Here is an 83,029-nt window from a genome sequence, read left to right as displayed (position 1 = left end):
TATTCTGTTCATTGACGAAGTGCATCGGTTGAACCGGTTGATTGAAGAAGTGCTGTATCCTGCGATGGAAATGCGGAAACTGCACATGGTCATCGGCAAGGGGCCGGCGGCGCGGACGCTTTCCATTGATTTGCCGCCGTTTACATTGCTCGCGGCAACAACCAAACCGCATCTTATCTCTGGGCCATTACGCTCGCGGTTCGGGGCGACATTTAAACTAGATTACTATGAGCCGCAAGACATCGAAGCAATTATTAAGCGTTCTGCGTTGGTGTTGAAGCTTGACATAAAAAACGATGCCGTTGCGGCGCTTGCCGCTGCCTCGCGATTTACTCCGCGCGTCGCGAACCGTTTGTTGAAGCGCGTGCGCGATTACGCGTCGGTGAACGACATTGCTGTTATTACCGGAGAAGTTGCACAAAAAACGTTGGAGATGCTTGAAGTTGATCATTTGGGACTTGAACTTTTCGACCGGCACCTGCTTGAGGTCATTATCAAAAAGTTTGATGGTGGGCCGGTGGGCGTGAATACGCTTGCCGCCGCGCTCTCCGACGATCCCGCGATTATTGAAGACGTGTATGAGCCGTATCTTATGCGACTGAGTTTTTTGGCGCGAACACCATCCGGCCGCATGGCAACGCCGTTGGCGTATAAGCATTTGGGGCTTAAAATGCCGGAATTGAATGGAGGACTTTTATAGGTTGTCATTCTGAGCGAAGCGAAGAATCTCTCAGAGATCCTTCAAGACTCGCCTTCAGGATGACGTCGGCTTAGTTCTTGCGATCATCTCATTCTTGAGTTTCGCTTTAACGCCGCCATTGCGAGCGAAGCGAAGCAATCTTACATTATGATAAATGCTGGATATATTATACTCGCTTCTGCGCCGAAAAAGACGGCGAAAAAGACGACCGCAACCGTCGCGCAAAACGATTTGTTTGAAAAAAATTTTCCGCTGTTTCAGGCATCAGTCGCGCAAACATTTTCCGGCGATTTTTTTATGACGATGATCGGCGTTGCGGTGATACTTGCTGCCGCGGCGGTGTATGTTGTGCGCAGATCGGGCATAACCATTTAGCCGATCATGCCTTGCTGTTTGTGGGCAGAGTTGATACATTGTAACCAGCATTAGCCTAACAATCTTCCGGTGTGTTGCCGGCGGATTGGCGGATGAAGGATTGTTAGATAGAGGAGGATATCATGGCACAGCAGCGGTTTGTCGTCACTGGCGCGCAGCGGCGTTCGATCAACTCATGGCTGAAGACGATTGAGCGGCGGGTTGGCGGAAAGAAGAGCACGCTTGACCCCGAGGCAGTTCTCCGCGGTCTTTCGGGCTGCGTGCGGAATGCGACGCACTACACCGACGATGACCAGCTTCCCGACATGAATCCGTAATGAGGACAACTCATTGCGACATCATCGAACCAGCGGCGGGCCATGTGCCTTCCGCTGGTTTCCATTTTCAACATTCAATACTTTACATTATTGATACTCAACCAGAAGGAGGTATTATGTGTCAGCGAGAATTTTCATTGAGGCATTCTGATCGCAGTGTTATGATAAGGCATATGCAACAATCCCTCGGACCCAAAAAGCTTTTACTTATTGACGCGAACTCGCTCATTCATCGGTTTTTTCACGCGTTGCCGCCGCTTACGACACCGAAGGGCGATCCCATCGGCGCGATTTATGGATTGGCGCAGGTGTGTTTGAAGATTTTGCGGGACCTGCGGCCCACGCATATCGCCGCGGCGTTTGATAGGCCGGAGCCCACGTTTCGTGACGAGATGTTTAAGGCGTACAAAGCCCAGCGGCCGCCGACGGATAGCACGCTTATCCCACAACTCCAGCGCGCGCATGACTTGTTTGATAAGTTCAACATCAAAACATTTGAGCTACCGGGTTTTGAGGCGGATGACATTATCGCGACGCTCGCGGAAAAGTTTCGTGGCGAGCCGGATGTTACGGTTTCTATTTTTTCCGGCGATCGCGATTCGTTGCAATTAGTTGAAGGCGACAAAGTGATTGTGGAGTTTTTGATTAAAGGCATCACCGAAACCGTCCGGTTTAATGAAGCGGCGGTGAAAGAAAAGTTCGGGCTTGCGCCGAGCCAACTCAACGATTACAAGGCGTTTATCGGCGATGCCTCGGATAACATTCCCGGCGTGAAGGGTGTCGGCCCGAAAACCGCCCTGCCGCTTATTCTTGAATTCAAGACCGCCGAGGAGGTGTTTGAGAATCTCGCCATTATCCCCGAGAAGACTTCCAAAAAACTTGAGGGGCAGAAGGACATCGCGCTCTTGTCCAAAAAACTTTCCATTTTGGACCGGCACGCGCCGATTTACTTTGACTCGGTGGATGATCTTGTGTGGGCGCCGATTGATTTTGCGGAACTTGCGAAGTATTTCGCGGAACTTGGGTTCAGAAGTTTAGTGGATCGGATCGCGACGTTGTGAGTATGCTGTATTGAGTATAGAGAAGACAGTATGCAGCGGGTCGCGAGCCCATACTCACTTCTCAATACTAAATACTCAATACTTTTTTATGACTGAAGCAAAAAAAACTGAGATAGCAAAGTGGCTTTTGGATCCCGACGGGACGCAGTCTTTACCCCACGACCTTACAGTGCTGGAAGAAAAACTGCGGCATTATGGTTTATGGAAAATCTATGAGGAGCTTGAGCTGCCGCTTGCGCCAATTTTGGACGAGATGCGGAAGGTCGGCATCGCGGTTGATGTTGCGCTGCTCCAAACGCTTTCCAAAAAATTAGAAAAAGAACTGACCGCGCTTACTAAATCCATTTACGCGGATGCCGGAGGGCCGTTCAATATCAACTCGCCTAAGCAACTCTCTGCGGTGCTGTTTGAAAAATTGAGCATCAGCCCCCGCGGCATTCCGCGGCGGAGTACGGGCGCCTATTCTACCGATGCCGGAGCGCTCGAAACCATTCGTGAGCGGCACGCAATTGTTCCGGCGATCCTGAAGTATCGTGAACTGTTTAAGGTGCAATCAACTTACGTTGCTCCGCTGCTGGAGCTTGGGGCGACGTCAAAGGACCACCGGATTCACGCGACACTGCTCCAGACCTCAACCGCAACCGGGCGGCTTTCTTCGGAAAATCCGAATTTGCAGAACATTCCCACGGGCACGGACATCGCGAAGGAACTTCGCGTCGCCTTTGTTGCTTCACCCGGCACCACATTACTCTCCTTGGATTACTCGCAGATTGAGCTACGGGTTATGGCATCGGTCTCCGGCGATTCGAAGATGATAGAGGCATTCAAAAACAACGAAGACATCCATAAAATTACCGCGGCGAGCGTGCTGGGCATCGCGCCTGATAAGGTTTCAAAGGAGGAGCGGCAAATGGCGAAGACGCTGAACTTCGGCATCATCTACGGCATGGGGCCGCAGGCGTTCGCGCGGCAAAGCGGGTTGAGCTATATCGAGGCCGAAGAATTCATCACCCAATACTTTCGGAATTTCTCCGGAATTCAACAGTGGCAGGAGCGCACGATTATGAAGGCCCGCGAAACCGGTTATGTGGAAAATTTGAATGGCCGCAAACGCTGGGTGCCGAACATTATTTCACCGAATCAGCGATCCGCTTCCGAAGCGCGGCGCGCGGCGATCAATATGCCTATCCAGAGTTTGGCGGCGGATATGCTCAAAATGGCGATGATCGCGGTGCGACGCGTATTTCCGGACATTCCGCTTATTCTTTCCATTCACGACGAATTGGTGTTTGAAGTCCCCGATGGTATGCTGAAAAAAGCGGCAACCGAGCTGCGTCGGATTATGGAGTCGGTGTATCAGCTGTCGGTGCCGGTGAAGGTTGACGCGGCAAGCGGAAAGAACTGGGCAGCAATTAGTTAGCGCGTTGTCATTCTGAGTCCCGCAACGCGGGGCGAAGAATCTCCGAGAGATCCTTCGGGCTTCACCCTCAGGATGACGTGTCAAATAAATGTCTTTCTTCGATTTCTTAAAACCAAAATCCTCCTCCGGTGTTTCCGAGGGCGCGGAAATTACTTCTATGTCTGACGCGTGGCTCCGGAGCGTCATTTCGGAGCTTTCCGATGCCGTCATCGCATATGACGAGAATTTTAATGTGCTCATTTTTAATAAAGCCGCCGAGCGCGTGTTCGGCGTTTCAGCGGAAGCCGTAGCCGGTATCAAGCTTGGGTTGGAGCTTGCGAGCGATGCCAAGCTCAAACGCCTGGTTCAGGTAGTGTTTCCGTCGCTTGCCCCGACGGTCATCGCGCGTTCCGAGACTGGTGCCTATCCACAAGTTGCCGATATCCAATTTGATGACGCGTTGCTTCGCGTGACGACGAACCGCATCACCGACGCCTCGGGCAAGACGCAAGGGTTTACGAAAGTCATCCGCGATCGTACGCGCGAGGCGGAAATTTTAAAATCAAAAAGTGAATTCATCACTGTTGCGGCGCATCAGCTCCGGACGCCTTTGACCGCCGTCGGCTGGGTGTTTCAAGGGCTCAAAAAAGACGTCGCGCTCAATGCTGATTCAAAAATGCTCGTTGATACGGGCGATCTCGCGTCGCAAAAACTGCTCCAGATTGTGAATGACCTCTTGGACGTCGCGAAGATGGAAGGCGGGAAGTTCGGGTATGAGTTTCAGAGCAGTGATCTTGTCGCGTTTCTTGACGGGGTGCTGCAAGGGGCGAAACCGCTGGCAAAGACCTACGGCGTTGAATTGTTTTTTGACGCGCCGAAAGACCCGATCCCGTTGGACTTTGATGCGCAGAAGCTTAGCGTCGCCGTGTCCAACCTGATTGATAACGCCATTAAATATAACGTGCCGAATGGCACGGTGACGTTGGGTGTTCAGCAGTTGCCTGATAAGCCGTACGCGCTCGTGACCATCAAAGACACCGGCGTCGGTGTTCCGCCCGAGGCATTGCAAAAACTGTTTACGAAATTTTTCCGCGCCGAGAATGTACAGAAGTTTTCCACCGAAGGGTCGGGACTGGGCTTGTATCTTACTAAAAACATCATCAACCGGCATGGTGGGCAGATTTGGGTGGAGTCGGAGCTAAGTCGCGGCACGACGTTTTCGTTCACGCTTCCGACAGATCCGTCGCTGATTCCGAAGAAGGAAGTGATTGAAGAAGAATAAGTGAGTATCGTGTATTAAGTATTCAGAAGACAGTATGGGGGGCACTTTCCGGGAGCCCATACTTACTTCTCAATACTAGATACTCAATACATATCCATGATTATTTTATTGTACGGCTCTGACACCTATCGGCAGGGAATATACGAAAAAAGTATGCGTGATGCGTACGCCGCGAAGCATTCTGCGTTCGCGGTGTATGAGTTTGATGGCGCGAGCGAGGAGGGACTCCAAGGGCTCCGCGATATCTGTGCCGCGCAGTCGTTGTTCGCTCCGTTGAAACTTGTCGCCCTGCACAATCTTTTTCCGATTCCCGAAGGACAAGAAAAACAGTACAAAAAGTTTTTTGAAGGGTTAGTGGAGCGCGCCGACATTGTCGTGATGATTGTCGCGAACGACGCGCCGCCGAAGGCATTCGCGTTTCTTCTTCAACAAGCAAAACCCGCGAAAGAATTTCCGGCGCCGATTGGGCCGGCGTTTGAACGGTTTATTCGCGAGGAGGCGGGACGGTGCGGCGCGCGCTTAACGCCGACATTACTCCGAGACCTCGGTCGGGCATTTGCGGGGGACACGTGGGGAGTGGTTGCCGAATTGCAAAAAATCGCCTCCGGCGGCACCTACGCGGCTGAGGCGTATCAACAAACGCAGAATTTTTTTGGCGCGCTGATGGAGCTCCAGCACAGCGCCCCATCTCGCGCCTTGCCGCTTCTGGAGCGGCTGCTTACAAATGACGACGAAGCAAAGCTTTTTAATGTGTTAGCATCGCGTGTCTCGCCGAGCGCAAAAATGCGTTTTGCCGACTATGACATCGCGATAAAGTCCGGAAAAATGGATTACGCGCTGGCACTGACGGACTATGTGCTGGGGCAATAAAACATATAAGCAATGAAGCATAGAAACAAAGAAGCAAGAGAACAATAAAGCAAACGAAGCATCAAAGCAAGAAAGCAAAGAAGAAAAACAAAATCCGCGGTAAACGCGGATTTTGTTTGCTTACATGTTCCATTGTTTCTATGCTTTATTTCCTGTTGCGAGGAGTCGTGCGGTATGGGATTTCAACCGCCCCGCTGTATTCTTGTGAATAACCCCTGTTTTCGCCGCTTTATCAATCTTCTGGTACGCCTCGTGGAGCGCCGCGGCTGCCGCATCCATTTGCTTAGCGGCAACGAGTTTTTGCACTTTTTTAATCGCGTCTTTAAACGCCTCTTTTTTGGCGACGTTTTGTTCGTGGCGTTTTTTGCTCTGGCGCAGTGCCTTTTTCGCGGATGATGTGATTGGCATAATTCTTATTCGCTGAGCTTGTCGAAGCGATACCTTTACTAATAGCTTATAGCGTATAGGACGGCGGGACGAAAGTCAACAACTTATGTGCGTATTTCGTTTGTGCGCGGTAAGGGAGTCGAACCCCCGGGCCGCAAGCGGCACCTTTTCGGATTTACTATTTTAGAATTCACCGGCCTTTGCTGCCTGCCCCGTTAGAAATCTTGGTGCGCGGTAAGGGAATCGAACTGCTCGCTGCGACCTTCGGTCGGCTGCGCTCACGAACCCAGCGGTTCGTGTACTCCGCCACAGGGAAACTCCCGTTTCCCCGACCCCCTTCCCGTCCGACTCCCTCACAAACGAAAAATCCCTATGTCGGGATATTTCGTTTGTGCGCGCTGAGGGAGTCGGACCCCCGACCTTTGCTGTGTAAAAGCACTGCTCTACCGCTGAGCTAAGCGCGCGTATTTTCTAACGGGGTGAATGCCAGCACTGCTCTACCGCTGCCTGCCCGCCATAGGTTGCCTGAGGTGACCGAAGGAGGGAGCTAAGCGCGTATGATGTAATCGTATCACAGCGTACCACGGCAGCGGGGAACTTGCAAATTCTATTTTGGTATGGTATAATTGCGGAAGTACTGGTTAGGATCTCGATTTACGAAAGAGGTTATCGTGGCAGGGAATACAACCGTTGTACTTCGGAGGGATGCAAACGTTTCATCCTCACAAGCGGCGGAACATGAGCGGGTGCTTCGGCATTTGCTTCTCTGTGGCACCATCCGTGAAGCGAGGAGTTACGCGGAGGATTGCGGTGTTCTCGCAATGCTCGGGATGCTTATTCGGCGCGAAAGGACGGCAATTGCCGTGCTTGCGCGGGAGGCGCTGCGGTACCCCGGCGTGCTCACGGAACTGCGCGAGAGTATCACAACGGCGTATTCGGATGAGTGCGCGGCGTCCCGGATTGTGGCGCTGTTCGCTCAGCTTGCGAGCGCGGAGCGTGAGTTTGGCTTACAGCGCGTGATCCATGAGATGATGCGCGATGCCGCGACGCGTGAGCCGGAAGGCAGCCGGATGCGGTTCGTCGCTGCGGAGTTCTACAAGTGGCTTCGCGCCGTGAAGGACCGGGCCCGTATCGCGAATACGTAGAGTGGTTACTTGTGCCCCCGGGCCCGCATAGCGGAACCCGGGGCACATCTTTTTATATGAAATAAGTGATTTTGGAGCTATTGACAAAGTGATATATTTAGTGCTATAATGTTGCCAGAACGTGTTGACCTCTGTGTGGAGGTTGGCGCATCTAAAATCGGTAGGTTTTGATTCGGTTTCCATTCGGAGGAATGACCATGGGGAAGACCAATCGGCACGGTGAGCAGAGCAAGGATGGCAAGCGCAAGAAGGGCGAGAATGCCCCTGCGCACGTTCCCCACCCGGAGCTCGGGAGTTCGCAGCGGCTCTCTCCGGAGGAGAAGACGCTGCGGAGTCTGCTCGTGACGAACGTCGTCGAGGCTATCACGCTCTGTGCCGCGGACCCGAGCTACAACGAGGTGATCGGGAGGTTGGCGACGGAGCAGTCGCGGATCGGGGAGCGGGCCCGCGTGGCACAGCTCTTCCCCGCGATGGAGGCTGAGCTCCTCGAGTACCTGAAGTGCGGCAGCGTGGACAACGAGCAGTCGTTGGATGCGCTCGTTACGCGGTTCGTGGCGGACACCATGGAGAGCGTTGCGCTCCATCAGGCGCTCGACCGGTGCGCGCGTTCCACGTTGCCTGTGGTGCGTGAGCGGGCCAATCAGCTCCGCGCCGTACTCTCTATCCCCGGTAGGATGGAGGAGGCGAAGGGGTTGCTCGGTGGCGAGGATGGCTTCGCAGCCATCGTTGCCGTGGCCAGGTTCGCCGGACGCGATCCGATGAACAGCGTGGCGATTGAGAAGATCGCTACGTTGGAGATCGGGGAGCTTCAGCGCCGCGCTTGCGTGGCGCTGATCTACCCGAGCGCGATGAGCCACCTCCGTGGGCGGATGGAGGAGGCGAGGCGTGGCCTCGGGGATGCCCTGGACCTCGTGGGCAACATCAAGAACGCCGGCGAGTCTCCGGAAGGGCTCGCGTTGCGGGTTGCCTTTAAGGCCGCCTGCAACAACCCCGACAACAAGTACGCACGTTACCTCTGCGGCATCATGAACGATCCGCTGAGGCACGAGTTCTTCTCCAAGTTCCACAACAGTGGCGCGGAGAGCGTCGCCGAGTGGATGAAGAACCTTGGCGCCGAGGAGCGTAAGGGGATGGAGTTCGCCATGACGGTGTACATGAGGGATGGCGCGGAGAATGCGATCTCCGCCACCGCCTTCAAGGTGTACGCCGCCATCCATCCTCCGGCGAAGGAGCGTGCGACGGCAAGCGCCGTTGTCGCGACTGTGCCGGTGGTGAAGAAGGAGCAGGTTGCTCCGGCGCCCGCTGCCGCGCAGCAGGCGAACCCTCGGGAGGTCATGGATCGGATGATCTGCTCCATGGTCTAGTCTCACGTTCGACGCATATACACCCCACAAACGGCGGAGCCGCTTGTGGGGTGTTTCAATTTATATGCGTGTATTCGTATCAGGTATATACTAAAAAGTAATGATCCAAACACTTTCCGGCGTACTTGCCTCAAAACGCGACCAATCGATCGTGGTTGAAGTCGGCGGCGTTGGGTTTAAAGTGATGGTCGCGAAAAATGTCATGTCAAAACTTCCCGCCATCGGCGAGGCGGTGAAACTTTTTACTTATCTGCACGTACGCGAGGACATCCTGGCGCTCTTCGGATTTTTAAATGAAAACGAACTTGCATTGTTTGAACAGCTGAACACCATTTCCGGCATTGGCCCCAAGTCGGCGTTGGGCATCATGGGCATTGCTTCCGTTGACCAGATTGCCGCGGCAATCAACGAGGGGAAAACAGAATTGCTGACACGCGTTTCCGGCGTCGGAAAGAAAACCGCCGAGCGCGTGGTGCTGGAGCTTAAAGGCAAGGTTGTGATGCTTGGGTCCGGCGCCTACGTGGAGCAGATGGAATCCGATGCGGACTTGGAAGAAGCGTTAGTGAGTTTGGGGTACAGCAAACAGCAGGCGCGCGCGGCGATTGCGAAGATTGATCCGACGACCGTTGGGCTTTCCGCGCGGCTTAAAGAAACATTGCGTCGGATAAAGGCGTAAATATATGGTTACGCCACTCAAGCGCGCATTTCATTTCGCTATCGCTTGGTTTTCGGCGATCTTTTATCGTTTCCCATCGCGGAAACTTTACGTGTTGGGCGTGACGGGCACAAAGGGCAAGTCAACGGTGTTGGAGCTTATCAACGCTATACTGGTCGCCGCCGGAAAGAAAACGGCGCTGATGAGTTCGGTGCGGATTAAGGTTGGCGATGAGAGTGAAAAAAACACAACTTCCATGACCATGCCGGGGTTGGGATTTGCGCAGCGATTTTTGCGCCGCGCGGCGAACGCGGGCTGCGACTATGCGCTTATTGAGGTGACCTCGCAGGGCATCCTTCAATATCGCCACCGGTTTGTGGATTTTGACGCGGCGTTGGTTACTAACTTGCACCCTGAGCACATTGAGGCGCATGGCAGCTTTGAGCGTTACCGCGCCGCTAAAGTACAGTTTTTTTATGATGTCGCGCACCGGTCAGTGAAACCGAACAAAAGTTTTTTCATCAACGAGCGGCTGGATGGCAAAGAGTATTTTGAAAAAGCCGCGAACGGTTCCGGCAAGGTATTGTTTTTCCACCGCGAGGATTTTATTTACAATGAACTTTCCGCTCGTTATCGTCTTGACTCGCGCGACGCGAAAAAAATGATTTCCAGTTGGTTGCAGAATGATTTCAACTTGGAAAACGTCGCCGCCGCGGTGGCGTTTGCGCGCGCCTTGGATATTCCGACCGAGGTGATTTTTAAAACATTAGAAACGTTTCAGGGCGTGCAGGGGCGCATGGAGTACGTTGCGCGCCAGCCGTTCGTGGTGGTCGTTGATTATGCGCATACACCGGATTCATTGGAGGCCGTGTACCGCGCGCTCTCAGGTGACGGCGCGCAAAAACTCATTTGCGTGCTAGGTGCCGCCGGGGGAGGGCGGGACGCGTGGAAGCGGAGCGCCATGGGTGCCATTGCCGCGCGGTATTGCAAAATGATTTATCTTACGAACGAAGATCCGTACGATGAGCCGCCACTCGCGATCGTTGAACAAATTGAGCGCGGCATTTGGGAGGAGCGTGGGAGAACGCCTGCCGCGGAAACGGATTATGAATTAGTGCTTGACCGGCGCGAAGCTATCCGACGCGCGCTCCATATTGCAAAGAAGGGCGACGTTGTGATTATGACAGGGAAAGGCAGCGAGCCGTGGATGCACCTCGCGCGCGGGAAAAAGATTCCGTGGAGCGAGCGGGGAGTGGTGGAGGAGATTCTGCGCGCTGATTGTTGACGCGTGATTATAACTGGGAGTAGCATGAAAGTAGTTTGAATTTCTTTGTCGGAGACACGACGATGCCGGTACTTCTGAAGATGGCGTTCGGGTGCGGGGTAGGGGTTCTCGTGCTGACGCTCATCGGTTTCTGGTGTGCCCACCGCGGGTGGGAGTACGCAACGCGCCTCATCGCGGTCGTCGTCATTGTGGCGCTCGGCGTATTCATGCGAGTGACCTACTCGGCGGCTTCGGCGGATACCCTCGGGCATCCGCTGACGAAGTCCAACGTCAAGCTTGGCGTGGTCTACGACATCGTCGGCGGCATGGACCTCGACTACCCCGCGTCCGGTCTCCGGACGTATGTCGTCATCCGCGAGCGTTACGGAGACCCGAAGGACGTGCGACTCTTTGAATATCCGGGGCGTCCTGTCGGCCACGCATTCACGGTGGAGAAGGACAGCCACGGCATTCCCGAAGTGCGCTACGCGCCGGATGGGCACTAGCGGCGCTACTCTACGATGTTCACCTCCCCATGCCTTATGGCACGGGGAGGTGGATTGTTTTATACTCAATATATGAAAATCACTTTTTACGGCGGCGTTGGCGCGGTGACCGGCGCGAATTACCTTGTGGAGTCCGGCGGCACGAAAATTTTGGTTGACTGCGGCATGCACCAAGGCAGCAACTTCTGCGAGAAACACAATTTTGAGCCGTTTAAGTATGATCCGAAAAGCATCAGCGCGGTCTTTGTGACACACGCGCACATTGACCACATCGGACGTCTGCCGAAACTGTATCGCGATGGTTTCCGCGGAACGGTCTATTCCACGCCTCCGACAAAAGATTTTTCTGAGCTTATGTTGATTGATTCCGAGCATATCATTACTGAGGAAGCGAAGAAGCTTAAAAAAGAGCCGATTTACGATATTGCGGCAGTGAATGATGTGGTTGGGGCGTGGAAAGGCGTTGAATACCACGCGCCGGTTCGCGTCGGACCTTTTACGGTGACGCTGTATAACGCGGGTCATATTTTGGGCTCCAGCATTATTTCGGTTTCGGCCGAAGGGAAGACCGTGCTTTTCTCGGGAGACTTGGGCAATTCACCTGCCCCGATTATCGGTGAGAAAGAATATTTTACCGAGGCGGACGCGGTGGTGATTGAGTCCACTTATGGCGACCGTTTGCATGAACCCTCCGCGACGCGTAAGGAGGCGTTGGAGGATGCAATTGAAGATGTGGTGCGGTCTAAAGGCGTGTTGATGATCCCGTCGTTTGCTATGGAGCGCACACAGGAACTGCTTTTTGAAATGAACAGCTTGGTTGAACAGGGGCGAATTCCGCGCGTGCCGATCTTCGTTGATAGCCCGTTGGCCATCAAGCTCACCACGATTTATAAAAAATATGAAATGTACTTTGACGCGGCGACGCGCGCGATGATCGGAAGAGGCGACGCTATCTTTAATTTTCCCGGCCTGCAGACTACACTGACTACCGAAGAATCAAAAGCGATTAACGAGGTACTGCCACCGAAGGTGATTATCGCCGGGTCGGGTATGTCCAACGGCGGACGTATTTTGCATCACGAGTCCCGGTATCTGCAGGATCCGCAAAGTACGATTCTTTTTGTCGGTTATCAGTCCGTGGGTACGCTTGGACGCATGATTTTGGATGGCGCGAAGGAAGTGAAGATTTTTAAGGAAAATGTTCAGGTGCGCTGCAAGGTGCGTTCTATTCCGGCGTATTCCGCGCACGCGGACCAAACACAGCTCCTTGCGTGGATTTCGCCGATGCGCGAGAGTGTAAAGAAAGTGTTCATCGTGCAGGGCGAAGGCGAGGCCTCTAGCGTGCTGGCGCAAAAGATGAGAGACGAACTCGCGGTTGGCGCCGTCGTGCCCACTCAGGATGAAACGTGTGATATAATTTAAAAATAGCGAATAACTAATAGTGAAGAGTGAAAAGTTAATGTAATCCTTCGACAAGCTCAGGATATAAAATTATTCGCTGAGTGAAATCGAAGCGGTACAATACTCATTCGTGTATTCGTATCATATTCGTACATTTGTAAAATTTTATGAAGAATAATAAATTTACCAACAAGCCGAGGTATAAGATTTGCATCTCCGGAGCCGCGGAAACGGGGCATTGCGCTGTTGACGCGTTGGAAAAAGCCGAAGAGATCGGGCGTGAAGTCGCTAGGCGGGGCATGGTGCTTGTGACGGGCGCCACCATCGGTATTCCTTATTGGGCGGCCAAAGGTGCGAAGAGCGAAGGCGGGACCGTCATCGGTCTTTCGCCGGCGGTGTCTGAAGCCGCGCATTTAAAAACGTACCGGTTGCCGATTGATTATCACGACCTCATCATCTATACCGGATTTGACTATTCCGGACGTAACCTCCTGCTTACGCGTTCGGCAGATGCCATTATCACGGTGTGCGGCCGCATGGGAACGCTGAACGAGTTTACGATTGGTTTTGAAGATAATAAGCCCATGGGTGTGTTAGAGGGAAGCGGCGGTACGGCGGATTATTTGAGAGATATTTTGGAGAAGTCGCATCGCGGCATGGGCAAGGTGGTGTTTTCCAAAGATCCAAAGGAGCTGCTGGGCCTCGTGGTGAAAGCGATTGATGAAGGGAAGGGGAATCACTATGGCGAGAGTCATGTGCGGGGGTAGGCAGCGCGCGGGCATTTAAATATTTAAAGGTTTAAAGTGACACGAAAAACATGAAAATAAAAAAGAAAAAAATTAAAAAGCCGGCGAAGAAGGCCGTGAAGAAATCAGTAAAGAAAACAGTGAAGAAGGCCGTTAAAAAAGCGGCTCCGAAAAAGCAGAAGCCTATCGGTGTTGTGACGCATTATTACGGCGGCATTGAAGTCGGCATCATCAAGTGCGCTGGGGTGATCAACGCCGGCGCCAATGTGCAGTTTAAGGGTGCGACGACGGATTTCACGCAAACGCTTGATTCCATGGAGTATGACCGGAAGCCGATTGCCGCGACGAAAAAAGGTCAGGAGGTCGGCGTGAAAGTAAAGGATCGCGTGCGTGAAGGCGATATGGTTTACGCGGCGGAGTAATTTATTACGGGCGCGCTATGCAATTTTTTGTTGACTTTTTGGGGAGTGAAGACGCGGTGCTTATATTCCGGCTTACGCTTGCTGTGTTTTTGGGAACGCTCATCGGCTTGGAACGCGAGATGGCGCATAAGCACGCCGGCGTGCGTACGCACGCGCTTGTGGCGCTGGGGTCCGCGCTTTTTACTGTGATTTCAAGCGAGGCGGCTCCCGGAGTTTTTGGAGTTGATCCGACGCGCATCGCTGCGCAAGTTGTTACCGGAATCGGTTTCATGGGAGCCGGGCTTATTGTGTTCAACGATTCGCGTGTCCGAGGACTCACCACTGCCGCCGGACTTTGGGCTGCTGCCGCTATCGGTATGGCGGTCGGATTCGGCCTTTATGTGGTTGCCATATTCGCGACATTCCTTGCGCTTTTTGTGCTTGTCGGTTTTTGGTTCACCAGCAAGAAGCTTTTCGGGCGTTCAATACATCAGTCCTCATACGGTTCTCATGATTGACGCGATGCGTCGCGCGTATCGCCGCTTTCTCCTTCCGGTCGGCATCCTCTCCGGCGCCATCATCGGTGCGGGAGTTTTTTCGTTGCCGTATGTCTTGCATCCATTCGGTACGGTTGTCGCCGGCCTCTACCTTGGTCTGCTTGGGTTAGTGTTTGCAACGGTGCATTTGTTGTATGCGGATCTTCTGCTGCGCACACCGGGTAGCCCTAACTTTGTCGGCGTGGCGCGGTATTATCTTGGGACGCCGGGGCTGTGGCTCACGTTTGTTACCGGCGTGCTCCAGACATTTCTCGTGCTTCTCGTGTATCTGGTGCTCGCGCAGAGCTTTGTTTCGTTGGTAGTGCCTTCGGCCGCGCCGGCATCCGGGGTGTTTGCGTTCTGGTTTTTCGGATCGCTCGCGATATTTTTGAGCGTGCGGCGTTTCGCGGCGGTTGAATTTTTTATTACCGGCGGCATTGTGGCGATTTTCGGATTCGTATTTTGGCTTGGACTTTCTTCGGCCGCGCCGCTCATTACCTACGGCGGCGCGCCGTTGCCGCTTGGCGTAGCGCTTCTTGCCATCGGCCCCGTACTTTTTTCGCTTTCCGGCCGCGTCGCAGTCGCGGAAATTATTACGTATTTCCGGCGCGATGTCGCGGCGACTTCGGACATCCGCCGCTCGGTGGTCGCCGGTACCCTCTTACCTGCCTTCTGTTATTTTCTTTTTGTCGTCGCGGTGTGGGCGCTTTCACCTGTTGTTTCCGCGGATGCGGTTTCGGGGTTGCGTGGTGTTGTTTCAAGCGGAACGCTTGTTGTTATCGGAATTTTAGGACTGCTTTCGCTTTGGAGCTCATACATTATTGTTGGGTTGAATGTGAAAAATATTTTGCGCGACGACCTGCGTTTTCCTGCCTGGGTTGCCGGCGCGTTTGTTGTTGTCCTGCCGCCGGCATTATACGCGTTTGGTTTTACGAATTTTCTCGCGCTCATCGGATTTATCGGCAGCACTTTTTTAGCGGTGGAGGGCGCGCTTATTATTTATTTGTGGCAGCGCGCCAACCGCGAAAATGCGCCGGTGCTTCTGCTACGACTTTCATGGTGCGCGCTTCTGCCGCTGTACATTATCTTTGCGCTCGCGCTAGTTAGCGTTTTTATGTAATAATTAAAGCAATATGGCTTACAACTCAAATCAACCGAAAAAATCTTATCAGCAAGTTCCGAAGCTTTCTCGGGCAGCGCAGGCGGAGTTCGGGGCGGGAAAAAAGGGGCTGATTATTTGCAAAAATTGCGGCGCGGTATATTTCAAAAAGCATTGGCATCACAGTTTGGATCGGCTGAATAACCCCGAAGCCGCGGGTTTGGCGAAAAACAATGCGGCAGTCGCGTTCGCAAAATGCCCCGCGTGCACGATGATTGCGAACAAACGGTATGAAGGACGCATTGTTATCAAGGGTGTTCCGGAAAAATCCAGAACAGCGCTTGAGGAATTAATCCGCGGGTATGGTGACCGCGCGTATGACCGCGACCCGATGGATCGGCTGATTGCCGTCGTAACGGAGGGTAGTAAGTGGACGGTCACTGCTACCGAAAATCAGCTCGTGAATAAATTGGCACGTAAGATTAAAGACGAATTTCATAAAGTGAAACTGACGCATAGGTTCGCGGGCGAGCCGAGCGTGGTGGAAGAGGTGACGGTGGAGTTTCCGCATGACTAGCGCTTTTTTGTACATTTTACTTTTTGCGCTGCCATTTGGCACGCGCAAACTTTTGTTTCAGTTTACGCCGGGGTTTCATGAGTACGAGGCGGCGTTTTTGTATGCGAGTGACATTTTACTTGTGGCTTTTTTGGTTGTGGCGGCGCATGCGTATATCCAAGAAAACAAGAAAGCAAGAAAACAAGAAAGCAAGGCAGATTTATTCCCTGAGCGAAGTCGAAGGGTTACATTATCACTTTTCGTTCTGCTCGCGGGCGTTTCCGTGTTTTTTGCGCCGGACAAGTTGCTTGCATCGTATGCTTTTGCGCGGCTCACGTTAGCAGTGGCATTTGCGGTTGCGGTTGCGTATGTGTTTCGTCGGGGAATTGTCTGTTTCGATACTATCTGTACGGTTATTGCTGCGTCCGCGGTGTTTCAGTCGCTCATCGCTTTCGCGCAATTTGCTCGGCAGGGAAGCTCGGACTTGTGGTTGTTGGGTGAGCCCGCGCTTTCGGCGCACGCGCCCGGTATCGCGAAGTTCGCTGTCGCGGGCGGAAAAATTCTTCGCGCGTATGGCACGTTTCCGCATCCGAATGTGCTCGGGGCGTTTTTGGTGCTGGGACTGATAAGCTTGTGTTATCTTTGGCTACGAAAACAGGAACCGAACGTCATCGCGAAGAGTGAAGCGACGAAGCAACCTTACGATAATGTGAGATTGCTTCGCCTTGCTCGCAATGACGACTTTTTTGTTGCCGGAATATTCATCGTTCTCCTCGGGCTTGTTCTGACTTTTTCCCGCACCGCGTGGCTTGTGGCGATCATCGCTTCAATTGCTTTATTGCTGTATTGCTTCGCGCGCAGCGAGCTCCGTCGCCGCGCATTATTGCTTCTCGTCGTTCTAGTGGCTAGTGGCTATACCCTAGTGGCTATCTTACGCCCCTTCGTTTTTCCTCGCGCGCGCATTAGCACGACCGAGCCCTCGGTGGTAGCGCGGTTGGAGTACAATACACTCGGCCTTTCCCTCGTCCGCGAACATCCTCTTGGCGTCGGTGTCGGGAATCAGGTGCTTTATTCCGTGCGCAACGGATTGTATCAAAAAGTGGGAATGACCAAGGCGTGGCAGTGGGAGCCGGTACATAATATTTACTTACTCATGGCGTCGGAGATAGGTATAGTTGGAGCTGTAGCGCTCGTAGCCTTTCTTGTTTCGCTATTTTTAAATTCTAAATCCCAAGCACGAAATCCTAAACAATATCAAAATCCAAATGACCAAAATCGGAAACCGTTTTATATTTTGAGTTTTAGAAATTTGAATTTGTTTAGGATTTGGGATTTAGAACTTAGTATTTCAGCAATAATGCTCGTCGCATTATTACTGCTTGGCCTCACTGACCACTTTTTGTGGACACTTCAGCCGGGTCGGTTGATGCTGTGGTTTGTTATCGGCATTGCGTGGGGAGTTGCAAAATCTTCTAAAAAGGACTAGATTTCAGATAGTTGCTCTGCTTGGCAAAACTCCATTTACGGAGGTGTAGCTCAATGACTCCGCAAGCCGTTGTCACCGCATCGCTGCACCGCATGGAATGTGTGGGTTGCAAGCGGACATTCTTGACGCAGCTGCGCAATGTGACGTTTCATCGCAGCGCGGACAAGCTGAAGGTATGGTTTGAGGCGGCGTGCCTCCATTGCGGCGCCGCAAATCCGTTGAACCGTGAAGAGGCGAAGCAGTCGGTGGACGCCGAAGTGCTGAAGCGCGCATTCGAGAAGTACCACTGGGAGAGTCCGACCGTGTAGGAGATCCGCCCGCAGAACATGTCTGTTCTGCGGGCGCGCCTTTTTAAGTGGATATTTTTGCTTTTTGATGATATGGTGTTGGTGCAAAGCGCCCATAGTTCAACGGATAGAATGCATCCCTCCGAAGGATGAGATTGAGGTTCGATTCCTCATGGGCGCACACATGCAGAAACCCGCCATATGGCGGGTTTCTGCATGTGTGCGAGGAATCGAACCGCGGGTCGCAAGCTCCGACGAGGAGCTGAAGATTTCAAACTTCAGCTGAAGTTTGAGGCGATTCCTCATGGGCGCACAAAAATCTTAGTATTTATTGACTTGGCGGTGGCGTGTTGGTAGTGTGTGTGCAGCTCTTCTGATTCTCTGTTAAGGAGTGCCGGTGATGGAAAGGGCGGATTATGCCAATCTCAAGGTGACCGAGGCAGATCACGCGGAGATTGACGAGGCGATTCGGGCGGTCTTGTGGGGCGCGAAAACCGGGCCTCAGAAGCCGGGGTGTCTCGAAGACCGCAATCCTGCGAATCCGAACGCGGTCATCGCGCGGTGGCCGCAGTCGGTTTCCGGCTGGCGATACGTTTCCGAATTGTTCGTGAGCGCCGCGGTTGCGCAACAGACGTGGCGGGGAGTGCCGTTCCGTGAACGCATCGCCGTCATGCGGCAGTGGGCGGCGAACATTGAGGCGCAGCTCGCTAAGTTCATCGCGTTGATGATGGTGGAGGCGGGGAAGACCCGTGGTGAGGCAAAGGCTGAGGCATGCGAAGCTGTTGACCTCATCCGTTACTACTGCAATCTCTACGAAGAGGCGGGCGGCTACACGGTGACGCTCAAAACGAGCGTGGGAGCGAAGGCAAATACGATGGTGATGCGCCCGATGGGTGTGTTTGCCGTCATCGCGCCGTTCAACTTCCCGATGGCACTCTCGGTTGGCATGTGCACCGGAGCGCTTCTCACGGGCAATGCGGTGGTGTTCAAGCCTTCGCTGGATGCGCCGCTCACGGGAACGCGCTTGCATCAGGCGTTTATTGACGCGTGTGAGCATATGAACAACGTATCTCTCGGCCGGGACGTGTTTGCCTGCGTGATTGCGTCCGATCGTGACTTTGAATGCGGCATGCGTGAGAGTCGGGGATACATTTCCGGGCTTGCGTTTACCGGATCAAAAAAGGTCGGTTCCCATCTGAAGTGGGCACTTGATCATTCTGAGCCTGCGCCGAAGATTGTCGCAGAGCTTGGCGGGAAAAACAGCTGTATCGTGACACCGAGCGCCTCATCTCTCGAGGCGATGGGGCGCGGCGTCGCGCGTTCGGCGTTCAGCTACTCCGGGCAGAAATGCAGCGCATGCTCGGTACTCATCGTCCACGAGTCGCTGAAGGAAAAAACAATTGCCTCGGTGGTCAAAGCGGCCGAGGAGGAGTTCGTGATGGGTGATCCGCGCGAACATGACGTGACACTTGGGCCGCTCATCAATGAGAGGGCGTACGGGCGTTACCTCGGTGTTCGTGATGAGCTCATGAAGAGCGGCGCGGACGTGATTGTCCCGGTAATCCGGAAAAAGTCACATGCGCCGGGCGGTTACTTTGCCGAGCCGGTCATCGTTTCCGGTTTGCCTGCAAATCATCGGCTCCACTACGAGGAACTGTTCATGCCGGTGCTGTGTGTTCGGACGTATGCGAGAGGCATTCGCGAAGCGGTGGAAATCGCAAACTCCACCGAGTACGGACTTACCGCAGGGCTTTTCAGTTTCGATAGTGGGGAAGTGGCGCACTTCCTGGAAAACATAGATGCGGGCGTGCTCTATGTGAACCGCGAGGCGGGTGCTACGACCGGCGCCTGGCCCGGCGAACAGCCTTTTGCCGGATGGAAAAATTCCGGCATCGTGTCTCAGTTCGGCGTGTGCGGCCCGAACTACCTCCTGAATTTTGTGCGGGGACAGAGCCGCACAATCTACGCGTAAGTTCCGATACCCCCGAACGCTTGAAGCGATCGGGGGTATTCTCTTGTGTTTTTTCTCCTAATTTTGCATACTTCTGGTAGAAACTCCCTCTACGATTTCTTCCTTTCGGAGGGTCTGTAGTGAAAAAGAGAAAGAAGGGCTTGTCGCGTCCGAGGCGGCGAGCGAAGAAAGGCATCGGCATCGGCACGCACGATGAGGTGCGCTGTGTGCGAGAGCATCCCGATGGGCAGTCGCAGTACCGTTGTCGTGCATGCCCCGCGGTCGGGACAAAAGGCGAACTTCGCAAGATTCCATGCCCGCATCCTAGGAAGGTCCGTCCGTGTGATATCGGCGACGTCGCCGAGCGGAACTAGGGAGGCGAGTTATGAGCGAGCCGAAGGATGTTGTGTGCCCCTCGTGCCATAAGCGCGCCGATGAAGCGACGAGAATCGACAAGCCCGTACGGCGTCTCGCGGCGCGCTGTCAGCACTTCCTACAGATCCACTACCCGAACTTCTCGGTTTCGTGGTGCCCGGACTGTGCCGCGCAGCATAACGAATGCTGTTTGTGCGGCGAGCCGTTGCCGCGGCAGTGATAAAGAGGCGGTCGCCAATAGCGACCGCCTCTTCCCATTTTAGAGATAGGTTGTAGCATAAACACATGCGCATCGTTGCCGATTTACACATTCACTCCAAGTATTCCCGCGCGGTGTCGTCGATGATGCTTCCTGAAACGCTTGACGCATGGGCGGACGACAAGGGCATCACGGTCATGGGGACGGGGGATTTTACGCATCCGTTGTGGCTTAAAGAGTTGAAGCAGAAACTTGAGCCAGCGGAGCCGGGACTTTTTGCGTTAAAAAAACAATTCAAACAAAAGACGCTGAAGGGGACGCTGGCGACCGCGACGCGATTCCTGTTCACCGCTGAAATTTCGTGTATTTACTCGCGCGCCGGCAGGACGCGGCGGGTGCACCACCTCATTTTCGCTCCGGACTTTGCCACGGTTGAAAAAATAAATACCGTGCTGGGGCGCATCGGTAATCTGAAATCCGACGGACGTCCGATAATCGGCATTGATTCCGAGGACTTATTAAAAATTGTGCTTGAATGTAGCCCTTCGACGGGCTCAGGGCATAACGGCGCAGTACTTGTGCCCGCGCATATCTGGACCCCGTGGTTTTCCGTGTTCGGCTCCATGTCGGGGTTTGATTCATTGGACGAATGTTTTGGCGACTACGCAAAGCATATTTTTGCCGTTGAAACAGGGTTGTCGTCCGACCCGCCGATGAACTGGAGATTGTCTTCTTTGGATAACGTTGCCTTGATCTCCAACTCCGATTCGCACAGCTTACAGCGCATCGGGCGCGAGGCGAATGTGTTTGATTGTGCGTTGTCATACGGCGGTATTATAGGAGCAATTAAAAACGGAATCCCGTCAGCGCCCCGTCATCCTGATCCGCCAGCGGGCGGAGAAGGATCTCGCGCGCGTCGGGAGATTCTTCGCTCCGCTCAGAATGACATAGGGGGTAAGTTTCTCGGCACCATTGAATTTTTTCCGGAAGAGGGACGTTACCACTACGATGGGCATCGGTTATGCGGCATTGCTTGGACTCCAGAGCAAACAAAAAAACATAAGGGAATCTGTACGAAATGCGGGCAGAAAGTAACGGTCGGGGTTTTGCATCGCGTTGCGGGGCTTGCCGACCGAAAGGATGGGTATCGCGACGCACGCCGTCCGCCATATTGGAGCGCGGTGCCGCTGGATGAAGTCATCGGCGAAGCGCTGAATGTTGGTCCAAAGAGTAAAGCCGTACAGAAGGAATATCAAAAACTTATCATTGCGCTTGGGTCAGAATTGGTTGTGAGTTTAGATGCGTCGCCCACGCAGATCGCCGCCGCGACGCGGCCGGAAATTGCCGAAGGCATTGAACGTATGCGCGCCGGCAAAGTTTCCATCACTCCGGGTTATGACGGTGAATACGGTGTCGTCAAGATGTTCAACGTTAAGGATCGCAAACGGCACGGGTGACAACCCCAAGCACTTTTTCGTCTATGTCCAAATGTTGACGTTTTTATAGCTTATGCACCAGAAACGTCAACATTTTGTATGGGAAAAAGGGCGGGGGTAGGCATTATTTTAAAAATGAGAGCGCCCGTCACTCGCGTGAGTGCCGGGCGCTTCGTGCTTGCTAGTCGGTGCCGTCGCCGTATGCTATCAGCTTCAAACAGCGAATCCACTCACGGAGCGTCGCGTTCGACGGCCGATGATGGATGTTGTGCTCCCCCCCACCGTAGCAGTAGATTAGCATCTCGGTGTCCCCGGCGGTGAACTCCTTGAGCGACACCCCCTTGCACATCTTCGTGAGTTTCCGGAGCTGATCCGTGAGCGTGTCGTACTCGAGTTCTTCGCTAGTTTGCGTCCCATCGTGGCAGCCCATGTTCATCTCCTTTTGTTGGGCGACCGAAAACTATCCATAGCATAATCAATATTGTCCAATCACGCAAGTTGCGCGTGCCAGTGGCTCACCGTTCATGCCTCGTCTATACTGAAAGTATGGTTCAGGCGGTTATCTATCTTGTGCGACGGTTTTTTTATCGTATCTGGCGGTTTCTCGTCAACTGGTATGTCGGGGGTTATTTTGCCATCGGCGGAAAATTTTTGAATATCTTGGAATATCTTGATCAAACGCTTGCGTTGCGTATTACGCTGCGCTACTTTTTCCAGCCGTTGTACCGCGACTACTCGTTTATCGGCTACATGATCGGCATTCCCGTGCGCGCGGTGCGGACCGGCGTCGGATTTATTGCGTATGGCGCGGTGATTGCGGTAGGGGCCGCGGCATATCTCGCGTGGGCGGCAATTCCGCTTTATTTTTTGCGTCTTATGATATATGGATAACACGACACAGCGGTTTTATTTTTCCGATCCGCGACTTGCGATGGGCGAAGCCGGCAGGTTTTTGGTCCGGTTTATTTCCTTCTCCGCGTATGGCATCGGCGTTGCCGGAACGATTGCGTTGTTGCTCTCGGATGTGCCGCGCTTGAATGGTCTCGGTTACCTTGCGGCGCTTTTCTTCGCCGACCGACTGCTCCATTACGGACAGGCTGAGCGGCAATTTATCCGCATCCCTAAAGGACGCGTAAATATTGCGGACTATATCGCCCCGGCGTCGTTCGGTGTTTTGGAATCCGCCCTGCGACGAGTCAGCGTTTTTTCCGGGCATTTTTATTTGCTCATGTTTCAGCAATTGCTGTTGCGGAAGGATATCCGCGCGGCAGTTTCGCGTATGGATATTTCCGCGGACGAGCTTGCCGCAAAAGTTGACGAGTGGATAAAGAAAAAATCTCTGGCGGTTCGTGAGGAGACGGCAGCGCTTCAATTGGAGGCGCTCGCGCGAGAGGCGTTTATTGTGGCGCTCCGGAACGAAAGCTTTGACGTTACTCCGAGAGATCTTTTCGCGGCATTAGGCGCCATTCCCGACACCGAGCTTAAAAATCTGCTTGACCTTTTCAATGTCGCGCCAGCTGACTTTGAACACGCGGCGATTTTCAGCCGGTTCCACCGCGCGTTTGCCCGTTTGCGTCGCATGCCAGCGACCTTAACCGGCCTCGCGCACGGGCCATACAATGTGCGGCATCGCGTGATGAATCGCGCCTGGACTGCCAGGCCAACGCCGATGCTTGATAGCTACAGCGAAGATTTAACCGACCTCGCGCGTTTGGAGCAGGTAGGGTTTCTCGTTGGCCACAAGAATGAATATGAGCAAATGGTGGACGTGCTCTCGCGCCCGACGCATTCGAACGTGCTCTTAATTGGCGAGCCGGGCGTTGGGAAGTCCACTATGATTGCGCATCTGGCGTTTGAAATGGCAAAAGACCGCGTGCCGGCACCGCTTTTTGACAAGCGGCTGGTGTCGCTGGACATCGGGCGGCTCACTGCGGGCGCCGATCCCGCAACGCTCCGCGCGCGGGTGCAGAGGATTATTGATGAGGTCATACGGGCGGGAAACGTGGTGTTGCTCATTGAAGACATTCACAACCTCGTGAAAACGTCCGGCGCCGAAGGCATGAATATCGCCGACATTCTTATTCCCGCAATTCAAGGCGACGCATTTTCGGCAATCGGAGTGACATATCCCAAAGAGTTTAAGCAATACATTGAACCGCAAAGCGGATTTTCATCATCATTTGAACATGTCCGCGTCGCGGAAATCAGCGAAGACGACGCGACAAAAATTTTGGCGTACCAATCCATTCTTTTTGAGCGGCAGTATCGCGCGGTCATCAGCTTTGGCGCGATCAAAAAAGCGGTCAGCGTCGCGCACCGCTATCTGCGCCAGCGACCGCTGCCATCAAGCGCCGAAGGGCTGCTCAAAGAGGCGATTGCGGATGCATCACAACGCGGGGACAAACTTGTGAACGCCGAGGATGTCGTTGCGGTTGCCGAGCGGAAGATTAACGTGCCGCTTCATGCCGCGGGTGAAAAAGAGTCGGAGCAGTTGTTGAATCTTGAGGAGCTCATTCATAAAAAACTTGTGGATCAGGAGGAGGCCGTGACGGCGGTGTCGCGCGCGCTTCGCGAATACCGCAGCGGCTTGTCGCGTAAAGGCGGTCCCATCGCCACATTCCTTTTTGTGGGACCGACCGGTGTCGGTAAAACCGAGTTGTCAAAGATCCTCACAAAAATCCAATTCGGCTCATCTGAGGCAATGGTGCGCTTTGATATGACGGAGTATCAGGACAAACAGAGTTTCTTTCGGTTTATCGGATCTCCTGACGGCGCGGTTTCAGGGGCATTAACCGACGCGATTTTGCAAAAGCCGTTCAGCTTGGTGCTGCTCGATGAGTTTGAGAAGGCGCATCCGGACATTTTGAATTTGTTTTTGCAGGTGTTTGACGATGGCCGCTTGACCGACAATTTGAGCCGCACCGTGGATTTCCAGAATACCATCATCATCGCAACCTCTAATGCGCATTCGGAGTTTATTAAAACATCGCTGGAGGCGGGACAACATATTAACGATATCACCGTGGAGCTCAAGAAAAAACTCACCGACTACTTCCGTCCGGAGCTTTTAAACAGATTTTCTGGTATTATTGTGTTTAAGACGCTGTCGCCGGATGATATTAAGAAAATTGCAGCTTTTAATCTTGCGGATCTCGTCGCAACCATCAAAGAAGCGCAAGCGATTGATGTGCGGTTTACTGATGCGGCGGTTTCGGAAATCGCGCGGCAGGGCTATGATCCGGTGTTCGGCGCGCGTCCATTGCGTGGCGTCATCTCCAACAAATTGCGCAGTGTGTTTGCCGAAAAAATTCTTCGGAAAGAAATCGTGAGAGGGCAAACGGTCACGGTTGACGCGAAGGACGGGGAGTTTACATTTCACGCGCCAGTGTAGGCCTTATGCGGTTTGGTCTTTCCTTTAATTTCAACATCAGCAGGTTCATCAAGCGCTTTATTCTTGCCGATGTATTTTTGTGGGCGGGTTGGGGTTTTTTGGACCCGATATTTTCGGTGTTCATTGTGCGAAATATCGCGGGAGCGACGCTGGTCACCGTGGGTATCGCGGTGGCGATTTATTGGATATTTAAATCGGTACTGCAAATACCTATTGCGTTGTTTCTTGATAAGACGGATGGGGAACGGGATGATTTTTACGCGTTGATTCTTTCTCTTATTGTTATTGGCGTTTCAGCATTCGGATTTTCCTTGGCGACGAGTGTATGGCACGTTTATGCCGTGCAACTGCTGAAGGCAGTCGGGTTCGCGCTCTATGTGCCGTCATTCTCGTCACTCTTCGCCGGACATTTGGACAAAAAACATCGCTCATTGGATTACGCGCTGGATAGTACCGCCGTCGGTTTTGCCGTGGGTACCACGGGATTGATTGGGGGCATCATGGCAACGTGGATCGGCTATAGCTCGGTGTTTATTTTCGCGGGTATTTTCGCGTTACTTTCCGCGGCGTTGTTATTGAGCGTCCCGAATCTTGTATTGCCACCTTCACGCCGAGGAGCTGTCGCACCGATTTTGAAGGATCGCGAGTAAACGACGGTGGAGTAGACGAGCTTCTTTAGTCTGCGAGCTTTTTAGCTTCATTAGCGGGGAAGTACTTGTGGATGTAACTACGCCAGCGTCCTAATAAAGCTGTCCAAGCCAACGTGACCAATCAGGAGATTGCAAAAGTGTTGCGGGAGATCGGTGAATACCTCGATATGCAGGGCGTGCCTTTCAAGCCGCGCGCGTACGAAAAAGTCGCGGAGGTTGTTGAAGCATTGGACGGCGAAATTTCCGACGTGTATCGCGAAGGGGGTTTAAAAGCCGTTGAAGATATTCCGGGCGTGGGGTTATCCATTGCCGAAAAAATCGAGGAGTTATTAAAAACCGGAAAATCGAAGTATTACGAAGAGCTGAAAAAGAAAACACCCGTGAATCTCGCGGAGCTTTCCGGGATTCAGGGTTTAGGGCCGCGGAAGATCGGGGCATTGTACAAGGAACTCGGCGTTACGAATCTCGCGGAGCTTGAAGCTGTTGCCTTGGCCGGAAAAATTAAGCAGTTGAAGGGATTTGGTGAAAAAAGCGAGCAAAACATTTTACAAGGTATCGCATTTCTGAAAAGCTTCGGCGGGCGGAAACCGCTCGGTGTTGTACTCCCTATCGCGCGTGATATTCTGCGGCGCTTAGAAGGCTTGAAGGGTGTGGAACGGCTGGAGGTTGCGGGGTCGTTTCGTCGCCGCAAAGAAACCATTGGCGACGTTGATATTCTCGCGATTTCCGACAACCCGAAACCGGTGATGGATTTTTTCGTTTCAATGCCGGATGTCGTGAAAGTGTTCGCGCACGGGGAAACGAAATCCGCGATTAAATTGCAGAATGGGCTGGATGTGGATTTGCGCGTGGTGCCGAAGAAATCCTATGGCGCGGCGCTGAATTACTTTACCGGTTCTAAAGATCACAATGTCGCGTTGCGCCAGCTCGCTATCAAAAAAGGATACAAGTTGAATGAATATGGGCTGTTTCAAGAAAGCAAAAAAGCAAGAAAACAAAGAAGCAAAGGAGACGGAGAATGGATTCGGGTCGCGGGGAAAACAGAAGAGGAGATTTACGAGAAATTGGGCTTGGGCTACATTGAGCCCGAGATGCGGGAGATGACGGGGGAGATAGCGGCTGCGGAAAAGCATGGACTGCCCAAGCTTATCAACTACGGTGACCTTCAGGGCGATCTCCAGACGCAGACGAGCTGGACCGATGGCGCGGATTCCATTGAGCAAATGGCGGAAGCGGCCATAGAGGTAGGTTTGCATTATATTGTTGTTACAGACCACACCAAACGGCTTGCGATGACTAATGGTTTAAACGAAAAACGTCTTTTGGAACAAGGAAAGGAAATTGACGAGCTGAATAAAAAGTTCAACAAAAGAGGATTCCGGATTTTGAAGGGTACAGAGTGCGATATTTTAGCGGACGGTACTATGGATCTTTCCGATGAGGCATTACAAACGCTCGATGTCGTGGGCGCCTCGGTACATTCGCTGTTTAATTTGCCGAAATCAAAACAAACCGAGCGTATCATCCGCGCGATGCAAAACCCGAACGTGGACATTTTGTTCCATCCCACTGGGCGGCTCATCGGCAAGCGGCCTCCGTATGAGGTTGATATGGACGCGATTATTACGGTGGCGAAAGAAACGGGAACCGTCCTGGAAATTGACGCGTTTCCGGATAGGTTGGACTTGAAGGATGAACATATCCGGAAGTGCGTTGAAGCTGGCGTAAAAATGTCTATTGATTCCGATGCCCACTCAGCCACGCATTTTTATGTGCTGGAGTATGGCATCGCGCAGGCGCGGCGCGGCTGGGCGACTCGTGAAGACATCATCAATGCTTGGCCGGTTGAGAAAATGCTTGGTATGCTGAAAGGACGCGCAAAAAGCAATGAAGCAAAGAAGCAATAAAACAAACTCAACATCTCAGTCATTTGTACATTGGTAACACCATGAAGAAAACAGTATCGGCGGGTATTATTATTTTCCGGAGGACCGAAGATGGGTTGAAATACCTCCTGCTTTACGCGGGGCGGGGATATTGGAATTTTCCGAAAGGGAAAATTGAGAAAGCGGAGCGGAGCTGGGAAACGGCGTTGCGCGAAATCAAGGAGGAAACCGGTTTGCGGCCGAGCGAGCTGAAATTTCGCCAGAACTTTAAAGCGTTTGAGAAGTTTATTTTTCAACACGAAAAAGAGAAGATTTTTCGCGTGGTGATTTTGTATCTTGCCGAAACAACGCAAGCGCGCATTACTATCAGCGCGGAAGAGCACGAGGGGTTCGGTTGGTTCACGTTCGGCGAGGCGCAGAAGGTGCTTACGAAGCATAAGGATACAATGGAGATTTTGCGGCGGGCGCACCGGTTCATTGCCGGGGAAAATAAGGAGCGGCGACACGCGCCGCAGGCACCTATGCCGGCGATTATTATGGGAGGGGAGGAGAAGCAATAACTAAAAATCCCTCCGATGGCTATCGGAGGGATTTTTAGTTATTTGACTTTTGCCATTACTGCTTTCCAGGCCGCCGGTTCGTGTTCGGCGAGGTGCGCGAGCATTTTGCGATTCAGCGCAATCTTTGCTTTTTTAAGCGCTCCGATGAGCTTGCTGTAGCTTATGCCGTCTGCAGTGGAGGCAATGGACATCTTCACCTGCCAGAGCGCGCGGAAATTGCGTTTGCGTTCTTTGCGTCCATGGAAGGCATGGTCCCACGCGTGCACAAGCGCTTCTTGCGCCGCTTTTTTCTTTGACTTTCTGCCCCACCGGAAACCCTTGGTGTAGTGGAGCACTTTTTCGCGCTGTTTGTGGGCGCGGACGCCACCTTTGACTCTTGCCATATATTAGAGTGTAGACGCTTTTGTTTTTAAATATCGCATGAAAATCTTTGCGAATTTCCCCGTGAGGAAAGATGTCTGCCGCTTTTTGCGCGTGCGCGAACCCGGATGCTTGGACTTAAAATGATCCTGCGCCATCACGCGGCGGACCAATTTTCCGGATTTCGTGACTTTTATTCTTTTTGAAACACTCTTTTTCATTGGAGTAATCGCGAATGATGCGAATTGGGCTCGGTAATAATGCGAATGGGAAGCGGATTTAGTGTTTAGGTGACCTTCATGATATGCACCACGATGCCGCGCATGATGAACTTCGGCGGGGCGACAACTTTATGCTTCGGATCAATGAGGGTTAAGAAGTGTTTGAGTTTGGCGAGCGCGAAGTCCTTATGCGATTTTTCTCTGCCGCGGACGACAAGCATAATTTCCACTTTGCCGTTTTCCGTCAGGAATTCATTCACCTTTTTCGCTTTAATATTCAGGTCGTTCGTCGCGGTTTTCACGCCAACCTGCACTCTACGCATCCCATCGGTTTTCTGCATCGCGCGCTGTTTCTTGATGCGCTTGGACTCCTCGTAGCGGAACTTGTCAAAGCTCATGATGCGCGCGACCGGCGGCTTTGCAAGCGGTGCGACTTCAATAAGGTCCAGCCCTTGATCTGTCGCGAGTTTCAAAGCGTCCTCCTTTTTCATGACGCCGAGATTTTCGCCTTCAGCGCCGACTACGCGTAGTTCCGGAGCGGTTATTTGATTGTTGGTGCGTGTATATTGAATACTCATCAGGTTAGCAGAGGCTTTTAAAATAGTCAAATGTTTGTTCGGGCCGCCCTTATTGCGCGACAAACACGCTATCAATTTCCCCGGCGAGGAAATTGCGCTCGCGCTCGGCCTCGCTCTCCCGCCCATAATTTTTATTCAAAGGTTGGCGGGAACCATGCCCGCTTGGCCTGCGCGACGGTTTGCTGCGCAACAATGGCGACCCTTACGTTTTCGGTTTTCAGCGCCTTGCCAGCCTTCTTTCGTCGGGTGATGAAAATGTGTGCGGCCGTCCTCGATGATGAACATCGGGACGGCCGCGGTGCGAACTTCTACTTCGGCGGGTGCGGACCATCGGGGAAGATGCGCGCGGGCTCCAGCTTGGGGTGCGCGCGATCCCATGCCTCCTGGCACGCCTTTGGGTACCAGTCCGTCCACGCCCTCAAACACTCCTCGTCCGGGCAGACGATGACTGCCGATGCGAATGCGTTATTGCACAACTTGTGGGGATTTCCGAAGAACTCCGCCCATGTCGCCCCCTTTTCCGCAAACGGCTCCTTGTCGGTGCGCAGCCGGAAGCTCACCGTCTGCTTCCACTCCCCGAAAACGATCATCATCTGCGTCGCTCCGCCGTTGATCACGTCAATCGTGACGCATGGGTCGTCATCGACGGTGGAGTACGTGACGGAGACGGGGTAGTTGTCCTTCGGGCTGAGCGGCGCCTCAGCCACAGGCTTCTTCTCGTCCTCCGCGGCGACGGTCGTCGGATATGCACCGACGAGTGCCATGGTTGCGATTATCGCAAGCGCGACGAGCAGTGCGTTGAACCTCTTCCTGGTCATGTTGCTACCTCCTTAGTAGTAGCGCCTTCTTCCGACAGCGCGTACATCAATGTGATGGCCGCGAGCCGTCAGTGCTGCTACAAAGCATAGCAGAAATCTTTATTTATGCAAATGGTATAGAGAAATGAGTCGCGGCTGCTGTCTTGTGAACAGCAGCCGCGGCGCGACTGCGTGAGACTACTTGCGTACGAGATTCTCGTCGCTTGTGAGGGGGTACGCCTTCGGAAGCTTCCCGAGCTTGCGCGCCTCATCCCGAACTTCGACATCCAGATTCCAGTACGGATCCAGGATGCGCTTCACCCTCTTCCCGAGTTCGCGCTGACGCCCCCGTTCTTCCGCCTGACGCGCCCACTTCTTCGTGCGCGCCTCCTGCTGTTCCTTGCGCCGCGCGACGAACTTGGGGAGGTGGACGTTCTGACGGAGCCAAGCCGTTGTGGTTCGGATCCGCGCCAGCTTCTCCGCGCGCATCTTCGCGACCTTCGCGAGGTGCTTGTGGTACAGACAGCCAGTGATGAGTGCGACGAAGGCGGCAGCGAGGAGAATCATGATCATCTCGTACATGGTCGGACCTCCGAACAGAGAAACTCCGGTGACTTCTGAACTCCGCCGAACATTAGCGGAAACTAAGCACAATATAGCATACTATGCGATGCTTGTCAATAGTTAGTCATTGTGCTATATTCTCCGTATGGCGACATTGGCCGAACATCGCAAAGCGCGGTTTAACTACACGATTCTTGGAGCATACGAGGCGGGGATTGAGCTCAAGGGATATGAGGTTAAAGCGGTGAAGGCCGGCAGGATGAATCTTGGCGGGGCTTTTGGCATTGTGCGTGGAAATGAGATTTGGCTCTTAAACGCGGATGTTTCGCCATATCAGCCGGGCAATACACCGAAAGAGTATGAGTCATCGCGGCCGCGACGGCTGCTTCTGCGTGCATCAGAGATCCGCGAACTCATCGGAAAGATGAAAGAACGGGGGTTGACATTGCTACCTCTCCGTGCTTATACTAAAGGTAATCTCGTAAAGATTGAGCTTGGCTTGGGACGCGGCAAACGCGGGCCCGATAAGCGCGAGGCAATCAAAAAACGGGAGACGCAGAGGGAAATAGGGCGAACATTAAAAATGTAGCCCTTCGACAGGCTCAGGGCAAAATGCGCCCTGCGCATTTTGGGGATGACGGGCTTCGACGGATATCGCTCTTCAAAAATTGCAAGCCGAGGAGGCACACTCGTGAACTGTGTCAAAATCTATAACTGCCAACAGAAATGTTGCGTTAGCATACGCCTAATAGGCGAATGCCATCGGCGCGCCAATGCCCTTGCGGCGCATCACCGGTGTTATACACAGGGACCGTGTTGCTGAGACGTTCTGGTAGGCAACATTAAACACAAGAGCAAATCGTCCTAGATTTTCTAGAACTATGCTTGTAGACGTTTTCGAAGAAAATATTCGGATGTGAGTTCAACTCTCACCATCTCCACAAAAAGAAAACCGCCTGAGCAGGCGGTTTTCTTTTTGTTTGCGAGAGTTGAACGGGGAAGGGGCATGGAAAAGACGAGAAATAAAAATTATACTACATGTATGCGTATCGGAATTGATTTTGACGACGTGGTGGCGAATACGGGCATCGCTATTATAGAGATGCACAATAAGAAACACGGGACGCATTATAAAAAGGATGATTTTTATAGTTACCTTTTCGAGGAAATCTGGGGTGGCGAACGCGATGAAAACAGAAAAGAAATAGATGAGTTTTTAACAACTAACCGATCAAAAAAGGTCAGCCCGATGGTCGGATCTTTAAAAGCAATCCAAGCACTTAAGGCGGCTGGGCACGAACTTTACATTATTACAGCGCGGCGAAATAAACATATTACGCAAACGGAGTTGTGGATAGAGAAGCATTTTCCGGATGTCTTTACCGGCGTCCATTACGCAAGTCCTTCTCGGTTAAAAGAAGAGCCCCGCAAAAAGTCTGAAATATGCGAGGCGTTAGGGATAGAGGTACTGATTGATGATAGCCCAGAAAATGCGTTTGACTGCGCCGCCGTAGGCGTGAAGATATTTCTTTTTGATCAGCCCTGGAACCGACGGCATGAATTTCCCAAAAACGTGGAGCGAGTGTTTTCTTGGGACGAGGTTTTGCATAAGCTGCGGTAAAAGGCTATAGCGGCAGTTTTTGACATTTAAACTTTGCCGAGTTTCATGGATCAGCGGCTGAAGGCCGGCGAGCAGTGAAATCTTTCACCATCTCCACAATATAAAAGCACCCGCTTTCGGGTGCTTTTATATTTGTTTACTGTGCCCAGGTGACAAAGGTGAATAGTTTTTCGCCGTTGCTGAGATCGCGCGCATAGAGCGAAGCATTGCCTTTTGCATCGCGCCGCACCACTTGGCCCCATGCCGAGGGGTCGCTTTCATCAATATCCCGTCCAACACCTTCCGGTTTGCCCTGTCCGGCGGTTGCGCTTCCCGACGAAAGCACGGTGTTCACGGTATCAAGATGCGTGTAAATCGCTTCAAGTTGCTCGTAGTCGTGCAGGTTCGGGAATTGATTCGCCGAGGGGTTATTGGTGTAGTCCATGCACGTGCCGAGGTTCGCATTGTCAAAAATTTCGTCCTGATGGTCAAGACCGAGCGTGTGGCCGATTTCCTGGCAGACGACGAGATTCTTCCACGCCGGCGTGTTGTAGGTGGACGTCCGGAAGTATGAATCGTTCATTTTCACCGCCCCTTGTACGATGTGTTCGCCACTTACCCATACCTGCGCAATGCCGAGCCAGCCGTTGGCGCCATACCGCTCGTTGCACACTTCAACGCGGCCATTTGTTGGCTTACAGACGCGCGGTTTTGTTTTACCGCTGACGACAACCGTATCCAGTACGTTTGAGGCGCTCCAATTTGTTGCCGCGGTTCCGAGATACGCGTCCCACGTAGACGACATATTGTCGCCAAGCTGAAGCGTGAACGGATTTGCCGTGCGTCCCCAGTGGAAGCCGTTCCATGAATGAGTTGCGTTCGCGACAGAGGTAACGATTCCGACCGCAAGAAGTAATCCCGCTGTTATTGTTATTTTTCTTAACGACATGAGTTTTTAATATTTATTACTTATATATAGCAAATGTATCAAACGCATCAGCGGAATACAAGCGCTTTGACTTTCTCGCCGGGCAGGATTATGCTGTGAGAAGATTTTAAGAGGGAGGTGACGCATGACGAACAAGGTTGCGCTCAAGTTGGCGACTCGGATTGCCCAACTCGTCATGTTGGGCGCCGGGTTTCTGTGCAGACGGCCTACCGGGAAGCTGCCGGCGATTGGTGTGAGGCCGCTTCGTGCCGTTTCTCCCGAAATCTCCGATGAGCACTTCAATCCCGCGATCAGTGAGATCTTGCTGCTTGGCGGGGTCGCGCGAGGGAAGGACGTGAAGCGTCTCAACCTGGCGATCTTCGACTACGGCTTCTATAGCCGCGTGTTCTGGGATCGCATCAAGCGGGTGGAGGACGCCACGACGCGCACTGCGTTGCTTCACGGCAACCTGCGCGTGCTGTTTAAGTACTGGTTCGGGTTCGACGATCGGGAGTCCGAGTTCGTAGGCGCATTTGACGAGCCGGTCAACCTTCACGTCCTGCCGATTGATTTCCTGACCAACGACTCCATGCGCCGGATGGTGAAGGGAGCGGTGAGGATGGAGTTGCGGAGAGGGAGGAAGCGGGAGGTGAAGGGGAGGGGCTGGAATCCGCGACTCTTTCCTTGCGTGCTGGATTCGTTCCTGCGTTACGACGCAGAACGCTGCGAGTTCATGCCTGCTGACATCGCATGCTTGGAGGAGAAGTACAATTGCGACCTCGCTGACCTTCGGGTTCGCGAGCTGACGCCGGTACTGGTGCCGGTTCAGGTATAGACGAATGGGACTGCTCGTGCGTGCCGCGAGCAGTCCCATTACCATTTTGGACTTTGCTTTTGCGGAAAGGTTACGCTACGCTGGGAGTCAGTCTAAGTTTCCCGGTCTCTCTTATGGGAGGTTTCTATGAAGACCGGCACGAAGCAGGAAGTCCTCACGAGCGACGACGTGCGTCGCATGATTGAGAAGGCGGCGGCGCGGGGTGAGGAGAAGGTCGACTTGAGCGGGCGCACCATCCAGTCTATCGAGTTTAGTGGCTTCGACATCCCGATGAATCTCGACCTCAACGGGTCGGTGATTCGGGGAAATGTCAACATTGCGGACGGGAAGTTCACGGGCGACTACATCGATCTCGACGACGCCAGGGTGAAGGGGAAGATCTCGCTCAACACGTTGGGTGAGCATGGGTTCTCCCTCTTCTTGCGACGCGCCAGTGTCACGGGAGCGAATTGCGGCGGCTATGCGGTATTCCTCGTCCGCGTCTCGCTCAAGTGGCTGTGCATCGGCGGCTTGCGTGTCGGGAAGGGCGTGAAGCAGTTGTGGACCACGAAGGTTCTCATCGATAACTGCATCTCTTTTGAGCGGAACGCCGGAGTGCATGCTCGCTAGCGGAGATTCGGGAGCGGGCGCCCTTGGGCGACCGCTCCTTTCCTTTTTATTTGCGCAAACGCAGTTATTTGAGTATTGTATATGTATGATTAGCATCTCGATATTAAAAGAATCAAAGGATTACGTCGTGGTAAAAATGCCTAGAAAAATGGCGGACGATTTGGGATTCAAACGGCATTTGACCGAGGACGACATACTGCGTATCTCCAAAGAGGCAGTACGCCTTGCGCGGAAAGGCGTCTTGCCCACGCTTCGCTCCTTGCGTGATCTTCGATAGATGCTCCCTCGTTGCTTCCATGACACAAAAGATTGATCACGTTCTTTATCACCCGAATTTTAAGGCCGCGTTTCGAAGCTTGTCTCCTGCGATTCAGGAAAAAGCATTAGCAAAAGAGGCGTTGTTTCGAGAGGATGTTTTTCACCCCCTGCTCCGAACACATAAGTTGAAGGGTCGACTCACCGGCTTTTACGCGTTTTCTGTGGATGCCAAGTACAGAATTCTTTTTCAACTGTTTCGGAAATCGGCTATTTTGTTGGACGTAGATGATCACGATTTATACAGATAAATTTTATTTCATGCTTACCAAAATTCAACAGCATCTCAAGGAATTAACTGGGAACGACTGGCCGTTGGAGAAAACCGCGGATGCGAAGTTCGGCGATTATTCGTCAAACGTTGCGTTTCGATTGGCAAAAGAGCGAAAAATGCCGCCGATGGCGGTTGCGGAAAGTTTAGCAAAAGAAATAGCGGAGAAAGATAAAGGAAAGTTTTTCACGCAGGTGGTTGCTGCCGCGCCGGGATTTATCAATTTTACACTTGCGCCGGATGTGCTTCGCGAGGAACTTCTGGCGGTGTTAAAACAAAAAGCAAAATATGGAGCGGTAGCCCTTCGACAGGCTCCCTCCTCCGCCAAGGCTTCGGCGGGCAGGCAGGGACTAAAAATAAACGTTGAGTTTGTTTCGGCAAATCCGACGGGCCCTTTGACGATGGCGAACGGACGCGGAGGATTTTTGGGTGACGTGCTTGCTAATGTTTTAGAGTGCGCGGGACACAAGGTAACACGCGAGTATTACGTGAACGATGCCGGTAACCAAGTGCGGCTGTTGGGCGAAAGCATCCAAGCCGCCGAAGGGAAGTTGCCGGAAAAAGAGGAATATTATAAAGGAGAATACATCAAAGAATTGAAAGGCAAAACCGGCAAACAAGCGGTTGCGTTGTTGTTGAAATCTATCAAGGCGTCATTAAAAAAAGCGGGAATTATATATGACGTGTTCTTTTCGGAGGAAGAAAATTTGCGCGCCGGCGGCGAATTGGAAAAAATGCTTGCGTTCTTAGAACAGAAAGGACTCGTGGAGCGGAAAGAGGGCGCGGTCTGGTTTGGCGATAAAGTTTTGATTAAGTCAGATAATACCCCCACATATTTTCTTCCTGATCTCGCGTATCACTACGATAAGCTTTTTAAGCGTAAATTTGACGTTGCGATTGATATTTGGGGCGCGGATCACCACGGCTACGCCGAGCAAATAAAAAAAGGTGTCGCAGCGCTTGGTGTTGCGCCGGAGCGACTGAAGATTATTATCACGCAGCTGGTGCGGCTTGTTTCCGGCGGTAAAGAGGTGCGCATGTCCAAACGCAAGGGCGAGTTTGTGACGATGGATGAGCTGTTGGAGGAAGTGGGGGCAGATGCCGCGCGGTTTTTCTTTTTGATGAACTCCGCCGGCAGTCACATGGACTTTGATCTTGACCTTGCGAAAGAGCGCTCGGTGAAAAATCCGGTATATTATGTGCAGTACGCGTACGTTCGGGCGGGGAGCGTTTTGGAGAAAGCAAAGAAGCAAAGAAACAAAGAAGCAAACATAACGGGGCTCAAGGAAGAAAGCGAGCTGAAACTCCTTAAAACAATGGCGGAGTTTCCGGATGTCATTGCGCAAACCGCGGCGGATTACGAAGTACATCGACTGACACGGTACGCGACGGATCTTGCACGCGCATTCCACGACTTTTATGAGAAAGAACGCGTGATTGACTCCAGTGGCGCGGTGGTTACTGAACGATTGCAATTGGTTGAGGCGGCGCGCATGGTGTTGGAAAATGTCTTGCGCGTGCTTGGCGTGAGCGCGCCGGAGAAGATGTAGGGGAGTAATCGCGAATAACGCGAATTTGGCTCGGTAATAATGCGAATGGAAAAAGGCATATTGAAATTCTACAGTTAAAACTGAACGATATTGAGTTGCGGCTGCTTAAGCCGAGCTATTGACTTTAAGTGAAGACTTTTTTATAATTCAATTTGTAATGAAATCACCAGAACAACAACCAAACGAGGAGGTAAAGCCGATGACTGAGAATAGTCCTGAAGGGAAAGAAAATCAGGAGGCGCTGCAAGCTCGGATTGATAAGGCCTTAAAAATCGCCGTAGAGTCTGGTGGGGTCGACGGAGAGCATCACAAGGCGTGGGTGATTGATCAGATGGTTCGTGAGTTGACCGGATGCCCGACTGTTCAGCGAAAAAGTCCTTTCCCATGGGCTGACGGCAAGAAGCACGTCATTGATACCTTGGGCGAATCTAAGGAGTATCTTAAGCTTGTACGCGAGGCGCGCGAAGGAGAAGATGGTCCGAAAACCTACGATTGGGATACCGGAATCGCTCCGTAGACCCAACACTAATTATCGTTCTCTAGGAGCTTGGAGGAGGTCTCGACGAGACCTCCTATTCTTTTTCGGAGAACTTGTAGCTAAAGTCACAAAATTCTTTTGTGGTTTTTTCTTGAAAAATTGAGATTTTCCGTATACGATAGAGAGTATGCTAAGAGGTCTCAAGCAATTCAATCTGCCCGAGTTGGAAGAGAAAGTCCTTAAGTTTTGGGCGGAGAATGAGATTTTCAAAAAATCGGTAGCCCTTCGACAGGCTCCCGCCTCCGCCAAGGCTTCGGCGGGCAGGCAGGGTAAAAAACACTTCGTGTTTTTTGAAGGACCGCCGACGGCGAATGGTTTGCCGCACATCGGGCACGCGGAAACGCGGACGTTTAAGGATATTATTCTGCGCTACAAAACCATGCGCGGGTTTTATGTTCCTCGGCGCGCGGGGTGGGACACGCATGGTCTTCCCGTTGAGATTGAGGTGGAAAAAGCGCTTGGATTAAAAAACAAACAAGAGATTGAAACGTTTGGTATCGCGGCGTTTAACGCGCGGGCAAAGGAGTCAATCTGGAAATATAAAAATGAATGGGAGCGGTTCAGTGACCGTATCGGTTTTTGGATTGATTCCGAGCATCCGTATATTACCTACGCGAATGATTTTGTGGAATCGCTTTGGTGGGTGATGGCGCAGATTGCGAAAAAAGGTTTATTGAAGAAGTTGTACAAAGTTGTGCCGTGGTGCCCGCGGTGTCAAACTTCGCTTTCCAGCCACGAGCTTGCGCAAGCATATAAGCTGACGAAGGATCCGTCGGTGTATGTGAAGTTTAAAATCAGAAATAAAGGTAGCGCTTCGACAAGCTCAGCGAATAAAGAATTTCTATTAGTATGGACCACCACTCCGTGGACACTGCCGTCGAATGTCGCGGTGGCAGTCAATCCGAAACTGACCTACACCAAATATAAAGTCGGTGATGAATATCTTTGGTCGTACAACGCGCCGCCGACGGTCAATGGCATGGTACCGGAGGCCGTGGAACAGCTTTTGGGGAAAAAGTTGGTGGGACTTCGGTATGAAGGGCTCTATCCGATAAAGCAACAAAGCAACAAAGCAACAAAGCAATTTTATGCCGTTCTTTCTGCCGATTTCGTGCAAACCGGCGAGGGAACGGGATTGGTGCACATTGCCCCGGCGTTCGGCGAAGATGACTATCGGCTTATTTCCGAAACGTGGAAACTGACCACCGATGAAATCCCGCGCACCATTGACGAGCGCGGTATGGTACTGGGCAACCTTCCGGGCAGCGGGCGGTTTATTAAATCGGCCGACAAAGACATCGTCGTGGACTTAGTGTCGCGTGGTCTTATGTATTCCGAGGGGAGCGTGGAGCACGACTATCCGTTTTGCTGGCGCTGTTCAAGCCCTTTGATCTACTTCGCGCGGACCTCCTGGTTTATTGAGATGAGCAAGATGCGCGCAAAACTTCTCGCGGCGAATAAAGAAATCAATTGGGTGCCGGCGCATTTGAAGGAAGGGCGTTTTGGCGAGTGGATCCGCGAGGTGAAAGATTGGGCGATTTCGCGCGAGCGGTATTGGGGGACTCCCTTGCCGATCTGGGAGTGCGAAAAATGCGACGCAACGCGCGTGATTTCTTCGTTTGCCGACTTGGATGAATTCGCATTTAATAGAAATACATTTTTTGCCGTGCGGCATGGCGAGGCGACGCATAACGTAGAAGGGTGGATTGCTTCAGGTACTAAAATAGAAAAGAAATCAGAGCTTACGAAGCGCGGTATTGCGGACGTTGAAGGTGTCGCGAAGAAATTAAAGAAAGAAAAAATTGACCTTATTGTTGCCTCGCCCTATCACCGTACTAGGCAAACGGTGCAGGTGCTTTTAGCTACGCTCGGCAAGATTCCTGTCATCTACGATGATCGTCTCGGTGAAATAAATACCGGCGTCTATAACGGCAAAACCGTTGAGGAGTATCGGGCGATTTTTGGTGGGAGATCGGTATTGGAATTTACACAAACGCCCGAAGGAGGTGAAAATCTCCACGAGGTACAAGCGCGCATGCTCGCATTTTTGCGGGAGTTGAATGCGAAGTATGTAGGTAAGCGTATTGTGGTGGTAAGCCACGGTGATCCGTTGTGGGTACTTGAAGGAAAACTGAACGGACTCTCTGATGAGGAAGTCTTAGCGCTTGACTACATCCAACCCGGCAATTATCGGTCGCTTGTGTTGCGTAACTATCCATATGACGCGGCGGGGAATCTTGATGTGCACCGGCCGTATGTGGACGAGCTGTATTTGCGTTGTGCGAAGTGCAAATCGCGCATGACAAGAGTGAAAGAAGTGGCGGATGTGTGGTTTGACTCGGGAGCGATGCCCTATGCGCAGTGGCATTATCCGTTTGAGCATAAAAAAGAAGTGGACAACGGCACGCTGTTTCCGGCGGATTACATTACTGAAGGAATTGACCAGACGCGTGGCTGGTTTTACACGCTCCTTGCCGTGTCGGTGCTTTTGGGACGCGGCGCGCCCTATAAAAATGTGGTTTCGCTGGGACACGTGCTGGATAAAAACGGGCTCAAAATGTCCAAATCCAAAGGCAACGTCGTGGAACCGATGGCGATGATTCAGAAATACGGTGCGGATGTTGTGCGTTGGTATTTCTATACCGTGAATCCCGCGGGTGAGCCGAAGCGGTACGATGAGAATGACTTATTGAAAACCTACCGGCGATTTTTCGCGATTTTATATAACTCGTTCGTATTTTTAGACACGTATGGGGCTAAGTCAATTGTCGAAGGTCAATTGTCATCTGTTAATGTGCTAGATCGCTGGATTTTGGCGAAGCTCCAGTCGCTTATCGGTGTCGTGACCGCAAAACTTGACTCCTATGAAATGAACGAGGCGGCGCGGGCGATTGAATTGTTTGTTGACGATCTTTCGCGGTGGTACATCCGGCGTTCGCGGCGCAGATTTCAACGTCCGGAAAAAGGCGACTATGAAGCCGCCTCCGCTACGCTGCGCGAGGTGCTCGGTACCCTCTCTAAGCTTATCGCGCCATTTACGCCGTTTTTTGGGGAGGCGCTGTATGCTTCAATGAATCAAGAAAGCAATAAAGCAAAAAAACAAAGCTCGGTTCATCTCACGGATTGGCCGGAGACGGATGCAAAACTTTCGGACGACGCGCTTGTTGCCGCGATGGAGGAGGTACGTAAGCTCGCGAGTATCGGTTTGGCAAAACGGGCGGAGGCGGGGATTAAGGTGCGGCAACCGCTGGCGGCGCTCAGAATCAATAAAGCAATAAAGCAAGAAAGCAAGAAAGCAAGCGAACTTCTGGATATTCTCAAAGATGAGGTGAACGTGAAAGAAATTGTTATTGATTCAAGCATGGCGGGGGACGTGGAGCTTGATACAAAAATTACGCCGGAGTTGCGCAATGAGGGACTTTTCCGTGAGCTCGTGCGCATGGTGCAGGAGTTGCGTCAGACAGCGGACTACAAGCCGGGCGAGCGCGCCATTCTTTCGGTAATGTTTCCGCCGGCGCTTAAGGCCGTTATTGAGGCGCGCCTTAAGGATTTCAAAAACGAAACCAGCTTGTCGGAAGTTGAATTTAAGAAGAGCGAAAAGTTTGATGCCGAGATTTCAACTAAAGTCGAAGAAAATGAGGTATGGCTGGGGATACGGAAGAAGTAAAAGGTAGCGCTTCGACAAGCTCAGCGCATAATAAAATTATTTCCTGAGCCTGTCGAAGGAATACATTTATGGCAAACAACGAATGCAAATTCTGTCAGTTTTCCGCGAAAGATGAAAATCTTATTTTTGAAACGCCGTTTTGGATGGTGTGGTTGGCAACAGAGCAATCATACGTCGGGCGGAGTATTGTGGCGTTAAAGCGTCACGCGGCGAGTTTGTCGGACGTAACCGCGGAGGAGGTTGCGGATTTCGGAAGCATCGTGAAAAAGTTTGAAGCGGCGGCGAAGAAATCATTCGACGCCACTATGTTTAACTGGACGTGCATGATGAACGACTCTTTCCGCGCGGCGATTCCTAACCCGCATGTCCACTGGCACGCGCGTCCGCGCTATAACCATACCGTTGAGATTTCCCGTACGCGGTTTACCGACCCGGAATTCGGCCAGCACTATAATAGAGATCGTATGCAGGAAGTTCCCGCTAATGTCCGCAAAGAAATCGTTGCGAAACTGAGATCGAGCGTTGTGGAGGCGCAGTGAGCGCCATGCTCTCCTATGAGTTTTTATTTTGGAACTGCTTCCTAACTTCACGATCGTGAAGTTAGGAAGCAGTTGTGGTAGGATGAAAAACAATGAACGGGGATATCACGTTAAAAATTTTAGAGAGTATCACCGGATTTGTCGGAGGCATCGGTGATTTTGCCGGCGCCTTTTTGTCCGCTGGTTATGGTGCCTCATATGGCCGCATGCGGCGCGAGCTCGGGAAGCGTGTCGCGGAGCGTGAAATGCGCGCCGTGAAAGATTTCTCGCGCCGTCAGATCTATAATGCCGTCTGTAAATTGCGGCAACAGGGACTCATTGTAAGCGACGTATCACAAGCGCATACGCGGTGGCATACAACAGAAAAAGGGCTACAACGTAAGGTGGCGCTTCAATTTCGTACCGCGAAGCAACGTTTAGCTGATTCCGCGGTGGTCAAAGCAGCCCCTCGTCTGAACATTGTCGTTTTTGATATTCCGGAACGCGAACGTCGGAAACGCGATTGGCTGCGCGATGTGCTGCGTACGTTGGGATTTATCATGTTACAGAAGAGCGTTTGGGTGGGGAAGGTGCTGTTACCCGAGTCATTCATCGGCGAGCTTGAAAAACTTGGCCTTCTTCGGCTCGTTGAGATTTTCGAAATCAGCAAGAGCGGTACATTGCGGCAAGTGATTTGAGTTTGTATAGATGCTGGATTTCGTTTTGCGTGCATAAACTGCTTCCTAACTTCACGATCGTGAAGTTAGGAAGCAGTTGTGTGCGATTAGTGGAGGAGAAGCGTGGCGCAAAGTGTGGGGTGCGGGTGAAAACGTGAACAGCCCGAGGCGAAATGCCTGCGGGCTGTTTGTGCTTCGACAGCACTACTCCGTGGTGCAACCGTAATCGACTTCGCGGTGCCATCTGTAGATGTAGTGAGCGACCGTGTTGTTGTAGAGCGTTACGCTGAGCGTTGTGACCCAGCTGTAGTCGTCGTCGTGGCCTAGTCGTAGCAGATATCCTTCGTCTTGGCACCATTGCCATAATCTCGTCTCGACATCCACTCCATTCGGGAGGCCTTCCTCGGCGGGGCGATGCTCTTTTTTGACGTAGAATCTCAAGTTATCGGGGCCAAGCGTATGCTTCGCGATAACTGCGTCGAGTTCTGCGGAGGGCATGCCGCTTCGCAAGTCCGCAAAGATGTCGCCGAGGACGTTTTGTGGCGGCTTTGCCTCATCCCGCTCGTCCGTCTTGGGACTCGGCTCTTTCGGAGCGTCTGTGATCGGCAGCTTCGCCTCATCGGTCGGGGATGTCATCTGCGGTTGAGCGTTTTGCTTGCTCGTGCTTTGTTTTCTCGCGTATCGTTCTTGCGCGATGTCGGCGATGACTCCAATGGCGAACATCACCGTGCCGAAAGCCAGCGCTAAAAGGGGTCCCTGCGGCACAGCGACCTTCTGAAACTCTTTCATGGTCAGTCCTCCGTTTGGAGAGAGGTCGCAAATTGCGAACTATAACTATCGTAACAGAGCTTGTAAAAAAGTGAACAGCCCGAGAGGTTCCATACCTCTCGGGCTGTTGCGTGCATCACTTGTTCTTCGGAATCTCCGGTTGCCAATGGGTCCGCTTCCATTCCATGCTGCGCCAACTCCTGCGGGCCACGTCGTAGAGTTTGCCGTCGGCGAAGTAGAGGCCAAGCTCCATCATCCAGTCGTTCCGTCCGCTGATGATGTACATTCCATAGAGGATCTCTCTGCTGCGGATGTTCTCTCCCGTCAAGGGGTTCACCTCGTCGCGGGAGAAGTCCTGCTTCGGCTTTCCTGGGACGTTGCAGGACTTGACTGCCGCGAGCGCTTCGTCTTCGGTCATACCCTTCTGGAGCTTCGCAGGGACATCATCGAACACGCAGTGCGGCGGTTCGGGCGCGACCAGCTTTTTCAGTTCCGCGAGCTCCTGCTGAATTTTCCGTTGTGGCTCACCGAGACTCTCCACGTCCCGTTTGAACTTCGGGAAGGTCAGGATGACCATAGTGATGAGGATGACAAGTCCTGCCACCGCTATCACTCCTGTGCGCTGTTTCACGACGGACTCCTTAAAAAAGTGGACTACGAATTTGCGAACTGTAACTATAGTAACAAAAGCCGGTGAAAAAGTGAACAGCCCGGGAGGTATGGAACCCCTCGGGCTGTCGTTTGCGTCTGTTACTTGCTTTCGGAATCGGTTAGCGTCGAGTCTCCGGGGAGATTGTCCCGTTTGACTTCGTAACCGTACGAGCAGTACCCATCCTCCAGCCTTCCGTTGATGAATTCGAGGCACATGTATATGTCCCAGTGCGCTTTTTGGCTCTCGTCCGCGTCGCAGGGGAGGTACTTCTCGGTTTTGCCGCAGTTGTAATTGCACCGCCATGTGAGTTGCCAACGGAGTTGCCTGCAATCGCCCTTTTTTCTGTCATCGTTGATCCAGGTGGTGGATGCGTCTGGGTTTTTAAGGTTGCAAGCGCTTGCGATGTCGAGTACCTCATCCTGGCTCATGCCCCGACGCATCTTGCTGAGAGCATCTCCGTATCTCGTGTTGGGAAGCGCCGGCACTGGCGCGATTTGCTCCTTGAGTCGGGTGATTTCCTGGCGCAGTTGCTGAACCTCCTGACTTCCTGCGTCTTTTGTCGCTGATTTCTGGTGCGCTTCCGTTGGCAACTGAAGCGTTGATGCAGTCGTCGGCGTGACCTGCGGTGCATGAGATTGCTCGCCGTTGTGCGCCGGCATCATTGCGGCTGCGTCGGCGGCTGGGGAGTGCGGGGGTTTCAGCGTCGGTCTTTGCAGCCAGAGCATGGACGCCGCCATGCTGCCGACCACGAGGAGAACCAGTGTCCATTGGTACTTGCGCATCTCGTGCCTCCTACAAAAGACGTTCGAATTTCCTGTCACAAGCTGGCTACACTGTAGCATCCCTACGCGGCTTTAACAAGACGTCTTGCTGTTGTAAAAAAGTGAACAGCCCGGGAGGTTCATAACCTCCCGGGCTGTATGCGTTGCCGCTACTTCCAGTGCTCATCCTTCATTTCCACGCGCACCTGCATCGGCTTGTAGGTGGCGTCCACGACCTTACCATCCCAGAGGTGAACCGTGAGGTCCGCCATCCAGATTGGGGGACCGTAGGGGAACGGCCTGAGCTCGCCACATTCCTGCCAGTGTGTCTCCCAGACCTCACCGCTCTCCTTGTCGTTGCCGCACCTTCCTTTCCAGACTTTCTTCTCGGTGCTTGCCATGATCGGGTGATGGCCGCCCTCCAGAACGTACTTCTGGTAGAGCGCGTCCAGCTCGTCCGCGGTCATGCCGAGCTTGATGTCGGCGAAGGCCTGATGACACGGGTTCTCGGGTTCGTTCATCTTCGACTCACCATCCTTCGCGGGCGGGACGGGTAGCCCGTCGCTCACCGAGTGGCCCTGCTTGTTCCCTTGTGCCGTGTACATGGTGCCGCGCACCTTGTACACCTCGTCCTTGTCCTTCACGAGCGTCACGACGAGTGTGACGTGGCATTCGTCTTCCCGTCCCTTCGCGTTCCAGATGTACGTCCAGTACTCATGGGCGCCGTCGTCCATGACGCGAGATGTTTTCTCCGGCTCGCCCGCGAAGTTCTTCTCCGCGAGCGCAATGAGCTCCTCCTTCGTCATGTCGGGAGAGGTGCCGTTGGGCGTCATTGCTCCGTAGAGATTCGTCACCCCGTTCTCGGGCGGGACGTACGACGTGCTCGGCACGACCTTGGTCTTGCAGGTCGCGGTCTCCTCGTCGGCCATCACAAACTGGGCCACCACGACGAGCGCCAAGGCGCACATCGCGACGAGGTACAGGGTGCGACTCATGCGAGTCCTCCTCAACAGGGAACCAACAAAAACCTACACGAACGCTTTATATTATATACGAACGCGGTGTGTTTGTACATAGTGAGGATGCATCCCTTATGCTGGTGTTCTCAAGAACACCAGCATAAGGGATGCGCGCTGAAAATGACAAAGGAGTCCCGCAGGGCGGGGCTCCTTGTTACGATCGTGCGCGCAGGACTACTTCTGTTTCCAGAGTTGGGGCTTACTCTTTCCGTTGAGCGTGTAATTGCCAACGTAGATAACGCCCCCTGGTGTTACCAATCCGTCGGCACCGAGATCGACGTTGAGTTCTTCACAGGAATGGTTCTTCTGCGCGTGTTCCCCGTATCGGCGCCATATGAGCCGCACTTCAGCCTCTACGTTGTCGGGCGGTTTCGTGCGGCTGCTGCTCACCACCCAGCTCTTGATGCGCTTCTCTACAGCTTTCCGCACTTGGTCTTCGGTCATGCCGCGGTTCAGCTCTTCGTATGCCACGGCAAGTATCGCGTCGGGAGGAGCTCCGCTGGACGCCTGCGCCATCAGTGCGTCGTAGGCTTGCACCTTTTCCCGAGTCGCATTTGTTTGTCTGACCAGAGGCGGAATCAGTAGCGCAAGAAATGCGATTCCAGCGACGAGGAGAACCCAATCCGACTTCTTCACGGCATCCTCTTTCTGTCCCGAAGGACAAAAACACATAACTCCACTGCATTCTACGGTAGAGGATGCGAGCGGCGTTTGCAAGCCGTTTCGTTACTTATTCGCTCATTCCCTCCAGAGGCGGGCAGGCGCGCGAATGAGCGAATAAGGGGGCGGCGATCTGGTTGTTGTGCGTTGAAAATGACAAAGGAGCAGCCGAATGTCGGACTGCTCCTTGATCGCGGGAAAAAGTGGGGTTGGCTCGGCTTAGCCTTGGACGATAACTTTGCAGAAATCCCTCTCCAGTCCTGCGGGACCTTAAAGGAATGTTCTTATCGCAGAGAGATCGCCCGGATTCGGACCGTACGCTCCGTCCGTTCCCGACTTGCGCCAGAAGCTGGGTGGAGTAATTTGGTCCTACTTGGGAGCATGCAAGAGGAGGCTGTACAGATTGGGTTCGCTACCTCCCAACCATCGAGCTTTGTAACTCCTCGCAGCTTGCGCTGCATTGCGAGTCCCTCCGTCCCCCCACTACACCCGTTTCCGGATGACATGGGGTTTTAGGTTGATCCCGTTCGCTGGCTTGCACCGAAGTGCTGCTCGCTCCAGGGAGTCGCTTTTCGCTTTCCTCCTTACCAACCCCACGTAAAAAAACTTTAACAAAGCCGGCTCGCGTGTGTCAAGCGCGGCTTGGGATAAGGTAGTCCTTCGACAAGCTCAGGAACTAAACGAGGCCGATTTTCTTTTTCACTTCAGCGAGTTTCGTGGTGGCGAGTTTCGCGGCTTTCTTCTGGCCGGCGGCGAGGGCGCGTTTTATCGGCGCAGGGTTCTTGATGAGTGCTGCGTACTTTTTGCGGTACGCCACGAAGTGGTCGCTGACAAGATCGGCAAGCGCGTGTTTGAATTCACTGTAGTTTTCTCCGGCGAACGCCTTAACAAGCTCGGGAACGGATTTTCCCGAGAGCGCGTTCATGATGCGCAAGAGATTTGAAACACCCGGTTTGTTTTGCTCGTCATACTTCACCTCGCTTCCGGAGTCTGTCACTGCGCGCTTCAGTTTTACTTCAATTGTCGCAGGTTCATCGTCAATGAAAAGGCAGCCGTCCGGCTGTGACTTGGACATTTTCTTTGTCGGGTCACTCAAGCTCATCAAGCGGGGGACAGAAGTCATGAGCGGTTTTGGTTCCATAAATGTTTCGCCATAGCGGCTGTTGAATTTCCGTGCCAGGGTGCGCGTGAGTTCCAAGTGCTGGAGTTGGTCTTCGCCCACGGGGACGAATGCGGCGTTGTAGAGCAAAATATCCGCCGCCATCAGCACGGGGTAGGTGAAGAGGCCGACGTTCACGTTTTCTTCCTGTGATTCCGCCTTGTCCTTGAATTGTGTCATCCGGCGCAATTCGCCGAACGGCGTGAGTGTTCCCAAAATCCACGCAAGCTCGGTTGACTGTGGCACCTGCGATTGGACAAAGACCGTTGATTTTCTAGGGTCTATGCCCAACGCAAGATAGCTCGCCGCGAGGTCAAGAATCTGTTCGGGTTTCATCTCCGGATCGTAGGTTTCTGTGAGTGAGTGCAGGTCGGCAATAAAGAATAAGCAGTTGTATTTGCCGGAGGCTTGCAGCTCAACGAAGTTCTTGAGGGCGCCGAGGTAATTTCCGAGGTGGAGTTTTCCGCTCGGCTGAATCCCGGAGATTAAGATGGGCTTGGTCATAACGTTATTGTAAGATTGCCACGCTTCGCTCGCAATGACAACCTAGATTTCAATAATCACCGGCAGCACCATCGGGCGGCGCTTGGTTTTGGTGTAGAGGTATTGGCCGATCTGGTCGCGGATCATGCCCTTCAGGTATTCCGGGTCAATGGCGTGGTCGGAGGGGATGCGGCTCGTGATGTTGCGCAAGCGCTTCCGGATTTCTTCAAGCATTGTCTGATTTTCTTTAAGGTAGATGAAGCCGCGCGAAATGATGTCCGGATTTTTGACCATCCGGTTGCCTTCTTTCGCCATCGTCATGATGATGACGACCATGCCTTCCTGTGACAGGATTTTCCGGTCGCGGAGCACCACTTCTTCCACGTCGCCGACGCCGAGCCCGTCCACCATCACGTAGAAGGTGTCCACGCGTTCTCCTGAAACGCGCAATCCTTTTTTACCGAGCTCCAACACTTCGCCGTTATCAATGACGATGGTCTGCTCTTTTTTGAGTCCCACGCTTTGTCCCAACTCGGCCGAAACCGAGCGCATATAATAGTAGCCGTGAATCGGCATGAGATATTTCGGCTTCATCGCGCGGATGACGTCCTTCAGTTCTTCCTGCGGCGCGTGTCCGGAAGAATGGATGTCCATGATTTTTGACGTGAACACTTTCGCGCCCTGCCGTGAGAGGTTGTCCTTCAGGGTTTGGACGCTCCGTTCGTTTCCCGGAATGACGGATGAGGAGAAAATCACCATGTCGCCCGGCTTGATGCGCACGAAGCGGTTTTCGCCCGTCACAATTTTCATGAGCGAGGCGTTGGACTCGCCCTGCGCGCCGGTAGAGAGTACGAGAATTTTGTCATCTTTGTGCTTGTGTATTTCTTCAAGCGGAATGATAAGCCCTTTCTTCACTTTGATGTAGCCTAGATTTTGGGCGATTTGGATGTTGGACTTCATAGAGAAGCCGCTGATCGCCACATGGCGACCGACTTTCTCGGCGATTTTTAAGATTTCCGCGATGCGGGTAAGCATGGAGGAAAATGTCGCGAGGATGATGCGGCCTTGTGTGCTCTTAAACAACTTCTCAATATTCTTTTCCACTTCGCGTTCGGAAACGGAGCGGCCTTCTTCGTCGGCGTTGGTACTGTCCAACATGAGGACGTCCACGCCCAGTTTTCCGATGCGTTCAAACTCGCCGAGTGAAAGCGGTCCGCCCACGGCGTCGTAGTTGATGCGGAAGTCCGCGCAGTTCGCGATATTCCCCGCCGGAGTTTTCAAGAGTACGCCGGTGGTGTCCGGAATGGTGTGATCCACGCCGAAAAATTCCGCGGAGAAGTAGCGCGAGATGACGGTTTTGTCTTCACCTTTCACGATGACAAAGCGCAGCCGTGGCGCGTTCGGAAACTCCTCTTGGCGCTTCGAGATGATTTCTTTTGTGAGCGCGGTCGTGTAGATCGGCGGATTGCCGAGCTTATCCATCAGGTAGGGGATGGCGCCGATGTGGTCATAGTGACCGTGCGTGATGATGACGGCTTTGATGTTTTGTTTCTTTTTTTCCAGATACGAGACGTTCGGCAAAATGTAGTCAATGCCCGGAGTTGCTTCTTCCGGAAATTGAATACCCATGTCAATGATGACGATTTCGTTTTTGTACTCAAGGAACATGGAGTTGCGGCCGATTTCTTCAAGGCCGCCGAGTGGCGCGATGCGAAGGACGTCTTCGGCGCCCGCGACCGGCGCGATTTTTGCCGCCGCGGCGCGATGCGTGTGAAAATCGTGCGCCCGGACGACACCGGAGAATTTGGACTGCTGACGTTTAATTTGGTTTGGGTTTCTGATCATGGAGTAATCGCGAATAATGCGAATTTAATTTTAATAATGCGAATAAGTTTGTAATGTTTTTTATTGTTGTGCCGAGGGGGGGGAATCTCACTGCTCGCTTCGCTGCGCTCTAAAACCCATCGGTTTTAGTATTTCCGCCACGGGGAAACTCCCGTTTCCCCGACCCCTTTCCCGTTCGACTCCCGACCTGTTTGACGTTGGTTAATTATTTTTTCCTGCGCATTTGTTAATTTGTGAGTAACTCTGTGCCGAGGGGGGGAGTCGAACCCCCATGACCTTGCGATCGCTGGCACCTGAAGCCAGTGCGTCTGCCATTTCGCCACCTCGGCAATTCTACAAACTTAATAGAAACAACCGGGAATTTGTCCCATTTATTGGCGCAGAGAAGTCAGGAAGAAACGTGCCATTTGCAGGTCAAAGATACGAGGAGGACTTAACGTTATTTATACTGTAGCAAAGCCGTCAAAAGAATGCAAGCGCAGCTTATTGATAGACCTTATCCCTGCGTGCGACATCGATGAGCGCAATGGTAGTGTTCGACAAAAATTGAAAAATGACTCTGTGGTCGCGGCCGATGCGGAACGAGTGGAAGTCGGCAAACTTTCCATGCAGCGGTTTTGTGTGTAGCGTCGGGTGAAAAGGGTCGCTGGTGAGCTCACGCAGTTTGGCGTTGAGCCGTACTTTCGTCTTTATATCAAGCCGCTTTGCCGATGCGACAAAGCTATCTCTCAGAAGAAGTGTATACATTCGCGGAAAATCCGTGCCCTACGAAATCAATTTCAGGAAGGTTTTTGGGTCGTAGACATGGCGCGCTTTCCCTTTCGCGGCTTTCAATACCTCTTTCACGAAACTTGCGCGATACTCACCCTCGGGATCTTTTGTTTGCGCTAAAATAACGGTTTTGAGTGCCGCAACATCGCGTTTCAATATACTCATTTCTCGTAGCAATCTTTTTTCTGTGACAACGGTCATGATATTTTGTACTATAACCAAACTTTTTGATATGAGCAAGCGATTTGTTTCCTCTCAAAGCCACCAACGGAGTTAGGGACTTAATTGAGGAGGGGAGCGAGCCGACGGGTATCGGCTCGCTCCCTCTCGCGTGCGCTAGCTACGCAGATCCGAGAGATCACGCTTGTACTTCTTCTCGAGATCTGCGATGTCGATCCGGACGAAAGCGTTCGTCCGCTCGTCGTATCGCAGGACGTGCGCGAAGGCGTGCTGGAAGAACTTGGGATCCTTGTGCATCCGTCCGACCTCCCCGCGCTTCGCACGGCTCGTGAGAATGCTGATCGGCAGGACGTGGAGATCCACCGGATGCTTGAGTGCGGTCACGACATCCGGATCGTCGGCGTTGAGGTCGAACCATCCGGTCAACAGCAGTTCGAGGTTCCCGCGGAGGCAGCCGTACGCATCCTTCTTTTCGTCTTCGCCCCGTGACAGGAAGAAGTTGCTGTAGAAGCCGCCGTCGAAAACCATGAGGTCGATGTCGCCGACTTCGCCCTCGCCCCGCGCGACAGAACCGAAGAGCAGGATCTCGTTGATCCTGGGATCCAGCGTGTTGATGTCGCTCACGTTCTCCTTGAGGGTGAGCAGCGGTAGCATCGCGAACAGCGACAAATCCTTGACGGCAGTCATGCCCAGCTTGCGCTGTCCGATGGTGATGATCCTGGCAATCTCGACAGCGTTCTTCAACGAAGCGGAGTGCTTCATGACCAGTCCTCCTTCATACGTGTTGACTCTTGATTCGCAGACTGCGCTACACCAGTTCAGTCAGTGCTTATAGCAATATAGCAGATATTTTGAGTTCTGTCAATAGCAATGAAAAACTCAGCATTTACAAAGGTTTTATTAAAAGACAGACCCCATACCGAGCTTTCCTCGATATGGGGCTGGGATTCTGGCGTGAGGGCTAGGGGTCGGATATGCGCACGTAGGCGCCGCACTTCTTGCAGTAGACCTTGCCATCGCGTACGCCCAGGGTAAAGGCGGTTTCGTAGCTGCGACCGTTCGACCTACATTCTGAGCAGAGGTTCTTCTCTTCTGCTGCCGCCTTGCATTCGTCCACGAGCTTGCCGCGGACGTTCGTGAAGTAGATGACGGTGACGATGGAGTCCGGGCAGACGCCGGAATGGTACGGCTTGAGGTTCGCGATGTATTGGTCCATCGCGGTCGCGGGGTCGTCATACCCTTCATCCTTGAACTCCTGCGGAGTCACTTCGGAGAGCTTGCAGCGGCGGACGCTCACGACATCCGCCATGACCACCCATGGCTCGATGTGGCAGTAGAGCACGAGCTCATCGCCCGCCAAACACGCACGGTCGCCAACGCGAATCGTCGCGGTCTTTGTACTCGCGAGAATCATTTTTCTCACCGGGCCCGACTGGACAAGGAACGGGACTTTCGTCTTGCTCATGCGAGCGTCTCCTATAAGTTCAATGCTGACTTTATTATAAAGAGGTTGAATAAAAAGAACAATTGCTGGGGTGGTATTTTTTACCTTTGCGTTGTATGCTGGAGGCGGAGAACGGCGAATGACCACGTAAACTAAAAAAGCAAAAAAACAAAGAAGCAAGAAAGCAAGAGTGGGAGCCTTGATTCATTGTTTTATTGCTTTGTTGCTTTATTGCGTTGCTATGCAATTCATCATCCACGGCGGGAAAAAATTGAAAGGAGAAATTGCGCTTTCGGGCGCGAAAAACGGCGCGAGCAAAGTGCTCATCGCGTCGCTTCTTACCGACGAGGAATGCGTGTTTTCCAATGTGCCGGACATCGGTGAGCTTGAGATTACCGAAGAGCTTTGTCGCATGATCGGAAGCGAAATTGTGCGTGAAGGAAAAACGCTTCGCATTAAAACGCCGGAGATTAAAAACTCTCGCGTCGGCTCGCTTTCAAGAAAAAATCGCATTCCGATACTTGCGCTTGGTCCTTTGCTTGCGCGCGTTGGCGAGGCCGAGATCCCGTTTTTAGGGGGAGATAAAATCGGCGCGCGGCCGGTGGATATTCACCTTGAGGCGCTTCGCGCGATGGGTGCCTCAATTGAAATTGCGGGGGAGCGTTATGTTGCTACGGCGAAAGGCGGTTTGCATGGGACAAAAATCCGGCTGCGCTATCCATCGGTCGGCGCGACGGAGAACATCATATTAGCGGCGGTGCTGGCCGAGGGGAGAACGAGCATTTATAATGCCGCGCGTGAGCCGGAGGTGAAGGAGCTGGTGAAGATGCTCCAAAAAATGGGAGCCATCATTGAACTTGGCGCCAATCGCGCGTTTCATATTGACGGCGTCAAAAAACTCCGCGGCGTTACTCACGCCGTGATTCCGGATCGGAACGAAGCGGTGTCGTTCGCGTGCCTTGCGGTTGCGACCGATGGTGACGTGTTCGTGCGCGGAGCGGTGCAAGATCACCTGAGTACATTTTTAAGTACGTTGCGCAGGGTCGGCGGGGAATATGAAGTGAAAGATGGTGGCATCCGTTTTTGGCGCTCCAGCGAACTTAAAGCCGCCGAAATTGAAACCGATCCGCACCCGGGATTTATGACCGATTGGCAGCAGCCGTTCGCGGTGCTTTTGACGCAGGCGATGGGTGCCTCAATTATTCATGAAACCGTGTATGACGATCGTTTTGGTTACACCGCGGACTTGAATGCCATGGGCGCGTACATCACTGTTTTTTCCAAGTGTCTCGGTGAACTGACGTGCCGGTTTAATGGCAAAGGTTTTAATCACAGCGCGGTGATCAACGGGCCGACGCCGCTTCACGGGGCGAATGTTACGGTGCGTGATTTGCGGAGCGGCATCGCGCACATCATCGCGGCATTGACCGCCACGGGCGAGTCGGTTATTTCCGGCATTGAAGAAATTGACCGCGGGTATGAACGGATTGAGGAAAGGTTGCGGCTGCTTGGCGCGGACATTGTGCGGAAGGCATAAAAGCAATAAAACAACGAAGCAATAAAGCATCAGAGCATCAAAACAACGAAACAAAAATACAAAAACAATCATGCAAGACGATGAATGATTTTCAGGAAAAACTTAAAGGTAAAATGGATGACTATACTCACCTTGTTTACGCAATTACAAAAAACTTTCCTAGAGAAGAGCTTTTCGGTGTTACGTCGCAGTTTCGGCGTGCCACCCTTTCTGTTGTTTTAAATTATATTGAGGGATATGCCCGGCGGAAACCTCTCGTACGTCTGAATTTTCTTGAAATAGCATTCGGTTCTTTCAAAGAATCCCGGTACCTTCTTCATTTTGCTTTTGTTGAAAAGTACATTTCTGCTAAAGACTACGAACGCGGCGCTGTCATTGCGGATGAAATTGGCGCGATGCTTTGGGCGGAAATACGTGGACTGGACCAAAGGATAGAACGGTAACGAACGCTTTGCTTTATTGCTTTATTGCTTTATTGTTTTATTGAACTATGTTTACACGGAAAATAGGTATTGACCTCGGCACGGTGAACACCATCGTGTTTGTGCCGGGCAAAGGGTTTGTCATCAATGAGCCGACGATCGTCGCGATGAGCGTGCCGGATAATACCGTGCTTGCCGTTGGCCGCGAAGCAAAAGATATGATTGGCCGCACGCCGGATGATATTGTCGCGTACCGTCCGATGAAAGACGGCGTCATTGCCGACTACTACATTACGCGCGCGATGCTCAAGTATTTTATCGCGAAAGCAACAGGCTCATTTAATATCGTCAAACCGGAAGTCGTGCTTTCCGTTCCCGCGGGCGTGTCTTCGGTTGAGCGTCGCGCGGTGATCAACGCCGGACGTGAGGCCGGAGCGAAAGAAGTCTATATTGTGAAAGAGCCGATTTTGGCCGCCTTAGGCGCGGGTATCACCATCAATCATCACTCCGGCAATATGATTATCAACATCGGCGGTGGTACCTCCGAGGTCGCGGTGATTTCACTCGGCGGCATTGTGTCGTGGGCGAGCTTAAAAGTCGCGGGAAATAAGTTTGACCAGGCCATCATTGATTACGTGAAACGCAAGTATTCGCTTTCCATCGGTGAGCAAACCGCGGAGGCGGTGAAAATTCAAATCGGGGCGGCGCTGCCGTCAAAGGAAAAATTGGAATATCAGATTCGCGGCCGTGACTTGGTGTACGGATTGCCGCGCGACATCGTGCTGAATTCCAATGAAATCGCCGAAAGTTTGAATCCGTTGCTTATCGAAATCGCAACTACGGTGCAGAATGTGTTTAATAGCACTCCACCGGAACTTGTGGCGGATATTATGGAGCAGGGTATTCTCGTTTCGGGCGGCGGCGGACATTTGCGTGGCATCGATGACTTCTTTAAGCGTATGACCGGAGTGGAAACGTATATCGCGGAGGAGCCGTTATTCTGCGTTGCCAAAGGCGCCGGACTTATTTTGAACCACCTTGATGTCTACAAGCGCACACTCCTTAATAAGCGATTTTAAGGTCCATATTGCGGAAGGGCGGTTGGGCCACGCGTATCTTTTTTGGGGCGAATCGCCGACCGCGATTGCTAATGTCTGCCGCGCGATTATCGCGCTCCTTGAATGCGGAAAGACCTCGTGCGATGGCTTGTGTATTGATAGCCGTGAATTTGGGGCCGGTGACGGCGGAACTATCAGCATCGGAAGTGTGCGGGAGGCAATTACTTTTTTGTGGCAAAAACCGCTGCGCGCGGCGCGGAAAACGGTTTTTGTGAATGGCGCGGATGCGCTGTCTACCGAGGCGCAGCACGCGTTTTTGAAAACCGTTGAGGAGCCGCCGGAGCACGGACTAATTTTGATGAGTGCGCTTGACCCGAGGGTAATTGTGGCGCCACTTGCTTCGCGTTTCCAAAAAATATATGTGGGGAGCGAGGGAGAGGAGGAGCTTTCGGGCGCCGAAAAAACAGCGGCGCAGTTGGCAAAGAAATTTGTTGCGGGCGCTGTCGCGGAGCGGAGAGTTATTATTGCGGATGTGCTGGAAGCCGAGGAGCTTTCGCGCGTCGAACAGCTACTCGCGCATTTCGTGCGGCATGTGTTGATAGAGTGCCGCAAGGATCCGGTGAAACATGTGCGGCTCATGGGGCGGCTGACGGAGAGGTGGGCGAAGATGCAGGATTTTAATACGAACAGGAAGTTGCAGTTGGAGACGTTGTTGGATGCGTGAATCCACCTCGCGAAAGCCCTGCATAGTATTGTTCACGGGTCCGGCTCATTCCGCCGCTCCATTCTTTTTCTTACCCGCTCCGCCTCGAGAAAGCCCGTTCGCTGCGGTTGATTTTTTGAATGCACGAACGAGGCTCGCGTTCCTCCTCCCGCCCGCAGGCGGGAGGATTTTCCGTCTCATTCGTGCATGGTCAAAAAATCCGCCCTTCACTCACGGTTTTCTGACTCGGCTGCACTTAGGTTACGAAAAAGAATAGCGCGGCGGAATGTATCAGTCGTGTATAGTATCGCTCCAACATGCTCGCTCGAAAGCACGCCTACGCTTCCTGCGTCGTATTAGGGAGGTGGTGAAGTGATGATAATGTAGGCGTTTCACGCCCTTTGATTCTAAAAAGTGAAGAGCCCGGCTGCCGAGGCAGACCGGGCTCTCGCGAGTCGCTAGAACAAGTTCCATGCGTAGTCCTCTAAGACGTGTGTCACGACTACCCACGCAGCGACGGTGCGCCACGTGTAGTACGTGGTGAATTTCCACAGGAATCGTGGATCCTTTATGTCCCATCCATGCGCCGCAAGGCCGATGATTCCGTCGCCGATGCTTGCGATCGGCGACCAGCGGAAGTGCGCAAGCACGCCTCCCATAACGAAAGCCGCGAGCCGAGCGTAGATAACGACGAGGAAGAACGCGCCGATGTGAAACCCCGCCGTGTGCAAGAGTCTTCCGCAGGTATACCAAGGGAAGAGGAGTTTGGCGATGATGTGGTCAATATCCACGGCGTTTCCTGCGAGGCCGCCAAGTAGCGCCATTATCGCGACGTGTTTGACGCACTGCGCGTAGTACTCGCGCGTTCGCCCCTCCTCGGTCAGCGCGATCACCGTCTCGACCGGTGCGGCGCGCTTCCACGCCCAGCGGAGCATGACGATGGTGGCGACGGTGACGAACACCGCGATCCACGCGCCAAGGCCTGTGTGGCAGAGGCAGGCTTGGATCATTTCTGCCGGCGTGTAAGAGCCGAGCATATGCTCGAATTTCGGCCAGAGCGTCGGTGCTGCATACGGCAAATCAAACACAGCAGTACTCCTTACAAACAATCACTGTTTTTAGTATAGCGGATTTTTGAAATTGCGCCGCGGGCGATCATCCGTTACTATCCATATATATGGACATCAAAGATTTTGAGGAAAAATTAAAACGTATCGGGGAGAATTTGAAGAATGAACTTTCGGGGTTGCGCACCAATCGTCCGTCGCCGAAAATGATCGAAGATGTCGCGGTGGAGTATATGGACGCGCACATGTCGGTGAAGCAGCTCGGGTCCATCACCATCGCTCCGCCGCGCGACTTGTTGGTCAACGCGTGGGATCAGCATTCACTCGCGGCAATTGCGAAAGGCATTGAGGCGGCGAACTTGGGACTTTCAGTCGCGGTGCAGGGAACAATTGTGCGGGTCACGCTGCCTGCGATGACCGGCGAACGAAGATCTGAAATAGAAAAGCTCGCGAAAAAAGTTTGTGAAGAACATCGCATCAGCATCCGCGGAGCGCGCGACGAGGAGATGAAAAAAATAGAGCGCGCCGAAAAGGAAAAAGCGATTTCGGAAAATGAAAAGTTTGCGCTGAGAAAGAAAGCGCAGGAGGCGGTGGATAAGGCGAATAAAAGCATTGAGGAGCATTTGGCGGCGAAGGTGAAGGAGATTCAGGAATAGGCGGTCAGCTTCATTAGATGGTTAGCTTCGTTAGGCAACAGGCTTTCCTCTAATGAAGCTAAAAAGCTAACGAAGCTAATAAATCTTGAGCCATGATTATTTTCTTAACTATCCTCGGCATCGCATTGCTCATTCTCGCCCATGAGTTCGGGCATTTTATTTGCGCAAAGGCGTTCGGCGTGCGCGTAGATGAGTTCGGCATTGGGTTTCCGCCGCGGCTGTTCGGAAAAATAAAAGGAGAGACCATGTACAGCGTCAATCTCTTGCCGCTTGGCGGATTTGTGCGCTTGCACGGCGAGACGGCAGGTACGGCTGACATGAATGACGCGCGGAGTTTTATTGCCCAGCCGGCGTGGAAACGCTTGGTTGTGATTGCGGCCGGAGTTGCGATGAATGTCGTGCTCGGTTGGCTGATTGTTTCCGCAGTGCTTTTTATCGGTACGCCGCGGGGGTTGCTCGTTGACCGCGTGCTGCCTGATTCTGGCGCCGCTGAAGCAGGACTTCTTGCGGGAGATTTTATTACCGGCTTTACGGAAGGGAGCGCCTTCACGAGTTACATCCGCGCGCATGTTGAGGAAGTCATCGTGTTAAACATTGTGCGCGAGGGGCGGCGTATCGCAGTTAGCGCGGCACCAAAACCGGCGAACGGTGGCGGAGGAGTGTTGGGCGTCGTTGTTGCCGAGGCGGGAGCGGCGCCGTTGCCGCTATTTGCCGCGCTCCGCGAAGGATTTGTGCAGTCGGCAATTATGATGGCGTCGGTTGTTGTGGGGCTGTGGAGCATCCTCGTGTCGTTGTTCACGCAGGGCAAGTTGCTTGAAGGATTTGTCGGGCCCGTCGGCATTTTTTCCGTTGCCCAACAAACCGGATCGTTGGGACTCGCGTTTCTGTTTCAGCTTATCGGCGCGATTTCACTAAACCTCGCAGTGTTAAACATTATGCCGTTCCCTGCCTTGGACGGCGGGCGGTTGCTGTTTCTGGTATTTGAAAAAATCAAAGGTTCACGCCTTTCTCCGCGGTTTGAGATGATTGCGAATGCGACCGGCTTTGCAATTCTTTTGGCGCTGATTGTGATGGTGACGGCGAGGGACGTGGTGCGACTGTTCTAATGTCATTGACCGGTCGCTCGCCCTCTATGACGTGCATTTGGAAACCGCGGGCTTTTCTTCCGGCATGCAGGCGCACATTGACGGCGTTGGCGCCGAAAACGCCGCAAAGCTGCGCAGTGTGTTGATGGAGAGATCCAAGCAGGCATCAGGGCAAACGTGAGTGGGAGTTTGAGTGTCTGCGGGGCGCGCTGGTTCACCGCACTTGACATGACGTACTAGATTTGTTAAGATGTTGCGTAGTCACGGAATGGCTGACGCGCTGTCGTGGTGATGGCGCAAAGCTGCTCCGGCTTCGTGGAGGTACGAATCATGAGCGCGCTCATGACCAAGGTGGACCGTACGAAGGTGACGCCGCAGTTTATTGTGAATCGTGGCATCTCTTTCAACTCGCTCTTCGGGAAGACTGAGCCCGAGTTGGTCGCCGTGGAGATTCTCCGCAAGTGCGTGAAGGAGAGGCGCTGGGTGACCTTCCGGGTTCCCCAGCGTAAGGATTGGTGGGGCGCCCTCGCCGCCGCCGGGCTTCTGGAGCGTCGTGGGAGCATCTACCGTGTCACCGATTTGTTCATTCAGGAGCTTCTGAACCATTCCGGCAAGAGCACGAAGGAGAACTTCACGCGGAACGCCGTGCGTGGGGAGAACGCGGAGGTCCGCAGGAAGATCGGCGAGTACATGCGAGTCAACAACTTGTGGTAGGGTCTCGGGACAAGTTCAGCGTTACGGCTCGCATCGGGTTCATACCGATGCGAGCTGTTACATTTTTCAGACACTTTATCTCATTTGCTTTTCTTTTTGATATTGCTACAATCGGAGCAGGGACTAGGTAAGGCCTTCGACAGGCTCAGGCAATATTTTAATCGTTTGTGCCGCGATGTTATTCTCTCAACTTTTTTCAAAAACAACAAAGACCTTCCCGAAGGATGAGGAGGCGGTGAACGCGAAGTATCTTTTGCGCGGGGGATTTATCCGCAAAATGTCGGCGGGCGTATTTACGTTTCTGCCGTTGGGATTTCGCGTGTTGCAGAAGGTGGTCAACATCGTTCGTGAAGAAATGAACGCCATTGGCGCGGAGGAGTTGCTTATGAATGCGCTGGTTGCGAAAGAGTATTGGGAGAAATCCAAGCGCTGGGATGTTGACGTGATCTATAAATTGAAGACGCAAGCCGGCGAAGAGTTTGGTTTGGGCTGGACGCACGAGGAGGTCATCACTGCAATCGCCCAGCATTTCATCCAATCATATAAAGATTTGCCGAAGGCGGTGTACCAGATTCAGACGAAGTTCCGTTCGGAACCACGCGCGAAAAATGGTTTGCTTCGGGGCAGAGAGTTTATGATGAAAGACCTTTACAGTTTCCATGCCGACAAAGCGGGTTTGGATGCGTATTACGCGACGGTCATCAAAGCGTATGAAAAAATTATGAAGCGCATCGGTTTGAAGTATCTCATTACGGAAGCCGCGGGGGGCGCTTTCACAAAAGAGTACACGCACGAGTTTCAAGTGCTCGCGCCTTCGGGCGAGGACACGGTGTATTATTGTGAAAAATGTCACTACGCGCAGAATAAAGAGGTGGCGAGCCCCGACATGATGTCCGGTAGCGGCAAGTGTCCGAAGTGCGCAGGAAAAATTTTGAGTGGCAATGCGATTGAGGTTGCGAATGTGTTTCCGCTCGGTACGCGCTACGCGGATGCCTTCGGCGTAAAGTTTTTGGATAAGGACGGCGTGTCGCGGCCGGTGGTTATGGGTTCGTATGGCATCGGCCCTTCGCGTATTGTCGCGACGGTTGTTGAAGTGAGCCACGATGAGCGCGGTATTATTTGGCCGAAGTCCATCGCTCCATTTGACGTGCATTTGGTACTTCTTGGTGACGGCGCGAAAGAGCGTGCGGCGGCGAAAAAACTGTATGCGGATTTAACAAAGCGCGGCGTTGAGGTGCTCTTTGACGATCGCGAGGTTTCCGCCGGAGAAAAATTCGCGGATGCGGATTTGCTCGGCGTTCCGTTGCGGTGCCTCGTGAGCGCAAAAACCGTCGCGGCGAAGAAAGTTGAAGTGAAGGAACGCGCGAGCGGCAAGGTGAAACTTGTTGCATCTATGGTAGCGCTTCGACAGGCTCAGCGTATAAATATTTCCTGAGCACCGTCGAAGGATTACCGTAATATGTTATGAAGTTTTTAGACTATTTCACGAAAAATATCGGCATTGACCTTGGCACGGCGAATACTCTTGTATACGTCGCGGGGCGCGGCATTGTGGTGAATGAGCCGTCGGTGGTTGCCATAAATAATAAAACCGGCGCCGTGGTTGCCGCGGGCGATGAAGCGCGCAAGATGATTGGCCGCACGCCGGCACACGTGAATGTAGTGCGGCCGCTCACCAACGGCGTTATCTCGGATTTTGAAACAACACAAGAAATGCTCCGCCATTTTATGCGTACCGTGGACACTAGAAAGTTGTGGCATTACCGCCGCGCGGTTGTTGGCGCGCCGAGCAACTTGACTGAAGTGGAACGAAAATCCGTTGAGGACGCGGTGGTGGGTGCCGGAATACACAAGGCGTTTATTATCGAAGAATCCATTGCCGCTGCCTTGGGCGCCCGGTTGCCGGTGGATGAACCGACCGCGAACTTGATTGTGGACATTGGCGGAGGCACAACAGAGATCGCCGTTATTTCCATGGGCGGAACGGTTGTCGCGAAAAGTCTGAAAATCGCGGGTGACCGGCTGAACGAAGATCTTATCCGTTTTGTGCGTGATGAATTTCGTCTCGCGATCGGCGACCCGACGGCGGAGGAACTCAAGGTCACCATCGGCTCCGCAATTCCTTTGGAGCAGAAAATGGAGATGACGGTGCGAGGAAGAGATTTGGCAACCGGACTTCCGAATGAGGTTGTGGTGCGTGACGCGCAAGCACGCGCGGCAATCAGTAAGTCGTTGAAGATTATCACCGAGTCCATCAAAGAGGTGATTGAGGTGACCCCCCCGGAGCTTGCAGGGGATATTTTGCGGCGTGGTATTTATCTCTGCGGCGGCGGAAGTTTGCTGCGCGGCATTGACCAATACATCAGCAAGGATTTACAGGTTGCGGCAACGATTGTGGAAGACCCTCTGACGTGCGTTGCGCGCGGGACCGGCATTGCCGTGGAAAACTTTGAGAAATATATGGCGATTCTGCACAATCCGTTTACGCCACGGGAGATCACCTTGTAGAGCCCTCCGGGATACGGCCAATTCCGGCGATTTCGTTGTCGCTCCTCCTCAAGGTATCTCAGTGGATACGATTTCGTCGTCGCTCCTAGAACTCGCCGGAATTGACTCGTATCGCGTCGGGGTCTATTTTTTAGATGGGTTCTCTCGTTTTATGCGCTACCTCTTTTTTGTCATCACAACTATCTTTTTCCTTGGGTCTATTTTTTATGGCGGTGTTTTTGCTCGCGCGTCCGACTCTTTTGTTGGACAAGTAAAAAGCGTGTTCGCATTGCCGTTTCTTCTTGTGAAAGGTGCATTCTTGCGGCTTGATATCGCGCGTGAGTTTGGCGCCCTTGCGATGGAAAACCAAAGTTTGCGCGCGGAACTTCTGGCGCGGAAGGATGACTTTCCTCGCCGCGATGCGCCGCTCATCGCCGCGAAGGTCTACGCGCTCTATCCGCTGAATGATAAGTCCGTGCTGACGCTTGCCTCTGGTGCCTCCGCGGGAATCCGCGAAGGCGCGGCCGTGCTCGCCGCGAAAGGAATTCTGTTGGGGCAGGTTATTCGCGTGGAGAACGACTGGAGCGAAGCGCGGACCGTGTTTGACCTCACGCACGACATTCCCGTGCGTATCGGTTCTTCGGCGACGAACGGTCTTTTACGTGGCGGAGCAACGCCGGTGATTACGCTTATCGCGAAAGGGAAACCCGTCGCGGTCGGTGATCCGGTATACGCAACAAGCCGCGATTTGCCTTATGGCCTTGTTGTGGGAAGCGTTTCCGAGGTGCGGGAAAACCCGGGTGCCGCGTTTGTGGAGGCGCCACTGACGCTGCCGTACAGTTTGCATGATTTGACGACAGTATTTGTTGTCCGATAATCATATGCGCCCTCAATCGTCATTACGCACCATTCTTTTCTCGGCGCTGTTCCTTATATCTATCGGCGCGCAATCGTCGCATGTGTTCACGGTGTTCGGCGCTAATATAAACTTTTTTATGGCAGGACTTCCGGCGCTGCTTATGGCCGTGCCGGCGTCGGTGGTTGGTTTTTTGGTGATCGCGGCCGTGGCGATGCTCAAAACCATCCCGGTGCTTCAAGGCGCATCGCTTGCGCTGTTGCTCGTCGCGTTCCTCGTCTCTCTTGGCCGGCGATTTGTGCCGCTGCACCCGGCGTTGTTAAATCCGATGCTCTCTGCCGGTGGGGTTGCAGGATTTTACGCGCTGACGAATCGGGTTATGTTTTCCGCGCGCGCGGCGCTACTCACGGAGCTTCTTACGACAGCGTTTGTTTCGCTGTTTTTCACGATGCTTATACAAAATTTTAATGAAAAACGATGATTTGCATTTTGAAGAAGCGATGTTCGACGGGCTTGGCCGAAGTCCTGCGTCATTAGAGTTGCCGTTGCATCGCTCTGTTTTTGTCGGCGCTGTCGCAGTCGCATTTTTTGCCGTTACAGCCATGTTTATCCGTGTCGGTTATTTGAACATCACGCGCGGAGATTTTTATGTTGCGCGCGCGGCGGGGAACGCGAGCAAGGAGACCGTATTACCGGCACAACGCGGAGTGATTGTGGATCGGACCGGTCTTCCGCTTGTTAGCAACGAACCGATTTTCAGTGTTTTTTTGAATGTTCCCGAATTTTTAAAAAAGGATCCGGAGGCGAGACTTACGTTCATTGAACGTTTGCGCGGTATATTGTCCGCGGATGAGCTTCGGGGTGACATTGGCGATATTGTGCGCCTAGCGGACTTGGAGCGAAGCGCGCAACTGCTTCTGGAGCAGGGCGTTTCGGTTGAAACCGCGATCGCACTTAAAGGATTAAATGAGCCGGCAGTCGGGATCGCGAATGATTATCGCCGGAATTACCTCTACGGACCCGCCTTCGCGCACCTCCTGGGCTACACCGGCATCGGAGATATTGGCCGCACCATTCAAGGCAAAGACGGACTTGAGGCGTTTTATGACACACTCCTTCGCGGCGAAGATGGCTATGAGCGCATCATGCGCGATGTGCGAGGGAACGTGCTTGAAAAGCGCGTGAGCATGGAGCCGACGCCCGGCAATACGCTGGAAACAACGATTGACGGCGAACTGCAGCAATATTTTTACGGTCGTATGCGTGATGGCTTACGCCTGCTCGGACGCACCGCGGGCGTCGGAATCATTCTCAATCCCAAAACCGGAGAAATTTTATCGCTCGTGAATTTGCCGAGTTATGATGATAACCTCTTTACGCTTTCCGGGAAAAATGACGCGCGGGGTCGCTTACTCCGCGACGCGGCGCATCCGCTGTTTAATCGCGCCGTTTCCGGCGTGTATAGCCCGGGTTCAACCATCAAGCCGATGATGGCGCTTGCCGGACTTCACGAGGGCGTGATTGACCCCACAACATCCGTTTTTTCTTCCGGCGTTTTGGAGCTCGCGAATCCGTATGATCCCGCGCATCCGAGTAAGTTTTTGGACTGGAAGGCGCACGGCTGGGTGAATTTGTACTCGGCACTCGCGCGTTCCAGTAACATTTATTTTTATGTGCTGGGCGGTGGCTTTGGTGACAAGAAGGGATTGGGGGTAGCGCGCATTGAATCGTATTGGCGCGACTTTGGTTTTGCCGACCGCACCGGCGTTGATTTACCCGGAGAGGCATCCGGCATTTTTTACGGACCAGAAGAACACGAGCGGCGCACCGGCAGGCCGTGGAGAGTGGGCGATACGTACAACGTGAGCATCGGCCAGGGTGACATGATGGTGACGCCGCTGCGCCTGCTTTCCTTTATCGGTGCTATCGGCGCGGGCGGACACGAGAAACAGCCATACCTTATGCAGACTGTTCGTGACGCGAAGGGCGAAATTGTGGAGTCTGCGCATCCGCGCGACATTTTGGATTTTTCTGAATATGTCTCGGAAATCCACGAAGTACAGCAGGGAATGAACGCCGCCGTGCAAAAGGATTATGGCACGGCGCACAAACTCGCTGATTTACCATTGACGGTCGCGGGCAAAACCGGCAGCGCGCAGATTCAGAACAACACGAAAACCAATGCCTTCTTTGTTGGCTACGCTCCGGCAGAAAATCCCGAGCTTGCGATCCTTGTACTTATTGAAGACGCAAAAGAGGGGAGTTTGAACACGATTCCGATTGTGAAGGATGTATTGCAGTGGTACTACGAGCACAGGATGGCTCCCGGCAGTTGAAGTCGCCGCGTGTATTTTCCGCAACGATTTCTGCTCGCGGAAATTTTTCTCGTAAAAAACCGCGAAGTTGGAACCCATCTCAAAAATCCCTCCCGTCGCGATACGAGTCAATTCCAGCGAGTCCGAGGAGCGACGACCGAAGGTGTATCCTCTGGATACTCCGAGGGAGTTGCGACAAAGGAATCGCTGGAATTGGCCGTATCCCGAAGGGTTCGTGCGATTTCCTCGCCCCGCGGCGTTGCTCGTCGTCGGCGTAACCCAGAGGTTACAACCTCCTCCTCGCGCCTAGCGGATTCGAGGAAATCGCTACAAACGCGCCTGGGAGGGATTTTTGAGATGGGTTCTTGGAATAAGGCGAACTCAACCTCTGTCTCGCCCCGACCGCGGTCGGGGCGGCCTTCGGGATTCACACAGCGCCATTGTTCCGACTTCGCGATTTCTTTACTCGTGAATTTCACGCATCGCTCCAATATGTTGCGGAAAATACACGCGGCGTCTTCCGATGCGTCGCCATAAACCACCTTTTGTCATTCCGGGCTTGACCCGGAATCTATTAGGTATAGATCAGTTACTCTACTATTACGCGGCCGCGTATTAGTAGAGTAAGGATTGGTACGCGATGAGTAAAAATATAAAAATGAAGCCGCCCCTGTAGCCGTTGGCTACTCGGGGCGGGTTCGCTTGTTGTGCTGTTTATGGCAGTTCGTCGTGTGCCGGACTTTCGAGTGGCTGGGATTTGCTGCCCCAGCCCCTTGCGGCGAGGTAGTCGTCGAGCTTCATGCAGAGCAGTGCGATCGTCATCGTTGCGCCGAGCATGATGGCAACGAGGTGGACTCCTTCCGTCCACACGAGTACGGTGCTCCCGTAGAACACAAGCACCGGCCAGTACTTGGCGCGGCTCCCTTCCCAGTGCAGGTCGTGCAGAATCGTGAGAAGGATCGCGCCTACGGCCATCACACCGGCGAGACATACGACGAAGAGTTGCTGTTCATTCACCTCCGTGCGTATCCCGGGCTTGTTGGTGAAGTACCAATAAGTAAGGAGGATGGGAATGAAAAGCGCGCTACCGAGAGAGAGGTACTTGCCCAGTTGCACCGATTCCTTCGCTGTGTCCTTCAGCCAGTTACTCATTGTGTCCTCCTTTGTCCGAGAGCTGTACGCATGGTATCATGGAGAATAATTGAGGTCAACAAAGCTGCATGGATCGCGCTAACAAGCTAACGGAGCTAATAATCTAATGAAGCTAATAATTGCTAACTGGAAAATGCACCCAGCGACCGTTGAAGAAGCGGTTGCGTTGGCGCGCGCAACGGATATTGAGGGGCTTGTGATTGCGCCGCCACCCACGTTTTTGGAAGTCGTCGGGAAGGAGTTGAAAAACGCGGAGCTCGGTGCGCAGGATGTTTCGGATGACCTTGCATCGCTTGGTGCGCGGTATGTTATCGTCGGTCATTCCGATCGGCGGCGGCTCGGTGAAACCGACGAGATGATTGCGAATAAAATGAAGACGGCGGTGGATGCCGGACTTATTCCGGTACTCTGCGTCGGCGAATCGCGCGAGGAACATGATGCCGGTCAGGCGAAAGAAGTCGTCGCCCGCGAGCTTCGCATCGGTTTATCTCGAGTGGGCCAGTCAAATGTTAATAGTCAAATGTCAATTGTTATAGCATATGAGCCCATCTGGGCCATCAGCACAAACAAAAATGCCGCAGCCGATACTCCGGAAAATGCGGTAAACATGGTACTATATATAGGAGAGGAGATTCAACGGCTTGGCATCACTGTGCCGATTCCCGTACTCTACGGCGGTTCGGTCAATGCCGCGAACGCCGCAGGATTTTTAAAGGAAAAAACAATTGGCGGAGCGCTCGTTGGCGGCGCGAGTTTGAAACCGGAGGAAATTAAAGCAATCGTTGGGATTGCCGCCGATCGTTGATGTTTTACGTTGTGGTTCGACAAGCTCACCAACTATTATATTTATATCCTGAGCCTGTCGAAGGATTACATGATCAAGGAAGCAAAAAATTATTTCTGGGTGTTGATTGACGTCGCGCTTATTGTCACGATCGTGTTCGGCACATGGTGCGCGGTGTATTACGTCGGGCGTTATACCGCTTCGCTTCCCATCACGCGAACGATAACTATTTCGGCGGAAGGTAAAATTGTTGCTGAACCGGATATCGCAAAACTTTCCTTTTCTGTTGTTTCTGAAGGCAAGGATCCGGAGGTAATTCAGCGCGACAACACGGTGAAGATGAATGACGCGATAGCTTTCATTAAAGCGCAGGATGTTGACGCGAAAGATATAAAAACATCCGGGTACAACCTTTCACCGCGTTATGATTATGACGAAAAAAAGCGTACGAGTTACATTTCCGGCTACACACTGACGCAGACCGTTTCGGTACAGCTGCGCGACTTTGCGAAAATATCGCCGATACTGGGACAGCTTCCATCTCTTGGCATTAATCAAATCCAAGGCGTCAATTTTGAAGTTGAAGACCCGGAGAAATATCTGGTGATGGCGCGTGAAGAAGCGTTTGATCGCGCGTACTCCAAAGCCGCAGCTATGGCAAGACAGAACGGCGTCCGTATCGGGCGCGTGGTCACCTTTAGCGAAGGGTCCCAAGGCGGCCCGATCTATCTTCGTTCATTTGAGGCGATGGCAATGAAGTCGGATGGTGGCGCTCCCGCGCCGACGATTGAGCCGGGGAGTGAGGAGGTTAGAGTAAATGTGAGCGTGACGTACGAGCTCCGGTAGCACCCGTATGGACATTACACCCGTCGCAGTGACCATAAAGACGCTGGACGGCATTGATATCGCCGGGACATTTTACGATGTTCCTGATCCCAAAGGAGGCGTGGTTTTTTTGCATATGATGCCGGCGGTGAAAGATTCTTGGGATGAGCTGGCGCTCCGGTTTGCCGGTGAAGGATATCTCGCACTCGCCATTGATTTGCGCGGCCACGGCGAATCGGAAGGCGGTCCGAACGGCTATACAAAATATACTGATGAGGAGCATCAAAAAAGTATTTTGGATGTGGACGCGGCGGTGAAATACTTGCTGGCGAAAGGTGTGGCGGTGGATAGGGTTGTGCTCATGGGTGCTTCCATCGGCGCAAACTTGGCGTTGAAGTACATCGCGGATCATCCGGACTTCAAGACGGCAATTCTGCTTTCTGCCGGTTCAAACTATCGCGGCATTATGACGCTGCCGGCGGCGGAGGCATTGAAGCCGGCCGCGCGAATGTTTTTTGTGACGTCGCGTGATGACAACAGCAATAGCGACGAGACCCAGAAGATTTTTTCTTCAATACCTAAAGATGTAGAAAAGCGTTTGCATATCTATGAACATGCGGGTCATGGGACGAATATGTTGGGCAAAGAGCCGAAGTTGACAGGTCTTATTATGGAGTTTGTGAAAGCGACTAGCGGAGAGAAGGAGTAGATGTAACACAACGCCCGGCATAGCATTGTTCGCGGGTCCGACTCTCGCGCTCCAGCGCGCGCGAGGCCTCAATGTCTCGGCGATTCGGTCCCGCAAAAAAAGCGGGACACCATGCCGAATCGCCTCCGACAAACCCGCTCACAACACTATGCATGGCGTTGTGATGCAGAGGAGGGTGGCGATGTTGACTGTTTGGCGCTTTAGTTGATACTATAAGCACAGATTTGTCGTTCATTGGAGGTACGTCAGATGGCGATGAAGAAGCGGATGCCTCGGGGAGGCTACGTTCCGGATTCGGACCAGGTAGACGAGGAGCCGATGGCCGAGATCTACATCACAAGGAACGCATGGAAGCGTCTCAACGGCGAGGGATCGTGGTTCCAGGAGTCTCGCTACTCCACGACTCCGAGCGCGTGCTTTCCCGTGAAGACGCGAGCACCGAAGTGCGCTCTCATGAACGGATCCTTTCATCCCGACCACTGCGAGGATGTGGACGCGGTCGCCGAGTGCTGCGAGGAGGTCGTTCCTGCGGACGAGCCAGAGCCGGAAAGCGAGTAGACCAAGCGAACGACGGGGTTCACGCACGCGCGTGAACCCCGATCTCATTTTGTATTCGCTGTATTGACGGAAAAGAACCTGATATGCTACGTTGAATCTATTGAGGGTCGCGTGAGCGCCCCTTTTTACGAATTATAGCGTTCACGAATATCGCAAATGAGGATCTAAAAATAATGCGAATACCGGCAGGCGCGTTCTATTCGCGTTATTAAGCCGAACGATTCGCGATATTAGTGATTACTACACGTATGATTGATCTAAAAAATTTAGCGAGGGCGGTAGAACAGGTATCCACGGAAAAAGGCATTGATGCCACCCGTGTTATTGAGGCGATTGAATCGTCCATCGCCGCGGCATATAAAAAGGAATACGAAAAGCGCGGGGAAGTTGTCCGCGCGAAATTGGATTTCAAGAGCGGCGCCCTGAAGTTTTGGCAGGTGAAAATCGTTGCTGATGAAACAACCGTTGATACGACGAAGTACGATGAGGCGCAATTAGAGGAGTCGAGCGAAGTCAAAAAAGAAAGAGGCGCAGCGGTAAAAGCCGTCGAAGTTCCGGTAGAGATGCCCGTGGAAGGTGAAGAAGAAAAACTTCCGCGCTATAATTCCGACCGACACATTTTGATTGATGAGGCGAAGAAAATTAACAAAGACATCCAGTTAGGCGAGGAAATGTTGTTTCCATTGGAGCCGCACGAGGACTTCGGCCGCATTGCCGCGCAAACCGCGAAGCAGGTTATTTTACAGCGCTTGCGGGAAGCGGAGCGAGATTCGATTTTGAAGGAGTTTCAGAATCGCGAAGGTGAAATTGTGAGCGGTATCGTTCAGCGCATGGAGCACGGTAATGTATATGTGGATTTGGGCCGCACGACCGGCGTTATGTTTCAAGCCGAGATGATTCCGTATGAGCATTATCGCATCGGCGAGCGGCTCCGTTTCTACGTCTTGGCGGTGCAAGATGACGCGCGTCTTCCCGGCATTATTCTTTCGCGCGCGCATCCGAAATTTATCAGCAAGTTGTTCGCGATTGAAGTTCCCGAAGTTGCCGATGGTAGTGTGGAGATTAAAGGCATCGCGCGGGAACCGGGGAGCCGAACTAAAGTCGCTGTTGCGTCAAAAGCGCAAGGCGTTGATCCGGTGGGTTCGTGCGTTGGCCAACGCGGCACACGCGTGATGGCGCTTTCTAATGAACTTGGACAGGAAAAATTGGATATCATTGAGTGGTCTGAAGATGCGGCGACGTTTGTCGGTAACGCGCTCTCTCCCGCAAAAGCGCAACGCGCGGAGGTGAATGACCGGCATGAGGCGCGCGTGTATGTGTCCGATGACCAGTTGAGTTTGGCTATCGGTAAAGGCGGACAAAATGTGCGGCTCGCGGCAAAACTGACGGGCTGGAAGATCGATGTGCGTTCGGAAGCAAAACCGGACGAGGCGCTCGTCGGGGGCGTTGCGGAAGGCGTGAGCGGGGAAGCTGCTCCCACGAAGACGGAAGAGAAAAAAGAAGAATAGGTTATTATTAATTATTAAAAAATTATGATTGAGTACCTGCCAATCGGTATTTCCGTATTATCGTTAATCTTCGTCGCGTATCTTATCGTGTGGATCAAGCGTCAGCCGACCGGATCGGAGAGCATGCAGAAGATTTCGTCTGCTATTAAGGAAGGATCGAATGCTTTCGTGAAGCGGCAATATAAGACCATTTTCTGGATTTCGGTCGCGTTGGGACTCGGCCTTTTTACTATCTACGCCGTGAATGGGGATGTGACCACGGGCTGGCAGACCTTGCTGGCGTTTACGCTCGGCGCGGTTTCTTCGGGCGTCGCGGGTATCGTGGGTATGGCGATGTCTACGACTGCGAATGTGCGTTCGGCGGCTGCCTCTAAAAACGGTTTTAACGCTGCGCTTCAGGTGGCGTTCAAGGGCGGAGCAATTACCGGATTGATTGTGGTGAGTTTGTCGCTACTCGGCATTTCCGGATTGTTTCTTATTTATAAATATTTGGGATACGAATTAGTGAAGATTCCGACGATGCTTGTGGGCTATGGCTTTGGCGCGTCGCTCGTGGCGCTCTTCGCGCAACTCGGTGGAGGCATTTACACCAAAGCGGCTGATGTGGGCGCGGATTTGGTGGGTAAGGTTGAAGCGGGCATTCCGGAAGATGACCCGAGGAACCCTGCGGTCATCGCGGACCTCGTTGGTGACAATGTGGGTGACTGCGCCGGACGTGGCGCGGACCTTTTTGAATCCACCGCGGCGGAAAATATCGGCGCGATGATTCTTGGCGCGGCGCTCTTCCCATATTTTGGCGTCGGCGGTGTTATTTTCCCGCTGGTGCTTCGCGCCTTCGGTTTAATCGCGACGATTGTCGGCATATTCGCGGTGAAGGCAAAAGAAAATGAAAGTCCGATGGCGGCCTTAAATCGTGGATACTATGTAACATTGGTGCTCGCGGCAATCGCATTTTACTTTACGGCGAAAATGCTTTTGGGCGCGTCGTATTTGTGGTTCTTTGGCGCCGGCATGGTGGGAATCTTGACCAGCTTGGCATTTGTCTACATTACGCAGTACTACACCGAGTCGCGTTTTCGGCCTGTTTCTTCCATTGCTGATGCGTCAAAGACCGGTTCCGGCACGAACGTGATTATGGGCTTCTCCGTCGGTTTGGAGTCAACCGGCATGACGGTTGTGGCGATTGTTTCCGCGTTGCTTGGCGCGTATTGGTTGGGTGAACAGTCCGGTATTCCCGGCGGCGGGCTTTATGGCACGGCCGCGGCCACTATGGGAATGCTCGCGACTGCAGCGTATATTCTTGCGATGGATACCTTTGGTCCCATCACCGACAATGGCGCGGGTATTGTGGAGCTCTCCGGCGAGTCCGGTGATTTCCGCAAAGTGATGGATAAGCTGGACACGGCGGGCAACACCACAAAGGCATTAACAAAGGGCTACGCCATCGGTTCTGCCGCGCTTGCCGCGTTCCTGCTGTTCTCTGCGTATCTTACGGAGGTGCGTCTGGAAGTTGTTGATCTTGCAAAGGTAGATGTGTTCGTCGGCGCGATGCTTGGCGCAATGTTAGTATTCTTGTTCTCGGCGCTCAACATTAGAGCTGTCGGCAAAGCTGCGTACTACATCATCAACGAAGTACGCCGGCAGTTCCGCGAACACCCGGGCATTATGCAGGGCACGGAGAAGCCGGATTATTCAACCGCGATTGATATCACGACGCGCGGCGCGTTAAAGGAAATGGTACTTCCGGGTGTACTTGTTATTGTGATGCCGATTGTCGTGGGTCTGACCCTCAAAGCCGAAGCTGAAGCCGGGTTTTTGATGGTCGCGACCATTGCCGGTATCTTGCTTGCAACAACGCTGAACAACGCCGGTGGCGCGTGGGACAACGCGAAGAAGTGGATTGAGGAAGGAAATTACGGCGGCAAGGGCTCTGATGCGCACAAAGCGGCGGTCACCGGCGACACGGTTGGCGATCCGTTCAAAGACACCGCAGGTCCGTCATTGCACGTGCTGATTAAATTACTCGCGACACTGTCGCTTGTACTTGCTCCGCTGTTTGTGTAGACGAGTATGTGGAATGAATCAAAAACCAGTCGCCTTAGGCGACTGGTTTTTGATTATATCCGGAATTTACCACATCTATTGGTATACTTATCAGTAGAGTGTAAAATTTCCTTTCAGGAGGGACAGTGATGTCCAAGATGTTCCGGCGCGCCGCGTTGGTTGCGGTGCTTTTTCTGCTTGTTGCTTCGCCGTTCGGGGATACGCCGGCGGCGCAGCGCGCCACGGTTCTCGCCGACATTCCTGTCTCCGGCGGCATAAGCGGGGATCGGGAGAGTGTTCGCAACGCGCTGGCGCTGTTGGAGGAGAAGCCACAGAACGCTGTGGTTTCCGTCACCATCAACGACACCTGTGAGGCCTACGATCCGAAGGATGAGGACGGGGATTGGCAGGAGTCCGCTCATTGCCACTTGACGCGGAATGTCTGCATCCACACCGATTACGTTTACGATCGCGTCGTTTGGCATGAGGCGGGGCATGCGCTCCTCATGTCGCGGTCATGGCGCGAGAACAACAAGTGGGCGGTCGTCAGCAAAAACGCCTACGGGAACATGGAAGGCGAGTTCCCGCGCGACGGGATTTTGACCTCGTACGGCGCGACAAATGCCCACGAGGACTTCGCCGAGTGGGTGGAGTTCGTGATGTGCTACCAGCATCGCACTCCTACCGGCCGCACAAGTGTCAATCTGAAAAAAATCGACAAGTCGGATACCCGCTACATCCGGCACCTGAAGCTACTCCGCAAATTCGGAGTCATCACGCCGGAGGAATACACGAAGCTTGCACCGCTCTTCACCCTCACTGCCTCAACCGGCGGGAGGGTGATTTGCTTATTATTGACTTCAGCTTTGGCCGGCATACACTGAAGCGAGAGGCCTTTTGAGGAGTACTTGAATGAGACACATCACGCTGTGTGCAGCGATGTTTGTCGTCGGCATCTGCGTATCCTGTACCAATCATCCGCCGCGCACAGAGGCGGCGCTCGGTGATCTCATTTCCGGAGGAACTGCGGAGGAACGCGAGTTCGCGCGCGCGGCGCTCGGTGAGCTTCCGAGAGTGGTGCGGGAAGTCGCCGAGGAAATCCGCATCACAAACGATTGCAGCGGATTCACCTCACGGTTTATCGTCGGGTTTCATCATCGGGGCGGACCGATCTGTGTCCGGGAGGGGCGCGTGACGCGCGCGGTTGTCTGGCACGAACCCGCGCATACACATTTCCATACGCTCTCGCGCGCGGCGCAAGAACAATGGGAAGGGTTTGTTGATGACGACCTTTTTCATGGGGAAGGCATCAACATCGTCATTCCCGGAGCATATCCTTCACGCGGCATGATTACGTCTTATGGCGGCACGAACCCGCGCGAGAATTACGCGGAGTGGGTGACGTGGCTCACGCACTATCTTCGCGGATACGGGTCCGGGTACGGCAGAGCGGACATCGCCTCGATTGATCGGAGAGACCCGGTATATCTCGCGATTCTTACATTCTTCCGCGCTCACGACGTGCTTACAGAGGAAGAGTTCCGTCGCGTGCAACCGCTGTTCGCGGAGTAATGATAAGTTGGAGCAAGGGAGGCGTCTCACGGGATGCCTCCTTGTATTTCATGTGCATTCGCGCTATTATATTTTTTAGTTACGCAGGTATTCTTTGGGAGGTTTAGCGATGGTGAGCGATGTTCTGAGGCGTGCCGTGTTTGTTGCGGCGACTCTTACGTTGTTCGTGGCACCGTTCGGGTGCACGACGGCGCCGCCCCGTCTTGGCGCTTGGGACGATTCGTTCGTTTATGGCGGCACGCGCGACCAGCGTGAGCGCGCTCGTGAGGCGATGAATTGGCTCGAAGAGCCAGTGCAGCGGGCGGTGCGCTCCATTCAAATCACCAATGACTGCCCCGATTACAAACCCCGGGACAAGGACGGTAATTGGCGGGAAGCGGCGCACACTCATCCCGGGACGCGCGACATCTGTGTTCGTCCTTCCTATGTCTCTCATGGTAATGTCTGGCATGAGTCCGGACACGCGCTCATGATGACGCAGTCTGCCGAGGAACAGGAGAGGTTGACGAGAATCAGCATGAATGCGTACGGCGACATGGAAGGAGACTTTCCACGGAACGGCATTCTCACCTGGTACGGGGCGACAAATCCGTGGGAGGACTTTGCCGAATGGGTGCGCTGGGCGATGTGCCGCCTCCACGATGAGCCGATGGGCTCAATATTCGTGGACATGCGCGTGATTGACGTCACGGATCCCAGCTATCTCAAGCACTTGGAAGTGCTTCGCGACTGGGGTGCAATCAGTCAGGCGCAATACGATGAGCTGGAACCGCTGTTTACGCTGCGCGTAAATGGAGTTCCTGTGAAATAGAGTCTTGCCCCCGCATCTTTACCGGTGCGGGGGCAAATTGTTTTTTGCGTGTTGACTGGGATTGCCGCGGGCGTAGACTTATGTGTAGTGCTGGTGTTCTTGAGGAGATTTGTCATGAAAGCGAATGCGCTATGGTTTTTTGCTGTCTTGTTTGCCGTCGCGGGTTGCACCGCCCCGCGCGTTTCGTGGGAGCGGATTGAACGAGGCAAGTTTGTTGAGTTCGGCACACCCGCTGAACGTTCGCTGGTTGTTGCCGCTATCCATCGTATGAGTCCGCAGGCACAAGCGACCGTGACTACGATTCGGATTACTTCGGATTGTCCGAGCTACGCGAAGGACAAGTACGGTAACGTGCTGGAGGCCGGGCATTGCCGCTGGTGGACGCGTTTCATCTGCGTTTATCCGGACTATCTCGACAAGTGGACGGTCTGGCATGAGGCGGCGCACGCGTTCTTTTACGCATTGCCTGCGTGGAAGCGCGCAGATTGGGGGAGTATCAGTAAAGAGGCTTACGGTGATCGTTCCGGTTCTTTTCCGCGCGACGGCATCATCACCGACTACGGAGCGACGGACTACTACGAAAACTTCGCTGAGTGGGTTGCGTGGGCGCTGGAACGATGTTCGTTCGGCGGGCGCGCGTGGTATGTCGACACAAACCTTGTAGACAAGCACGACGCGAGATACCTCCGGAGCCTGCAATTCCTCCGCGACTGCGGCGCGCTGTCGCTTGAGGATTACGCCACGCTCGAACCGTTTTTCACCCCGCCTCGCAAGTAATGCGGCGCGGGGTTGAACTTTTCTATAAATGTTGTTAGTATATACCAATCATGATTAAATCCTCATTTAAGAAGTTGCCCGGTTCGCGGATCGCGCTTGAAGTGACGCTTGGAAGCGACGTATTTAAGCCCTATTGGGAGCGCGAGTATGGCCGCGCGGCGGCGGGTGTACAAGTGAAAGGTTTTCGTCCCGGTACGGCGCCGAAGCAAATGATTGATTCCGGAATTGATAAAGACAAGGTGTTTGAGGCGGCGTTACAGGAAACTGTCCGTCACTCAATGCATGAGGTCAGCGAGGAGCACGAGTGGACGCTTATTGATACGCCGAAGGTGGAAATTACCGCGGGCGATAAGCTGCTTGAAGACAGCGGAAAACTTTCATACAAAGCGGAGCTCACGATTTTTCCCGAAGTGACGCTTGGCGACTATCGGTCTATTGCAAAAAAAGTGATGGCGGCGAAAAAAGACGTTGCCGTCGAGGCCGACGAGATTGAAAAATCGTTTGAGTGGCTGCGGAAGTCGCGCGCGCCGCAAGTCCGGGTCACCCGCGCCGCGGCGAAAGGGGACAGCGTTGCGATTGCCTACACGGTGTCGTTTGACGGGAAGCCGATTACGGCCGATGCGGCGCCGGCACATGACCAATTCACGCTTGGCGAGGGAAAGTTTATTCCCGGGTTTGAGGACCAAATTGCCGGGCACAAAGAAGGAGAGAAGCTTAATTTTTCTCTGACCGCGCCTGATGCATATTGGAACAAAGACGTGCAAGGCAAAAAGCTGGATTTTTCTGTGACCGTGGATGGCGTGTTTGAGGTGACCATCCCTGAAGCGAACGACGAATTCGCGAAAACCATCGGCAATTTCGCGACAATCGCGGACTTGAAGAAAAGCATCGGTGACGGATTGAGTTCTGAAAAAGCAGAAAAGGAAGCCGAGGCTCGGCGGGTGGCGATGCTTCAAGGAATCGTCGCGAAAACCGTCGTGGATTTGCCAGAGGTGTTTGTGGAGCGGACGCTTGAAGGCATGCTTGAGGAGTTAAAGTCGACGCTCGAAGCAAGCGGAAAGAAACCGGAAGACGTCCGCAAAGATCTTCGCAAGGCGGCGGAATCACGCGTTGCCGGAAACCTTGTGGTGCATGCAATCGCGAAGGGCGAGCATCTGGAGCCGACAAAAGAAGAGATTGAGGAGGAGTCCAAGCTCCATCAGTACGAAAGCCGGCAGCTTGAAACGGGCAAGTTTTACGATTATGTTTATGGAGTACTCCTTAACAAAAAAGTTTTCCAATTTCTTGAGTCAGCGCAATAACACAATATGAAAAACGAATTCAACGAATATCTCATTCCGACGGTTATTGAAAAGTCACCGATGGGCGAACGCGCGTATGACATCTATTCGCGGCTTTTAAAGGAACGCATCATCTTTTTAGGTGGACCGATTAACGACGGCGTCGCGAATACCATCATTGCTCAGTTGTTGTTTTTGGAGCATGAGGACCCGAAAAAAGATATTCAGCTTTATATCAACAGCCCCGGAGGATCGGTCTCTGCCGGACTCGCGATTTATGACACCATGCAGTACGTGAAGCCGGATGTTTCCACTATTTGCGTAGGTATGGCGGCATCTATGGGCGCGGTGCTCCTTGGTGCCGGCAAGAAGGGCAAGCGCATTGCGCTCCCGAACGCGGAAATTATGCTCCATCAGGTGATGGGCGGCGCGGAAGGCCAGGCGGTAGAGATTGAAATTACCGCAAAGCATATTTTGCGCACCAGAGAGAAGCTCAACCAGATTCTTGCAAAGCACACCGGTCAGCCGTTTGCGAAGATTGAAAAAGACACGGACAGAGACTTTCATCTGACGCCAGTTGAGGCGAAGGAGTACGGATTGATTGACGAGGTGCTGAAAAGCAACGGGAAGAAATAGGACAGCCACTAGTGGCAGAAAAGAAAATAGGTGCGTCTGCGCCTATTTTCTTTTTATTGTCGTGCCGTTAGAATACAGTTATGACGAAAACGGTGACCGATAAGGCAAAAATTGAACAATTACTCTCACGCGGTGTGGAGGAGGCGATCGTGCGCGAGCATTTGGAGGCGGCGCTTATGTCCGGCAAACAGTTGCGGGTGAAGTTTGGCGCGGATCCTACGGCGCCGGATTTGCATTTGGGTCATGCGGTTGCGCTCCGAAAATTGAAACAGTTTCAGGATTTAGGCCACAAAGTTGTCTTGATTATCGGCGACTATACCGCGAAAATCGGGGATCCTTCCGGTCGGTCAAAAACGCGACCGTCGCTCAGCGATGCGGAAATTGTCGCGAATGCAAAAACTTATCTCGCGCAGGTTGGAAAAGTTTTGGATATCAATAGTGCCGAGGTTCGCCACAACAGCGAGTGGTTTGCCGATAAAAGATTGGACTTTATCCTCTCGCTTGAATCGCGATTCACCACCCAGCGCATTTTGGAGCGCGATGATTTTGCGAAGCGCATCAAAGAAGGAGTGGAGGTATACTCGCATGAAATGGTCTACCCCATGCTTCAGGCGTACGATTCGGTTGAGGTTAAAGCAGATATTGAGATTGGCGGCACCGACCAGAAATTCAACATGCTTGCCGGGCGGGATTTGCAGAGGCACATGGGGTTGCCCGAGCAGGATGTGATTACTGTTCCACTGCTTGTGGGTACGGACGGTGAGAAGAAGATGTCTAAGTCGCTTGGCAATTATATCGGCATTACCGAGGACGCAAACGCAATGTTCGGGAAAATTATGTCCGTGCCGGATGCGTTGATTGACCAGTATTATGAACTTTGCACAGACGTGAAGCGCGAGGTTGAAGATCCGCGCGAGGCGAAGCTGGCACTCGGCGCAATTATTGTTGATATGTATTGCGGCAAAGGGGAGGGCGCCAAAGCAAGAGAAGAGTTTGTGCGCGTGTTTTCCAAGAAAGAAAAACCGGCGGATATTCCGGAGGTTCATGTCGGCGCGGAAACGCTGACACTCGTTGAGCTTTTAGTCGCGGCGGGTGCCGCAAAAAGTAAGACCGCCGCGCGGCGGCTTGTTGAGCAGGGCGGTGTGCGGATTGATGATGAGCGGATGCACGATCCCGAGGCGCAAATCAGCGTTCAAAAGCCACGGCTGTTGCAAGCGGGTCCGAGGAAGTTTGTGAAGGTGCTGAAATAAGAAAAATCGCCGATGAGGCGATTAGAAGTGAGCGGGTAAGGGGAACCTCACTGCCCTGTTGGCGTCTCCAAATCCTCGTAGTCTCTTAGAGTTTGTTTTAGCGTTTGGTGAATTTGTTTTCGTCCCAAACCGCTTTTGAGAAACTTCTCTCGCGCTTCAGCGTCTTCTTTGCTAATAAAGTATTCGTAATGAATGAGCTTTAGCGGGAGTCTTGTTCTTGTTGATTTTGCTTCGCCACAGGCGTGTTGTTGCAGCCGTTCTTTAAGGTTGGTGGTAAAGCTGGTATAACAGCGCCCATCTTTGAGCGAAAAGAGCATATAAACGTAACAACGTTCCATGTATTCGCGAAGTCAAACTTCGCATTTTTAGCACTTTATATATTCAATGAAAAGCCGAGTTAGACTCGGCTCTCCTCAAGCTCGAGACCGAGTTTGACTCGGAGCGAGTTAGTGGATGACGTTAGAACCTGTTTTATATACCGAGGCTATCCAAAAGTGCAGTAAATTAGTTTACACCGCACCGCCATTCATTATTTCCTTTGAAAAGGAAAAGCTGCTATGAATCTCGAATTGGAATTTGAATCCGAAGACTAGCAGGATATTATGCTATACTTAATAGTAGTTAGTTATAAAAGTCGAGAATAAACAAAATAATTAATTTAAATTTTTAAATATGAAAAAAATAATAGCATCAACATTAATACCCTTATTTGCTTTAACCGCCGTTGCTTTTGCGGCAACAAATTCAACCACCACCACTACCACCACGACAACAACAGAATCTAGAAATACTGGAGCTAATTTTAATGCGGGTAATTCAGAAGATGGCACGAACGCTATGAGTGCCAAAGACGAATTAAAAGATGTAAATAAAGAGCAAAATGATTCTGACGATAGGGTTTCAGAAGCTATGAGAAAAGTAGAAAATCGCAATGGGTTACTTACTTTTTTGATTGGAACGGATTATAAAAATCTTGGCGCTTTGAGAAGCGAATTAAATACCACTGAAAACGGCATACGGAGACTTGAAAAAGCTCAGACAAGAACTTCTAATCCTACCCTTGAATCAGAATTGCAGTCTAAGATAGATGCATTGAAGGCTGCGAATACAAAAGTACGTGATTTCATAAGCGCTAATGAATCTAGATTCAGCTTTCTTGGCTGGTTTTTCAAGCTGTTTAATTAATAATTTATTTTATTCATTGAAGTAAAAATAACCTGAATTTAGACAGGTTATTTTTATATTGAGTGCGGCTTGGTTCGGCTCCTAATACGCACAAAATTAAAAAAATGATCTTACTAGATCATTTTTTTAATTTGAGCGGGTAACGGGAGTCGCCTCTCCCTCCGGTCGAGACCTCATTACTTCGTAATTTCGGCCTTCGGTTCGACTCCCTCTTACTTCGCATAATATAAAGACCACCTCTACATGAGGCGGTCTTTATATTGAGTGAGCGGGTAACGGGAGTCGAACCCGTATTTCGACCTTGGCAAGGTCGCATAATAGCCGCTATACGATACCCGCAGATATTGTTTCTATCTTATAGGCTTTTTTCCGGTAAATCAAGAGAATGATATACTGCCAGTTCCTTCATTGAGGAACTGGCAGTTATGCTTCGGGCGCGCTTGCAAGCCCGTCTTAGTTGGGGATCTTGTCATCCGGTGTCCACGGACGGGCGCTTGGCGTAGCGCCTTTTGCTTGCGTGCTGGGTCGTGCGGTGCCCATGCCTTCTCCTGCGGCGGCATCGACGGCGCGCTGGAGTTCGGCGTCCTGCGCCGCGGTACTTGTCTCTTGGGACGGGAATGCCCTCCCAATCTCGATGATGGCGTCAATAATTTCCTTGCGGAGGACTGGCGCCAATCGCTTGAGCGCAAGCACTACGTGTACGGCTGAGATCTTGGTCGTGTTCTGGTCTTCGTTTCCGAACACCTGCCCAATCTTCAGTTCCACGGTCTTGCATTCGTCGGCGTCGTCGAGCTTCCCCTCGCCGGTGATTTCCTTGAGCTGTTCTTCGGTGAGGCCCCAGCACACCGCAAGGACCTTCAAGAAGAGATTCATGACGCTCTCCTTTTATTGTTGCCTGACAAACTAACGTTTAGTATAGCCAACAAAAACGAATCGCGCCAGCCCCTTATGAGAGCTGGCGCGTGTACGTCGCGACTTCTTTCGCTTGCAGGGCGATGAAGTAGAGTTCCATCGTGTCGCGGATGTTCGGGCCGCGCGCGATGATGTGTTGGATGAAATGCATGCGTCCATCAAACCATTCTGCTTCTGCGGTAACCGCGCAAAGTAATGTGTTGCCGTAGGTTCGCGTTCCGTCCGCGATTGCCGGCTCGTCAACGGCATAATCGTGGAGTTCCACTTCTTCCACTGCTTCTTTCGGAAGCTGATGTATGAGTGGAGAGCAGTGCGGATGGGTAACGTGAACAACTCTTCGTCCGTGCTTGTCCTCGTTTACCTTCATCCCTTTCGCTTCCAGTAGGGCAACGTTGGCATTCCATCGCAACCAAATGCGCAGCGTAATCATTGCCACCTCCGTAAATGTGATACGCCGGCCTCGCATCGCGGAGCCGGCGTATGTTATGCGAACTTCTCCGCTCCGACGAAGCGGTTACAACCCTCCGTCTCATGCACTGCGCGGATGATCCGGCGGCTTCGTCTCGGATGGTTCCGCCTCCAGTCCCTTTGCCATTTCCTCGGACGGCGCGATGTCCTCGGTTGTTGCGACAGGGGTAGTCGCAGCTTCCTTCGGTTGCTCGTCCGCGCCCTTCTTGATTCGCACCTCACAGCCATTCTCCTCGAGCGCCTCGAGGAAGATTCTCATGAGGTCGTTGAGAGCGATGGTCGCGGTCGAGCCCAGCCGCTCTTCGCGCGAGAGCTCCCAGTTGTCATATGGCTGGTGCGCTCCGGCGCGGATGCTGGTGTAGAATGACAGCATCTCGGGGAGATTGTGGCCCGTGATTTCGATGGATTGTGATCCGTCTGGAAGCGTGTCGACGAACATCAGTACGTCTTCCTCTTCCGTTATGTACATCCCCCGAAGCAGCCCACCGTCTGCGATCTCCGCGCTCATAGAGATCTTCTCGATGTTCTCCTGGCTGACCCCGTGGACTCCGGCGGAATTCACGTTGATGTACGGCGCGCCGTTCTCCCACTGCACGTTGTATCCCTCGCCTTTTTTTTCGGCGAGTTGCGCCGCTGCCGTAGTGGTAAGCCAGAAGCGAATTTTCGTTGCCGCGAACATGCCATGCTCCTTTGTCCAATGAACGCAAAGACAATTCTTTGCGATGTCCGAATACTAGCGTTTATGATAAGCGATTTATCGATTGGCGTCAAACATTCGGCGCGTAAAGGATGTATAATAAACCTATGGAAGAAATCACCTGGCAAGCGCACGAGTTTGAGTATCACCAAAAAGAAGTCGGTTGGTATTATCTTGTTGTTATTGCCGCCATTATTTTTGTCGCAATCGCGCTCTGGCAACAAAACTATTTGTTCGCCGCGTTTTTAATCATCGCCGCCGGCATGTTTATTTATTGGGGCGTCGCAAGGCCGGGTGTTGTGACTATTACGATTGCTACAAGCGGCATCAAGCCCAATCAATTCCGTTTTGTTCCTATGGCGGAGCTGCTGGGATTTGCGATGCAGGAGAGTGGACAAGCAGGTTCCGAATGGGGTAATATGTTGTTACGTTCCAGACACCGCTTTTCGCCGTATATCAAGATTCCCATTCCGCGAGGAAAAATAGAGCAAGTCCGTGCGTTGCTGCATAACCATTTGGACGAGTTTGAGTACGACGAATCGCTGATTGACGAGCTGTTGCGGTGGCTGAAATTCTAGTGCTTGCGATACGTACAGGCGCCTGTAGTTCAACGGATAGATCGCATCCCTGCGAAGGATGAGATTGAGGTTCGATTCCTCACAGGCGCACAATTCATAACTTGGTCGGAAAATTCCCCCGCGCGCTTGCGCGCGGTGAGGAGAAGGGGGTGGGCGAAATCCGAATCTGTCTTGCAAGCAAAGGCGAATTCGGTGGGCGGGCAAAATGAGACGGAGACGGATTTGTCTCGCAATTGTAGGTTCGTTCCAACTTTTTTGAAATAGTCGCGAATTTCAAAAAAGTTGTCGCTTGAAACCAATTGCGTGGCTTTTTTCATATCCAAAATCCA

The 83,029-nt window shown here is 52.8% G+C and carries 89 protein-coding genes, 5 tRNA genes and 1 other RNA gene; 68 read left to right on the top strand and 27 right to left on the bottom strand.

Going from position 1 to position 83,029, the window contains the following annotated elements; genetic code table 11:
- The 7 genes from ruvB to Q7R85_01205 form a co-directional block, all read left to right on the top strand.
- On the top strand, positions 1-700 hold a 700-nt coding region (gene ruvB / locus Q7R85_01235), incomplete at its 5' end, for a Holliday junction branch migration DNA helicase RuvB (GenBank protein ID MDO8584727.1).
- Positions 701-847: 147 nt separating this feature from the next.
- Positions 848-1,075, top strand: a complete 228-nt coding sequence (locus Q7R85_01230; protein MDO8584726.1) for a hypothetical protein — start codon at positions 848-850, stop codon at positions 1,073-1,075.
- Between the two features lie 122 nt (positions 1,076-1,197).
- The gene (locus Q7R85_01225; protein ID MDO8584725.1) at positions 1,198-1,392 is read left to right on the top strand and encodes a hypothetical protein; all 195 of its coding nucleotides are present in this window, start codon (positions 1,198-1,200) and stop codon (positions 1,390-1,392) included.
- Positions 1,393-1,565: 173 nt separating this feature from the next.
- Positions 1,566-2,453: a 5'-3' exonuclease H3TH domain-containing protein gene (locus Q7R85_01220; GenBank protein MDO8584724.1), complete on the top strand. Its 888-nt coding sequence runs from the start codon at positions 1,566-1,568 to the stop codon at positions 2,451-2,453.
- A gap of 88 nt (positions 2,454-2,541) precedes the next feature.
- Entirely contained in the window at positions 2,542-3,873 is a 1,332-nt protein-coding gene (locus tag Q7R85_01215) for a DNA polymerase (GenBank protein ID MDO8584723.1), read from the top strand.
- A gap of 88 nt (positions 3,874-3,961) precedes the next feature.
- Positions 3,962-5,134: an ATP-binding protein gene (locus Q7R85_01210; protein ID MDO8584722.1), complete on the top strand. Its 1,173-nt coding sequence runs from the start codon at positions 3,962-3,964 to the stop codon at positions 5,132-5,134.
- Between the two features lie 96 nt (positions 5,135-5,230).
- Complete coding sequence (locus Q7R85_01205; protein MDO8584721.1) at positions 5,231-6,004, top strand: hypothetical protein; 774 nt, start codon at positions 5,231-5,233, stop codon at positions 6,002-6,004.
- 138 nt (positions 6,005-6,142) lie between these two features.
- Here Q7R85_01205 and rpsT read toward each other — a convergent pair whose 3' ends face one another.
- Positions 6,143-6,412: a 30S ribosomal protein S20 gene (gene rpsT / locus Q7R85_01200; protein ID MDO8584720.1), complete on the bottom strand. Its 270-nt coding sequence runs from the start codon at positions 6,410-6,412 to the stop codon at positions 6,143-6,145.
- Positions 6,413-6,783: 371 nt separating this feature from the next.
- Positions 6,784-6,855: transfer RNA gene (locus Q7R85_01195), tRNA-Val, on the bottom strand.
- A gap of 207 nt (positions 6,856-7,062) precedes the next feature.
- On the opposite strand from Q7R85_01195, the gene Q7R85_01190 reads away from it, so the two are divergent.
- The 17 genes from Q7R85_01190 (at position 7,063) to Q7R85_01110 (ending at position 21,819) form a co-directional block, all read left to right on the top strand.
- Positions 7,063-7,536, top strand: a complete 474-nt coding sequence (locus Q7R85_01190; protein MDO8584719.1) for a hypothetical protein — start codon at positions 7,063-7,065, stop codon at positions 7,534-7,536.
- A gap of 197 nt (positions 7,537-7,733) precedes the next feature.
- On the top strand, positions 7,734-8,900 hold the full coding sequence (locus Q7R85_01185) for a hypothetical protein (protein ID MDO8584718.1): 1,167 nt from the start codon (positions 7,734-7,736) through the stop codon (positions 8,898-8,900).
- A 100-nt stretch (positions 8,901-9,000) separates the two neighbouring features.
- Positions 9,001-9,576 carry a Holliday junction branch migration protein RuvA gene (gene ruvA / locus Q7R85_01180; GenBank protein MDO8584717.1) on the top strand — a complete coding sequence of 192 codons (576 nt, stop codon included), beginning with the start codon at positions 9,001-9,003 and terminating at the stop codon, positions 9,574-9,576.
- Between the two features lie 4 nt (positions 9,577-9,580).
- Positions 9,581-10,840 carry a UDP-N-acetylmuramyl-tripeptide synthetase gene (gene murE, locus Q7R85_01175; GenBank protein MDO8584716.1) on the top strand — a complete coding sequence of 420 codons (1,260 nt, stop codon included), beginning with the start codon at positions 9,581-9,583 and terminating at the stop codon, positions 10,838-10,840.
- A 35-nt stretch (positions 10,841-10,875) separates the two neighbouring features.
- Positions 10,876-11,325, top strand: coding sequence for a hypothetical protein (locus Q7R85_01170; protein MDO8584715.1), 450 nt, complete (start codon positions 10,876-10,878; stop codon positions 11,323-11,325).
- A gap of 72 nt (positions 11,326-11,397) precedes the next feature.
- Positions 11,398-12,747, top strand: a complete 1,350-nt coding sequence (locus Q7R85_01165) for an MBL fold metallo-hydrolase (GenBank protein MDO8584714.1) — start codon at positions 11,398-11,400, stop codon at positions 12,745-12,747.
- Between the two features lie 146 nt (positions 12,748-12,893).
- Positions 12,894-13,493 (top strand): LOG family protein, encoded by a 600-nt coding sequence (locus Q7R85_01160; protein ID MDO8584713.1) that lies wholly within the window; start codon positions 12,894-12,896, stop codon positions 13,491-13,493.
- 50 nt (positions 13,494-13,543) lie between these two features.
- On the top strand, positions 13,544-13,894 hold the full coding sequence (locus tag Q7R85_01155; protein MDO8584712.1) for a translation elongation factor-like protein: 351 nt from the start codon (positions 13,544-13,546) through the stop codon (positions 13,892-13,894).
- 17 nt (positions 13,895-13,911) lie between these two features.
- A complete protein-coding gene (locus tag Q7R85_01150; protein ID MDO8584711.1) occupies positions 13,912-14,391 on the top strand; it encodes an MgtC/SapB family protein in 480 nt (159 codons plus the stop codon).
- Entirely contained in the window at positions 14,384-15,529 is a 1,146-nt protein-coding gene (locus tag Q7R85_01145) for an aromatic amino acid transport family protein (GenBank protein MDO8584710.1), read from the top strand. Before Q7R85_01150 ends, Q7R85_01145 begins: the two co-directional genes overlap by 8 nt.
- A 13-nt stretch (positions 15,530-15,542) precedes the next feature.
- Complete coding sequence (locus Q7R85_01140; GenBank protein MDO8584709.1) at positions 15,543-16,085, top strand: hypothetical protein; 543 nt, start codon at positions 15,543-15,545, stop codon at positions 16,083-16,085.
- Positions 16,078-17,550: an O-antigen ligase family protein gene (locus Q7R85_01135; GenBank protein MDO8584708.1), complete on the top strand. Its 1,473-nt coding sequence runs from the start codon at positions 16,078-16,080 to the stop codon at positions 17,548-17,550. Before Q7R85_01140 ends, Q7R85_01135 begins: the two co-directional genes overlap by 8 nt.
- 53 nt (positions 17,551-17,603) lie before the next feature.
- A complete protein-coding gene (locus tag Q7R85_01130) occupies positions 17,604-17,858 on the top strand; it encodes a hypothetical protein (GenBank protein ID MDO8584707.1) in 255 nt (84 codons plus the stop codon).
- A gap of 88 nt (positions 17,859-17,946) precedes the next feature.
- Positions 17,947-18,018 (top strand) — tRNA-Arg (locus Q7R85_01125).
- Between the two features lie 219 nt (positions 18,019-18,237).
- The gene (locus Q7R85_01120) at positions 18,238-19,809 is read left to right on the top strand and encodes an aldehyde dehydrogenase family protein (protein ID MDO8584706.1); all 1,572 of its coding nucleotides are present in this window, start codon (positions 18,238-18,240) and stop codon (positions 19,807-19,809) included.
- Positions 19,810-19,928: 119 nt separating this feature from the next.
- The gene (locus Q7R85_01115) at positions 19,929-20,162 is read left to right on the top strand and encodes a hypothetical protein (GenBank protein MDO8584705.1); all 234 of its coding nucleotides are present in this window, start codon (positions 19,929-19,931) and stop codon (positions 20,160-20,162) included.
- A gap of 286 nt (positions 20,163-20,448) precedes the next feature.
- Positions 20,449-21,819, top strand: coding sequence for an endonuclease Q family protein (locus Q7R85_01110; GenBank protein ID MDO8584704.1), 1,371 nt, complete (start codon positions 20,449-20,451; stop codon positions 21,817-21,819).
- Between the two features lie 160 nt (positions 21,820-21,979).
- Here the strand turns inward: Q7R85_01110 and Q7R85_01105 are convergent, their stop codons facing one another.
- Positions 21,980-22,228 (bottom strand): hypothetical protein, encoded by a 249-nt coding sequence (locus Q7R85_01105; GenBank protein MDO8584703.1) that lies wholly within the window; start codon positions 22,226-22,228, stop codon positions 21,980-21,982.
- A 116-nt stretch (positions 22,229-22,344) separates the two neighbouring features.
- Here Q7R85_01105 and Q7R85_01100 point away from each other — a divergent pair, with 116 nt between their 5' ends.
- The 5 genes from Q7R85_01100 (at position 22,345) to Q7R85_01080 (ending at position 28,285) form a co-directional block, all read left to right on the top strand.
- Entirely contained in the window at positions 22,345-22,689 is a 345-nt protein-coding gene (locus Q7R85_01100) for a hypothetical protein (protein MDO8584702.1), read from the top strand.
- Complete coding sequence (locus tag Q7R85_01095) at positions 22,682-25,189, top strand: ATP-dependent Clp protease ATP-binding subunit (protein ID MDO8584701.1); 2,508 nt, start codon at positions 22,682-22,684, stop codon at positions 25,187-25,189. Before Q7R85_01100 ends, Q7R85_01095 begins: the two co-directional genes overlap by 8 nt.
- 5 nt (positions 25,190-25,194) lie before the next feature.
- On the top strand, positions 25,195-25,839 hold the full coding sequence (locus tag Q7R85_01090) for an MFS transporter (protein MDO8584700.1): 645 nt from the start codon (positions 25,195-25,197) through the stop codon (positions 25,837-25,839).
- A gap of 113 nt (positions 25,840-25,952) precedes the next feature.
- A complete protein-coding gene (polX, locus tag Q7R85_01085; protein ID MDO8584699.1) occupies positions 25,953-27,746 on the top strand; it encodes a DNA polymerase/3'-5' exonuclease PolX in 1,794 nt (597 codons plus the stop codon).
- Positions 27,747-27,787: 41 nt separating this feature from the next.
- On the top strand, positions 27,788-28,285 hold the full coding sequence (locus Q7R85_01080; protein MDO8584698.1) for an NUDIX domain-containing protein: 498 nt from the start codon (positions 27,788-27,790) through the stop codon (positions 28,283-28,285).
- Positions 28,286-28,323: 38 nt separating this feature from the next.
- Here the strand turns inward: Q7R85_01080 and rplT are convergent, their stop codons facing one another.
- The 5 genes from rplT to Q7R85_01055 form a co-directional block, all read right to left on the bottom strand.
- The gene (rplT, locus tag Q7R85_01075) at positions 28,324-28,668 is read right to left on the bottom strand and encodes a 50S ribosomal protein L20 (GenBank protein MDO8584697.1); all 345 of its coding nucleotides are present in this window, start codon (positions 28,666-28,668) and stop codon (positions 28,324-28,326) included.
- A gap of 3 nt (positions 28,669-28,671) precedes the next feature.
- Complete coding sequence (locus Q7R85_01070; GenBank protein MDO8584696.1) at positions 28,672-28,866, bottom strand: hypothetical protein; 195 nt, start codon at positions 28,864-28,866, stop codon at positions 28,672-28,674.
- Positions 28,867-28,931: 65 nt separating this feature from the next.
- A complete protein-coding gene (infC, locus tag Q7R85_01065) occupies positions 28,932-29,444 on the bottom strand; it encodes a translation initiation factor IF-3 (GenBank protein ID MDO8584695.1) in 513 nt (170 codons plus the stop codon).
- A 308-nt stretch (positions 29,445-29,752) separates the two neighbouring features.
- A complete protein-coding gene (locus Q7R85_01060) occupies positions 29,753-30,262 on the bottom strand; it encodes a hypothetical protein (protein ID MDO8584694.1) in 510 nt (169 codons plus the stop codon).
- A gap of 177 nt (positions 30,263-30,439) precedes the next feature.
- Positions 30,440-30,823, bottom strand: a complete 384-nt coding sequence (locus Q7R85_01055; GenBank protein ID MDO8584693.1) for a hypothetical protein — start codon at positions 30,821-30,823, stop codon at positions 30,440-30,442.
- 127 nt (positions 30,824-30,950) lie between these two features.
- On the opposite strand from Q7R85_01055, the gene smpB reads away from it, so the two are divergent.
- The 3 genes from smpB to Q7R85_01040 all read left to right on the top strand — a co-directional run bounded on the left by smpB (position 30,951) and on the right by Q7R85_01040 (position 32,426).
- Entirely contained in the window at positions 30,951-31,394 is a 444-nt protein-coding gene (gene smpB / locus Q7R85_01050; protein ID MDO8584692.1) for an SsrA-binding protein SmpB, read from the top strand.
- 41 nt (positions 31,395-31,435) lie between these two features.
- Positions 31,436-31,749: a transfer-messenger RNA gene (ssrA, locus tag Q7R85_01045) on the top strand.
- 98 nt (positions 31,750-31,847) lie between these two features.
- Positions 31,848-32,426: a hypothetical protein gene (locus Q7R85_01040; protein MDO8584691.1), complete on the top strand. Its 579-nt coding sequence runs from the start codon at positions 31,848-31,850 to the stop codon at positions 32,424-32,426.
- 136 nt (positions 32,427-32,562) lie between these two features.
- On the opposite strand, the gene Q7R85_01035 is transcribed toward Q7R85_01040, so the two are convergent.
- Complete coding sequence (locus Q7R85_01035; GenBank protein ID MDO8584690.1) at positions 32,563-33,354, bottom strand: hypothetical protein; 792 nt, start codon at positions 33,352-33,354, stop codon at positions 32,563-32,565.
- Positions 33,355-33,586: 232 nt separating this feature from the next.
- On the opposite strand from Q7R85_01035, the gene Q7R85_01030 reads away from it, so the two are divergent.
- The 8 genes from Q7R85_01030 (at position 33,587) to cas2 (ending at position 42,334) form a co-directional block, all read left to right on the top strand.
- Positions 33,587-34,168, top strand: coding sequence for a hypothetical protein (locus Q7R85_01030; GenBank protein ID MDO8584689.1), 582 nt, complete (start codon positions 33,587-33,589; stop codon positions 34,166-34,168).
- Positions 34,169-34,294: 126 nt separating this feature from the next.
- Positions 34,295-34,777, top strand: a complete 483-nt coding sequence (locus Q7R85_01025; protein ID MDO8584688.1) for a hypothetical protein — start codon at positions 34,295-34,297, stop codon at positions 34,775-34,777.
- Between the two features lie 85 nt (positions 34,778-34,862).
- A complete protein-coding gene (locus Q7R85_01020; protein MDO8584687.1) occupies positions 34,863-35,054 on the top strand; it encodes a hypothetical protein in 192 nt (63 codons plus the stop codon).
- A gap of 299 nt (positions 35,055-35,353) precedes the next feature.
- Entirely contained in the window at positions 35,354-36,913 is a 1,560-nt protein-coding gene (locus tag Q7R85_01015) for an arginine--tRNA ligase (protein ID MDO8584686.1), read from the top strand.
- Between the two features lie 157 nt (positions 36,914-37,070).
- Positions 37,071-37,430: a hypothetical protein gene (locus tag Q7R85_01010; protein ID MDO8584685.1), complete on the top strand. Its 360-nt coding sequence runs from the start codon at positions 37,071-37,073 to the stop codon at positions 37,428-37,430.
- A gap of 148 nt (positions 37,431-37,578) precedes the next feature.
- Positions 37,579-41,118, top strand: a complete 3,540-nt coding sequence (locus tag Q7R85_01005) for a class I tRNA ligase family protein (protein MDO8584684.1) — start codon at positions 37,579-37,581, stop codon at positions 41,116-41,118.
- Between the two features lie 68 nt (positions 41,119-41,186).
- A complete protein-coding gene (locus Q7R85_01000) occupies positions 41,187-41,657 on the top strand; it encodes an HIT family protein (GenBank protein MDO8584683.1) in 471 nt (156 codons plus the stop codon).
- A gap of 92 nt (positions 41,658-41,749) precedes the next feature.
- Positions 41,750-42,334, top strand: a complete 585-nt coding sequence (cas2, locus tag Q7R85_00995) for a CRISPR-associated endonuclease Cas2 (GenBank protein MDO8584682.1) — start codon at positions 41,750-41,752, stop codon at positions 42,332-42,334.
- 183 nt (positions 42,335-42,517) lie between these two features.
- Here cas2 and Q7R85_00990 read toward each other — a convergent pair whose 3' ends face one another.
- The 11 genes from Q7R85_00990 to Q7R85_00940 form a co-directional block, all read right to left on the bottom strand.
- Positions 42,518-43,102 carry a hypothetical protein gene (locus tag Q7R85_00990; protein MDO8584681.1) on the bottom strand — a complete coding sequence of 195 codons (585 nt, stop codon included), beginning with the start codon at positions 43,100-43,102 and terminating at the stop codon, positions 42,518-42,520.
- A 115-nt stretch (positions 43,103-43,217) separates the two neighbouring features.
- Positions 43,218-43,685 (bottom strand): hypothetical protein, encoded by a 468-nt coding sequence (locus Q7R85_00985; protein MDO8584680.1) that lies wholly within the window; start codon positions 43,683-43,685, stop codon positions 43,218-43,220.
- 146 nt (positions 43,686-43,831) lie between these two features.
- Positions 43,832-44,554 carry a hypothetical protein gene (locus Q7R85_00980; GenBank protein ID MDO8584679.1) on the bottom strand — a complete coding sequence of 241 codons (723 nt, stop codon included), beginning with the start codon at positions 44,552-44,554 and terminating at the stop codon, positions 43,832-43,834.
- A 110-nt stretch (positions 44,555-44,664) separates the two neighbouring features.
- Positions 44,665-45,489: a hypothetical protein gene (locus tag Q7R85_00975; protein MDO8584678.1), complete on the bottom strand. Its 825-nt coding sequence runs from the start codon at positions 45,487-45,489 to the stop codon at positions 44,665-44,667.
- A 198-nt stretch (positions 45,490-45,687) separates the two neighbouring features.
- The gene (locus Q7R85_00970) at positions 45,688-46,185 is read right to left on the bottom strand and encodes a hypothetical protein (GenBank protein MDO8584677.1); all 498 of its coding nucleotides are present in this window, start codon (positions 46,183-46,185) and stop codon (positions 45,688-45,690) included.
- A 664-nt stretch (positions 46,186-46,849) separates the two neighbouring features.
- Positions 46,850-47,836, bottom strand: coding sequence for a tryptophan--tRNA ligase (gene trpS / locus Q7R85_00965; protein MDO8584676.1), 987 nt, complete (start codon positions 47,834-47,836; stop codon positions 46,850-46,852).
- A 42-nt stretch (positions 47,837-47,878) separates the two neighbouring features.
- On the bottom strand, positions 47,879-49,660 hold the full coding sequence (locus tag Q7R85_00960) for a ribonuclease J (GenBank protein MDO8584675.1): 1,782 nt from the start codon (positions 49,658-49,660) through the stop codon (positions 47,879-47,881).
- A 246-nt stretch (positions 49,661-49,906) separates the two neighbouring features.
- Positions 49,907-49,989 (bottom strand) — tRNA-Leu (locus tag Q7R85_00955).
- 436 nt (positions 49,990-50,425) lie between these two features.
- Positions 50,426-50,632: a hypothetical protein gene (locus Q7R85_00950; protein ID MDO8584674.1), complete on the bottom strand. Its 207-nt coding sequence runs from the start codon at positions 50,630-50,632 to the stop codon at positions 50,426-50,428.
- A 135-nt stretch (positions 50,633-50,767) separates the two neighbouring features.
- Positions 50,768-51,373: a nucleotidyltransferase domain-containing protein gene (locus Q7R85_00945; GenBank protein ID MDO8584673.1), complete on the bottom strand. Its 606-nt coding sequence runs from the start codon at positions 51,371-51,373 to the stop codon at positions 50,768-50,770.
- Between the two features lie 199 nt (positions 51,374-51,572).
- On the bottom strand, positions 51,573-52,076 hold the full coding sequence (locus Q7R85_00940; GenBank protein ID MDO8584672.1) for an ASCH domain-containing protein: 504 nt from the start codon (positions 52,074-52,076) through the stop codon (positions 51,573-51,575).
- A 220-nt stretch (positions 52,077-52,296) separates the two neighbouring features.
- On the opposite strand from Q7R85_00940, the gene murA reads away from it, so the two are divergent.
- The 4 genes from murA to Q7R85_00920 all read left to right on the top strand — a co-directional run bounded on the left by murA (position 52,297) and on the right by Q7R85_00920 (position 55,796).
- On the top strand, positions 52,297-53,592 hold the full coding sequence (gene murA / locus Q7R85_00935) for a UDP-N-acetylglucosamine 1-carboxyvinyltransferase (protein MDO8584671.1): 1,296 nt from the start codon (positions 52,297-52,299) through the stop codon (positions 53,590-53,592).
- Positions 53,593-53,672: 80 nt separating this feature from the next.
- Positions 53,673-54,035 carry a four helix bundle protein gene (locus Q7R85_00930; protein MDO8584670.1) on the top strand — a complete coding sequence of 121 codons (363 nt, stop codon included), beginning with the start codon at positions 53,673-53,675 and terminating at the stop codon, positions 54,033-54,035.
- Positions 54,036-54,082: 47 nt separating this feature from the next.
- Positions 54,083-55,093 carry a rod shape-determining protein gene (locus tag Q7R85_00925; protein MDO8584669.1) on the top strand — a complete coding sequence of 337 codons (1,011 nt, stop codon included), beginning with the start codon at positions 54,083-54,085 and terminating at the stop codon, positions 55,091-55,093.
- Positions 55,056-55,796, top strand: a complete 741-nt coding sequence (locus tag Q7R85_00920) for a hypothetical protein (protein MDO8584668.1) — start codon at positions 55,056-55,058, stop codon at positions 55,794-55,796. The genes Q7R85_00925 and Q7R85_00920 overlap by 38 nt, the downstream gene beginning before the upstream one ends.
- 437 nt (positions 55,797-56,233) lie before the next feature.
- Here Q7R85_00920 and Q7R85_00915 read toward each other — a convergent pair whose 3' ends face one another.
- A complete protein-coding gene (locus Q7R85_00915; GenBank protein ID MDO8584667.1) occupies positions 56,234-56,812 on the bottom strand; it encodes a hypothetical protein in 579 nt (192 codons plus the stop codon).
- Between the two features lie 140 nt (positions 56,813-56,952).
- Between Q7R85_00915 and Q7R85_00910 the strand changes: the two genes are divergently transcribed.
- From Q7R85_00910 to Q7R85_00875, 8 genes are all read left to right on the top strand, one after another.
- Entirely contained in the window at positions 56,953-57,498 is a 546-nt protein-coding gene (locus Q7R85_00910; protein ID MDO8584666.1) for a ribosome-recycling factor, read from the top strand.
- A 92-nt stretch (positions 57,499-57,590) separates the two neighbouring features.
- Positions 57,591-58,604, top strand: a complete 1,014-nt coding sequence (locus Q7R85_00905) for a M50 family metallopeptidase (GenBank protein ID MDO8584665.1) — start codon at positions 57,591-57,593, stop codon at positions 58,602-58,604.
- Between the two features lie 309 nt (positions 58,605-58,913).
- Positions 58,914-59,297 carry a hypothetical protein gene (locus Q7R85_00900; GenBank protein ID MDO8584664.1) on the top strand — a complete coding sequence of 128 codons (384 nt, stop codon included), beginning with the start codon at positions 58,914-58,916 and terminating at the stop codon, positions 59,295-59,297.
- Between the two features lie 175 nt (positions 59,298-59,472).
- Positions 59,473-60,732, top strand: coding sequence for an aminoacyl--tRNA ligase-related protein (locus Q7R85_00895; GenBank protein ID MDO8584663.1), 1,260 nt, complete (start codon positions 59,473-59,475; stop codon positions 60,730-60,732).
- Positions 60,733-60,761: 29 nt separating this feature from the next.
- Positions 60,762-61,805 (top strand): rod shape-determining protein, encoded by a 1,044-nt coding sequence (locus Q7R85_00890; protein MDO8584662.1) that lies wholly within the window; start codon positions 60,762-60,764, stop codon positions 61,803-61,805.
- A gap of 151 nt (positions 61,806-61,956) precedes the next feature.
- The gene (mreC, locus tag Q7R85_00885; GenBank protein MDO8584661.1) at positions 61,957-62,661 is read left to right on the top strand and encodes a rod shape-determining protein MreC; all 705 of its coding nucleotides are present in this window, start codon (positions 61,957-61,959) and stop codon (positions 62,659-62,661) included.
- 4 nt (positions 62,662-62,665) lie between these two features.
- On the top strand, positions 62,666-63,121 hold the full coding sequence (locus Q7R85_00880) for a hypothetical protein (protein MDO8584660.1): 456 nt from the start codon (positions 62,666-62,668) through the stop codon (positions 63,119-63,121).
- On the top strand, positions 63,108-64,976 hold the full coding sequence (locus Q7R85_00875) for a penicillin-binding transpeptidase domain-containing protein (protein ID MDO8584659.1): 1,869 nt from the start codon (positions 63,108-63,110) through the stop codon (positions 64,974-64,976). Before Q7R85_00880 ends, Q7R85_00875 begins: the two co-directional genes overlap by 14 nt.
- Positions 64,977-65,669: 693 nt before the next feature.
- Here Q7R85_00875 and Q7R85_00870 read toward each other — a convergent pair.
- Entirely contained in the window at positions 65,670-66,107 is a 438-nt protein-coding gene (locus Q7R85_00870) for a hypothetical protein (protein MDO8584658.1), read from the bottom strand.
- 106 nt (positions 66,108-66,213) lie between these two features.
- Here Q7R85_00870 and Q7R85_00865 point away from each other — a divergent pair, with 106 nt between their 5' ends.
- The 13 genes from Q7R85_00865 to tyrS all read left to right on the top strand — a co-directional run bounded on the left by Q7R85_00865 (position 66,214) and on the right by tyrS (position 78,860).
- Entirely contained in the window at positions 66,214-66,912 is a 699-nt protein-coding gene (locus Q7R85_00865) for a triose-phosphate isomerase (protein ID MDO8584657.1), read from the top strand.
- Between the two features lie 69 nt (positions 66,913-66,981).
- Positions 66,982-67,737 carry an SIMPL domain-containing protein gene (locus tag Q7R85_00860; GenBank protein MDO8584656.1) on the top strand — a complete coding sequence of 252 codons (756 nt, stop codon included), beginning with the start codon at positions 66,982-66,984 and terminating at the stop codon, positions 67,735-67,737.
- A gap of 7 nt (positions 67,738-67,744) precedes the next feature.
- The gene (locus Q7R85_00855; GenBank protein ID MDO8584655.1) at positions 67,745-68,425 is read left to right on the top strand and encodes an alpha/beta fold hydrolase; all 681 of its coding nucleotides are present in this window, start codon (positions 67,745-67,747) and stop codon (positions 68,423-68,425) included.
- 255 nt (positions 68,426-68,680) lie between these two features.
- Entirely contained in the window at positions 68,681-68,983 is a 303-nt protein-coding gene (locus tag Q7R85_00850) for a hypothetical protein (protein ID MDO8584654.1), read from the top strand.
- A gap of 248 nt (positions 68,984-69,231) precedes the next feature.
- Positions 69,232-70,491 (top strand): transcription termination factor NusA, encoded by a 1,260-nt coding sequence (gene nusA / locus Q7R85_00845; protein ID MDO8584653.1) that lies wholly within the window; start codon positions 69,232-69,234, stop codon positions 70,489-70,491.
- Positions 70,492-70,515: 24 nt separating this feature from the next.
- Positions 70,516-72,555, top strand: coding sequence for a sodium-translocating pyrophosphatase (locus Q7R85_00840; GenBank protein ID MDO8584652.1), 2,040 nt, complete (start codon positions 70,516-70,518; stop codon positions 72,553-72,555).
- A 128-nt stretch (positions 72,556-72,683) separates the two neighbouring features.
- Positions 72,684-73,418 carry a hypothetical protein gene (locus Q7R85_00835; protein MDO8584651.1) on the top strand — a complete coding sequence of 245 codons (735 nt, stop codon included), beginning with the start codon at positions 72,684-72,686 and terminating at the stop codon, positions 73,416-73,418.
- Positions 73,419-73,446: 28 nt separating this feature from the next.
- On the top strand, positions 73,447-74,106 hold the full coding sequence (locus Q7R85_00830) for a hypothetical protein (GenBank protein ID MDO8584650.1): 660 nt from the start codon (positions 73,447-73,449) through the stop codon (positions 74,104-74,106).
- Between the two features lie 109 nt (positions 74,107-74,215).
- On the top strand, positions 74,216-74,917 hold the full coding sequence (locus Q7R85_00825) for a hypothetical protein (GenBank protein ID MDO8584649.1): 702 nt from the start codon (positions 74,216-74,218) through the stop codon (positions 74,915-74,917).
- A gap of 114 nt (positions 74,918-75,031) precedes the next feature.
- Positions 75,032-75,694 carry a hypothetical protein gene (locus Q7R85_00820; GenBank protein ID MDO8584648.1) on the top strand — a complete coding sequence of 221 codons (663 nt, stop codon included), beginning with the start codon at positions 75,032-75,034 and terminating at the stop codon, positions 75,692-75,694.
- Between the two features lie 50 nt (positions 75,695-75,744).
- The gene (gene tig, locus Q7R85_00815) at positions 75,745-76,995 is read left to right on the top strand and encodes a trigger factor (GenBank protein MDO8584647.1); all 1,251 of its coding nucleotides are present in this window, start codon (positions 75,745-75,747) and stop codon (positions 76,993-76,995) included.
- Positions 76,996-77,001: 6 nt separating this feature from the next.
- On the top strand, positions 77,002-77,610 hold the full coding sequence (gene clpP / locus Q7R85_00810) for an ATP-dependent Clp endopeptidase proteolytic subunit ClpP (protein MDO8584646.1): 609 nt from the start codon (positions 77,002-77,004) through the stop codon (positions 77,608-77,610).
- Positions 77,611-77,690: 80 nt separating this feature from the next.
- Positions 77,691-78,860 (top strand): tyrosine--tRNA ligase, encoded by a 1,170-nt coding sequence (gene tyrS / locus Q7R85_00805; GenBank protein ID MDO8584645.1) that lies wholly within the window; start codon positions 77,691-77,693, stop codon positions 78,858-78,860.
- A 47-nt stretch (positions 78,861-78,907) separates the two neighbouring features.
- Here tyrS and Q7R85_00800 read toward each other — a convergent pair whose 3' ends face one another.
- Positions 78,908-79,198 (bottom strand): GIY-YIG nuclease family protein, encoded by a 291-nt coding sequence (locus Q7R85_00800; GenBank protein ID MDO8584644.1) that lies wholly within the window; start codon positions 79,196-79,198, stop codon positions 78,908-78,910.
- A 334-nt stretch (positions 79,199-79,532) separates the two neighbouring features.
- Here Q7R85_00800 and Q7R85_00795 point away from each other — a divergent pair, with 334 nt between their 5' ends.
- Positions 79,533-80,045 carry a hypothetical protein gene (locus Q7R85_00795; GenBank protein ID MDO8584643.1) on the top strand — a complete coding sequence of 171 codons (513 nt, stop codon included), beginning with the start codon at positions 79,533-79,535 and terminating at the stop codon, positions 80,043-80,045.
- Between the two features lie 267 nt (positions 80,046-80,312).
- On the opposite strand, the gene Q7R85_00790 is transcribed toward Q7R85_00795, so the two are convergent.
- From Q7R85_00790 to Q7R85_00775, 4 genes are all read right to left on the bottom strand, one after another.
- Positions 80,313-80,384 (bottom strand) — tRNA-Gly (locus Q7R85_00790).
- Positions 80,385-80,498: 114 nt separating this feature from the next.
- Positions 80,499-80,918 carry a hypothetical protein gene (locus Q7R85_00785; protein ID MDO8584642.1) on the bottom strand — a complete coding sequence of 140 codons (420 nt, stop codon included), beginning with the start codon at positions 80,916-80,918 and terminating at the stop codon, positions 80,499-80,501.
- 73 nt (positions 80,919-80,991) lie between these two features.
- Positions 80,992-81,423, bottom strand: a complete 432-nt coding sequence (locus tag Q7R85_00780) for a hypothetical protein (protein MDO8584641.1) — start codon at positions 81,421-81,423, stop codon at positions 80,992-80,994.
- A 63-nt stretch (positions 81,424-81,486) separates the two neighbouring features.
- Positions 81,487-82,104, bottom strand: a complete 618-nt coding sequence (locus Q7R85_00775; protein ID MDO8584640.1) for a hypothetical protein — start codon at positions 82,102-82,104, stop codon at positions 81,487-81,489.
- A 125-nt stretch (positions 82,105-82,229) separates the two neighbouring features.
- On the opposite strand from Q7R85_00775, the gene Q7R85_00770 reads away from it, so the two are divergent.
- Both Q7R85_00770 and Q7R85_00765 read left to right on the top strand, forming a co-directional pair.
- Positions 82,230-82,700, top strand: a complete 471-nt coding sequence (locus tag Q7R85_00770) for a hypothetical protein (GenBank protein MDO8584639.1) — start codon at positions 82,230-82,232, stop codon at positions 82,698-82,700.
- 18 nt (positions 82,701-82,718) lie between these two features.
- Positions 82,719-82,790 (top strand) — tRNA-Arg (locus Q7R85_00765).
- Positions 82,791-83,029 lie beyond the last annotated feature (239 nt).

Source organism: bacterium, assembly GCA_030649055.1.
GTDB lineage: Bacteria > Patescibacteriota > Minisyncoccia > UBA6257 > JAUSGH01 > JAUSGH01.
The sequence above is the reverse complement of the archived record's forward strand: the minus strand, read 5'-3'. Positions and strand labels throughout refer to the sequence as shown.

Excerpts from the sequence above, each read along its gene's own strand:
- Q7R85_01230 (MDO8584726.1), top strand. The coding sequence starts at position 848 with ATGATAAATGCTGGATATATTATACTCGCTTCTGCGCCGAAAAAGACG.
- Q7R85_01225 (MDO8584725.1), top strand. The coding sequence starts at position 1,198 with ATGGCACAGCAGCGGTTTGTCGTCACTGGCGCGCAGCGGCGTTCGATC.
- Q7R85_01220 (MDO8584724.1), top strand. The coding sequence starts at position 1,566 with ATGCAACAATCCCTCGGACCCAAAAAGCTTTTACTTATTGACGCGAAC.
- Q7R85_01215 (MDO8584723.1), top strand. The coding sequence starts at position 2,542 with ATGACTGAAGCAAAAAAAACTGAGATAGCAAAGTGGCTTTTGGATCCC.
- Q7R85_01210 (MDO8584722.1), top strand. The coding sequence starts at position 3,962 with ATGTCTTTCTTCGATTTCTTAAAACCAAAATCCTCCTCCGGTGTTTCC.
- Q7R85_01205 (MDO8584721.1), top strand. The coding sequence starts at position 5,231 with ATGATTATTTTATTGTACGGCTCTGACACCTATCGGCAGGGAATATAC.
- rpsT (MDO8584720.1), bottom strand. The coding sequence starts at position 6,412 with ATGCCAATCACATCATCCGCGAAAAAGGCACTGCGCCAGAGCAAAAAA.
- Q7R85_01185 (MDO8584718.1), top strand. The coding sequence starts at position 7,734 with ATGGGGAAGACCAATCGGCACGGTGAGCAGAGCAAGGATGGCAAGCGC.
- ruvA (MDO8584717.1), top strand. The coding sequence starts at position 9,001 with ATGATCCAAACACTTTCCGGCGTACTTGCCTCAAAACGCGACCAATCG.
- murE (MDO8584716.1), top strand. The coding sequence starts at position 9,581 with ATGGTTACGCCACTCAAGCGCGCATTTCATTTCGCTATCGCTTGGTTT.
- Q7R85_01165 (MDO8584714.1), top strand. The coding sequence starts at position 11,398 with ATGAAAATCACTTTTTACGGCGGCGTTGGCGCGGTGACCGGCGCGAAT.
- Q7R85_01160 (MDO8584713.1), top strand. The coding sequence starts at position 12,894 with ATGAAGAATAATAAATTTACCAACAAGCCGAGGTATAAGATTTGCATC.
- Q7R85_01155 (MDO8584712.1), top strand. The coding sequence starts at position 13,544 with ATGAAAATAAAAAAGAAAAAAATTAAAAAGCCGGCGAAGAAGGCCGTG.
- Q7R85_01150 (MDO8584711.1), top strand. The coding sequence starts at position 13,912 with ATGCAATTTTTTGTTGACTTTTTGGGGAGTGAAGACGCGGTGCTTATA.
- Q7R85_01145 (MDO8584710.1), top strand. The coding sequence starts at position 14,384 with ATGATTGACGCGATGCGTCGCGCGTATCGCCGCTTTCTCCTTCCGGTC.
- Q7R85_01140 (MDO8584709.1), top strand. The coding sequence starts at position 15,543 with ATGGCTTACAACTCAAATCAACCGAAAAAATCTTATCAGCAAGTTCCG.
- Q7R85_01135 (MDO8584708.1), top strand. The coding sequence starts at position 16,078 with ATGACTAGCGCTTTTTTGTACATTTTACTTTTTGCGCTGCCATTTGGC.
- Q7R85_01130 (MDO8584707.1), top strand. The coding sequence starts at position 17,604 with ATGACTCCGCAAGCCGTTGTCACCGCATCGCTGCACCGCATGGAATGT.
- Q7R85_01120 (MDO8584706.1), top strand. The coding sequence starts at position 18,238 with ATGGAAAGGGCGGATTATGCCAATCTCAAGGTGACCGAGGCAGATCAC.
- Q7R85_01110 (MDO8584704.1), top strand. The coding sequence starts at position 20,449 with ATGCGCATCGTTGCCGATTTACACATTCACTCCAAGTATTCCCGCGCG.
- Q7R85_01105 (MDO8584703.1), bottom strand. The coding sequence starts at position 22,228 with ATGGGCTGCCACGATGGGACGCAAACTAGCGAAGAACTCGAGTACGAC.
- Q7R85_01100 (MDO8584702.1), top strand. The coding sequence starts at position 22,345 with ATGGTTCAGGCGGTTATCTATCTTGTGCGACGGTTTTTTTATCGTATC.
- Q7R85_01095 (MDO8584701.1), top strand. The coding sequence starts at position 22,682 with ATGGATAACACGACACAGCGGTTTTATTTTTCCGATCCGCGACTTGCG.
- Q7R85_01090 (MDO8584700.1), top strand. The coding sequence starts at position 25,195 with ATGCGGTTTGGTCTTTCCTTTAATTTCAACATCAGCAGGTTCATCAAG.
- Q7R85_01080 (MDO8584698.1), top strand. The coding sequence starts at position 27,788 with ATGAAGAAAACAGTATCGGCGGGTATTATTATTTTCCGGAGGACCGAA.
- rplT (MDO8584697.1), bottom strand. The coding sequence starts at position 28,668 with ATGGCAAGAGTCAAAGGTGGCGTCCGCGCCCACAAACAGCGCGAAAAA.
- Q7R85_01070 (MDO8584696.1), bottom strand. The coding sequence starts at position 28,866 with ATGAAAAAGAGTGTTTCAAAAAGAATAAAAGTCACGAAATCCGGAAAA.
- infC (MDO8584695.1), bottom strand. The coding sequence starts at position 29,444 with ATGAGTATTCAATATACACGCACCAACAATCAAATAACCGCTCCGGAA.
- Q7R85_01060 (MDO8584694.1), bottom strand. The coding sequence starts at position 30,262 with ATGACCAGGAAGAGGTTCAACGCACTGCTCGTCGCGCTTGCGATAATC.
- Q7R85_01055 (MDO8584693.1), bottom strand. The coding sequence starts at position 30,823 with ATGTACGAGATGATCATGATTCTCCTCGCTGCCGCCTTCGTCGCACTC.
- smpB (MDO8584692.1), top strand. The coding sequence starts at position 30,951 with ATGGCGACATTGGCCGAACATCGCAAAGCGCGGTTTAACTACACGATT.
- Q7R85_01040 (MDO8584691.1), top strand. The coding sequence starts at position 31,848 with ATGCGTATCGGAATTGATTTTGACGACGTGGTGGCGAATACGGGCATC.
- Q7R85_01035 (MDO8584690.1), bottom strand. The coding sequence starts at position 33,354 with ATGTCGTTAAGAAAAATAACAATAACAGCGGGATTACTTCTTGCGGTC.
- Q7R85_01025 (MDO8584688.1), top strand. The coding sequence starts at position 34,295 with ATGAAGACCGGCACGAAGCAGGAAGTCCTCACGAGCGACGACGTGCGT.
- Q7R85_01020 (MDO8584687.1), top strand. The coding sequence starts at position 34,863 with ATGATTAGCATCTCGATATTAAAAGAATCAAAGGATTACGTCGTGGTA.
- Q7R85_01015 (MDO8584686.1), top strand. The coding sequence starts at position 35,354 with ATGCTTACCAAAATTCAACAGCATCTCAAGGAATTAACTGGGAACGAC.
- Q7R85_01010 (MDO8584685.1), top strand. The coding sequence starts at position 37,071 with ATGAAATCACCAGAACAACAACCAAACGAGGAGGTAAAGCCGATGACT.
- Q7R85_01005 (MDO8584684.1), top strand. The coding sequence starts at position 37,579 with ATGCTAAGAGGTCTCAAGCAATTCAATCTGCCCGAGTTGGAAGAGAAA.
- Q7R85_01000 (MDO8584683.1), top strand. The coding sequence starts at position 41,187 with ATGGCAAACAACGAATGCAAATTCTGTCAGTTTTCCGCGAAAGATGAA.
- cas2 (MDO8584682.1), top strand. The coding sequence starts at position 41,750 with ATGAACGGGGATATCACGTTAAAAATTTTAGAGAGTATCACCGGATTT.
- Q7R85_00990 (MDO8584681.1), bottom strand. The coding sequence starts at position 43,102 with ATGAAAGAGTTTCAGAAGGTCGCTGTGCCGCAGGGACCCCTTTTAGCG.
- Q7R85_00975 (MDO8584678.1), bottom strand. The coding sequence starts at position 45,489 with ATGAGTCGCACCCTGTACCTCGTCGCGATGTGCGCCTTGGCGCTCGTC.
- Q7R85_00970 (MDO8584677.1), bottom strand. The coding sequence starts at position 46,185 with ATGTGTTTTTGTCCTTCGGGACAGAAAGAGGATGCCGTGAAGAAGTCG.
- trpS (MDO8584676.1), bottom strand. The coding sequence starts at position 47,836 with ATGACCAAGCCCATCTTAATCTCCGGGATTCAGCCGAGCGGAAAACTC.
- Q7R85_00960 (MDO8584675.1), bottom strand. The coding sequence starts at position 49,660 with ATGATCAGAAACCCAAACCAAATTAAACGTCAGCAGTCCAAATTCTCC.
- Q7R85_00950 (MDO8584674.1), bottom strand. The coding sequence starts at position 50,632 with ATGACCGTTGTCACAGAAAAAAGATTGCTACGAGAAATGAGTATATTG.
- Q7R85_00945 (MDO8584673.1), bottom strand. The coding sequence starts at position 51,373 with ATGAAGCACTCCGCTTCGTTGAAGAACGCTGTCGAGATTGCCAGGATC.
- Q7R85_00940 (MDO8584672.1), bottom strand. The coding sequence starts at position 52,076 with ATGAGCAAGACGAAAGTCCCGTTCCTTGTCCAGTCGGGCCCGGTGAGA.
- murA (MDO8584671.1), top strand. The coding sequence starts at position 52,297 with ATGCAATTCATCATCCACGGCGGGAAAAAATTGAAAGGAGAAATTGCG.
- Q7R85_00930 (MDO8584670.1), top strand. The coding sequence starts at position 53,673 with ATGAATGATTTTCAGGAAAAACTTAAAGGTAAAATGGATGACTATACT.
- Q7R85_00925 (MDO8584669.1), top strand. The coding sequence starts at position 54,083 with ATGTTTACACGGAAAATAGGTATTGACCTCGGCACGGTGAACACCATC.
- Q7R85_00920 (MDO8584668.1), top strand. The coding sequence starts at position 55,056 with ATGTCTACAAGCGCACACTCCTTAATAAGCGATTTTAAGGTCCATATT.
- Q7R85_00915 (MDO8584667.1), bottom strand. The coding sequence starts at position 56,812 with ATGCTCGGCTCTTACACGCCGGCAGAAATGATCCAAGCCTGCCTCTGC.
- Q7R85_00910 (MDO8584666.1), top strand. The coding sequence starts at position 56,953 with ATGGACATCAAAGATTTTGAGGAAAAATTAAAACGTATCGGGGAGAAT.
- Q7R85_00905 (MDO8584665.1), top strand. The coding sequence starts at position 57,591 with ATGATTATTTTCTTAACTATCCTCGGCATCGCATTGCTCATTCTCGCC.
- Q7R85_00900 (MDO8584664.1), top strand. The coding sequence starts at position 58,914 with ATGAGCGCGCTCATGACCAAGGTGGACCGTACGAAGGTGACGCCGCAG.
- Q7R85_00895 (MDO8584663.1), top strand. The coding sequence starts at position 59,473 with ATGTTATTCTCTCAACTTTTTTCAAAAACAACAAAGACCTTCCCGAAG.
- Q7R85_00890 (MDO8584662.1), top strand. The coding sequence starts at position 60,762 with ATGAAGTTTTTAGACTATTTCACGAAAAATATCGGCATTGACCTTGGC.
- mreC (MDO8584661.1), top strand. The coding sequence starts at position 61,957 with ATGCGCTACCTCTTTTTTGTCATCACAACTATCTTTTTCCTTGGGTCT.
- Q7R85_00880 (MDO8584660.1), top strand. The coding sequence starts at position 62,666 with ATGCGCCCTCAATCGTCATTACGCACCATTCTTTTCTCGGCGCTGTTC.
- Q7R85_00875 (MDO8584659.1), top strand. The coding sequence starts at position 63,108 with ATGAAAAACGATGATTTGCATTTTGAAGAAGCGATGTTCGACGGGCTT.
- Q7R85_00870 (MDO8584658.1), bottom strand. The coding sequence starts at position 66,107 with ATGAGTAACTGGCTGAAGGACACAGCGAAGGAATCGGTGCAACTGGGC.
- Q7R85_00865 (MDO8584657.1), top strand. The coding sequence starts at position 66,214 with ATGAAGCTAATAATTGCTAACTGGAAAATGCACCCAGCGACCGTTGAA.
- Q7R85_00860 (MDO8584656.1), top strand. The coding sequence starts at position 66,982 with ATGATCAAGGAAGCAAAAAATTATTTCTGGGTGTTGATTGACGTCGCG.
- Q7R85_00855 (MDO8584655.1), top strand. The coding sequence starts at position 67,745 with ATGGACATTACACCCGTCGCAGTGACCATAAAGACGCTGGACGGCATT.
- Q7R85_00850 (MDO8584654.1), top strand. The coding sequence starts at position 68,681 with ATGAAGAAGCGGATGCCTCGGGGAGGCTACGTTCCGGATTCGGACCAG.
- nusA (MDO8584653.1), top strand. The coding sequence starts at position 69,232 with ATGATTGATCTAAAAAATTTAGCGAGGGCGGTAGAACAGGTATCCACG.
- Q7R85_00840 (MDO8584652.1), top strand. The coding sequence starts at position 70,516 with ATGATTGAGTACCTGCCAATCGGTATTTCCGTATTATCGTTAATCTTC.
- Q7R85_00835 (MDO8584651.1), top strand. The coding sequence starts at position 72,684 with ATGTCCAAGATGTTCCGGCGCGCCGCGTTGGTTGCGGTGCTTTTTCTG.
- Q7R85_00830 (MDO8584650.1), top strand. The coding sequence starts at position 73,447 with ATGAGACACATCACGCTGTGTGCAGCGATGTTTGTCGTCGGCATCTGC.
- Q7R85_00825 (MDO8584649.1), top strand. The coding sequence starts at position 74,216 with ATGGTGAGCGATGTTCTGAGGCGTGCCGTGTTTGTTGCGGCGACTCTT.
- Q7R85_00820 (MDO8584648.1), top strand. The coding sequence starts at position 75,032 with ATGAAAGCGAATGCGCTATGGTTTTTTGCTGTCTTGTTTGCCGTCGCG.
- tig (MDO8584647.1), top strand. The coding sequence starts at position 75,745 with ATGATTAAATCCTCATTTAAGAAGTTGCCCGGTTCGCGGATCGCGCTT.
- clpP (MDO8584646.1), top strand. The coding sequence starts at position 77,002 with ATGAAAAACGAATTCAACGAATATCTCATTCCGACGGTTATTGAAAAG.
- tyrS (MDO8584645.1), top strand. The coding sequence starts at position 77,691 with ATGACGAAAACGGTGACCGATAAGGCAAAAATTGAACAATTACTCTCA.
- Q7R85_00800 (MDO8584644.1), bottom strand. The coding sequence starts at position 79,198 with ATGGAACGTTGTTACGTTTATATGCTCTTTTCGCTCAAAGATGGGCGC.
- Q7R85_00795 (MDO8584643.1), top strand. The coding sequence starts at position 79,533 with ATGAAAAAAATAATAGCATCAACATTAATACCCTTATTTGCTTTAACC.
- Q7R85_00785 (MDO8584642.1), bottom strand. The coding sequence starts at position 80,918 with ATGAATCTCTTCTTGAAGGTCCTTGCGGTGTGCTGGGGCCTCACCGAA.
- Q7R85_00780 (MDO8584641.1), bottom strand. The coding sequence starts at position 81,423 with ATGCGAGGCCGGCGTATCACATTTACGGAGGTGGCAATGATTACGCTG.
- Q7R85_00775 (MDO8584640.1), bottom strand. The coding sequence starts at position 82,104 with ATGTTCGCGGCAACGAAAATTCGCTTCTGGCTTACCACTACGGCAGCG.
- Q7R85_00770 (MDO8584639.1), top strand. The coding sequence starts at position 82,230 with ATGGAAGAAATCACCTGGCAAGCGCACGAGTTTGAGTATCACCAAAAA.